This window comes from Novosphingobium sp. NPDC080210, from assembly GCF_050281025.1.
Classification (GTDB): domain Bacteria; phylum Pseudomonadota; class Alphaproteobacteria; order Sphingomonadales; family Sphingomonadaceae; genus Novosphingobium.
Window position 1 is genome coordinate 730,629 of sequence record NZ_JBNNWL010000001.1, and the last position, 113,853, is coordinate 844,481.

At 64.2% G+C, this 113,853-nt stretch carries 97 protein-coding genes, 6 tRNA genes and 1 other RNA gene (2 of these 104 running past the window's edge); 47 read left to right on the plus strand and 57 right to left on the minus strand.

Annotation, left to right across the window (positions count from 1 at the left end; all coding sequences use genetic code 11):
* Nucleotides 1-1,281 carry the 5' portion of a transketolase gene (gene tkt, locus ACQKOE_RS03505; protein WP_427511579.1) on the minus strand. The gene continues 696 nt to the left of window position 1, outside the view, so the window shows 1,281 of its 1,977 coding nt (coding positions 1-1,281); it begins with the start codon at nt 1,279-1,281; its stop codon lies beyond the left edge, outside the window.
* A 171-nt stretch (nt 1,282-1,452) separates the two neighbouring features.
* Between tkt and ACQKOE_RS03510 the strand changes: the two genes are divergently transcribed.
* From ACQKOE_RS03510 to ACQKOE_RS03530, 5 genes are all read left to right on the plus strand, one after another.
* The gene (locus ACQKOE_RS03510) at nt 1,453-1,653 is read left to right on the plus strand and encodes a hypothetical protein (RefSeq protein WP_427511580.1); all 201 of its coding nucleotides are present in this window, start codon (nt 1,453-1,455) and stop codon (nt 1,651-1,653) included.
* A 5-nt stretch (nt 1,654-1,658) separates the two neighbouring features.
* The gene (locus ACQKOE_RS03515) at nt 1,659-1,967 is read left to right on the plus strand and encodes a cell division protein ZapA (RefSeq protein ID WP_427511581.1); all 309 of its coding nucleotides are present in this window, start codon (nt 1,659-1,661) and stop codon (nt 1,965-1,967) included.
* A 211-nt stretch (nt 1,968-2,178) separates the two neighbouring features.
* Nucleotides 2,179-2,751 (plus strand): 5-formyltetrahydrofolate cyclo-ligase, encoded by a 573-nt coding sequence (locus ACQKOE_RS03520; protein WP_427511582.1) that lies wholly within the window; start codon nt 2,179-2,181, stop codon nt 2,749-2,751.
* Complete coding sequence (locus tag ACQKOE_RS03525; RefSeq protein WP_374588040.1) at nt 2,751-2,966, plus strand: DUF2842 domain-containing protein; 216 nt, start codon at nt 2,751-2,753, stop codon at nt 2,964-2,966. Before ACQKOE_RS03520 ends, ACQKOE_RS03525 begins: the two co-directional genes overlap by 1 nt.
* 99 nt (nt 2,967-3,065) lie before the next feature.
* Nucleotides 3,066-4,142, plus strand: a complete 1,077-nt coding sequence (locus ACQKOE_RS03530) for an MBL fold metallo-hydrolase (protein ID WP_427511583.1) — start codon at nt 3,066-3,068, stop codon at nt 4,140-4,142.
* A 13-nt stretch (nt 4,143-4,155) separates the two neighbouring features.
* Here the strand turns inward: ACQKOE_RS03530 and ACQKOE_RS03535 are convergent.
* A tRNA-Asp gene (locus ACQKOE_RS03535) sits at nt 4,156-4,232 on the minus strand.
* Nucleotides 4,233-4,471: 239 nt separating this feature from the next.
* Here ACQKOE_RS03535 and ACQKOE_RS03540 point away from each other — a divergent pair.
* Nucleotides 4,472-4,918: a hypothetical protein gene (locus ACQKOE_RS03540; RefSeq protein ID WP_374588044.1), complete on the plus strand. Its 447-nt coding sequence runs from the start codon at nt 4,472-4,474 to the stop codon at nt 4,916-4,918.
* 121 nt (nt 4,919-5,039) lie between these two features.
* Here the strand turns inward: ACQKOE_RS03540 and ACQKOE_RS03545 are convergent, their stop codons facing one another.
* From ACQKOE_RS03545 to thyA, 4 genes are all read right to left on the minus strand, one after another.
* Entirely contained in the window at nt 5,040-6,353 is a 1,314-nt protein-coding gene (locus ACQKOE_RS03545; protein WP_427511584.1) for a dihydrolipoamide acetyltransferase family protein, read from the minus strand.
* 4 nt (nt 6,354-6,357) lie between these two features.
* A complete protein-coding gene (locus ACQKOE_RS03550) occupies nt 6,358-7,413 on the minus strand; it encodes an alpha-ketoacid dehydrogenase subunit beta (RefSeq protein ID WP_427511585.1) in 1,056 nt (351 codons plus the stop codon).
* Entirely contained in the window at nt 7,413-8,717 is a 1,305-nt protein-coding gene (locus ACQKOE_RS03555; protein ID WP_427511586.1) for a 3-methyl-2-oxobutanoate dehydrogenase (2-methylpropanoyl-transferring) subunit alpha, read from the minus strand. The genes ACQKOE_RS03550 and ACQKOE_RS03555 overlap by 1 nt, the downstream gene beginning before the upstream one ends.
* Nucleotides 8,718-8,808: 91 nt before the next feature.
* Nucleotides 8,809-9,765, minus strand: a complete 957-nt coding sequence (gene thyA / locus ACQKOE_RS03560) for a thymidylate synthase (RefSeq protein WP_427511587.1) — start codon at nt 9,763-9,765, stop codon at nt 8,809-8,811.
* Nucleotides 9,766-9,865: 100 nt separating this feature from the next.
* Here thyA and ACQKOE_RS03565 point away from each other — a divergent pair.
* Nucleotides 9,866-9,942: transfer RNA gene (locus tag ACQKOE_RS03565), tRNA-Pro, on the plus strand.
* Between the two features lie 33 nt (nt 9,943-9,975).
* On the plus strand, nt 9,976-10,275 hold the full coding sequence (locus ACQKOE_RS03570) for a hypothetical protein (protein ID WP_427511588.1): 300 nt from the start codon (nt 9,976-9,978) through the stop codon (nt 10,273-10,275).
* Here the strand turns inward: ACQKOE_RS03570 and ACQKOE_RS03575 are convergent.
* Nucleotides 10,272-11,435, minus strand: coding sequence for a L,D-transpeptidase family protein (locus tag ACQKOE_RS03575; RefSeq protein ID WP_427511589.1), 1,164 nt, complete (start codon nt 11,433-11,435; stop codon nt 10,272-10,274). The genes ACQKOE_RS03570 and ACQKOE_RS03575 overlap by 4 nt on opposite strands.
* 76 nt (nt 11,436-11,511) lie before the next feature.
* On the opposite strand from ACQKOE_RS03575, the gene ACQKOE_RS03580 reads away from it, so the two are divergent.
* The gene (locus ACQKOE_RS03580; RefSeq protein ID WP_374589334.1) at nt 11,512-12,114 is read left to right on the plus strand and encodes a murein L,D-transpeptidase catalytic domain family protein; all 603 of its coding nucleotides are present in this window, start codon (nt 11,512-11,514) and stop codon (nt 12,112-12,114) included.
* Here ACQKOE_RS03580 and recG read toward each other — a convergent pair.
* Nucleotides 12,111-14,168 carry an ATP-dependent DNA helicase RecG gene (recG, locus tag ACQKOE_RS03585; protein ID WP_427511950.1) on the minus strand — a complete coding sequence of 686 codons (2,058 nt, stop codon included), beginning with the start codon at nt 14,166-14,168 and terminating at the stop codon, nt 12,111-12,113. The genes ACQKOE_RS03580 and recG overlap by 4 nt on opposite strands.
* 121 nt (nt 14,169-14,289) lie before the next feature.
* On the opposite strand from recG, the gene ACQKOE_RS03590 reads away from it, so the two are divergent.
* The 5 genes from ACQKOE_RS03590 to ACQKOE_RS03610 all read left to right on the plus strand — a co-directional run bounded on the left by ACQKOE_RS03590 (nt 14,290) and on the right by ACQKOE_RS03610 (nt 19,740).
* Nucleotides 14,290-14,697, plus strand: a complete 408-nt coding sequence (locus tag ACQKOE_RS03590; RefSeq protein ID WP_427511590.1) for a host attachment protein — start codon at nt 14,290-14,292, stop codon at nt 14,695-14,697.
* A gap of 39 nt (nt 14,698-14,736) precedes the next feature.
* The gene (locus tag ACQKOE_RS03595; RefSeq protein WP_427511591.1) at nt 14,737-15,003 is read left to right on the plus strand and encodes a succinate dehydrogenase assembly factor 2; all 267 of its coding nucleotides are present in this window, start codon (nt 14,737-14,739) and stop codon (nt 15,001-15,003) included.
* 115 nt (nt 15,004-15,118) lie between these two features.
* Complete coding sequence (gene mfd / locus ACQKOE_RS03600; RefSeq protein WP_427511592.1) at nt 15,119-18,595, plus strand: transcription-repair coupling factor; 3,477 nt, start codon at nt 15,119-15,121, stop codon at nt 18,593-18,595.
* A 219-nt stretch (nt 18,596-18,814) separates the two neighbouring features.
* On the plus strand, nt 18,815-19,594 hold the full coding sequence (locus tag ACQKOE_RS03605; protein ID WP_427511593.1) for an NAD kinase: 780 nt from the start codon (nt 18,815-18,817) through the stop codon (nt 19,592-19,594).
* A 71-nt stretch (nt 19,595-19,665) separates the two neighbouring features.
* Nucleotides 19,666-19,740 (plus strand) — tRNA-Asn (locus tag ACQKOE_RS03610).
* A gap of 187 nt (nt 19,741-19,927) precedes the next feature.
* Here the strand turns inward: ACQKOE_RS03610 and ACQKOE_RS03615 are convergent.
* Both ACQKOE_RS03615 and ACQKOE_RS03620 read right to left on the minus strand, forming a co-directional pair.
* Entirely contained in the window at nt 19,928-22,168 is a 2,241-nt protein-coding gene (locus ACQKOE_RS03615) for a TonB-dependent receptor (protein WP_427511594.1), read from the minus strand.
* Between the two features lie 124 nt (nt 22,169-22,292).
* Nucleotides 22,293-23,384: a glycosyltransferase gene (locus ACQKOE_RS03620; RefSeq protein WP_427511595.1), complete on the minus strand. Its 1,092-nt coding sequence runs from the start codon at nt 23,382-23,384 to the stop codon at nt 22,293-22,295.
* A 265-nt stretch (nt 23,385-23,649) separates the two neighbouring features.
* On the opposite strand from ACQKOE_RS03620, the gene ACQKOE_RS03625 reads away from it, so the two are divergent.
* Entirely contained in the window at nt 23,650-24,858 is a 1,209-nt protein-coding gene (locus ACQKOE_RS03625; RefSeq protein WP_427511596.1) for a hypothetical protein, read from the plus strand.
* 19 nt (nt 24,859-24,877) lie between these two features.
* On the opposite strand, the gene ACQKOE_RS03630 is transcribed toward ACQKOE_RS03625, so the two are convergent.
* Genes ACQKOE_RS03630 through ACQKOE_RS03645 form a run of 4 tightly spaced genes read right to left on the minus strand, consistent with a single transcriptional unit; the run spans nt 24,878 to nt 28,615 of the window.
* A complete protein-coding gene (locus tag ACQKOE_RS03630; RefSeq protein WP_427511597.1) occupies nt 24,878-26,386 on the minus strand; it encodes an O-antigen translocase in 1,509 nt (502 codons plus the stop codon).
* Nucleotides 26,383-27,480, minus strand: coding sequence for a DegT/DnrJ/EryC1/StrS family aminotransferase (locus ACQKOE_RS03635; RefSeq protein WP_427511598.1), 1,098 nt, complete (start codon nt 27,478-27,480; stop codon nt 26,383-26,385). The genes ACQKOE_RS03630 and ACQKOE_RS03635 overlap by 4 nt, the downstream gene beginning before the upstream one ends.
* The gene (locus ACQKOE_RS03640; protein ID WP_427511599.1) at nt 27,477-27,899 is read right to left on the minus strand and encodes a sugar 3,4-ketoisomerase; all 423 of its coding nucleotides are present in this window, start codon (nt 27,897-27,899) and stop codon (nt 27,477-27,479) included. Before ACQKOE_RS03640 ends, ACQKOE_RS03635 begins: the two co-directional genes overlap by 4 nt.
* Nucleotides 27,896-28,615: a GNAT family N-acetyltransferase gene (locus tag ACQKOE_RS03645; protein WP_427511600.1), complete on the minus strand. Its 720-nt coding sequence runs from the start codon at nt 28,613-28,615 to the stop codon at nt 27,896-27,898. Before ACQKOE_RS03645 ends, ACQKOE_RS03640 begins: the two co-directional genes overlap by 4 nt.
* A 155-nt stretch (nt 28,616-28,770) precedes the next feature.
* On the opposite strand from ACQKOE_RS03645, the gene ACQKOE_RS03650 reads away from it, so the two are divergent.
* Entirely contained in the window at nt 28,771-30,072 is a 1,302-nt protein-coding gene (locus tag ACQKOE_RS03650) for an alkaline phosphatase PhoX (protein ID WP_427511601.1), read from the plus strand.
* A gap of 23 nt (nt 30,073-30,095) precedes the next feature.
* Here the strand turns inward: ACQKOE_RS03650 and ACQKOE_RS03655 are convergent, their stop codons facing one another.
* Nucleotides 30,096-31,166 (minus strand): glycosyltransferase family 4 protein, encoded by a 1,071-nt coding sequence (locus ACQKOE_RS03655; protein ID WP_427511602.1) that lies wholly within the window; start codon nt 31,164-31,166, stop codon nt 30,096-30,098.
* Entirely contained in the window at nt 31,166-32,074 is a 909-nt protein-coding gene (locus ACQKOE_RS03660; protein WP_427511603.1) for a UDP-2,3-diacylglucosamine diphosphatase, read from the minus strand. The genes ACQKOE_RS03655 and ACQKOE_RS03660 overlap by 1 nt, the downstream gene beginning before the upstream one ends.
* A 212-nt stretch (nt 32,075-32,286) precedes the next feature.
* On the opposite strand from ACQKOE_RS03660, the gene ACQKOE_RS03665 reads away from it, so the two are divergent.
* Nucleotides 32,287-34,539: a TonB-dependent receptor gene (locus tag ACQKOE_RS03665; RefSeq protein ID WP_427511604.1), complete on the plus strand. Its 2,253-nt coding sequence runs from the start codon at nt 32,287-32,289 to the stop codon at nt 34,537-34,539.
* A gap of 116 nt (nt 34,540-34,655) precedes the next feature.
* Nucleotides 34,656-36,332: an alkaline phosphatase D family protein gene (locus ACQKOE_RS03670; RefSeq protein ID WP_427511605.1), complete on the plus strand. Its 1,677-nt coding sequence runs from the start codon at nt 34,656-34,658 to the stop codon at nt 36,330-36,332.
* Between the two features lie 4 nt (nt 36,333-36,336).
* Here the strand turns inward: ACQKOE_RS03670 and ACQKOE_RS03675 are convergent, their stop codons facing one another.
* Both ACQKOE_RS03675 and ACQKOE_RS03680 read right to left on the minus strand, forming a co-directional pair.
* Complete coding sequence (locus ACQKOE_RS03675) at nt 36,337-37,365, minus strand: phytase (protein ID WP_427511606.1); 1,029 nt, start codon at nt 37,363-37,365, stop codon at nt 36,337-36,339.
* A 3-nt stretch (nt 37,366-37,368) separates the two neighbouring features.
* Complete coding sequence (locus tag ACQKOE_RS03680) at nt 37,369-39,999, minus strand: TonB-dependent receptor (RefSeq protein ID WP_427511951.1); 2,631 nt, start codon at nt 39,997-39,999, stop codon at nt 37,369-37,371.
* Nucleotides 40,000-40,384: 385 nt separating this feature from the next.
* On the opposite strand from ACQKOE_RS03680, the gene ACQKOE_RS03685 reads away from it, so the two are divergent.
* Both ACQKOE_RS03685 and ACQKOE_RS03690 read left to right on the plus strand, forming a co-directional pair.
* Nucleotides 40,385-42,535 (plus strand): RNA degradosome polyphosphate kinase, encoded by a 2,151-nt coding sequence (locus tag ACQKOE_RS03685; RefSeq protein ID WP_427511607.1) that lies wholly within the window; start codon nt 40,385-40,387, stop codon nt 42,533-42,535.
* 13 nt (nt 42,536-42,548) lie between these two features.
* On the plus strand, nt 42,549-44,033 hold the full coding sequence (locus ACQKOE_RS03690) for a hypothetical protein (RefSeq protein ID WP_427511608.1): 1,485 nt from the start codon (nt 42,549-42,551) through the stop codon (nt 44,031-44,033).
* 54 nt (nt 44,034-44,087) lie between these two features.
* Here the strand turns inward: ACQKOE_RS03690 and ACQKOE_RS03695 are convergent, their stop codons facing one another.
* The 4 genes from ACQKOE_RS03695 to ACQKOE_RS03710 all read right to left on the minus strand — a co-directional run bounded on the left by ACQKOE_RS03695 (nt 44,088) and on the right by ACQKOE_RS03710 (nt 52,409).
* Nucleotides 44,088-48,341, minus strand: coding sequence for a putative Ig domain-containing protein (locus ACQKOE_RS03695; RefSeq protein WP_427511609.1), 4,254 nt, complete (start codon nt 48,339-48,341; stop codon nt 44,088-44,090).
* A gap of 142 nt (nt 48,342-48,483) precedes the next feature.
* Complete coding sequence (locus ACQKOE_RS03700) at nt 48,484-49,221, minus strand: sulfite exporter TauE/SafE family protein (protein ID WP_427511610.1); 738 nt, start codon at nt 49,219-49,221, stop codon at nt 48,484-48,486.
* Between the two features lie 79 nt (nt 49,222-49,300).
* Nucleotides 49,301-52,036, minus strand: a complete 2,736-nt coding sequence (secA, locus tag ACQKOE_RS03705) for a preprotein translocase subunit SecA (protein ID WP_427511611.1) — start codon at nt 52,034-52,036, stop codon at nt 49,301-49,303.
* A 100-nt stretch (nt 52,037-52,136) separates the two neighbouring features.
* Nucleotides 52,137-52,409 (minus strand): hypothetical protein, encoded by a 273-nt coding sequence (locus ACQKOE_RS03710; protein WP_427511612.1) that lies wholly within the window; start codon nt 52,407-52,409, stop codon nt 52,137-52,139.
* Nucleotides 52,410-52,518: 109 nt separating this feature from the next.
* On the opposite strand from ACQKOE_RS03710, the gene ACQKOE_RS03715 reads away from it, so the two are divergent.
* Complete coding sequence (locus ACQKOE_RS03715; RefSeq protein WP_427511613.1) at nt 52,519-53,556, plus strand: acyltransferase family protein; 1,038 nt, start codon at nt 52,519-52,521, stop codon at nt 53,554-53,556.
* A gap of 94 nt (nt 53,557-53,650) precedes the next feature.
* Here the strand turns inward: ACQKOE_RS03715 and ACQKOE_RS03720 are convergent, their stop codons facing one another.
* Complete coding sequence (locus ACQKOE_RS03720) at nt 53,651-53,923, minus strand: HU family DNA-binding protein (RefSeq protein WP_374589298.1); 273 nt, start codon at nt 53,921-53,923, stop codon at nt 53,651-53,653.
* Between the two features lie 238 nt (nt 53,924-54,161).
* A complete protein-coding gene (gene lon / locus ACQKOE_RS03725; RefSeq protein ID WP_427511614.1) occupies nt 54,162-56,576 on the minus strand; it encodes an endopeptidase La in 2,415 nt (804 codons plus the stop codon).
* A gap of 192 nt (nt 56,577-56,768) precedes the next feature.
* Here lon and ACQKOE_RS03730 point away from each other — a divergent pair, with 192 nt between their 5' ends.
* Nucleotides 56,769-58,088: an amidohydrolase family protein gene (locus tag ACQKOE_RS03730; protein WP_427511615.1), complete on the plus strand. Its 1,320-nt coding sequence runs from the start codon at nt 56,769-56,771 to the stop codon at nt 58,086-58,088.
* 131 nt (nt 58,089-58,219) lie between these two features.
* Here ACQKOE_RS03730 and ACQKOE_RS03735 read toward each other — a convergent pair whose 3' ends face one another.
* From ACQKOE_RS03735 to ACQKOE_RS03770, 8 genes are all read right to left on the minus strand, one after another.
* Nucleotides 58,220-58,558, minus strand: a complete 339-nt coding sequence (locus tag ACQKOE_RS03735) for a YbaB/EbfC family nucleoid-associated protein (protein WP_374589292.1) — start codon at nt 58,556-58,558, stop codon at nt 58,220-58,222.
* Entirely contained in the window at nt 58,558-60,375 is a 1,818-nt protein-coding gene (locus ACQKOE_RS03740; protein WP_427511616.1) for a DNA polymerase III subunit gamma/tau, read from the minus strand. The genes ACQKOE_RS03735 and ACQKOE_RS03740 overlap by 1 nt, the downstream gene beginning before the upstream one ends.
* Before the next feature lie 41 nt (nt 60,376-60,416).
* Nucleotides 60,417-60,511, minus strand: an RNA gene (gene ffs, locus ACQKOE_RS03745) — signal recognition particle sRNA small type.
* A gap of 196 nt (nt 60,512-60,707) precedes the next feature.
* Nucleotides 60,708-60,986: an ETC complex I subunit gene (locus ACQKOE_RS03750; protein WP_374589288.1), complete on the minus strand. Its 279-nt coding sequence runs from the start codon at nt 60,984-60,986 to the stop codon at nt 60,708-60,710.
* A 46-nt stretch (nt 60,987-61,032) separates the two neighbouring features.
* Nucleotides 61,033-63,528: an ATP-dependent helicase HrpB gene (gene hrpB, locus ACQKOE_RS03755; protein ID WP_427511617.1), complete on the minus strand. Its 2,496-nt coding sequence runs from the start codon at nt 63,526-63,528 to the stop codon at nt 61,033-61,035.
* Nucleotides 63,529-63,785: 257 nt separating this feature from the next.
* A complete protein-coding gene (locus ACQKOE_RS03760) occupies nt 63,786-64,802 on the minus strand; it encodes an aldo/keto reductase (RefSeq protein WP_427511618.1) in 1,017 nt (338 codons plus the stop codon).
* A 141-nt stretch (nt 64,803-64,943) separates the two neighbouring features.
* A complete protein-coding gene (locus ACQKOE_RS03765; protein ID WP_427511619.1) occupies nt 64,944-65,243 on the minus strand; it encodes a DUF1153 domain-containing protein in 300 nt (99 codons plus the stop codon).
* Nucleotides 65,244-65,408: 165 nt separating this feature from the next.
* Entirely contained in the window at nt 65,409-66,425 is a 1,017-nt protein-coding gene (locus tag ACQKOE_RS03770) for a polyprenyl synthetase family protein (RefSeq protein WP_427511620.1), read from the minus strand.
* Between the two features lie 87 nt (nt 66,426-66,512).
* Between ACQKOE_RS03770 and ACQKOE_RS03775 the strand changes: the two genes are divergently transcribed.
* Nucleotides 66,513-66,806 carry a chorismate mutase gene (locus ACQKOE_RS03775; protein ID WP_374589278.1) on the plus strand — a complete coding sequence of 98 codons (294 nt, stop codon included), beginning with the start codon at nt 66,513-66,515 and terminating at the stop codon, nt 66,804-66,806.
* A gap of 3 nt (nt 66,807-66,809) precedes the next feature.
* Here the strand turns inward: ACQKOE_RS03775 and ACQKOE_RS03780 are convergent, their stop codons facing one another.
* The 4 genes from ACQKOE_RS03780 to ACQKOE_RS03795 all read right to left on the minus strand — a co-directional run bounded on the left by ACQKOE_RS03780 (nt 66,810) and on the right by ACQKOE_RS03795 (nt 70,132).
* Nucleotides 66,810-68,174 carry a sensor histidine kinase gene (locus tag ACQKOE_RS03780; protein WP_427511621.1) on the minus strand — a complete coding sequence of 455 codons (1,365 nt, stop codon included), beginning with the start codon at nt 68,172-68,174 and terminating at the stop codon, nt 66,810-66,812.
* 28 nt (nt 68,175-68,202) lie between these two features.
* The gene (locus ACQKOE_RS03785) at nt 68,203-68,880 is read right to left on the minus strand and encodes a response regulator transcription factor (protein WP_427511622.1); all 678 of its coding nucleotides are present in this window, start codon (nt 68,878-68,880) and stop codon (nt 68,203-68,205) included.
* Between the two features lie 67 nt (nt 68,881-68,947).
* Nucleotides 68,948-69,244 (minus strand): PepSY domain-containing protein, encoded by a 297-nt coding sequence (locus ACQKOE_RS03790; protein ID WP_427511623.1) that lies wholly within the window; start codon nt 69,242-69,244, stop codon nt 68,948-68,950.
* A gap of 45 nt (nt 69,245-69,289) precedes the next feature.
* Nucleotides 69,290-70,132 (minus strand): aminotransferase class IV, encoded by an 843-nt coding sequence (locus ACQKOE_RS03795; protein WP_427511624.1) that lies wholly within the window; start codon nt 70,130-70,132, stop codon nt 69,290-69,292.
* A gap of 77 nt (nt 70,133-70,209) precedes the next feature.
* Here ACQKOE_RS03795 and ACQKOE_RS03800 point away from each other — a divergent pair, with 77 nt between their 5' ends.
* A complete protein-coding gene (locus ACQKOE_RS03800) occupies nt 70,210-72,003 on the plus strand; it encodes an ABC-F family ATP-binding cassette domain-containing protein (protein ID WP_427511625.1) in 1,794 nt (597 codons plus the stop codon).
* A gap of 4 nt (nt 72,004-72,007) precedes the next feature.
* On the opposite strand, the gene ACQKOE_RS03805 is transcribed toward ACQKOE_RS03800, so the two are convergent.
* Nucleotides 72,008-73,825 (minus strand): DUF885 domain-containing protein, encoded by a 1,818-nt coding sequence (locus ACQKOE_RS03805; protein WP_427511626.1) that lies wholly within the window; start codon nt 73,823-73,825, stop codon nt 72,008-72,010.
* A gap of 97 nt (nt 73,826-73,922) precedes the next feature.
* Nucleotides 73,923-74,396, minus strand: a complete 474-nt coding sequence (locus ACQKOE_RS03810) for a DUF6456 domain-containing protein (protein ID WP_427511627.1) — start codon at nt 74,394-74,396, stop codon at nt 73,923-73,925.
* A gap of 96 nt (nt 74,397-74,492) precedes the next feature.
* On the opposite strand from ACQKOE_RS03810, the gene ACQKOE_RS03815 reads away from it, so the two are divergent.
* On the plus strand, nt 74,493-75,065 hold the full coding sequence (locus tag ACQKOE_RS03815) for a helix-turn-helix domain-containing protein (RefSeq protein ID WP_427511628.1): 573 nt from the start codon (nt 74,493-74,495) through the stop codon (nt 75,063-75,065).
* Between the two features lie 51 nt (nt 75,066-75,116).
* On the opposite strand, the gene secF is transcribed toward ACQKOE_RS03815, so the two are convergent.
* Genes secF through yajC form a run of 3 tightly spaced genes read right to left on the minus strand, consistent with a single transcriptional unit; the run spans nt 75,117 to nt 78,079 of the window.
* Complete coding sequence (gene secF, locus ACQKOE_RS03820) at nt 75,117-76,106, minus strand: protein translocase subunit SecF (protein WP_427511629.1); 990 nt, start codon at nt 76,104-76,106, stop codon at nt 75,117-75,119.
* A gap of 11 nt (nt 76,107-76,117) precedes the next feature.
* Nucleotides 76,118-77,713: a protein translocase subunit SecD gene (secD, locus tag ACQKOE_RS03825; RefSeq protein WP_427511630.1), complete on the minus strand. Its 1,596-nt coding sequence runs from the start codon at nt 77,711-77,713 to the stop codon at nt 76,118-76,120.
* Nucleotides 77,714-77,746: 33 nt separating this feature from the next.
* Nucleotides 77,747-78,079, minus strand: a complete 333-nt coding sequence (gene yajC, locus ACQKOE_RS03830) for a preprotein translocase subunit YajC (RefSeq protein ID WP_427511631.1) — start codon at nt 78,077-78,079, stop codon at nt 77,747-77,749.
* A gap of 239 nt (nt 78,080-78,318) precedes the next feature.
* Between yajC and ACQKOE_RS03835 the strand changes: the two genes are divergently transcribed.
* Nucleotides 78,319-78,395: transfer RNA gene (locus ACQKOE_RS03835), tRNA-Pro, on the plus strand.
* Nucleotides 78,396-78,408: 13 nt separating this feature from the next.
* Here the strand turns inward: ACQKOE_RS03835 and ACQKOE_RS03840 are convergent.
* Nucleotides 78,409-79,182, minus strand: coding sequence for an enoyl-CoA hydratase-related protein (locus tag ACQKOE_RS03840; RefSeq protein WP_427511632.1), 774 nt, complete (start codon nt 79,180-79,182; stop codon nt 78,409-78,411).
* Between the two features lie 121 nt (nt 79,183-79,303).
* Between ACQKOE_RS03840 and ACQKOE_RS03845 the strand changes: the two genes are divergently transcribed.
* The 5 genes from ACQKOE_RS03845 (at nt 79,304) to accC (ending at nt 82,526) form a co-directional block, all read left to right on the plus strand.
* Nucleotides 79,304-79,717, plus strand: a complete 414-nt coding sequence (locus tag ACQKOE_RS03845; RefSeq protein WP_427511633.1) for a holin family protein — start codon at nt 79,304-79,306, stop codon at nt 79,715-79,717.
* A gap of 93 nt (nt 79,718-79,810) precedes the next feature.
* Nucleotides 79,811-80,107: a hypothetical protein gene (locus ACQKOE_RS03850; protein WP_427511634.1), complete on the plus strand. Its 297-nt coding sequence runs from the start codon at nt 79,811-79,813 to the stop codon at nt 80,105-80,107.
* 71 nt (nt 80,108-80,178) lie between these two features.
* On the plus strand, nt 80,179-80,607 hold the full coding sequence (locus tag ACQKOE_RS03855) for a type II 3-dehydroquinate dehydratase (RefSeq protein WP_427511635.1): 429 nt from the start codon (nt 80,179-80,181) through the stop codon (nt 80,605-80,607).
* Between the two features lie 61 nt (nt 80,608-80,668).
* Entirely contained in the window at nt 80,669-81,163 is a 495-nt protein-coding gene (gene accB / locus ACQKOE_RS03860; protein WP_374589246.1) for an acetyl-CoA carboxylase biotin carboxyl carrier protein, read from the plus strand.
* 13 nt (nt 81,164-81,176) lie between these two features.
* Nucleotides 81,177-82,526, plus strand: coding sequence for an acetyl-CoA carboxylase biotin carboxylase subunit (gene accC / locus ACQKOE_RS03865; protein WP_374589243.1), 1,350 nt, complete (start codon nt 81,177-81,179; stop codon nt 82,524-82,526).
* A gap of 355 nt (nt 82,527-82,881) precedes the next feature.
* Here accC and ACQKOE_RS03870 read toward each other — a convergent pair whose 3' ends face one another.
* Both ACQKOE_RS03870 and ACQKOE_RS03875 read right to left on the minus strand, forming a co-directional pair.
* The gene (locus tag ACQKOE_RS03870; protein ID WP_374589241.1) at nt 82,882-83,346 is read right to left on the minus strand and encodes an Lrp/AsnC family transcriptional regulator; all 465 of its coding nucleotides are present in this window, start codon (nt 83,344-83,346) and stop codon (nt 82,882-82,884) included.
* Complete coding sequence (locus tag ACQKOE_RS03875; protein ID WP_427511636.1) at nt 83,339-83,554, minus strand: hypothetical protein; 216 nt, start codon at nt 83,552-83,554, stop codon at nt 83,339-83,341. The genes ACQKOE_RS03870 and ACQKOE_RS03875 overlap by 8 nt, the downstream gene beginning before the upstream one ends.
* Between ACQKOE_RS03875 and ACQKOE_RS03880 the strand changes: the two genes are divergently transcribed.
* The 3 genes from ACQKOE_RS03880 (at nt 83,553) to ACQKOE_RS03890 (ending at nt 85,469) form a co-directional block, all read left to right on the plus strand.
* Nucleotides 83,553-85,229: a sensor histidine kinase gene (locus ACQKOE_RS03880; protein WP_427511637.1), complete on the plus strand. Its 1,677-nt coding sequence runs from the start codon at nt 83,553-83,555 to the stop codon at nt 85,227-85,229. The genes ACQKOE_RS03875 and ACQKOE_RS03880 overlap by 2 nt on opposite strands.
* 63 nt (nt 85,230-85,292) lie before the next feature.
* Nucleotides 85,293-85,369, plus strand: a tRNA-Ile gene (locus ACQKOE_RS03885).
* A 23-nt stretch (nt 85,370-85,392) separates the two neighbouring features.
* Nucleotides 85,393-85,469 (plus strand) — tRNA-Pro (locus ACQKOE_RS03890).
* A 20-nt stretch (nt 85,470-85,489) separates the two neighbouring features.
* On the opposite strand, the gene ACQKOE_RS03895 is transcribed toward ACQKOE_RS03890, so the two are convergent.
* The 5 genes from ACQKOE_RS03895 to ACQKOE_RS03915 all read right to left on the minus strand — a co-directional run bounded on the left by ACQKOE_RS03895 (nt 85,490) and on the right by ACQKOE_RS03915 (nt 94,177).
* Nucleotides 85,490-90,532: an MSCRAMM family protein gene (locus ACQKOE_RS03895; RefSeq protein ID WP_427511638.1), complete on the minus strand. Its 5,043-nt coding sequence runs from the start codon at nt 90,530-90,532 to the stop codon at nt 85,490-85,492.
* A gap of 60 nt (nt 90,533-90,592) precedes the next feature.
* Nucleotides 90,593-91,669 carry a hypothetical protein gene (locus ACQKOE_RS03900; RefSeq protein ID WP_427511639.1) on the minus strand — a complete coding sequence of 359 codons (1,077 nt, stop codon included), beginning with the start codon at nt 91,667-91,669 and terminating at the stop codon, nt 90,593-90,595.
* Nucleotides 91,670-91,737: 68 nt separating this feature from the next.
* Nucleotides 91,738-92,217, minus strand: a complete 480-nt coding sequence (locus tag ACQKOE_RS03905) for a hypothetical protein (protein ID WP_427511640.1) — start codon at nt 92,215-92,217, stop codon at nt 91,738-91,740.
* Between the two features lie 11 nt (nt 92,218-92,228).
* Complete coding sequence (locus ACQKOE_RS03910) at nt 92,229-93,215, minus strand: GEVED domain-containing protein (protein ID WP_427511641.1); 987 nt, start codon at nt 93,213-93,215, stop codon at nt 92,229-92,231.
* Between the two features lie 317 nt (nt 93,216-93,532).
* Nucleotides 93,533-94,177, minus strand: a complete 645-nt coding sequence (locus ACQKOE_RS03915) for a winged helix DNA-binding protein (RefSeq protein ID WP_427511952.1) — start codon at nt 94,175-94,177, stop codon at nt 93,533-93,535.
* Nucleotides 94,178-94,421: 244 nt separating this feature from the next.
* On the opposite strand from ACQKOE_RS03915, the gene ettA reads away from it, so the two are divergent.
* Nucleotides 94,422-96,101 (plus strand): energy-dependent translational throttle protein EttA, encoded by a 1,680-nt coding sequence (gene ettA, locus ACQKOE_RS03920; protein ID WP_374589231.1) that lies wholly within the window; start codon nt 94,422-94,424, stop codon nt 96,099-96,101.
* A gap of 4 nt (nt 96,102-96,105) precedes the next feature.
* Here the strand turns inward: ettA and ACQKOE_RS03925 are convergent, their stop codons facing one another.
* Nucleotides 96,106-96,702 (minus strand): flavin-binding protein, encoded by a 597-nt coding sequence (locus ACQKOE_RS03925; RefSeq protein ID WP_427511642.1) that lies wholly within the window; start codon nt 96,700-96,702, stop codon nt 96,106-96,108.
* Nucleotides 96,703-96,827: 125 nt separating this feature from the next.
* On the opposite strand from ACQKOE_RS03925, the gene ACQKOE_RS03930 reads away from it, so the two are divergent.
* The 9 genes from ACQKOE_RS03930 to ACQKOE_RS03970 all read left to right on the plus strand — a co-directional run bounded on the left by ACQKOE_RS03930 (nt 96,828) and on the right by ACQKOE_RS03970 (nt 104,134).
* On the plus strand, nt 96,828-97,835 hold the full coding sequence (locus tag ACQKOE_RS03930; RefSeq protein WP_427511643.1) for an RcnB family protein: 1,008 nt from the start codon (nt 96,828-96,830) through the stop codon (nt 97,833-97,835).
* Nucleotides 97,836-97,956: 121 nt separating this feature from the next.
* Entirely contained in the window at nt 97,957-98,631 is a 675-nt protein-coding gene (locus tag ACQKOE_RS03935) for a prolyl hydroxylase family protein (RefSeq protein WP_427511644.1), read from the plus strand.
* 2 nt (nt 98,632-98,633) lie between these two features.
* Nucleotides 98,634-100,448, plus strand: a complete 1,815-nt coding sequence (locus ACQKOE_RS03940; protein ID WP_427511645.1) for a DUF885 domain-containing protein — start codon at nt 98,634-98,636, stop codon at nt 100,446-100,448.
* Nucleotides 100,449-100,515: 67 nt separating this feature from the next.
* Nucleotides 100,516-100,926 carry a four-helix bundle copper-binding protein gene (locus ACQKOE_RS03945; RefSeq protein WP_427511646.1) on the plus strand — a complete coding sequence of 137 codons (411 nt, stop codon included), beginning with the start codon at nt 100,516-100,518 and terminating at the stop codon, nt 100,924-100,926.
* Nucleotides 100,923-101,681, plus strand: coding sequence for a TonB family protein (locus ACQKOE_RS03950; RefSeq protein ID WP_427511647.1), 759 nt, complete (start codon nt 100,923-100,925; stop codon nt 101,679-101,681). Before ACQKOE_RS03945 ends, ACQKOE_RS03950 begins: the two co-directional genes overlap by 4 nt.
* Nucleotides 101,682-101,780: 99 nt before the next feature.
* Entirely contained in the window at nt 101,781-102,188 is a 408-nt protein-coding gene (locus tag ACQKOE_RS03955) for a DUF350 domain-containing protein (RefSeq protein ID WP_427511648.1), read from the plus strand.
* An 18-nt stretch (nt 102,189-102,206) separates the two neighbouring features.
* Complete coding sequence (locus ACQKOE_RS03960; protein ID WP_427511649.1) at nt 102,207-102,608, plus strand: hypothetical protein; 402 nt, start codon at nt 102,207-102,209, stop codon at nt 102,606-102,608.
* A gap of 3 nt (nt 102,609-102,611) precedes the next feature.
* The gene (locus ACQKOE_RS03965; protein ID WP_427511650.1) at nt 102,612-103,757 is read left to right on the plus strand and encodes a glutathionylspermidine synthase family protein; all 1,146 of its coding nucleotides are present in this window, start codon (nt 102,612-102,614) and stop codon (nt 103,755-103,757) included.
* 2 nt (nt 103,758-103,759) lie between these two features.
* Nucleotides 103,760-104,134, plus strand: coding sequence for a potassium channel family protein (locus ACQKOE_RS03970; protein ID WP_427511651.1), 375 nt, complete (start codon nt 103,760-103,762; stop codon nt 104,132-104,134).
* 5 nt (nt 104,135-104,139) lie between these two features.
* On the opposite strand, the gene ACQKOE_RS03975 is transcribed toward ACQKOE_RS03970, so the two are convergent.
* From ACQKOE_RS03975 to ACQKOE_RS03985, 3 genes are all read right to left on the minus strand, one after another.
* Nucleotides 104,140-105,732 (minus strand): lysine--tRNA ligase, encoded by a 1,593-nt coding sequence (locus ACQKOE_RS03975; protein WP_427511652.1) that lies wholly within the window; start codon nt 105,730-105,732, stop codon nt 104,140-104,142.
* A gap of 62 nt (nt 105,733-105,794) precedes the next feature.
* Nucleotides 105,795-106,349 carry a phosphoribosyltransferase gene (locus ACQKOE_RS03980; protein WP_427511653.1) on the minus strand — a complete coding sequence of 185 codons (555 nt, stop codon included), beginning with the start codon at nt 106,347-106,349 and terminating at the stop codon, nt 105,795-105,797.
* Nucleotides 106,342-107,358: an adenosine deaminase gene (locus ACQKOE_RS03985; RefSeq protein WP_427511654.1), complete on the minus strand. Its 1,017-nt coding sequence runs from the start codon at nt 107,356-107,358 to the stop codon at nt 106,342-106,344. Before ACQKOE_RS03985 ends, ACQKOE_RS03980 begins: the two co-directional genes overlap by 8 nt.
* A gap of 102 nt (nt 107,359-107,460) precedes the next feature.
* On the opposite strand from ACQKOE_RS03985, the gene ACQKOE_RS03990 reads away from it, so the two are divergent.
* The 3 genes from ACQKOE_RS03990 to ACQKOE_RS04000 are packed head-to-tail and all read left to right on the plus strand — an operon-like array spanning nt 107,461 to nt 110,913.
* Nucleotides 107,461-107,610: a hypothetical protein gene (locus ACQKOE_RS03990; RefSeq protein WP_427511655.1), complete on the plus strand. Its 150-nt coding sequence runs from the start codon at nt 107,461-107,463 to the stop codon at nt 107,608-107,610.
* 49 nt (nt 107,611-107,659) lie between these two features.
* A complete protein-coding gene (locus tag ACQKOE_RS03995; protein WP_427511656.1) occupies nt 107,660-110,374 on the plus strand; it encodes an ATP-dependent DNA helicase in 2,715 nt (904 codons plus the stop codon).
* Complete coding sequence (locus ACQKOE_RS04000; RefSeq protein WP_427511657.1) at nt 110,371-110,913, plus strand: SixA phosphatase family protein; 543 nt, start codon at nt 110,371-110,373, stop codon at nt 110,911-110,913. The genes ACQKOE_RS03995 and ACQKOE_RS04000 overlap by 4 nt, the downstream gene beginning before the upstream one ends.
* A 7-nt stretch (nt 110,914-110,920) precedes the next feature.
* Here the strand turns inward: ACQKOE_RS04000 and ACQKOE_RS04005 are convergent, their stop codons facing one another.
* The 4 genes from ACQKOE_RS04005 to ACQKOE_RS04020 all read right to left on the minus strand — a co-directional run.
* The gene (locus tag ACQKOE_RS04005; protein WP_427511658.1) at nt 110,921-112,354 is read right to left on the minus strand and encodes an NAD-dependent succinate-semialdehyde dehydrogenase; all 1,434 of its coding nucleotides are present in this window, start codon (nt 112,352-112,354) and stop codon (nt 110,921-110,923) included.
* Nucleotides 112,355-112,385: 31 nt separating this feature from the next.
* Complete coding sequence (locus ACQKOE_RS04010) at nt 112,386-112,802, minus strand: MerR family transcriptional regulator (protein ID WP_427511659.1); 417 nt, start codon at nt 112,800-112,802, stop codon at nt 112,386-112,388.
* Nucleotides 112,799-113,086 carry an integration host factor subunit alpha gene (locus tag ACQKOE_RS04015; RefSeq protein WP_374587574.1) on the minus strand — a complete coding sequence of 96 codons (288 nt, stop codon included), beginning with the start codon at nt 113,084-113,086 and terminating at the stop codon, nt 112,799-112,801. The genes ACQKOE_RS04010 and ACQKOE_RS04015 overlap by 4 nt, the downstream gene beginning before the upstream one ends.
* Before the next feature lie 114 nt (nt 113,087-113,200).
* Nucleotides 113,201-113,853 carry the 3' portion of a beta-ketoacyl-ACP synthase III gene (locus ACQKOE_RS04020; protein WP_427511660.1) on the minus strand. It continues 316 nt past the right edge of the window, so only the last 653 of its 969 coding nucleotides appear in the window; its start codon lies off the right edge, out of view; its stop codon occupies nt 113,201-113,203.

A 113,853-nucleotide genomic window follows, 5' to 3' on the forward strand; every position in this document is an offset into this window, starting at 1 on the left:
GCCGTAGGGAACCACGCCCCCATGCAGCGCCATGCCGTTCATCGCGGCTGCCATGCCGAATTCGCGGATGCCATAGTGCACGTGGCGGCCCGCATAGTCGCTGGCGCTGAACGTGGTGGTGGCCTTGGTCTTGGTCAGGTTCGAGCCGGTGAGGTCAGCCGAACCGCCGATCAGTTCGGGGAGACGCTCGGTCAGCGGACCCAGCGCCATTTCCGACGCCTTGCGCGAGGCAACCTTCTGCGGCTCTGCAATCAATCCGGCGATGTAATCGTCAATCGCCGAAGCAACGCGGCCTGCCAATCCGGCCTGGGCCGCTTCGAAAGCGGCGCGGCGCGGCGATGCGGCCAGGCGCTGTTCCCATTCCGCACGTGCGGCGGCACCCTTGGCACCCAGCGAGCGCCAGTCGGCCAGAATGTCAGCCGGAACCACGAACGGCTCCGCCGTCCAGCCCAGTGCCACGCGGGTCGCAGCGACTTCATCTCCGCCCAGTGGGCTGCCGTGGACCGAATGGCTGCCCGCCTTGTTCGGCGCGCCCTTGCCGATCACCGTCTTGCAGGCGACCAGCGACGGACGCGGATCGGCGGCGGCTTCGGCCAAGGCGCGTGCGATGTCGGCATAGTCATGCCCGTCGCAGCGGGTGACGTGCCAGCCGCTGGCGGCATAGCGCGCGGGAATATCCTCACAGGTCGACAGCGCGGTATCGCCGTCGATAGTGATGTTGTTATCGTCCCACAGGACGTTGAGCCGGCCCAGCTTCAGCGTGCCGGCCAGGCCGATCGCTTCGTGGTTGATGCCTTCCATCAGGCAGCCGTCACCCGCGATCACCCAGGTACGGTGATCGACCAGGTCGTCACCGTGCACGGCGTTGAGGTGGCGTTCGGCCATGGCCATGCCCACGGCCATGGCCAGACCCTGACCCAGCGGACCGGTGGTGCATTCCACGCCGTCCAGCTCGGTGTTTTCAGGGTGCCCGGCGCAGGGGCTGTGCAATTGGCGGAAATTGCGGATGTCGTCGATGGTCGGCGCGGCGTAACCGGTCAGGTGCAGCAGCGAATAGATCAGCATCGAGCCGTGACCGGCGGACAGGACGAAGCGGTCACGATCAGGCCACTTGGGCGCTGCCGGATCGAACTTCAGGAACTGGCTGTACAGCACGGTGGCAACGTCGGCCATACCCATCGGCATGCCAGGGTGACCGGAATTGGCCGCCTGGACCGCATCCATGGAAAGCGCGCGAATGGCATTGGCCATGGGCGCAAGGCGGTCGGGGCTGAGGCTCATCGGTTTTTGGCTCCTGGAGAAATGCAGGAAAGTGCCGCGATTCGGCGCGAAGCCTCCTTTGCGAAGGCATGGCCCCCCGTCAAGGCGGGCGGACCGGCCTTGTCTCGCAAAATGGGGGAAATGTGCGGTTCAAGACTTTGCGCCGACATGCCTTTGCGCTAGCCAGCCGCCATGAGCGAGGACCGCAGCAGCCGCGCGCTCGCGCGGATCGAACAGGCACTGGCCCGGATCGAGGCCGCTTCGCGCCGCCCGGCGACCGTGTCGGATGGCGCGGAACTGGCCGATCTGCGCGCGCGCCACGATCAGCTGCGCAGCGCAGTCGAGGAATCCCTCCAACAGCTCGACCAGCTGATCGAAAGCACGCAAGGATAGCCGCGATGAGCAATGTCTCGCTGCAAATCGGAGGCCGCTCCTACTCGGTAAACTGCGCGGCGGGCGAAGAAGAACACGTCACGCGCCTGGGCCAGGTCATTGACCAGAAGGTCCAGTCGATGGGCGGCGGCCACAACGAAGTGCGCCAGTTGCTGTTCGCGGCGCTGATCCTGGCCGATGAATTGCACGAAGCCCGCAGCGGCCATGCCCCGGCGCCCGCGCCTGCACCGCCCCCCGCCGCGCCGGATCACTCTGCCGCGCTGGAGGCGCTTGCCGACCGGCTTGAAAAATGCGCCACGGCCCTTGAGGGTTAGTGCGCCCTCGCCTATCTAGGAACGCGACGGGTACTGCCCGGTACGAACCGACAGAACATCCCTGAGGCTATAAGCAATCCAATGGGGGCTGTCCCTGGTCGGACCCTGGTCCGGCACATATGGTTCCCACCTGACGTTCAGGCGTCAGAGGATTTCCCGGCAACGGCCCATGGTGGTCCCGTCACCCATCCCTTCCCGGCCGGAGCCGCGCGTGATTGAAAAGAAGCAACTGCGCGCCGAACTGAAGCAGCGCCGCGCCGCCCATGTCGCCGCCATTCCCGAATTCCAGCGCGCCCTGCTGTTCCGCCGTCCGCCCGAGCCGGTCCTGAGCCTGGTCCCGGAAGGCGCGGTCATCTCGGTCTTTCACGAGATGGAAGGCGAAGTGCCCGCTTCCAACTATGCCCGCTGGTTCTTCGAGCGCGGCCACCGCATTGCCTTGCCCTGGTTTGCGGAGCGCGGCGCGCCGATGCAGTTCCGCGAATGGACCAATCCCTTTGTTGAGGACTTGCTGGAGCCGGACCCGTTCAAGGCCCTGCAACCCGCCGCCGATGCGCCGCTGCTGGTCCCTCAGGTGGTATTCTGCCCGCTGCTGGGCTTTACCAGCCAGGGCGGCAGGATCGGCTATGGCGCGGGTCATTTCGACCGCTGGCTGACCACCCATCCGCCCCATGCCGCAATCGGGCTTGCGTGGGACTGCCAGTTGGAAGAAAGCCTGCCAATCGAACCGCACGACGTGCCGCTGGATGCCGTCGTCACCCCCACCCGCATGTACGGACCGTTCTGATGCGCACCGAACCGACCTTTCGCATACCGCTTGGCATTCTGATCCTGTTTGCGGCGCTAATGGTCTATGGCGGACTGGTCGCGCGTTACGTCGCGCCGCTCATTTCCGATTGGCACGCGCTGGTGCAAACGCCGATCTATATCCTGCTCGGCGTGGTCTGGCTGCTGCCGCTGCGCCGCTTCATGATCTGGATGGAAACCGGCCGCTGGGGCTAAGCCCGACCGCGCCTCGATTCTGTCACCGCCCGCCGAACTTGTTTCGGCATCCATTGTGCCATAAACTCCCCACCTGGAGCACAGGTGACGGGAGAGACTATGAAGCGGAAGCTGTTGCTGGCGGCGGGCGTGCTGATCCTGGCTGCTGCGGGCCTTGCCCTGTTCGGACGCGGCTGGCTGGCCGAGCGTGCCTTTCAGAGCGCCCTGGACAAGAGCGTCGGCGTCGATCAGACCGCCGCTTTTGCCGATGGCCTGCACCTCTATGTCTGCGGCTCGGGATCGCCCATGCCCGATGCGAACCGCGCAGGTCCGTGCCTGGCAGTGCTGGCCGGCCAGCAGGCTTTCGTGTTCGACGCCGGTTCCGGTTCGATCCGCAAGTTGCAGCGCATGGGCTTTCCCATGCCGCGCTTGCAAGCCGCTTTCCTCACCCATCTCCATTCGGACCATATCGACGGCCTGGGCGAACTGCTGCTTCAGGCCTGGGTGGCCGGTGGTCGCTCTGCCCCGCTGCCGGTCTATGGTCCTGCCGGGACCGACAAGGTCATCAGCGGCCTGCGCAGCGCTTACGAAATCGACGAGGGCTACCGCGTGGCGCACCACGGCCCCAAAGTGGTCCATCCGGGCGGGTTTGGCGGTGCGGAGCAGATCATTACCCTGCCAGACGGCACCGACAGCCAGGTCGTCTATGACCGGGGCGGCGTGAAGATCACGGTCATCCGGGTCAACCACGCGCCGGTCGAACCGGCCTTTGGCTATCGTATCGATTACAAGGGCCGCTCCATCGCGCTGTCCGGCGACACGGTCTATTCGCCCACATTCACCGCCGCCGCCAAAGGCGCGGACCTGATGCTGCACGAAGCGCTCAACAAGAAGATGGTTGCCGCCCTGGGCGAAAAGCTGGGTGAGCGCGGCCAGGCAGCCAACGCGCAGATCATGAAGGACATCCAGAACTATCACGCCAGCCCGGAAGACGCCGCGCGCTCTGCCCGGGAAGCAGGTGTTCAGGCGCTGGTCCTTTATCACCTCGTCCCGGCCCCGCCGGTGCGCCTGATCGAGCCGATGTTCCTGGGCGATGCGCCGAAGGTTTTCAGCGGCACCCTGCGCCTGGCTGACGACGGCATGCTGATCCACTTGCCCGCGTCGAGCAAGGCAGTGGAATTCACTTCAGCGTTTTAGGAAAATCCCCAAGTGGCGCGAGTGACGGGGCTCGAACCCGCGACCTTCGGCGTGACAGGCCGACACTCTAACCAACTGAGCTACACCCGCGCAGCCACTTGGGAGACGCGCCTCTAGGCTGGAGCGCTGGGGCTGTCAACAGCCTTCGCGCAAGATTTAAAAAGCTTTTGCAAATAGCTTTGGTAACCATCGAAAAGCACCGCTTTCCGGGCCGATCCGGGCTGTCACACAGAAAAATCGCAGATCGCGTTAACCATTTGTTTGCCCGGTTTTGCGACCACGAGCCTCGCTTCGAGGGGAAGCGAAGAATTTTCAGGGGCTCAAATTCCATGTCGATCCGCCGCACCATTGCCAAGCTGGTCTGCGCCCTGGCGCTTGCCGCACCGGTCATTGCCACTGCCGCGCCGCTGGTCGCGCTGGATAGCGACGTGTTCATCGAACGATTCGTCCCCAACAAGGGCCGCCTGCTGCAACCGGCCAGCGCCCTGAAGCGCGGCGACCGCGTGGTCTATATCGTCAGCTGGACGCGCATGGGCGGCGCGGGCGGCTTCACCGTGACCAATCCCCTGCCCCGCCAGGTCTATTTCCAGGGCAGCGCCGATGGACGGGAGGAAGTTTCCGTCGACGGCGGACGCACCTGGGGCAAGCTCGAATCGCTCCGCGTCGGATCGCGCCTGGCCACGGCGGAAGACGTGACTCACGTGCGCTGGAAGGTCCCCGCCACCGAAGCCGCGCGCGGCACCGGGCAGATCACCTACAGCGCCATCGTGCGCTAGGTAAAAAAATTCCCGTCATTGCGAGGAGCGCAGCGACGAAGCAATCCAGGGCCGCGCAAACCGCCCTGGATTGCTTCGCTGCGCTCGCAATAACGACTAAGCCGTGCTCGCAATGACGAGTTCAGTCCGCCAGCAACAGCACCGGCGTTTCGATCAGCAGCTTGAGCGCCTGGACGAAGCTTGCCGCATCCCAGCCATCGACCACACGGTGATCGCAGCTGATCGACACGTTCATCAGCTTGCGCTTTTCAATCCGCTCCCCGCCCATGCCATCGGGCACGAACATCGGCCGCTCGACAATGCGGTTCGGCCCGATGATCGCCACTTCGGGCCGGTTGATCACGGGCGTCGTCGCCACCCCGCCCAAGGGGCCGAGCGATGTGATCGTCAGGGTTGAACCGGACAGCTCCTCGCTTTTCGCCGAGCCGCTGCGCGCCGCTTCCGCCAGGCGCACGATCTCGCTTGCGAGTTGCCACAGGTTCTTGTCCTGCGCATCGCGGATCACCGGCACCATCAGCCCGCCATCGGTCTGGGTCGCCATGCCCAGATGCACCGCGCCATAGCGCTGGACCACACCCGCTTCGTCATCATAGCGCGCATTGAGCATCGGGAAGTCCGGCAGGGTTCGGCAAATCGCCGCAATCAGCAGCGGCAGCATGGTCAGCTTGGGTCGGTTGCCGCGCGCCGCGTTCAACTGCGCGCGCATTTCCTCCAGCGCGGTGACATCGCATTCCTCGACATAGGAGAAGTGGGGAATGTTGCGCTTGGACGCGGCCATGTTCTCGGCAATGCGGCGACGCAGGCCGATGACCTTCACCGTCTGGTCCACGCCCCTGGCGCCTGCCGGACGGAATCCACCAGCGGCGTTATAGGCCAGGAAAGCGTCGAGATCGGAATGCCGTACGCGGCCATCCTCGGCGGGTTTGACCTGGGCCAGATCAATGCCCAGTTCCGCCGCACGGGCGCGTACCGCAGGACTGGCGAGGACCTTGGCGTGAGAAACCGCCCCTGCCACCGCTCGCCCTGAGCTTGTCGAAGGGCTGCTTTCCAGCGGTTGCGAAACGGCTTCGACAGGCTCAGCCTGAGCGGGTTCTGGTGCGGCCTGCGGTGTCTCGACTTCGCTCGACACGAACGGTTGGGGTTTTGGTGCCGGTTCGGGTGCCGGAACCGGCTCCTCAACAACCAGATCATCCCCATCGGTTTCGATCACCACCAAGGGCGAGCCGATGGCGATCATGTCGCCCTCCGCCCCGGCCACCGACACGACCACGCCGGTCACCGGGCTTTCCATCTCGACCGTCGCCTTGTCAGTCATCACGTCGGCGATCTTGCCGTCTTCCTCGACCCGGTCGCCCACCTTGACGTGCCAGGCGACGATTTCAGCCTCGGCAATGCCTTCGCCGATGTCGGGAAGGTTGAACGTAAACTTGCCCATAGTCTTACGCTTTCAAAAGCCGGTCCACCGCCTCGCCAATGCGGACGGGTCCGGGGAAATAGGCCCATTCCAGGCTGTGCGGATAGGGTGTGTCAAAGCCGGTTACGCGCTCGATCGGCGCTTCCAGGTGATAGAAGCAGCGTTCCTGCACCAGGGCGGAAAGTTCCGCACCAAAGCCGCCGGTCCGCGTCGCTTCGTGCACGATCAGACATTTCCCGGTTTTCTGCACAGACTTTTCCACAGTCGCTATGTCGAGCGGGACCAGGGTGCGCAGGTCGATGATTTCGGCGTCGACGCCCTTCTCTGCCAGCACCGCCTCGGCCACGTGGATCATCGTGCCATAGGCAAGGACAGTCAGCGCCTCCCCTTCCCGCACCACGCGGGCCTTGCCCAGCGGGATGCGGTAATAGCCTTCCGGAACAACCGAGCCTTCGTGCTTGGCCCAGGGCTCGACCGGCTTGTCGTAATAGCCGTTGAACGGGCCGTTGTAGATGCGCTTGGGTTCGAAGAAGATCACCGGATCGTTGTCTTCAATCGCGGCGATCAGCAGGCCCTTGGCATCGTGGGGCGTGCTTGGAATGACGGTTTTCAAGCCGGCGACATGGGTGAACAGCGCCTCGGGGCTCTGGCTATGGGTCTGCCCGCCAAAGATCCCGCCCCCGAACGGTGAGCGCACGGTGATCGGCGCCGTGAATTCGCCCGCCGAGCGGTAGCGCAGCCGCGCCGCTTCAGAGATCAGCTGATCCAGCCCCGGGTAGATATAGTCGGCAAACTGGATTTCCGGCACCGGGCGCAGGCCATAGGCCCCCATTCCCACAGCCGCGCCGATGATCCCGCATTCGTTGATCGGCGTGTCGAACACGCGGGTCTTGCCGTATTTCTTCTGCAAGCCCGCCGTGGCGCGGAACACCCCGCCGAAATAGCCGACATCCTCGCCAAAGACGACGACATTGGGATCGCGCTCCATCATCACGTTCAGCGCGTTGTTGATCGCCTCGATCATGTTGAGCCGCTTGGTCGGGGCCTGGGCAAGCGAAAGCGGCGCTTCTTCCAGCGACATCATTCGTACTCCTTCCAGGTGGGCCATTTGATGCGGCGTTCGCGGATCGCCTGTTCGGCCTGTTCCTGCAGGTTCCAGGGCAGTTCCTCGAACACGTCTTCGAACATGGTGTGGAACGGATGATGCAGGCCGTGGCCCAGGATGCCGTTCTTTTCGGCTTCCTTGGTCGCGGCCTTGACCTGTTCGGCCAGTTCCAGGTCCATTGCCTCGTGCTGCTGCACCGACCATTCGCCCAGCGCGATCAGATGGCGCTTGAGCCTGGTGATCGGATCGCCCAGCGGCCATTCGTCACGCTCCTGCGCAGAGCGATAGGCGCTGGGATCGTCCGACGTGGAGTGGCCTTCGGCGCGGTAGGTAAAGTGCTCGATCAGGGTCGGCCCCTTGTTCGCCCGCGCCCGGTTCGCCGCCCAGCGCATAGCGGCATAGACTGCCAGGGCATCGTTCCCGTCGACCCGCAGCCCGGCAATGCCATAGCCAATCGCCTTGGCCGCAAAGGTGGAGCGTTCGCCCCCGGCAAAGCCGGAGAAGCTGGAAATGGCCCACTGGTTGTTGACGATGTTGAACACCACTGGCGCGTTGAACACCGTGGCAAAGGTGAAGGCAGCGTGGGCATCGCCCTCTGCGCTCGACCCTTCGCCGATCCAGGTCGCGGCGATTCGGTTGTCGCCCTTTATCGCGCTGGCCATGGCCCAGCCTGCGGCCTGCGGATACTGCGTCGCCAGGTTGCCGCTGATGGTGAAGAAGCTGTGTTCGCGGCTGGAGTACATGATCGGCAGCTGCCGGCCCTTCAGCTTGTCCGCCCGGTTGGAGTAGATCTGGTTGATCATCTCGACAATCGGATAGCCGCGCGCGATCAGGATGCCCTGCTGGCGATAGCTGGGGAACACCATGTCGTCGTCAGCCAGAGCAAAGGCAGAGGCCACGCTGGTCGCCTCTTCGCCGGTGCACTTCATGTAGAAGCTGGTCTTGCCCTGGCGCTGGCCGCGATACATCCGATCGTCAAAAGCGCGGGTCAGCGCCATGACGCGCAGCATCCGGCGCAGGGTTTCGGGATCGAGCTTCGGGTCCCAGGCTCCGACCGCGCGGTGATCCTCGTCCAAGACGCGAATCAGACCGTGGCACAGGGGATGCGTCTCCTTGGTCGCGCAGGCCTCGTCCGGGCGCGGAAAGGCTCCGGCCGGCGGGATCTCGAGAAAGGAATAGTCGACCGGATCGCCCGGACGGAACGGCGGTTCTGGAACGTGCAAGCGAAGCGGCGGCAGGTTTCCGCCAGAGCCTTCTGCACTGTCCGGCACATGGGCCATGATGCGCTCTCCCGCTTCCCGGTGCCACCATGGCGATTGGAAGCATATTTTAGATGCGCGACATATTATTTCAAACTGGTTACATCGTCAACTAAACCGCGACGGGTGCGGCGATATGCGATTGGGGCGCATAATCCGCCACTTCAAAGTCCTCGATCCGGTAATCGAACATGGATTCCGGGCGACGTTTTATAACAAGATTACCGCCGCCCGATGGTTCCCGCGCCAGCTGCGCTTCGACCAGTTCGCCGTGGTTGAGGTAAAGGTGCGTGTCCCCGCCCATCCAGACCAGTTCGCCCGGTTCCAGATCGCATTGCTGCGCCAGCATCCGGGTGAACAGTGCCGCGCCGAACAGATTGAAGGGCAGGCCCAGGGCAACGTCGCAGCTGCGCTGATAGAGCAGGCAGTTGAGCCGCCCGCCCCCGACATGGAACTGATAGGTCTTGTGGCACGGCGGCAGGGCCATCCGGTCCAGCTCCGCCACGTTCCAGCCTTCGACGATATGGCGGCGGCTTCCGGGATTGGTGCGCAGGCTGTCCACCACCTGCTGGACCTGGTTGATTCCCGGACCGGTGCGGAACAACCCGTCGCCCGCAGGTTCGTAGGTCGGCCAATCGACCCATTGCTTGCCGTAGACCGGGCCAAGGTCGCCCCACTGGGCGGCGAAAGCCTCGTCCCCGACAATGCGGGCGGCGAATTCCTCGACACTCAGGTAATCGCCCGTCTGCTTGACGTAGTTGGCGTGGGGCCATTCGTTCCAGATCTTCACGCCCTGCTGCACCAGCGGGCGGATGTTGGTTTCCCCGGTCAGGAACCACAGGAATTCGCGCGCGGCGGTTTTCCAGTAGACTCGCTTGGTGGTCACCAGCGGCATCGCCCCGCCCGACAGGTCAAAGCGAATCTGCGCCCCGAACACGGCTCGGGTGCCAACGCCGGTACGGTCGATCCGCTCGTCGCCCTGTTCCCAGATGCGCCGCATCAGATCGAGATACTGCCATTCCCAGTGATTTTCGCGCCGGGAATCGAGGGGAGTCGCCGTATAAGCCATGAAATAACGTTAGCGGCGAGAATGCCCGCTTGCCACCCGTGGAATCGCTGACTATAGGCGCGCTCCTGCCTTGGGCTCCCATCGGGGGCTCACGATCGGTCGGGGAATAGCTCAGCCTGGTAGAGCACTGTCTTCGGGAGGCAGGGGCCGGAGGTTCGAATCCTCTTTCCCCGACCAAATCGCTTTTCAAGCTTGTATCGTTGAACACTTATGAGTGACTCTCGCCTTACGCTGCTTGAAGCGATTTCCCGCCGGATGCTGGTGGAGGCGCAGTACAATGGCGCCACGATCCGGCTGGCCCCTCACCTGATGTTCGAACGCCATGGCGACCTGTTCGTGGCCGCGCTGAACCTGGGCAAGACCTGGCGCAGCGACGAGGAGCCGCGCCTGGGCCAGTTCAAGCTGGCCGGGCTGAACGACACCCGCCTGATCGAGGAAGAGTTCGAGCCGCTACCAGGCTACAATCCGCAGCCGCCGCGCGAAACCGACGTTGCGGTTCTCTCGGTCTAGGCACGGGCCCTTCCACTCGAACAATCCGCCAGGCCAGCGCGGGCCAGCTGCGCCATCCGCTTGTCCCGCCCATAGATGTCGGGGAACATGGCAAAGGTGCCATCCGCTTTCGTCCCCGCCGTGAAATAGGCGATGTAGACCGGAACCGGCTGCGCCAGCGAAATCGTGACCGAACGGTTCGAAGCCACGATCGCATCGATCTCGGCCCGCGTCCTTGTCCCTTGCAGCAGGTTTTCGGCCAGACCCAGGGCATCGCCGACCCGCACGCAGCCGTGGCTGAAAGCGCGCTCTTCGCGCTCGAACAGGTCGCGGCTCGGGGTGTCGTGCAGATAGACGCTGTAGCGATTCGGCATGACCAGCTTCATCCGGCCCAGTGCATTCTGCGGCCCGGGCTTTTGCCGGACGGAACCGCCGCTCCAGACATAGCCCCGCGCCCGCGCCGTGGCCGGGCTGCGGCGAATCAGGCTGCCGACGCTTTCCCGCACGATGTTGTTCGGCACGTTCCACCAGGGGTTGAGGTTCACGCCGGTGACCATGGCGGAGAACACCGGAGTCGGGCTGGAAACCTTGCCCGTGATCACCCGCCAGGTGCCCAGGCGCTGCCCGCCGCGCCAGCGCACCGCCTCAAACGCAGCCGTGTTCACCAGCAGATAGTCCGGCCCCAGCGCCAGCGGCATCCAGCGCCAGCGTTCCATGTTGTGGGCAATCACTTGCCGTTTCGCCGGGTCCGTTTCCGCGCGGTAAGCATCGCGCAGGACCGCATAGTCCGGATGCTGGGGGCGCTGTCCGGCGAAGAAATCGTCGATCCGTCCCGCGGCCAGCGCGACTGCCAGTTGCCCGCGCAGGTCGATGCTGCGATCGGTATCGGCAATGCCCCAGCCCGCGCGCTCTGCGGCTGACGAAGCGCCAAGCAAGTGCATCTGCGCCAGCCTGAGCGCCAGATCGCTGGCCGCCTGGTCGACCTCTGCCGGATTGCCACCCGCAATCGCCCGCTCAAGCGCCGAGTTGTCTGGCCGGGGCAAAGCGTCATCCGGGGCGGCAGAAACCCAGCTGCGCAGCTGCGACAGGCTTTGCCGAGTCCAGTTCTGGGCTGGCTGCTGGGCCTGGGTTCCCGCCCCCAGCAGTGCAATCAACGCAAACAGGACACGGCTCGACCGCATAAACGCTCCTCACCCTTGCAACGCGCGGGCTGCCCACCCAGATCCCGACAAACGCAATTCGGGACATCGCATACCCATGAAATTCAACCGGCGCCACTTCATCGGCGCCATGGTTGCCGGCAGCGCCGGGCTGGTATCGACACGAAGCTACGCCGCCACCCTGTGCGGCGAGGTGCCAGCACTGCTACCGGAAGCCTTGGCTGCCCTTGACGCACACGCATCGCGCATTGTCCACCGGGACCGCATCGGCCTGGTGAACTTTGCCGCGCATTCCCGCCTGCCCCGCTTTCAGTTGATCGACGTCGAAGCGGGGAAAGTCATCAAGTCCATGCTGGTCGCCCACGGCAGCGGGTCCGATCCTGATGCCAGCGGCTGGACCGAACGCTTTTCCAACCGCGAGGGCTCCAACGCTTCGTGCAAGGGGGCTTTCGTTACCGGCACCACCTACGTCGGCAAGCATGGCCGCTCTCGCAAGGTCATCGGGCTTGAGCCCCAGAACGAGGCTGCGGAACGCCGTGCCATCGTGATCCACGGCGCGGACTATGTCTCTGATTCGCTCGCTCTGGGCCAAGGCCGGATCGGCCGCAGCCAGGGCTGCTTCGCCGTATCCCGCGCCGAGATTGGCGACCTGCTGGCCCAACTGGGCGAAGGCCGCCTGCTCTACGCCTGGAAGGGTTAGCCCCCGCGCAGCAGCTGGACGCCCCAGTCGCGTTCGAACAGATAGAGCAGCAGCCGCGCCGCTTCGCCGCGTTCGCCGGTCAGGCCGCCGTCGCGCTCCATCAGGAGACGCGCATCGTCGTGGGCGAGCGGCAGCAGCTTCTGGATCTGCTCCAGGCTGGCGACGCGGAACGGGGTGTCGCCTGACTGGCGCGTACCGAGCAGTTCGCCGCCGCCGCGCAGGCGCAGGTCTTCTTCCGCCAGACGGAACCCGTCCTGCGTTTCGCGCATCAGGGCCAGCCGCTCCCGCCCGGTTTCGGACAAGGCATCGCCGCGCAGCAGCAGGCAGGTGCTCTTGCCCGAACCGCGCCCGACCCGCCCGCGCAGCTGGTGGAGCTGGGCCAGGCCGAACCGCTCGGCCTGTTCGATCACCATCAGCGTGGCATTGGGCACGTCCACGCCCACTTCGATCACGGTCGTTGCCACCAGCAGCCTGGCCTCGCCGCTGGCGAACTGCTCCATCGCCGCGTCTTTCACTTCGGGCTTGAGCTGGCCGTGTACCAGCACGACCTGATCCCCGAACCGCTCCTTCAATTCGGCATAGCGCGCCTCGGCCGCTGCCAGGTCCTCGCTTTCCTGTTCGCGCACCATCGGGCAGACCCAATAGGCCTGCTGCCCGGATTGCAGGTGCCGCCCGATGGCCTCGACCACATCAAACAGCCGCTCCACCGCGACCACCCGGGTGTCGATCGGCTGGCGGCCGGGCGGCATCTCGTCCAGCCGGCTGACGTCCATTTCGCCATATTGGGCCAGGGTCAGCGTGCGCGGGATCGGGGTGGCGGTCATGGCCAGGCAATGCGGCGTGCGCTTGCCTTTCTGCGTCAGCATCAGGCGCTGCCCCACGCCAAAGCGGTGCTGCTCGTCAATCACCACCAGGGCCAGGTTCTTGTAAGCGACCGTATCCTGGAAAATCGCATGAGTGCCGACGACCATGTGGATCGACCCATCCAGCAGCCCCATCAGGATCGATTCCCGCGCCCGGCCCTTGTCCCGCCCGGTCAGCAGGGCAATGTTCACGCCAATGCCGGCCGCCATGCGGCTGAGCGTTTCATGGTGCTGGCGGGCCAGGATCTCGGTCGGGGCCAGCAGCGCAGCCTGAGCCCCGGCCTCTACCGCCAGCAGCATGGATTCCAGCGCCACCACCGTCTTGCCCGAACCGACATCGCCTTGCAGCAGGCGCAGCATCGGGCTGGATTGGGCCATGTCCTCCTCGATCTCCCGCACGGCGCGGGCCTGCGCACCGGTAAGACCGAAGGGCAAGGACAGCTTGCCGCGCAGCGATCCATCGCCGATCAGCGGCGTGCCGCTGCGCGCCCGGTTGGCATTGCGCACCAGCATCAGGGCCAGGCTGTTCGCAAGCAGCTCGTCATAGGCCAGCCGGTCGCGCGCTGCGGCATGTTCGCCCCGATGCGCCAATTCCAGCGCATCGCGCCAGCGCGGCCACTGCATCTTGTTCGCAAGTCCGGGCTCGATCCATTCCGGCAGGTCCGGCACGCCTGCCAGTGCCTGCTGGACCAGCGCGCCCAGCCGCCCCTGAGTCAGTCCTTCCGAGAGGGGATAGACTGGCTCCACCAGTTGCCCCAGCGCGGACGCGCTTTCTTCTGACACATGATCGGGATGCACGATCTGGAGCATCTGACCATACTGGTCCAGCCGTCCGGCAATCCAGCGCGGCTCGCCGAGCGGTAGCTGCTTCTTGGCCCAACCCGTGTTGCGCCCGAAATAGGTGATCGAGCAGACATTGCCCGCGCTGTCCGCCGCCAGCACCCGAAACGGCCCGCGCCCTTGCGGGCTGCGGTATTCCAGCGGGGTCAGGGCGACGACCACGTTCTCCCCCACGCTCGCCTGATCGAGGTCGGTCACGGCGCGGCGCGTCACGAAACGGTCGGGCAAATGATAGATGAAGTCGCGCACCCGCGTCAGGCCCAGCCGCTCCAGCGGGCGCGCCAGTCCGGCCCCGACGCCTTTCAGGCTATCGGCCGCTGCGAACAAGGGGTTGAGCGTTTCCGGACGCATCAGCGCCACATGCATCAAGTCGCGCGCCCGCGAAAGGGCCAGAGCCGTCTTTGACACAGCGCATGGACCGGCAGGCACTTTCTGGCATATTCTACCTATATCGACGGAAATGGAGGACAGGATGCTGCTACCGCACGGAGCCATGATCGCCCTGATCGACGGCGAGAAGTTCGAACTCTACCGCAATTCCGGGACCGAAGCCGCGCCGGAACTGACCTTGCAGCCTGCCGTGAAGCTGGATGAACACAACAAGGGTTCGGGCGGGCGCCACTATTCCAGCGCGGGCAATCCGGCCGAAAGCCGGCAGAGCGAAGATGGCCACGCCGCTGGGGTCGCCAGCTGGCTCAACGCCGAAGTGCTGGCTCACCGGATCGACAAGCTGGTGGTCTTTGCCGATCCCCGCACCCTGGGCGAACTGCGCAAGCACTATCACAAGATGACCGAGCAGGCCTTGCTCAAGGAATATCACAAGGATCTGGTCGGTCGCCCGCCGGAACAGATCATCGCCGCGCTGCGCGAAACGCATTGACCGTTGCCTTTGCCGCCGCAGCGGCCTAGCGGCGGCGGCATGGAACACGAAGATCGTCTCCGCCGCCTGAAGTTTCGCGCCTGGCATCGCGGCACGCGCGAGGCGGACTATATGATCGGCTGCTTCTTTGACCGTTATGGAGCGAGCTGGAACGAGGCGGAAATCGCCTGGTTTGAAAAGCTGCTGGACGAAGAAGACGTCGACATCATGGGCTGGGCGCTGGGCACTCTCTCCATTCCGGAGGAATATGCCGGCGCGCAGATGGATGCTTTCCGCAAGCTGGACTACGTCGAAATTCCGCGCTGATCCCTGCCCATTGGGGTTGTTCGACAAGCCATCGCTTCCCAGCTAAGGCGCGTCACCATTTCCTGCCCCCGCTGGCCCTGAATCGGCCCGCGGGGCAATTGCCGTTGCGTGAGCCATGCCAGACCTGTCGAAAATCCTGAGTGCCAAAACCCCGCTGACCCTGGCCGCACTGGCGCGCGGGGCGCAGCCGCTGGTCCTGGCCGACCTGGCCCGCGCCGCAAAGACCCGCGCCGTGTTCATCGCGCCGGACGAAGCGGCGATGCAGGCGATTGCCGACAGCGCGGCGTTCTTTGCGCCAGAACTGGAGGTGCTGTCCTTCCCGGCCTGGGACTGCCTGCCCTATGACCGGGCCAGCCCGGCCCTGTCGATCAGCGCCCGCCGCCTCGCCGCGCTCCACCGGCTACAGGCCAAGACGGACAAGCCGCAGCTGCTGGTCACCACGATCAACGCGGTGCTGCAACGCGTGGCCACCCCGTTCCGCATCCGCGAGAACGTGCGCCTGCTGAAGCCGGGGATGGAGATCGGGCGGGAAAGCCTGATCGCCCTGCTGCAACGCCAGGGCTATTCGCGCACCGATACCGTTGCGGATGCGGGCGAATATGCCGTGCGCGGCTCGATCTTCGACATCTATCCGTCGGGTCTGGACGCTGGCCTGCGGCTCGATTTCTTTGGCGACGAGTTGGAAACCCTGCGCCTGTTCGATCCCAATACCCAGCGCTCCAGCGGCGTGGCCGAACAGCACCTGCTCCTGCCCGCCAGCGAGGCGATGCTTGACGAGGACAGCGTCAAGCGCTTCCGCATCCGGTACCGCGAACTGTTCGGCGCCAACGCCACCGGCGATCCGCTCTATCAGGCGGTCAGCGACGGACGCCGTCTGGCCGGGATGGAGCATTGGCTGCCCCTGTTCGAAGACCGGATGACCACCCTGTTCGATCACCTGAACGATTCGGACATCATCGTGATCGACAGTGGCGCGATGGGCGCGGCGGACGAGCGGCTGGGCGACATTGCCGACTATTTCGCCGCCCGCCGCGATTCCAGCGGCAAGGCTGCTGGCTCCTATCGCCCGCTCTCCCCCGATGCGCTCTATCTGGCCAAGGACGAACTGGCCGACCTGCTGCGCGACCACCCGGTGCACCGCGCGGAAATCTTCGCCCAGCCGGAAAGCTCTACGGTCATCGACTTCGGCTTTACCAGCGGGCGCGACTTCGCGCCGGAACGCGCGCGGGGCGACAACGTCTACGAAGCGGCAGCGAATTACGTCACCGGACAGGCCAAGCGCGGCAAGAAGGCACTGATCGCCGCCTATAGCGAGGGCAGCCGCGCCCGCATTGCCTCGATCCTGGGGGAGGCCGCGCGCCCTGCGCCAGTCCTGGCCGATAGCTGGCAGGAAGCCCTGGGACTTGCCGCCAAGGGCGCACCGGTGGCGCTGGTCCTGCCGCTGGAAACGGGCTTTGCCAATGACGACCTGGACCTGATCACCGAACAGGACATCCTGGGCGACCGGCTGGTCCGCCGCAAGAAGCGCCGCAAGGGCGCGGATGCCTTCCTGGCCGAGCTTTCCGCGCTTACCCCCGGTGACCTGGTGGTCCATATGGACCACGGCATCGGGCGCTATATCGGACTGCAATCCATTCCCGTGGGCAAGAGCCCGCACGATTGCGTCGCGCTGGAATATGCGGGCGGCGACAAGCTGTACGTCCCGGTCGAGAATATCGACGTCCTCTCCCGCTATGGCAGCGAGAGCGAAAGCGTCGCGCTCGACAAGCTGGGCGGAGAGGCGTGGCAAAAGCGCAAGTCGCGGCTGAAGGAACGCATCCGCGAGATTGCGCACGAATTGCTCAAGACCGCGGCCCAGCGCGCCTTGCGGCAGGCCCCGGTGGTGGTGCCGGATCCGGCCAGCTACGGTCAGTTCGTCGACCGCTTCCCCTGGCAGGAAACCGAGGATCAGGAAGCGGCGATCGAGGACGTGCTGGGCGACCTGGCGGAAGGCCGCCCGATGGACCGCTTGGTCTGCGGGGACGTTGGCTTCGGCAAGACCGAGGTAGCCCTGCGCGCCGCCTTTGCCGCTGCCATGGCCGGTCAGCAGGTGGCGGTGATTGCGCCGACCACCCTCCTCGCGCGCCAGCACTACACCGGCTTTACCGAGCGTTTCGCCGGTTTCCCGCTCAACGTCGGCCGTCTCTCCCGCCTGGTGGGTGACAAGGAGGCCAAGGCGACCAAGGAAGGGTTGGCCGCTGGTACGGTCGACGTGGTGATCGGCACCCACGCGCTCTTGTCAAAGAGTCTTCAGTTCAAGAAACTGGGCCTTGTAATCGTTGACGAAGAGCAGCGGTTCGGCGTCAACCACAAGGAAGCGCTGAAGCAGCTGCGGAGCAACGTCCACGTCCTTACCCTCACCGCCACGCCGATCCCGCGCACGCTGCAAATGGCGATGAGCGGGCTGCGCGAACTGTCCACCATCCAGACTGCCCCGGTCGACCGGCTGGCCGTGCGGACCTATGTGATGGAATGGGACGACATGGTGATGCGCGAGGCCCTGCTGCGCGAACATCATCGCGGCGGGCAGAGCTTCATCGTCGTGCCCCGCATTGCCGACATGGCCGAGGTGGAGGACTGGCTGCACAAGACCGTGCCGGAAGTGCGCTATATCTCCGCCCATGGCCAGATGGCAGCAGGCGAAGTGGAAGAGCGGATGAGCGCCTTCTACGAAAAGAAGTACGAAGTGCTGCTGTCCACCACCATCGTCGAAAGCGGGCTGGATATTCCCAGCGCCAACACGATCATCATCCACCGCGCCGACCGTTTTGGCCTGGCCCAGCTGTACCAGCTGCGTGGGAGGGTCGGCCGGTCCAAGCTGCGTGCCTATGCCTACCTGACCACGCCTGCGGACATGCAATTGTCCGAAGTGGCGGAAAAGCGGCTGAAAGTGCTGGGCGATCTCGACAGCCTGGGTGCCGGTTTCCAGCTCGCCAGCCACGACCTCGACATTCGCGGCGCGGGCAATCTGCTTGGCGATGAACAGTCCGGACATATCCGCGAGGTTGGCTTTGAACTCTACCAGTCGATGCTGGAAGACGCGATCCTGGCGGCCAAGGCGGGCGAGATGGGCTTGGCCAAGGAACGCCACGCGCTCAGCCCGCAGATAACGGTCGATGCGCCGATCATGATTCCGGACGATTACGTCCCCGACCTCGCCGTGCGCATGGCACTCTACCGCCGCCTCAACGACGCCGAGGACCAGCAGGAGATCGAATCGCTCTCCGCCGAAATGATCGACCGTTTCGGTCCCCTGCCCGCCCCGACTGCCAATCTGGTCAAGCTCATCCAGATCAAGCGTCAGGCGATCGAGGCGAACATCGCCAAGATCGACGTTGGCGCGAAGGGTTCGCTCGTCTCGTTCCACAATGACGAGTTCCCCGATCCGGCGGGCCTGCTGGCCTATGCCCAGCGGCTGGAAGGGACGATCAAGCTGCGCCCGGACAGCAAGATCGTGGTCACCCGCACCTGGGCTAATCCAGAAGCGCGGCTCAACGGCCTGTTCCAGCTGACCAAGGGCCTCAGCGCGATTGCCCGCAAGGCGAAGGGTTAGGCGCAAGCCGCTTCAGCCAATAGCCCCGCTCGCCCTGAGCCTGTCGAAGGGTGTCGTGCGACGTCCGGCTTCGACAAGCTCAGCCTGAGCGGGGTGAGGATCGCTTTCAAACCCGCTCGCCCTGAGCCTGTCGAAGGGCTGCCCTTCGCTTCACGCGGCCACACCCGGCCTCGCACAAGCCCCCTACCCAAGCGCGGCGATTGCCCATATGCACCCCGCATGAGCAAGATCCCCACCCTCGCCCTGCTGGCCTCCGACACGCCCCGCGCCCAGGAAGCGGCCGAAGCGCTGCGCGGGGAAATGAACTTCGTGCCGCTGGAACAGGCCGAGATGGCAGTAGTGCTGGGCGGCGATGGGCAAATGCTCCACGCCCTGCACGAAATGCTCGATGCCGGGCACGTGATCCCCGCCTATGGCATCAATTACGGCACCGTCGGCTTCATGATGAACAAGCCGAAGTCCAGCCGCCCCCTGGAAGAGCGGATCATGCGGGCCAAGCGCCTGACCATTACCCCGCTTGCCATGACCGCCACCCTGGGCAGCGGCGAGCAGGAGACGCGCCTGGCGATCAACGAAGTTTCGCTGCTGCGCGAAACGCGGCAGACCGCTCGACTGGAAGTAGCGGTCAACGGCAAGGTCCGCATGGCCGAACTGTTCTGCGATGGCGTGCTGGTGGCCACGCCCGCCGGTTCCACGGCCTATAACCTCTCGGCCAACGGGCCGATTCTGCCGCTCACCTCGGCGCTGGTCGCGCTGACCCCGATCAGCCCGTTCCGCCCCCGCCGCTGGCGCGGTGCGATCCTGCCGGATCATTACGAAATCACTTTCCGCGTGCTCGACCCGCTCAAGCGCCCGGTGGCCGCCGTGGCTGACCAGAAGGAACTGCGCGACATTCTGGAAGTCCAGGTCCGCGTCGCCCGCGACCAGCAACTGACTCTGCTGTTCGATCCCGGAAAGACCCTCGAAGAACGAATTTTCGCAGAACAGTTCCAGGTCTGATTTTTTGACGTTCAGGCGCTTGCCAAACTCTCCAGCGCTGTTATAGGCGCACCCCTGTCCGCAAGGACTGCTCCCTGATAGCTCAGCGGTAGAGCTCTCGACTGTTAATCGAGCGGCCGTAGGTTCGAATCCTACTCAGGGAGCCATTTTCCTGTTCTTGAGCGTTCCGCTCGAACAGGTCTCAAATTCCGCACAATCCCGGAAACGCCGAACGCAGGGCTGTTTGCGTCCGACCTCGGCGGCTGCGGGCATCGCCGCGCCTCGTCCAACGCCATAAAAAAGCCCCGCAGGATACGCTCCTGCGGGGCCTTTTTCCTTGAAGCGGAAGTGCGATCAGAACTTGATCGAGGCTTCCACGCCGAACACGCGCGGTTCGTTGACCATGGCGGTCAGGTTGTTGAAATCGATGCCCGATACGGCCGACGTATCATCCGTGATGTTACGGGCGAAAGCAGCCACGTCAAACTTCTGGGTGCGGTAACCGATGCGCAGCCCGCCTTCGAGCATCATGTCGTCGCTGAACTCGACCGAGTTGTAGAGGAAGAACTGGACTTTGGAACGATAGGCCCAGTCGGTGAAGACATAGGCCTCGCCGTCGGCAACGGGCATTCCGTAGCCTGCGGTCCAGTTCGCGATCCAGCGCGGGCTTTGCGGAAGCTGGTTGCCGTTGATCGAGTAGATCCCGGGGCTACCGGTGCGCTGCGGGCTGGTGACGGTGCAGTCCGCCCCGCACCCGGCCACGAACGCGTTGGGATCCTTGATCTCGTTGTGGTTATAGGAAAGACCGGCCGACAGGGTCAGGCCCTGGACCGGCTTTGCTTCCAGTTCAGCTTCAAAGCCATAACCGTCCACCTGCTTGGCATTGAGCAACGTGGTGAAATTCGAAGCACCGCCAACAGCGGTCAACTGCAGGTCGTCGGTCTTGAAGTAGAAACCGGTCAGGTTGAAGCGCAGCTTGCCATCTGCAAGCGTGGACTTGATCCCGCTTTCATAGCTCATCGTCGTTTCGCTTTGCGCAACCGACGGGGTGCGGCCAAAGGCGAGACGAGCCTGGATCGAAGGTGCACGATAGCCCTTGGCGACGCGCGCGAAGATATTCACGTCGTCATTCAGCGGATAGTTCGCGGCGAGATCCCAGGTCAGCACGCTGTCGCTGACCTCGGTGCTGATCGCCGGGACCGGGCCACCAAAATTCAGGAAAGCGGGGCGGGTATCCACCGGGCGCGCCGCGACCATCTTGCGCTGGTCGTCGTTATAACGCACGCCGCCCTGAAGCTTGACGCCGTTTTCGAACTCGTAGCTGAGCGAGCCGAACAGCCCCCAGGCGGTGCTGACCTGGCGCTGGGTGGCAATCGCTGCCGGAGCGGTATCTGCCGGAGCGCCGAAGTCGAGGCTCTCGATGTCGAGCTTTTCGTTCAGATAGAACAGGCCGAACTGGTAGCCCAGGTTTCCGCCATTATTGCTGGCAACGCGCAATTCCTGGGTAAACTGATCCAGGCTCGGCACGTTATCCTGCGACTGAGCCGAGAAGGGAATCACGCCCGGCCCCATGGTCGGCGCGAAAACATTGCCGTACCCGCCGTCGATATCGCCGCGGCTGTAAAGGTTGCCGTTCCAATAACTGCTGACCGAGGTAATGGTGACGGGACCGGCATCGTATTCGGCGGTCATGCCGACATTGTAGTTGCGCAGTTTCTGGAAATTGAGCCCGTCGGCGCGGACCTGATCGCGGCGGAATTCCGATGTCGGACCAGCAAGGCCGATCAGCTTGTTGCTGCCCTTCGCGAAGGCGTTGGCCCGGAACAGGCGGGCCGAGCCATCGAAATCGCGGATCTGGCCGACGAGGCGAACCGTAAAGGCGTCACTCACATCAGCCTGAAGCTGCAAGCGCGCTGCGATATCCTCGAACCCTTCCAGGTTGTTCTCGCCGGGCTCGTCGATGTTGTCGACCCAGTCATCGCGGCGCTGGTACAGGACCGAGAGGCGAGCCGAAATGCCGCTGCCCAGTTCCCCGCCCACGCCAGTCTCGGCATTGATCGTATTGAAGCTGCCCCAGCTGGCCTTGAGGTAGTTGCTCTTCGAAGTCGGCTTGGTCGTATCGAACTTGACGATCCCGGCCGGGGTGTTGCGGCCGAACAGCGTGCCCTGCGGGCCGCGAAGCACTTCCACGCGGTCAAGATCGAATACCGGGAAACCCTTCAGGATCGGGTTTTCCAGGACAACGTCGTCATAGACCAGGCTGACCGGCTGCGAAGCGTTGAGATCGAAGTCGGTGTTGCCGAGGCCGCGGATGTAGAAGCGCGGGAATGTCCGGCCGAAAGAGCTCTCGATGTTGAGGCTGGGAACCCGGCCCGACAGGGCACGGATATCGGCCCCCGCACTGCTTACGGCAGCCAGGGTTTCTCCGCCCAGCGCGGCAACCGAAACAGGAACGTCCTGCAGGTTTTCTTCACGGCGCTGCGCCGTGACGATGATTTCATCGAGGCGGGCCTCGTCGGAATTCTGGGCGATTGCCGGTGCCGAAGTGGCAACAAAGGCAATGGATGAGAGCGTGAGCAGCAACTTGGTGCGCATCATCGTGGTCCTTTTATGGGAGCTTGGATGGCGCGCTCGCTAGTGCGAGGGGCTGACGTGCGAAAGCGGCAATGATTCCAGCGGGAAATTTTAGCAGGCAGGTGTGGCCGATTGGCCGCGCTCGTCATGGCAAGAGGCCCAACAGATCAAGATAATTGCGCGCGGCGATCCCGGGGGCAAAATCGGCCGCCCGACCGATCAGGGCGTCGCGGTCCACCGGCGCGGCGAGCGCGGCATCCATCGCTCCAGCTAGCGCGGGCGCATCCCCCACCGGCACCAGCCGCCCGAACCGCCCATCTTGCAGGATTTCTGCGGGACCCGATGGGCAGTCGGTGGAAACGACGGGGAGGCCAAAGGAAAGTGCTTCAACAATGACGTTGCCGAACCCTTCAAGATAGGAGGACAGAACGAACAGGTCCGCAGTCGCATAGAACGGCGTTGGATCAGGGTGAAAGCCCGCAAAGATCACCTGGTCCGTGATCCCCAGATCCGATGCAAGCTTCCGCAAGGCAGCCTCGTTCCCGCCCTGGCCAAGCAGCATCAGCCGCAGATCGGGGCGGCCCAACTCCGCAAAGGCGCGCAGGAGCAGTCCGTGGTCCTTTTGGTCCTTCAGGCTTCCCACGGTCAGGATACGGCCCCCGGGCGGGCAAGCCCAGAGCGCATCCGCCGCTGCTCGCGCTGCGGCACCGGGCATGGGGCGCGGCGGGATCGGGTTGTGCAGAACGGCGACCTTATCAGAGCCGATGCGCGCCAGACGGGCCGTATCCAGCGCCGCACCTTTCGAAACAGCCGCAATCCGGTCTGCAAATCGATAGGTCGCCGCGATGCTTGCAGATAGCAGAGCCGAGTGCAGCCGCCCCCAAGCCGCGTACTGCCGCGACAGAATGCTATGCTCCACGACCAGAAGGCGGCAGCCGTGCCGGGATAATGCCTTTCCCATAACGGCGGCGGAGGTCAACGGCCACATATTGGCGATGAGGGCGTCCGGACTTCGTTTTCGCAGGTAGCGGGCAATCGCGATGGGCAAATGCCGCACTCTGCGGACGTTGAGGTCGACGACAGAAAAGTCGCGCTGTGCTTCGGGAAGGAAATCGCCCCGGGCCTGCATCAGGACGAATTCGACGGTGTGCCCCAGATGAGCGAATTCCCGCGCCAGATCCACCATCACCCGCTCTGCACCGCCCCCGCGAAGGTCTGGCAGGAGAATTGCGATCATCTGACTATCCTAAACAGGTCAAACGAACGCGGCGGCATGGCCTGTACTGTTTGAGCCCCTGGTGTTTCCTTCTGCGCATTACGCTTGAACGCCTGTCTGGTTCCATTCCAGAACCCGGCAGACGCGGTTCATGCCGTGAAACGAAGCTTGTCTTTCCGGATAAGAAATCAGGCGTGCCTGCCAACCGGGATGCAACAAATTGCCGTCTTGTTCGTTTATGCCGGACTCTTCGTTCCGCAAAGATCGGCTAATGCTCGCCATATATATGAACAGCCGTGAATGGGGCGGCGTCGACGTTCTCGCTGCCCGCTTTGCAGAACATCTGCGCGAACGGGACTTGCCGTTCGTGTTCATCGACAGGGAGGATTCGCGCCTGAGGCAGGAGGCGTCCTGGGCGCCTTTCCTGACGCCTGAACAAGCTGCACAAGGTCAGGCGCAGGCGGATGCCATATTCTTTCCATCCATCGCAAAGCTTCGGGATCCATGCATCCCCTGGTCGATCGCCAACCACAATGCGAGAAGCTTTGCCTGGATAGTCCATCCGAATGACGTCGCTTTTCACATGATGCCGCTGGCCCGGCGCCTGGTAGGCCGGTTTGGTCCGAAAGCTTACCAGCTGGCGCGCCTGGCCCGGCCGCAACACTTCCGGCTAGTTAGAGACACGTTTGCCGAAATGATTGATCGCGGATCGGTTGCGGTCATGGATGGGGCCACCAAGCGCTCGCTGAACCACTATTACGGCCTGAATGCTGAACCCTTGCAAATTCCCATACCGGCACCGTTGGGCGCGGCATCAACCGTATCAAGACAGCCCGGAGGGGCCCGCCTGACCTTCGGCTATCTGGGGCGGCTGGATGCGTTCAAGTGGTCCGCGCTCAGGCCCTTTGTTGAGACGGGTCTGGCCGGGCTTGCACGCCACCGGGACATCTCCCTGCTTGCAATTACGGATGGACCGTTTGCCCAAGACCTCCGGACGCTCTGCAAACAGCACGGGATCGAACTCGAAATAACCGGCTTTCTGCCCAACAACGAGGCACGAACCTGCATCCGGCAGCGCGTGGATATCGGTGTTGCCATGGGCACCGCCGCGCTCGACATTGCGGCAGAAAGCCGTCCCTGCATCGTGATTGATCCGGCTTTCGACGTCCGGGGCAAGGCGCAACGGCTCTATCGATTCATTCACGAGACGGACGATTTCACCTTGGGCGAGTATCGCGATTTCCCGGCCTACCGCGAAACAGGTCGCCCCTTGGAAGCCCTGGTCTCAGAGTCGCTTGCCGATCCGGACGCGAGCCGGAAGTCGCGGGAATATGTTGCAACGCGCCACGACCCGGAGACAATTTTCGAGAACCTTCTCGGCCGCATCGAGAACAGCGAACTGCCTGCTTCCGGCTTGAGAAACATGGCGGATAGGATCAACCAATCCTTCCGGAAAAGCGCGAGCCTGTTCGGCCTCAGATCGCGCCGACCTTAGCCAGCACCCCCGCACGCCTTCACAGCCGCGCCGTCGTCCATCGCTTTACCCTGTCTGCCATTGCAGCAAGCTTGCCGAGTTGTCCCCCTGCCCCGATCTGGGCCGAAAGCTGCATCATCGCCCAGACCCCGAGTGCTGCTCCCAACAGCAGGCTCACTGCGGCGCCGCCGATGATGGACTGCCGCGCGACGATCTCCACCGTCAGGGCCGCCGCTGCCGCTATGACGGCTTGCGCCTTCACTGCACGCGTCCAGGCGAAGCCGATATAATGCCTGCCCAGTAGCCACACGACTGGCAGGTAGACGGCGTAAAGCGCCAGGAATGCGACGCCGGTGGCCGTAATTCCCATGAGCGGCAGACCGATCCACACCACGCCATAGAAGACGAGAACCGCCAGGGTTTCGGTCAGCAGGAAGGTCTTGCCTGCCCCGGATGCGAGAAGAATGAAGCCCAGGGGCCAGCTCATCACTTTCAGCAGGTCGCCCAGCAGTTGCCAGCGCAGGATCTCTGCCGCCGTTTCGAACTCTGCCGAATAGAGGAGGCGGATGACGTATGGCGCGCAGCCCAGCATGACTACAAGGACGGGGGCGCAGAGCAGCAGAGCGACTTCGGTCTGCTCGTTGACCAGGCGCACGGCAGTCGCGCGATCCCGGATCGCTGCGGTCAGCCTGGGATAGTAATCCGTCCCCATCGCCCCCAGGACAAAGCCCAGATAGGTCATCCCGATCGCCCAGGCGGCCTGGAACTGGCCCAGGGCTTCAGCCCCGAGTTCGCGCTGCACCAGCGTCCGCGAAGCAAGAAAGCCGAGAACCATGATCAGAGCGCTGACCATGAAGGCCGCTCCCAGGCGCGCCATGACGCGCCACTCTTCCATCAGCTCTGCCAGGCGCGCAGAAGGTCCGGCCGGAGGGCGAAGCCTTGCGACATAGAGATGGCCGAGCATGAACGTGGTGGCCGGCGCCACGAGGACGAGGGCAAGAAGGCCGCCTTGTCCCCACAGCAGAAGCGCCCCCACGCCGAGCGCAGCGCCAGCCACTCCCGACAGCACGTTGATCCGGGCAAGGTCCCCTGCCCGCCGTAGTCCCGTTAGCAGCGCCCCTTGCGATCCTGCCGCCACTGTCAGCGCCACGGCCAGCGAGAGCCAGGCTACCTCATGGGCCCGCGAGGGATCGTCCAGGATGACCCGCGCGATCCAGCCGCTCAGCGCCCAGAATACCGCCGCCCCCAACAGGGCCAGGCCAATCGTACCCCAGAACAGCGCACGCCGCGTGCGTCCCACGGCCACATCCCCGCCCTCGGCCTGGGCCGTCGCGATCTGCCGCGTTCCGACATTGCCAAAGCCGAGCGCTGAAATTGTCGAGGCTGTCTGCACCAGGTTCAGATAGAGCCCGACAAGCCCCATGCCCGCCGGACCCAGCAGCATGGCCACCACCTTCATCTTCACCAGGCTGACCGCAATATTGATGACCTGCGCCCCGCCGATAATCGACGAGGACCGAAGGATCGTGCGGTAGGAGGATTCGCTCACGCCGCAGCCGCCCTCACCGCCGCAACCACGCGCTCTGCATCCCCGAGCGAGAGATGCGGCCCCATCGGCAGGCTGATGACCTCACTTGCCAGATCGCGCGCCAGGGGTAGCTGGTCGGGAGCGATCCCCATTCCAGCATAGGCATTCTGAAGGTGCGGCGGGATCGGGTAGTGGATCAGCGTCCCCACCCCGGCCTCTGCAAGGCGCTTCTGCAATCCGTCGCGATCGGGCGTTCTCACGACATATAGATGCCAGACCGGATCCGCCCAGGCGGGAACGTGGGGCAAGGCCAGTTCGGTCTCGCGCAGTCCGTCTGTGTACACCGCCGCTATCGCGCGGCGCCTGTCGGTCCATGCATCAAGCGACTGCATCTTCACTCGCAGAACGGCAGCCTGGATCGGATCGAGACGGGAGTTCACACCCTCGATCTCGTTCACGTATTTCACGCTGCTGCCATAGTTGCGCAGCATCCGGATACGGTCGGCCAGCTGGGGGTTGTTCGTGGTTATCGCCCCGCCATCCCCCATGGCACCGAGGTTCTTGCCCGGATAAAAGCTCCAGCAGACCACATCGCCGTGGCTCCCGATGCGCCGCCCCTTGTAACGCGCGCCGTGCGCCTGGGCCGCATCCTCGATCACTGCCAGGCCGTGCTGGCGGGCCAGGGCAAGGATCGGATCAAGGTCGGCGGGCTGGCCGTAGAGATGGACGGGCAGCAGCGCCTTCGTGGCAGGGGTGATCGCGGCGGCGATGCGGGCGGGATCGATGTTGTGGGTCGCCGGGCCAGGCTCCACCGGGACGGGCCGCGCTCCCACGGCGGTAACGGCGAGCCAGGTGGCGATGTAGGTGTTCGACGGGACGATCACTTCATCCCCCGCGCCAATGTCCAGAGCGCGCAAAGCAAGGGTCAGGGCGTCGAGCCCGTTGGCGAGACCGACTGCGAAGTCCGCTTCGCAATAGACCGCCCATTCCTGTTCGAAAGCTTCGACTTCCGGGCCGAGGATGTACATTCCCGAATCGAGAACGCGATGAATCGCCGCGTCGATCCCGGTCTTCAGTTCGCGGTAGGCAGCGCCAAGGTCCAGGAACGGAATCATCGCTTCTCACCACCCAGCGCGGCGACGAAATCACCGTATTCGCGCAGATAGTCCCCTTCGTCATAACGATGGGAAGCAAGCACCATGCAGACGGCGCCCTGGCTGAACGCATCCATCTCGCGCCAGACCATCTTGCTGATGTACAGGCCCTTGCGCGGATCGCGGAGCCAGTATTCGGACCGCGTGGTCCCGTCGTCGATCTTCATGCGGAAGCTGCCGGACAGGGCGAAGACGATCTGTTCCAGTTCGCGGTGGGCATGGCCGCCCCGCTCGGAGCCGACCGGCACGTTGTAGAGATAATAGACGCGGGCAATCTGGAAGGGAATGTGATTGCCGCCCTCCACAAAGGTCAGATCGCCGCGCGGATCGTGGATCTGGGGAAGTTCGATTTCCCTGACAAAGCCTTGGCGCAGCATCATGCACGCCCCTTCTGAAGGATCGCCAGATAACCGGCGCGATCGGCCTCGAACTGGCTGCGCGGATAAAGGAAATAGACGTCGTGCCCGTCGCGCCGCAGTTCGGTCATCTTCAGCCGCTGGTAGAAGGCCAGCGCCTTGTCGTTGCCGATCCGCACATCGACATGCGCCGCGCAGCACCCCAGACGGTCAAACCCGACACCGAAAGACAGCACGGCACTTTCCAGTGCAGCCTTCGGGGGCTTGTTGCGATCCAGGATCCAGCTTCCCCAAGTGAAGCTGCCACCTTCGATATCGTAAAGCCGGACCAGCCCGCAGCGCACGCCGTCTTTCCGTTCGATCACATAATAAAGTTCGCGCAGAGCCGCTTCACGCGCCTTGTAGTCCTCAATCCACCGGCGCTGGTCCTGTGCGGTGCCACGGACCTCGGAAAGATGGCGGTTGTAGGCTGGGTCCGTGCGCAGGGCGTGCACATAGTCCGCATCATCGGGATCGATGAGGCGGAGCGTCAGCTTCGGTCCCTCGACGCGGGCAAAGGGGCTGGTCACCAGGGCTGCGCCATCATGTTTACGCCGGATACTTCGTCTGTTCGCACGCCCAAGCCCACTTGGCCCTCCTGATTGCGCCCTGATGCGGGAAGTGCTGGCACCGGACATGGTTCCGGGCAGCGCCGCAAAGAGCCACGCCATTGCTTCAGGCAAGCCCATCCCGTTCAGCATTGATGCTTTCCTCCCGGCAGGAACGCCCGAACCCCTGCGCGGTTCCGCTGCGGTTTGAAGTTTTTGAGCACATGGCCATTCGCCGCGCCTGCAATGATCGTCATGGAAGTGTAAGGTTCATTTGCTCTCTGACTGCTCGCAATTCGGAGGATGACATGAGTTTTGAACGTCGCGCGTTCCTGCGCGCAACGGGTGCAGCCTTTGCCGCGCTGGCGGCCAGCGGGTGCATGCGCGCCATTCCCTCGGCGCGCGCTGCCGCTTCTGCGGGCTATGGTGCCCTGGTCAGCGATCCCGCTGGCGTGATCGACCTGCCGCCGGGTTTCACCTACCGAGTGCTGTCCCGCCTGGGCGATACAATGACGGACGGCGGTCGAGTGCCGGACAATGCGGACGGGATGGGCTGTTTCGACCTCGGCAATGGCAAGTGGGCGCTGGTGCGCAACCACGAGCTTAGCCCCGGTGCGGACAACGGCGGTGCGAGCGGTGCGGCCTATGACGCGATGGACGGCGTGGCGCTGCCGGGCGGGACCACCACCTTGGTGCTGGACGCCGCAACCTTGACGGTGGAGCGCCAATATCGCTCGCTCTCCGGCACGATCCGCAACTGCGCGGGCGGGGTTACGCCGTGGGGCTCATGGCTTTCCTGCGAAGAAAACGTCTCACGCGCGGGCGGCAGGATCGGCAAGGATCATGGTTGGGTGTTCGAAGTGCCCGCCAGCGCTGCGGGTCCGGTCGATCCGGTGCCGCTGAAAGCCATGGGCCGCTTCAACCATGAAGCCGCCGCCGTCGATCCGGTTTCCGGGAACGTCTATCTGACCGAAGACCGCGACGATGGGCTGCTCTACCGCTTCATTCCGAAGGTCAAGGGCCAGCTGGCCCAGGGCGGAAGGCTCCAGGCGCTGGTGCTGAACGGAATTGGCGACACCCGCAATTGGCGCGAGAGCGCGGTCAGGACGGGAACTACACTGGCGGTGCGCTGGATCGACCTTGACGATGTCGAGGCCCCGAACGACGACCTGCGCAAGCGCGGTGCCGCTGCCGGAGCGGCCCTGTTGGCCCGCGGCGAAGGTATCTGGATGGGCGAGAAGGAACTGTTCTTCGCCTGCACCAGCGGCGGCGCGGCAAAGCTGGGGCAGATCTTTCGTCTGCACCTGGACCAGTCCGGCGAGCGGCTCGAACTGTTCTTTGAAAGCAGCCACCCGGACCAGTTCAACTATGGCGACAACCTGACCGTTGCACCCAACGGCCACCTGATCGTCTGCGAAGATCAGTACACGGACGACGCAGTGAACTATCTGCGCGGGATTACGCCGGCTGGCGAAGCCTATCCGTTTGGCCGCCTGCGGCTGAAGACCGAACTGGCAGGCGCTTGCTATGCACCGGACGGGCGCACGCTGTTCGTCAATATCTTCAGCCCGGCGCAGACCATTGCCATCACTGGCCCCTGGCTAAGCTAAGCGAACAAGGGAGCTGGCTGACACTATTCAACCAGCTCCTTCGTTCCCGAATTCCGGGTCGCCGCGCTCTGGATCGCGGCAAGGAACTGGTCGGTTGCCTTGGCCCAGGTGAACTGCTGCGCAAAGACTGCCGCCGCTTGCCGGTCCGCGCCCAGCGCAGTCGCCACGGCGTTGCGCAGATCCGCTGAAAGCGCCCCCACCCGCGCGGGGAAATCGTCGGCGATTCCCCGCCCCGCGCGTCCAAGGATATCGACCGGACCCTGCACCGGAAAACCAGCCACCGGCAGGCCGCAGGCAAGCGCCTCGATTACCACGAGGCCGAAGGTATCGGTCAGGCTGGGAAAGACAAAGCAATCGGCGGTGCGGTAGGCACTGGCAAGTTCGTCGCCCGCCAATGCCCCCAGGAAGATCGCCTCCGGATAGCGGCTGCGCAGGGATTCCAGCGCTGGCCCATCGCCGACCACCACTTTCGATCCGGGGAAGTCGAGGTCCAGGAAAGCTTCCAGGTTCTTTTCCGGCGAGACGCGGCCGACGTTCAGCAGGATCGGGCGCGGCAGGTCCAGCATGGCGGGATGGAGACCGCCCACCGGCTGGAACTGGGCCTGGTCGATGCCGCGGGTCCACGGCCGAACCCCGGTAATGCCCCGCGCCTCCAGTTCCTGGGACAAGCTTGCCGAAGCAACCAGGACCGCCCTGCTCTCGCGGTGAAAATGGCGGAACAGCGGCCAGAACCGCTCGGCGCTGATCCCGGTGCGGACGGCGGCGTAATCGGGAAAGCGGGTGTGGAAGGCCGTGGTGAACGGTACCTTGTGGGCCTTGCACCACCCCCGCGCGCTCCAGCCAATCGGCCCCTCGGTCGCGATGTGCACCACGTCGGGCTTGAACGCGCCCAGCAATTTGCGGGCGGCGAAGCGCGGCGCGATGGCTATGTCGATGGATTTATAGCCTGGCAGCGGGATGGTCCGGAAACGGTCCGGAGTGATCAGCTCCACCTCGTATCCCCGCTCAAGCAGTTCCGCGACCGTTGCCCCCAGGGTCCGGACCACGCCATTGACCTGCGGATACCAGGCATCGGTAGCAAGGGCGATGCGCATCAGGCGTTCTCCATGTCGTAAAGCGGCAGTGCTGGCTGGGAAGCAGCGCGGCGGGCTTGGGCATTGCGGCTGGCCGATTCGGCGGACCAGTCGAGGATCGCCATGGCGCCGGTTGCATCCTCGGTCAGGGCCGTGCAGCTTTCGACCCAGTCCCCGTCATTGTAATAGGTGATGTCGCCTATCTGCCGGATTTCGGCGGAATGGATATGGCCGCAGACCACGCCGTCCAGACCCCGTTCCGAGGTTTCGCGCGCCACGGCTTCCTCGAACGCGCAGACGAACTGCACCGCGTTCTTGACCCGCTTTTTCAGATGGGCGGACAGCGACCAATAGGGAAGCTTGAACCGCCGCCGCACCGCATTCACCAGCACATTGGCCCGCAGCAGGACGGAATAGGCCTTGTCCCCCAGCAGGGCGAGCCACTTGGCATAGAGCACCACGCCATCGAAGCTGTCGCCGTGAGTCACCAGCAGGCGGCGACCGTCCGCCGTGCGGTGAACGGCTTCCTGCACCAGCTCTACCCCGCCGAAGGTCAGCCCGGCATATTCGCGCAGCATTTCGTCATGGTTGCCGACGACGAAGACCACCCGTGTGCCGCGATGCGCCATCTTGAGCACGCGGCGGATCACTTCGTTGTGGGCATCGGGCCAGTACCAGCCCTTGCGCAGACGCCAGCCGTCAATGATGTCGCCCACCAGATAGAGCGTCTCGCACTCCACCGAATGGAGAAAATCGACCAGCATTTCCGCGTTGCAGCCGCGCGTGCCCAGATGGACGTCCGAGATCCAGATCGTGCGGAACTTGCGCTTGGGCTGAAACCCGCGCGGTTCCGGCAGGCCCAGCCAGTCAGGCAGGCCCATTATTTCAACCGTACGGGTTTCCCGGACCAGCATATCGCGATTTGACATCGCCTATCTCTCCACTTGCGGTGCGACCAGCCTGCCCTAGCCGGCGCGGATTGCGGAGCGCTGACAGTTCGAAGTCAGTTCGGTTACAAGTCCCGGAAATCCGCGCGTCATACATCTGTCGCGCTGCTGTCGGCGCGCGATCACAATACTGGCACAGTCCTGCAACACGCCCCGCCTAGTTGCCGCCTCGAACCAAACCAATGAGGGGTAACATGCGTAAATTGATGAATGTGCTGCTTGCTTCGACCGCCCTGCTTCCGCAGGCCGTCTTTGCGGCGGAAGCTGCTGACGCGGCCGAAGCCGAGGCTTCGGAAATCGTCGTCCTGGGCAAGGGCGAAACCAAGCAGGTCCAGGAAGTGGGCCAGCGCGACATTTCGGTCCTGCTCCCCGGCACCAGCCCGCTGAAGGCCATCGAAAAGCTGCCCAGCGTCAACATCCAGTCGGCCGACGCCTTCGGCAACTACGAATGGTCGACCCGCGTCACCATCCGCAGCTTCAACCAGAACCAGCTGGGCTTCAACTTCGACGGTATCCCGCTGGGCGACATGACCTATGGCAACCACAACGGCCTGCACATCAGCCGCGTGATCAGCCCGGAAAACATCGGTTCGGTCCGCGTGACCCAGGGCGCCGGGTCGCTCGGCACGCAGTCGACCAACAACCTGGGCGGTACGGTCGAGACCTTCTCGATGGACCCGCTGGACCGTTTCGGCGGCCAGGCCAATGCAACCTATGGCAGCGACAACACCATGCGCGGCTTCGTGCGCCTGAACGCCGGTTCGGCTGAAGGCCCGCGCGGTTACGTCTCCTATGGTTACGGTTCGACCGACAAGTATCGCGGCGTGGGCAAGCAGGACCAGCACATGGTCAATGCCAAGGTCGTCGTGCCGCTGGGCGAAGCGGCCCTGGACGGCTGGTTCAGCTATTCGGATCGCCGCGAGCAGGACTATCAGGACATGTCGCTAGATATGCTGAACCGCCTCGGCTACGGTTGGGACAATATCGCGGGTGACTACGCTCTGGCGATCCAGCTGGCCGACATCGGCAACAACCGTGGCGACACGGGCGCGCCGGTATCGAACGCTGCCGCTGGTACCACCTATCCCGGCAAGATCACCTCGGTCGACGATGCCTATTTCGACGCATCGGGCCTGCGCAAGGACACGGTTGCCTCGATCGGTTTCAAGAGCCCGCTGGGCGAAGGCCTGGATGTGGCGCTGCGTGGTTATTACCACCACAACCGCGGCATGGGCCTCTGGGCGACGCCGTACGTCCCCAGCCCGAACGGCGTGCCGATCTCGATCCGCACCACCGAATACAAGATCGACCGCACAGGCCTGTTCGGCAAGGTCAACTGGAAGGCCGGGATCAACACCCTGTCCGTCGGCGGCTGGTTCGAAACCAACGACTTCAACCAGGCCCGCCGCTTCTATGGCCTGGAAAGCCGTACTAACCCGGGCCGCTCGTTCCGCGAATACCCCAGCAACCCGTTCTTCACGCAGTGGGAATTCGATTTCAACACCGAAACCCTGCAATACTTCGTGGAAGATCGCGTTGACCTGGGCGACCTGAAGGTCAACTTCGGCTGGAAGGGTTTCAAGGTCACCAACGAGGCCACCGCCGTGGTCCAGGCCAGCTTCCCGCAGGGCAAGATCGACGCGACCGACTGGTTCCAGCCGCACTTCGGCCTGAACCTGGCGATGGGTCCCAATGCGGAAGTCTTCGCCGGCTTCACCCAGGCCACCCGCGCCTTTGCCTCGGCCACGACGACGGGTCCGTTCTCGACCAACCAGACCGGTTTCGACAGCATCCGCGATACGCTGAAGCCGGAAACGTCAGACACCTATGAATTCGGGGCGCGTTACAACAGCCCGGTCTTCAACGGCGTAGCCGGGATCTACCTGGTGAACTTCCACAATCGCTTGCTGGCAGCCGCCAGCGGCCCCAGCATCGTCGGCAGCCCCTCGGTCCTGCAGAACGTCGGTTCGGTCCGCTCGGTCGGTTTCGAAGCCGCTGGCGACCTGAAGCTGGGCGGCGGGTTCGGCCTGTTCGCGTCCTACAGCTACACCGACGCAACCTACCGCAACGACGTCTACAACCTGTCGGGCAGCCTGCTGGCCGCGATCAAGGACAAGACCGTGGTCGATACGCCCAAGCACATGCTGCGCGGCGAGCTGACCTATGATCGTGGCGCCCTGTTTGGCCGGATCGGGCTGAACTATATGTCCAAGCGGTACTTCACCTACACCAACGACCAGTCGGTGCCGGGCCGCACTGTCGTCGATGCTTCAATCGGCTATCGCCTTACCGACAAGATCGAGCTGCAGCTGAATGCCACCAACCTGTTCGACGAACAGTACCTGGGCACGATCAACTCGGGCGGCACCGGCAACAGCGGGGATCGCCAGACCCTGCTGCCCGCCGCGCCGCAGCAGTTCTTTGCAACCGTCAAATTCGGCTTCTGATCAAGACGAATAGTCCCTAGCCTTGGGGGTGGGTGTTCCGGCATCCGCCCCCGCTTTCTTTTCAAGCGATCCATTCCCGGGCGGACTGACAGCCCACCGAATTTGAGGAGGACATGATGACCCGTTCCTTCAGCATGACCCGCCGGACCACTCTGGCCGGTCTCTCCACGGCGGCGGCATTGGCTGCGCTGCCAGCTTTCGCCGCAAGCGGCCCTGCGCGCGAGATGTTCCGCCACGGCGTTGCCAGCGGCGACCCCGATGCGACCAGCGTGGTGCTGTGGACCCGCGTGAGCGGCGTCGAAAGCCTTGATGTCGAATGGGAGCTGGCAACTGACCCGGCCTTCGGGAAGCTGATCCAGACGGGCCGCTTCGCCACCGGGCCAGAGCGGGACTTTACCGTCAAGGTCCTGGCCGAGGGGCTGCGCCCGGGCGGGCACTACTATTACCGCTTCCGCGCCAACGGAGTGAACTCGCCAGTGGGCCGCACCCGCACCCTGCCGGTCGGCAAGCTGGAGCGGCTGGGCATCGCCCTGGCCTCCTGCTCCAACTACGCCTTCGGCTATTTCAACGCCTATGACGCCATTGCGCGCGACCCGGTCATCGACTTCGTGCTGCACACGGGCGACTACATCTACGAATATGGCGCTGCTGGATGGGGTAGTGAAACCGCGCGCAAGCTGGGCCGGGTGCATGAACCGGCGAACGAGATCGTCTCGCTGGCCGACTATCGCACCCGCCATGCCCAGTACAAGACCGATGCCGGCGCACAGGCCATGCATGCCGCCAAGCCGCTGCTGGCCTGCTGGGACGATCACGAAAGCGCCAACAACCCGTGGGTAGGCGGCGCGCAGAACCACCAGCCAGAGACGGAAGGCGACTGGCAGGACCGCCGCAATGCCTCGATCCAGGCCTATTTCGAATGGATGCCGGTGCGCGAGCCCGGTCCCGGCCGGACCCGCGCGCAGTTCTGGCGAACCTATGTGTTCGGCGACCTTGCCACCTTGTCCACGCTGGAAACCCGGCACACGGCGCGCGCGCTGCAAGTGGACTATGAACCCTATCGCAAGTCGATCGCCAGCTTTGCCGATGCGGCCCGTATGGAACGCGAAGCGCTCGGAGCGCCGGGGCGCACGATGCTCGCGCCTGAACTGGAAGCGGATTTGTCAGCAGCCTGGCAGAACTCCAAGCGCCTGAACCAACCCTGGCGCCTTATCGGCAATCCCATGCCAATTGCCCGGACCCGCGTGCCGGACGTGGTCTCCCTGGGCGTGATCCCCGATCCCGCCAAGCAGGCGAAGCCCCTGCCCGCAGCACAGGACCTGGCGTGGAAGGGCAAATGGAACCTGCCGTTCTATCCCGACACCTGGGACGGCTATGAATGGGCGCGCGAACGGCTCTACAGCCAGGCCCGCACCGCCGGAGTAAACGACCTGGTGTTCCTGACCGGGGACAGCCACAGCTTCTGGGCAAATCGCCTGGCCGATGCAGCAGGTCAGCCAATGGGCGTGGAACTGGGCACGGCAGGCATCACCTCCCCCGGAGATTTCGTGGAAAGCGGCTTTGATCCGGTCACGGCAGCGAAGCTTGATCAGGCCTTTGCCGAGCACAATCCGGAAGTCGTCTGGACCGACAATCTGCACCAGGGCTATGTCCGCCTGGTGCTCACCCATGGCCAGGGACGGGCCAGCTTCGTGGTAGTAAACACGATCACCAGCCCGGTTTACAGCACCCGCGTCATTAGCCGGTGGAGCCTGCGCAAGAGCGCCGACGAACTGCTGATGGAACGGGTCTAGGCCCTCAGCGGGCGCTGGCTTCGGCCAGCGCCCGCATCACGTCTTGCCACGAGACGAGTTTGAAATTCTGCGCATCGGGGGCATTGTCGCCGTCCTGCACTACCAGAAGACCGACCGGATACGACGGTCCGAAACTGCCGCCAGCCAAGGCGATCCCATCGGTTTCTTCCGTTGCGCCGAGCTTTCCGGCAGCAATGCGAAAGCGCCCAGCCGGGGCCATGTCCGGCAAGCGATAGAGCGCATAGGCATTGTCGCCCTGGCTTGAAGCAAGCAGCCAGCCGTCCTTGCGCCCCACGGGAAGCAGGGCCAGCCCTTCGACATCGGCGAAGAGGTGCCGGCTATCCACCTGGGCGACGAGCTTGCCTTGTGTTCCAGCGTTTGGCCTGGCATCGAAGGCCCAGATGCCGCGCGCTTCCTCACCCGCATAAATCTGCCTGGTTCGCGGGTCGGCCACGCAGCCTTCGGCCTGGGTGGCAACGGACAGGCTCCGCACGATCCGGCCCGCAGCGGTCCGCCCGGAAAGGTTGATCCGCACCTGATGCACCGCGCCGTGCTTGAGCACGGAAAAGGCATAGAGGCTGCGGCCTGATTGCATCAGGCACACGCCATAGGCCTCCCCCGCCCCGCCCGGCGCGCTGCCGATTTCCTTGAGCGTGGCAGACCGGGTATCCAGTCGGTAGATCCGCAAGACCGCCTTGGCCGGATCGTTGCGATCGCTGGCGACCGCAAAAACGCCGCTGGCCCCAAGGTCGATAAGGTCTACATTGTTGAGCCGCCCCGCCGGGACGAACGATCTGGCCTTGCCGTCCAAGCCATAGACGTAAAGCCCGGCCTTCTTGTCCGTGGCGAGGATCAGGCTATCCGCTGGGCGGCGCGCATTGCGCCAGATCGCGGGATCGTCCGCCGCATCGTCATTCGCAGTGCCAACCGGCGCCGTTTCCGCGACGGCCTGGACTGAAACGGTATTGGCGGACCCTGCCGAAGCAAGGCCCGCCGCCACCAGCGCGAGGATCAAGGAGGATACCCCGCGCATTCCTTAGAAGTTGACCCGGAAGCCGCCCGCAAAGCGGCGACCGAAGCGCTCCCATTCAATGGTGTAGCTGTCGGTGAACGGCGTCGGCGTGCCGGTAGCCGTCAACAGGTTGCCCGGTTCCGCAAAACGGCGGCCCGGATTGTTCAGCAGGTTGGTCGCATCGAAGAACACTTCAACATTCTTCGAAATCGCATAGCGGGCCGAGAAGTCGAGCTCGTCGTCCGTCGCCCAGTAGGTATCACCCGCGTCGGTCAGATCGTCGGCATAGCCATCCAGCCAGTTAGTGCGCTTCTGGTAGCTAAGGCGCAGCGAAAGGCCGTACTTCTCGTAATAGCCCGACAGGTTGTAAACCCAGTCCGAAGTGCCCGGCAGGCGCAGCTTGCGCGCCGGAACCGTGCCAATGGCCGGCTTGGTCACTTCGCTGTTGTTGTAGGTCACGTTCGCGCTCAGCCCGAAGCCGCCCATCCACGAGGGCAGGCCGATCTGCTTGGTCCAAGGCTCCAGCTGAAGCTGCGCCGCTGCTTCAAAGCCATAGACCCGGCCCTGGCCGCCATTGGTGATGCCGGTGAAGGTATAGGCCGAGCGATCCACCCCGCCGCTGTTCAGCGCGTCAGAGCCAAAGCTGCGCGACTGGCGGTACAGGACGTCGCGAACATTCTTGTAGAACACGCCGGCCATCAGGTAGCCCTGCGGACGCAAATACCATTCGAAATAACCATCAAGACCCCAGGCCTTCTCCGGCTTTACTGCCGGATTGCCGCCCGAGATCGTCTGGTTGGAATCGTTCACGACGACGTTCGGACGCATCTGGTCATAGTCCGCCCGCGCCGCGCCGGTGTTGAACGACAGGCGCAGCTTCTTCGTCTCGTCCAGGTTGTAGTTGAAGTGGAGCGAAGGGAACACCATCGTCCGGTCGCTTTCCGCTGTGACCAGCCCGGCAGTCGTGCCCACGGTGCCCTGCGCGATGCCACGGTTCTTGACGTGCTCGCCCCGTGCACCGCCGACCAGCGAGCCAAAGTCCCAGCGAACCGTTCCCATCAGGTAACCGGCAAAGACCTGCTCGCGCACGTCATAGATGTTCCCGGTGACCGGGTTGAACGTATAAAGCTCGCGTGCCTTTTCTGCCGCCGCGCGCATCTTGACCGGATCGAAATAGCGGAAGGTGTAGTCCATCGGAATCCGGCCAAGGAATTCCTGATCGAGCGAGAACAGGTTGTAGTCGGTCGGAATGCCGACTGCGGCAAACTGGGCGGCGGTGTTCAGCACCAGGTTGCTTTCATCCACCACCTTGGTTCGCTGATCGAACTGGAACCCGGCCTTCAGCGTGGCGTCACCGCCCAGGAACCCGGTTTCGCGGGTCACGACCAGGCGCGCGGTATAGGCCTTGGTCGTATCGACCGCATCGAGCAAGGTCAGTGACGTGAGCGGCTTGCTGAAGGTATCGATCGCCGTAACCGGCGTACCGGCCTGGTAGCGCGTCGGGCTGGCAAGCTGGTTGGTCGTCGACAGGATCAGGCGCGAACGGTTCGGATCGCTGAAGTCATAGGCGATGGTCGGGCGCGCGGTCCGGGTGCTGGGGCTTTCCCAGGTCGTTTCGCCGACGACCGAGCGGTCGTCCTTGGATTCGGTGTAGTTGCCCAACAGGTTGACGGTCCAGCCATCAGCCGGCGCGAATTCGGCTTCCGCCGTATTGGTGAAGATCGACTGGCGGAATGCGCGCAGGGTCGAACGCTGGCGGATGTCGACGCCGTAGATGGTGCCCTTCAGCGGGGTATTGCCAATGCAGATGTCGGCATAGCCGGTGTTGGTCGGCGTCGGATTGATGGCCGTGTCGCAGGCTTCGGCGGCGCTCACCAGATCGCTCTGCCGGTCGTCCAGGTCAAAGCGGTAGTTGTCGCGCATCTCGTCGTCTTTGAAGATCGTGTAGATCGAGCGCAGCGACAGCTTGGTATCGCCCTGGCGATAGTCCAGGCGGCCCGATGCCGACCAGTTCCTGCGGGTCAGGCGGTACAGCTTGTTTTCTGCCTCCTGAGCCCAGAACCGGGTGGTGTTGCCGGGGCGCAGATCGCCGCTGACCCGCTCGTAATCGGTTTCGAAGTTGTCGGTGATCATCGCGCGCTCGAAATACGAACCCGAAACGACGACGCCCAGTTCACCCTCGCCCATGTCAAAGCGGTTGGAATAGACGGCCGAGGCTTCGACCTGCGGACGGTTGCCCAGTTCCGCCTGGCCGTAACCGACCTTGGCCGCGAAGTGCTCGCCGGTGTAGTCAAAGGCAGAGCGGGTAACGATGTTGACGTTGCCCGAAACCGTCTCGCCCGGCATGTCCGGGGTCACCGCCTTGGACACGACGATCTGCGCGGCAATGGCCGAAGGCACCGAGTCAAAGCGCGCGTCGCGCCCTTCCGGGCTGACCACGTTGATCCCGTCAAAGCTAAGCGTGGTCCAGTAATTCGGTGCCCCGCGCAGGCTGACATAGCGGGCCTGGCCTGGTCGCGCTCTACGGCGACGCCCGGCAGGCGGCTGGTGGCCTGGGCGATGTTCTGGTCGGGCAGACGCCCCACGCCGTCTGAGGCGGCGACGGCCACCAGCGAATCCGACTTCTTCTGGGTTTCCAGCGCGGCGGCTTCGGATTCGGCAATCGGGCGATTGCCAGTGACCACGATAACACCCGCGTCATCAGCAGCCTCTGCCGCTTCTTCTGCCTGGGCCTGGACCGCCGGCAGGACCGCGCAAGCGGTGCACAGCAAGGCAAAGCGCAAGGCCGAACGGCTTGAACGAATTTTCATGGTCGAGCCCCTGAGTAAGCGTAACGTTTCGAAATGGCGCTCTAATTCTGGTAAAAGACTCTTGAGGGACAATTCCGTGTCAGCGTTTCAGCGACTTGGTGACAGCTTTTTGTCAGGCCACCATCTGTTCCGGGCGGATATAGGCCCAAACCGCATGGGCAGTCCGTCACCGTGATGTAATATTTCCGTCCCATCGGCGTCGCAGCTGAACACTGGGATTCTTCGGGGCAATGGAAGACGTACTGACCGCCAATCCGGAAGTGGCCACCACCACTGCCGCCAACCGCTATTTCAATCGCGAGTTGAGCTGGCTGTCGTTCAACCAGCGCGTCCTGTCAGAAGCGTGCAACCCCAACTACCCGCTGCTTGAGCGGCTGCGCTATCTGTCGATTTCCGGCAGCAACCTCGATGAATTCATGATGGTTCGCGTGGCTGGTCTGGCCGGGCAAGTGCAGCGCCAGATCGAGGAAGTGTCGATCGACGGAATGACGGCGGCGCAGCAATTGTCCGCGATCCGCGAAGCCGTGATCGAACTGGAATCGGCCCAGCAGGACGTGTGGCGGACCCTGCGCGAGGAACTGGCGCAAGAGGGCATCGTGCTGGCCGACGGCAAGCGCCTCACGCCGCTCCAGACCCGCTGGCTGCGCGACTATTTCGTCAAGCACATCGTCCCGGTCATAACCCCTCAGGCGATTGACCCGGCCCACCCCTTCCCCTTCGTCGCCAACCAGGGAATGGGCATCCTCTTTCCGCTGATCCGGACCAGCGACGGCGCCCACGTGATGGAAATGGTCCTGATCCCGCAGGCCCTGCCGCGCTTCATCCGCCTGCCGGGTGAAGAGGCGACCTATATCAGCATCGAGGACCTGCTCTGCCGCAAGGCCGCGCTGTTGTTCCCCGGCTTTCGCGTTCAGGGTCACGGCGTGTTCCGCATATTGCGCGACAGCGATCTGGAAGTCGAGGAAGACGCCGAGGACCTGGTCCGCTATTTCCGGACCGCGATCCAGCGGCGGAGGCGCGGATCGGTGATCCTCCTGCAATTGCAGGACGACATCGAACCGGCGGTGGAACAACTGCTGCGCGAACAATTGCGGCTCGACCGCGCCATGGTCCTTAAGACGCGCGGCGTGGTCGGGATTTCGGGGCTGTCCGCCCTGGTCGAGGAAGACCGACCCGACCTGAAGTTCGAGCCTTACAGCCCGCGCTATCCCGAACGCATCCGCGAGCATGACGGGGATTGCTTCGCCGCGATCCGCGAGAAGGACATCATCATCCATCACCCCTACGAAAGTTTCGAAGTGGTGGTGGACTTCCTGCGCCAGGCCGCATCGGACCCGGACGTCATCGCGATCAAGCAGACGCTTTACCGGGCCGGCAAGCAATCCGCCGTGATTGCCGCCCTGATTGCCGCGGCCGAAGCGGGCAAGGCCGTGACGGCGGTGGTAGAACTGAAGGCCCGGTTCGACGAAGAGCAGAACCTGCACTGGGCCAGCCAGCTGGAACGCGCCGGAATCCAGGTGATCTACGGTTTCGTGGACTGGAAGACCCACGCCAAGGTTTCGATGGTCGTGCGGCGCGAGGATGGCGGCTATCGCACCTACTGCCATTTCGGCACCGGCAATTATCACCCGGTGACCGCGCGAACCTATACCGACCTCAGCTTCTTCACCGCCGATCCGCGCGCGGGCCGCGACGCGGGGCGGCTGTTCAACTTCGTCACCGGCTATGTCGAGCCGCAGCGCACCGAACTGCTGACCATGTCGCCGATTGGCCTGCGCGAAACGCTGTATGAATACATCGAGGCCGAGGCGGAGAACGCGCGCAAGGGCAAGCCGGCGGCAATCTGGGCAAAGCTCAATTCGCTGACCGATCCGGGCCTGATTGACCGGCTCTATGCCGCCAGCGCCGATGGGGTCCAGATCAGTCTGGTGGTACGCGGAATTTGCTGCCTGCGTCCCGGCGTTCCGGGCCTGTCGGACAACATCACGGTCAAGTCGATCATCGGCCGGTTTCTGGAACACAGCCGCATCTGGGCCTTTGCCTGCGGCGGCCTGCTGCCCAATGCGCGGGCCAAGGTCTTCATCTCCTCCGCCGATGGCATGACCCGAAATCTCGACCGCCGGGTCGAACTGCTGGTGCCGATCCGCAACCGCACGGTTCACGATCAAGTCCTCGATCAAGTCATGGTCGCCAACCTGATCGACACTGAACAAAGCTGGTTGCTCGGTTCCGACGGCAGCTATCGCCGGGTTGGCAAGGCGGAAAACCCCTTCAACCTGCACCGTTATTTCATGACCAATCCGTCCCTGTCCGGTCGCGGCGCGGCATTGACGAGCGGCCACAAGGTGCCAAAACTGGCCCTGCGCCGCGGCGCTGCTTAGGGACACCGGCGCTGTGATCGAACCACAACAGGGACAAACGCAAACTGACAATTCCAGCCTGCGCGCGGTAATCGACATCGGCTCGAACACCGTGCGCCTGGTGATCTTTGGCGGCGATCCGCGGGTGCCGACGGTGGTCCTGAACGAGAAGGTCCAGGCCAAACTCGGCAAGGGGCTGAGCGCAGGCGGCAAGCTTTCGGCAAAGTCCATGGCCGCTGCGCTCAAGGCACTGAAGCGGTTTGCGCTGGTGCTGAAAGGGCGTTCGATTGCGCGGGTGCACACTGTCGCCACGGCAGCGGTGCGCGACGCGGTGAACGGCCCGCAGTTCCTGGAGCAAGTCTCGGCCCTGGAGTTGCAGCCGCGTTTGCTGACCGGCGAAGAGGAAGCCCTGACCAGCGCCCTCGGCGTGGCGGCGGCGTTTCCGCAGGCGCGCGGGGTCGTTGCCGATCTGGGCGGTGGCAGCCTGGAACTGGTCCACATTTCCGGCTGGACCTGCGAACATGGCAGCAGCCTGCCGCTCGGCACCCTGCGCCTCGCCGGCCTCCGCGCCGCCAATCCGCGCAAGTTCCGCCGCGATACCGAGGACTTGATTGCGGCAACAGGAAGCCGCTGCCAGACGGGCGAAGCGCTCTATCTGGTCGGTGGTTCCTTCCGCGCCCTGGCGCACTATTACCTGCACATCACCCGTTCGCCGCTGGACGATCCCCACGGTTTCGAAATCGGGGCAGAGGAAATCGCCAAACTTTGCCGCAGCCTGCAACGCAGTGCGCCAGTCGGTCCGGTCCCCGGCATTTCGCAGGCACGGCTGAATTCACTGCAGGACACGGCTTCCCTGCTGGTTCCGCTGATTGCCGCGACCGGCGCGCAGCGGCTGATCTTCTCGGCCTGGGGGCTGCGTGAGGGCGTGGTCATCCAGTCCTTGCCCACTCACGATCAGCAGCGTGATCCCTTGCCCCTGGCGACTTACAGTTTCGCCCGCATGCTGGGCGTGACTGAAACCTGGACCACATTGACGGAACGCTGGATAGCAGAAGTGCTGCCTGACGAACCGGCGCTGCGCAATCCGATCGTCGCCGCGATCACGCTGGGCCTTGCCCTGCGCACCATCGAGCCAAATCTGCGCGCTCAAACCGCGCTGAACTGGGCCTTGCGCAAACGCTGGATCGGCCTCGACGCGCCAGGCCGCGCAATTCTTGCCGCCGCCATGCTGGCAAGCGCCAATCGCTCTGTTCCGGAGGACATCCGCGCACTCGCCCAAGAGGAGGCGATCCGTTCCGCCATGGCCTGCGGAATGGCCATGCGGCTCTGCTGGCGCCTGACCGGCTTCGCGCCTTTGCTGCTGCCAAAGACACAGCTTTCAATCGATGGACCGAACCTAGTTCTGCGCCTGAACCCTGACGTGAAGGACCTGCTGTCCGAAGCCGTGGAGCGAGATCTTAATCAGCTTGCAGCGCACCTTGGTCTCTGTCCTGCCCTATTGGAGAGCGAACCGGCCTGACCTGAGCACGCGGTTCCTGCCGCCCCATGGCAACAGGAACCGCCGTACCCATGATCAGAACTGCTTCGACAGTTCGATCCGCGCCGAACCCAGGCGACCGCGCCCGTCGGTCCTCAACCCGAGTTCGAGGTCGAGCGCCCAGGCATCGGGCAACAGGAACGCCGAACCAAGCGAGGTTTCCAGCCGGTCCGCAGCCCAGTTGATCCCGCCAATCCCGAAGGTCGAAGGACCAGCGACATTCGCATAGTCCAGCGTCTGGATCGCCAGGTCCTGGAACTCATGCCGCCATTCAGCGCGGAAGCGAGGCTTCACGATCACGCTACCCATCGGCAGCGAAGTGCCGATCCGCCCGCCCAGCACGCTGCCAAGCGATTCGATCTGGCGTTCGTCGTAACGGAGCGAGAGCGTACCCGCACCGCTTTCGACATAGGCATCCAAACTGGCCGCCAACCATTCGGCCCGGCCGTAGAGCGACCAGTTCAGCTTCTTCCCGCCCTTATCAATCCCGAAGGCCAGCGACCCCATGGTCAGAGAGCCGCCACGCTTGGCAGTGGCTTCGCCCGCCATGCCGGAAACCGGGCGCCTGGTCTTGAAATCGACCGAACCGAGTCCGAACAGAGCATCGACGAACAGGTCGGACCGCAGGGTGAAGCTGGCGTAGCCAACCGCGACGGAACTGTTGCCGCGCAGTTTCGCCCCGCCGGTCGCTTCCCTCCGATCCCAGCCGAACCCGCCGCCCAGGCCGACAACGATGCCTTCCGTAAGCTTGATGTCCGCGCCCAGGCTAACGCCGCTGCTGGTGACTTCAACCTTGTCCTTGCCGCTGCTCAGGTCCTGGGTACCGAATTCGATCGTTCCGCCGCTCCAGGCTCCGATGGAGCCATTGCGCCGGGCAGTCTCAGCGGCATTCATGGGTGTGGCAGCGCTGCGCCCCGCCCGCGCGGGGCTATTGTCCCCGTTCGCCCGGAAGTGCGCGACCATCGCCTTTTCCACCATCTGCTGGCGCTGCAACGGCGCAAGGCCGGGATCGCGTAGATGCGGGAACGTCAGGCGCAGCCCCATGCTGGCAGGTCCAGGATTGCGGTTGCCATGCAGGCTTTCCATCCGGCGCATGAAATTGTTCGACTGCGTCAGAGCAAAGCGCAGCGTGCTTTCCGCTTGCATTTCCGACAGGGCACGAACCGCCGGATCGGCCGAAGGATCGGGCCGCGCGGTCACGTTCACGGTAATCGTCGCTTCTGCCGAAGGACCAAAGGCATTGCTGAGCGTGTAACGCACCAGCAGCGCACCGTTGAAGTGGCCCGCCACGGTGATGCGCGCCGAATAGCTGCGATTGTCCGCAGTGCCGCCCTCCACGATGCTGGCAGTACTTCCCGCCGCCGAGACCGAAATGATCGCAGCTCCGGTGAACGGGCCGCCAGTGGCACCCGCCATCAGGTTAACCGTGATCGTCTCGCCGTCGCCCGCCGTTGCGGTTAGCGCAGGAGCCACCGCCGCCGTCGGCTGAACGGTAATCGCCACGGTGCCAAGGTTCGACGCGCCGCCCGGTCCCTGCGCCTGGAAGGTAAAGGAATCCGCCCCGGTATAACCCACTGCGGGTACATAGGTGACGACCGTGCCCGCCAGCGTTGCCGTGCCATGAGCCGGAGCCGATACCAGCGCAAAGCCGGAGGATACGCCGGACACGGTGGGCGACAGGTCAATCGTGGCGCGGGTGGCCCCGGCGCTGGTCGCTCCGGCAACCGTCACCGCGGCGGGTGAGACAACGACCGGCGCGGCAGGGGTTGCAACCGCGATGGCAACCCTTGCCGGGGCCGAGGTTCCACCCGGTCCGGTTGCGGTGTAGGTAAAGCTGTCCGCGCCATAGTAGCCAGTAGCCGGGGTATATGTTGCCACTGCTCCACTGATTGTCACCGTGCCATGGCTCGGCGCCGTGCCGATGGCGACGGACCTGTAAACGCCATCAATGGAACCGGAGAGGTCGATTGCCGTGCCACTGCTGGCATAGGGAACCGCCACGTTGCTGATGTCTGCAGCGGTCGGCGCGGGAGGAGCAAGAACCGTGATGGAAACCGTTGCCCGGACCGAACTCCCTCCAACTCCAGAGGCGTAGTAAGTGAAACTGTCCGTCCCGTAGTAACCACTGACCGGGGAATAGGTGACCACGCTGCCGCTGATCGAAAGCGCGCCGAAGCCGGGCGCCGTTCCGATTGCGATTGAGGTATATGAACCGCTGATCGACGACGACAAGTCAATCGGCGTTGCAGTGTCATAGGCAACCGACGCGCTGACGTTCTGGACAGTCGGCGCGCTCGCCAGTCTCACGCTGCTGGCGGCCGAAGCGGGCGAAACATTGCCGGCCAGATCAACTGCAGTCGCAGTGATCGCATAGTCACCGGCGGCAAGCGATGTCGTGGTATAAGACCATGCACCCGCCCCATCTGCAGTGGTGGTCCCGTTTGCACTGCCGTTCAACCGGACGGTGATGGTCGTCCGCGGTTCCGCCGTGCCGGTAACTGTGACCGGCCCCGGTGCCATGACGCTGTCATTGGCAGGCGTCAGGATAATCGGCGCTGCCGGGGCGGTCGTGTCGGTGGTGAAGGTCACGGTCGCAGAGTTGGCGCTAATCCGGTCGAAAGCGTCCATGGCTGTGGCAAAGACGGTGTGGCTGCCGTCAGCCAATTGCATTAATGCCGGGATTGTCCAGTTTCCGACGTTATCGACAGACGAAACCCCACCATAGGAACCATCGATATAGATTCGAACGGTGGTTCCAAGCACGCTGGTCCCAGCGAAGGCGACAATTGAAGTGGCCACCAGTTCGCCATTGGCCGGGGTGACGATGACAGGGGCGGGCGGCGGCGCGCCCGGATCTATCGTCATCGCGAAAGACGAGCCAACCGTGAATGGAGCGCCGGGCCCCGTCGTGCTGTCGCTCGCTGCAACGGAAAAGATGAAGGTGCCCGCTACCAGTGGCGTGCCTGATAGCAGTCCACTCGAATCCAGAGTCAGCCCGGTTGGCAACACTCCGGTCATCACCCGGAAAGTATAGGGTGCATTTCCTCCGTCAGCCGCGAAGGATCCGGAGTAGTTCTGCCCCACCACCCCGGTGAGGTCCGGAGAATAGATCGTTAAGCCTGGGGGAGCAATCGTGACCGAATAGGCTCTGACTGCGGAAAACGGTCCTGCTCCCCTGCTGCTATCCGTGGCCGTGATCGAGAAATTGTAGGTGCCGGTGCTGGTCGGAGCGCCGGACAAGACACCATCGGACGATAGCGAAATGCCTGGTGGCAGCGTGCCTGAACTCAACGAGAAGACATAAGGCGCGGTGCCGCCTGATGCGGTCAGGGCTTGCGAGTAGACAAAGGTGACTTGGGGATTGGGCAGCGTATTGGGGGCGATGACGACAGTCGGCGCCGCAATGGTCAGGCTATACGACTGCTGCCCGCTGAATGGCGCACCGGTTCCAGTGGAGCTGTCTGTTGCGCTGACGGTGAAGTTGAACGTGCCCGCCGCGGTCGGCGTTCCGCTCAACTGGCCGCTGATCGAAAGGGCCAGACCAGCCGGAAGTGCGCCGGAGGCGATGGCGTATGTATAGGGCCCGGTCCCGCCAGCGGCTGACAAAGTCTGATTGTAGGCCTGCCCGATCGTGCCGCCGGGCACGGACGACGGCGAGAGGGTGATCGTCGGCGCGGCAATGACGACCGAGTAGTTCTGAGTGACCGTGAATGGACCGCCGCTTGCTGCCGGCGTGTTGTCCGTCGCGCGGACAGAGAAGGAAAAGGTGCCAGCCGCTGTTGGGGTGCCACGGACCGCGCCGGTGGCCAATAAAGTCAAGCCTGGAGGCAGTGACCCTGCCGAGATCGAATAGCTATAAGGCGACGTTCCGCCGCTGGCCGCGAAGATCAGATTGTAGCTCTGACCCACTGTCCCGCCCGTAAAGGTCGTGGGAGCGGGAGTCATGGTCAGGGTAGGCGGACCGTACGTGAATTTTGTAGCAGCACTGACTCCCGAGCTTCCCGCCGAGTTTGTTACCACGACATCGACAGTGCCCACTCCGGCGGGCGAAATCGCGCTGATCTGCGTATCGCTGTTGATGAAAAAGATCTGCGCATCGGCACCGCCGAACGTGACGGTGGAGGCACCGCTGAAACCCGTCCCGGTGATGACAACCGCAGTTCCGCCTGCAGCGGGACCCGTGCTAGGCAGAACCTCGGTCACTACCGGCGGAGCAACTGCGGCCGTGGCCGGAGGAATGATCGCGAAAAAGATGCCGACGAGCAGCAGCAACCGACGAATCGAGTTCATTCAAGCAGACCCTCTCACCCCACGCGCAGACGCAAGCGCGGGCAATAAGGGGATACGCCTATCAGATTGAGCGTAAATTCCTATAACATTCTGTATATGCGTGATATTCTCGCAACCGCGCACCGCCAATTTGCGGCGAGGTCTACCCCCCAAGCAGCCTGCTCCCTGCCCAGATCGTCAGGGCGGCAGTGAGCCAGCGGATCACTTTTTCCGGTAGCCAGCGCAGCGCCAGCAAACTGCCGAGCTGCCCGCCCAGGATCACCGCCACCAGCAGCGGCAAGGCGGGCGCGAGCGCTTCGGCAAAGCGGTCCACGCCGTTCTTGGCGAGCTGTCCAGCCAGGCCTGCGATGGAATTGATCAGGATGAACAGGCTGGCCGTCGCGGCGATTTGCCGGGCAGAAGCCCAGCGGGTCAAGTGCAGCAGCGGGGCGAGAAAAATGCCGCCACCGATCCCGACCAGACCGGCCAGGTAACCCAGCGGCGCGGCGATCCAGGGCATGTGCCCGGCCAGCGGCGCGGGCTTCGTTTCCAGCGAGGGCGCGCGCGGCAGAAACAGGGCCAGGCCCGCTGCGACCAGGCTTAGCCCCAGCAGGAACAGGAAGGTGGCTTCCTTGACCGGGGTCAGCCCGCCCAGGAACGCCAGCGGCGCGGCGATGCAGGATAGCAGCAGGGCGCGCTTCCACGGCATCACCCCGGCCCGCGCAAAGCGCAGCGTGGCACCGCTCACCACCAGGACATTGCAGCACAGGCTGACGACGGGGAGCAGGCGATAGTCAAAGCCCGCCAGACTGAGCAGCGCGCTATAGGTTGAACCGCCACCGAAGCCGACCGAGGCATAGAGCAGCGCGGTGCCGAAAAAGGCGGGAATCAGCCAATCCATCGCCGGACCATGCCTTCCCCCGCCGCCTCCCACAAGCAGGAGGCGGGCTTCATCAACCGCAGATTTTCAGGCGCAGTCCCTAGCTGGCGGCGCCGTGGCAGTGCTTGTACTTCTGCCCCGACCCGCAGGGGCAAAGCGCATTGCGCGACAGGCCCATGCCGGCATAGGGATCCTCGCCCGCGACCGGCGGAGCGGCCAGCGCCGCCGCCGAAGCACCTGCACCCAGCGCGGAAAGCATCGTGTCTGCACCCGGCGTCCGGGCCGCAGCATCGTTCTCGCCGGTGAAGGGGTCGATATGGCTGGTCAGGAACTCCGGCAGTTCCGGCAACGGAGCCGGTTCCGGCATGCGCAGCTCGCTGTTCATCAGGATGCGGGTCACGTCCTCGCGGATCGCGCCGAGCATACGCTCGAACAGGCCGAAGGCTTCCTGCTTGTATTCGTTGATCGGCTGCTTCTGCGCATAGGCGCGCAGGAACACGACCTGGCGCAGCGCGTCCAGCGTCGCAAGGTGCTCCTTCCAGTAGTGGTCCAGCCGGTCGAGCAGGATCTGCTTTTCGACCTGACGCCAGATCGACGCATCCTCGCCAACCTTGGCGGCCATCTTGGCATCGGCAGCTTCGGACAGGCGCTGTTCGATGTCTTCCGGCTCGATCCCGTCTTCGGCCAGCCAGTCTTCGATCGGCGGCTCGATCCCCAGCACTTCGATGCTGCGCGCCTTGAGGCCTTCGATGTCCCACTGTTCCGGATAGGATCCGGGCGGGCAGGCATCGCCAACCAGGCTGTTGACGGTGTCGCGGCGCATGTCCTCCACCACGTCGTCCAGCGCTTCGGCATCCATGATGTCGGCGCGCTGTTCGTAGATCACCTTGCGCTGGTCGTTCATCACGTCGTCGTATTCGACGACCTGCTTGCGGATGTCGTAGTTGCGCGCTTCGACCTTCTTCTGCGCAGTTTCGATGGCCTTGGACAGCCACCGCGAACCGATAGCCTCGCCGTCGGCAAGGTTCGAATTCATCATCTTGGAGAACAGCGTGTCCGGACCGAAGATGCGCAGCAGGTCGTCCTCAAGGCAGAGGTAGAACTTGGACAGGCCCGGGTCGCCCTGACGGCCCGAACGGCCGCGCAGCTGGTTGTCGATGCGGCGGCTTTCATGGCGTTCGGTCCCGATCACGCACAGCCCGCCTGCGGCCAGAACCTGCTGCTTTTCCGCCTCGATCTCGGCTTCGATAGCCGCGATCCGGGCATCGCGTTCGGGCCCTTCGGGCATGTCCTTCAGCTCGTCCTCGATGCGGAATTCGGCATTGCCGCCCAGCTTGATGTCCGTCCCGCGACCGGCCATGTTGGTGGCGACCGTCACTGCGCCCAGGCGCCCGGCCTGAGCGACGATGTGGGCTTCCATCTCGTGGAAGCGGGCGTTCAGGACGTTGTGCTTCACGCCTTCCTTGTTGAGGAATTCGCTGAGCAGCTCGGACTTTTCGATGGAGACGGTGCCGACCAGCACCGGCTGGCCGGAATCGCTCTTTTCCTTGATCAGCTTGGCAATGGCGGCGAACTTGTCGGTCGTGTTCTTGTAGAACTCGTCCTCCTCGTCGATGCGCTGCACCGGAACGTTGGTGGGAATGGTCACCACGTTCATCTTGTAGATGTCGAAGAATTCCGCCGCTTCGGTCGCTGCCGTGCCGGTCATGCCGCCAAGCTTGGGATACATGCGGAAGTAGTTCTGGAACGTGATCGAGGCCATCGTCTGGTTCTCAGGCTCGATGGTCACGCCTTCCTTCGCCTCGACCGCCTGGTGCAGGCCGTTCGACCAGCGGCGCCCTTCCATCTTGCGGCCAGTGAACTCGTCGATGATGACCACCTTGCCGCCTTCGACCACATAGTCGATGTCCCGCTTGAACATGACATTGGCCTTGAGGCTCTGATCGAGATGGTGGACGACCTGGGTGTTCTCCACGTCGTAAAGGTTCGAACCGACCAGCAGGCCCGCCGCTTCCAGCTGACGCTCGGCCCATTCCACCCCGTCTTCGGTCAGGGTGATATTCTTGGTCTTTTCGTCCTTTTCGTAGAGGTCTTCCGGCAGCTGCTTCACGATCGCGTCGACCTGGATGTAAAGCTCGCTCTTGTCGTCGGTCGGCCCGGAAATGATCAGCGGGGTGCGCGCTTCGTCGATCAGGATCGAGTCCACTTCGTCGACGATGGCATAGTTGAACGGCCGGTGGACCATCTGGCTGCGCTCATGCTTCATGTTGTCGCGCAGGTAGTCAAAGCCGAGTTCGTTGTTCGTCGCGTAGGTAATGTCGCATTCATAGGCTTCGCGGCGTTCGTATTCCGACAGGTTCGGCACGATCACGCCCACGGTCAGGCCGAGGAAGCGATAGATCTGCCCCATCCATTCCGCGTCGCGGCGGGCCAGGTAGTCGTTGACGGTAACGACGTGGACGCCCTTGCCCTCAATCGCGTTGAGGTAGGTCGCCAGCGTGGCGACCAGGGTCTTGCCCTCACCCGTGCGCATTTCGGCGATTTCGCCGCGGTGGAGCACGATGCCGCCGATCATCTGCACGTCAAAGTGGCGCATGCCCAGCACGCGCTTCGATGCTTCGCGCACCGTGGCGAAGGCTTCGGGCAGGATGTCGTCAAGCGTCTTGCCGCCTTCCAGCATCTCGCGGAACTTGGCGGTCTGGGCTTGAAGCTCCTCGTCGCTCAGCGCTTCAAGCGCCGGTTCAAAGGCTGCGATCTGCTTGACGACCTTGTCGAGCGACTTGACGTAACGTTCGTTGGACGAGCCGAAAACGGCCTTGGCAATGGCGCCGAACATGGGAAATTCCTGAATTTATGGGATAAGATAATACGGGATATGCGCGCGCTGCGTCAGCCGCAGGCGCAGCCGCTCTGCATGAGCGGAAAATCTGCTGCGGCTATTCGCGCGCGCGGTCCGGGCCGAGCCGGACGGTCGGGACATGCGGCTGGGCATATTCGGCCCGCGCCGGTTCCGCACGGTGGCGCGGTGGCAGGCTGGTCTTTGCCTGGAACACCGCCGGCGCCTGGGCCGAAGCGGCAGCGCGCGTGGCGCTGCGCTGAGCCATGACCGAACCGATCTCGGTTTCCCCGCGCACCCGCGCCTCGGCAGGGGAAACCTGCGTGGCGATCCCTGCGAACAGGGCCAGGAGGGCAAGGAGAATACGGTTCATCGGCTCACGCATATAGGCACGGCACAACCTGCCGTCCAGTATCGCCTTAGCACGGTTGATCTTACCCTTTCCTTGCTGCTTTAAGGGCCTGGCAGGGAGGCAATCGAAAATGAACGCAACGCCAGCGGCCGTGCCGCATTCGCCGCGAATGTTTCAGCTGGACGCGTTTCGCGGAATCGCGGCGTTCATCATCGTCTTTTACCACCTGACCATCGTCTACCGGCTGAGCGGCCCGTTTGAGCGCGGCTATCTGTTCGTGGACCTGTTTTTCCTGCTCTCCGGCTTTGTCCTGGCGGTTTCGACCGAGAAGAAGCTGAACAGCGGCATTGGCGCGGTTGAATTCACCCGCGCGCGCTTTGTCCGGCTCTGGCCGCTTGTTGCGGTCGGCGCAGGCGTGGCCGTGGTGCGGGCCTTCGTGATCGGCATGGCGGACCCCATCACCCTGCTGTGGTGGCTGGCGCTGGACCTGATCATGATCCCCAGCCTGGCCGGCGCCGGTCCGTTCTATCGCTTCAATGGTCCGCAATGGACCCTGTTTTACGAGTTGCTGGCCAATTTCGTCCACGCCCTGGTGCTGAAGCGGGTGCCGACCAGGGCGATGCTGGCGCTGGCGGCGCTGATGGGGGCCTGGCTGGTCTATACCGTGCGGCTGCACGGCTCGGACACGATGGGCGTCGACGCGCCGACCTGGAAGACCTGGTGGATGGCCCTGCCCCGTGTCGGCTTTTCCTATGTCCTGGGGGTCTGGATCGGGCGCAAATATGTTGAAGGCCTGCGCACCCCTTCCCTGCCTTGGTGGCTTGCCTTGCTGGTGCCGGTCGCAGGGATCATGGCCGTTCCCTATCTGCCGCTGTCCAAGGCTGCGGGAGACCTGGTCTTCGTGATCCTGCTGCTGCCTCCCGCAACCTGGCTGATCGCCATGGCCCAGCCGCCGCAGAGCCTGCGCGCGCCGATGGAGTGGCTCGGCAACTTCTCGCTGCCGCTTTACTGCGTCCACCTGACCGTGCTGGTCTGGATTTCCGAGGTGTTCGGACGGTCCATGCCGGTATGGGTCGGAGCCGTGATCGCGGCCTGCCTGGTCGCCTGGGTCTTCTCCCGCCTCGTTTCCTTTGCCAGCAAGCCGACCGTGGCGAAGGCGAAGGCCTGACCCAAACAGAAAGCCGCGCCAACCCGTGGGTTGACGCGGCTGTTTTCCGTGTTTCCGGCCGCGAGGCGTTGCGGCCGGGAAACTGGTTTCCGTCTTAGTTGACGGCGTCCTTCAGGCCCTTGCCAGCCTTGAACTTCGGCTGAGCCGAAGCCTTGATGGCCATCGGTTCGCCGGTGCGCGGGTTACGGCCGGTCGAAGCCTTGCGCTTGGCAACCGAGAAGGTGCCGAAGCCGACGAGGCGAACTTCGTCGCCCTTCTTCAGAGCGCCGGTGATGGCGTCGAAAACGCCTTCGACAGCCTTGGTCGCGTCGCTCTTGGTGAGACCGCTGGCGTCGGCGACAGCGCTGATCAGATCGTTCTTGTTCATGTCGGGAACCCCCTTACCTTTCTAGTGATTTGGAAACTGTTGTGATTCGCCTCGAAAGATTGGCGGAATTGAGCCGCTTTTGCCGGGGCTGTCAAAGCCAATCCACTGCGAAACACAGAGATTATCCACGATTTCCCGCCATTTCTGGCCAATTACGACCAAAGTGGAACGATCATGCCGGAGGCGCTGCATTGCAGCATGCCTCCGGCATGGGGAAAATCACCTGTTCCGGCGCAATTCAGTGAGCGGTCGTGGAGTTCGTCGCACCCGGCTGACCGCCCGCAACCGGCTGGCTGGCAAGGTCATCCGCCTCGCTCCACTCGATCGCTTCCAGCGGCTGGACCAGCGCCTTGGCCAGCACTTCGTCAACGTGGCTGACGGGCACGATTTCCAGCCCTTCCTTCACGTTGGCCGGGATCTCGGCCAGGTCCTTGACGTTCTCTTCCGGGATAAGGACCAGCTTGATCCCGCCGCGCAGGGCAGCAAGCAGCTTTTCCTTGAGCCCGCCGATGGCCAGCACGCGGCCGCGCAGCGTGACTTCGCCGGTCATGGCCACGTCCTTGCGGACCGGAATGCCGGTGAGAGTAGACACAATCGACGTGACCATGCCGATGCCCGCGCTGGGTCCATCTTTGGGCACCGCGCCTTCGGGCAAGTGGATGTGAACGTCCTTGCGCGCGATCAGCGAGGGCTTGATCCCATAGGCCGGAGCCCGCGCCTTGACGAAGCTGAAGGCGGCCTGGACCGACTCGTTCATCACTTCGCCCAGCTTGCCGGTGGTCTTGACCCCGCCCTTGCCGGGCACGGTGACGCTTTCGATGGTCAGCAGTTCGCCGCCCACTTCGGTCCAGGCGAGACCCGTGACGGCACCGACCTGGTGCTCTTCCTCGGCAACGCCATAGCGGAAGCGGCGCACCCCGGCGAAGTCGCCCAGGTTTTCCGGAGTGATCGTGACTGACTTGACCTTGCCTTCCAGGATCTGGCGCAGGCTCTTGCGGGCCAGCTTGGCAATCTCGCGCTCCAGCGTACGCACGCCCGCTTCGCGGGTGTAATAGCGGATCAGGTCGCGCAGGCCTTCGGTGGTGAGCGTGAACTCGCCGTCCTTAAGACCGTGCGACTTGATCTGCTTGCGCACCAGGTGACGCTCGGCAATCTCGACCTTCTCGTCCTCGGTATAGCCTTCCAGCCGGATGATCTCCATGCGATCCAGCAAGGGCTGCGGCAGGTTCAGGCTGTTGGCCGTGCAGACGAACATCACGTCCGAAAGGTCATAGTCCAGTTCCAGATAGTGGTCCTGGAACTTGGCGTTCTGTTCCGGATCGAGCACTTCCAGCAGGGCCGAAGCCGGATCGCCACGGAAGTCCTGGCCCAGCTTGTCGATCTCATCCAGCAGGAACAGCGGATTGCTGGTCCCGGCCTTCTTGAGGTTGGAAATGACCTTGCCCGGCAGCGAGCCGATGTAGGTGCGGCGGTGGCCGCGGATTTCGGCCTCGTCCCGCACGCCGCCGAGCGACTGGCGGATGAATTCACGCCCGGTCGCCTTGGCGATCGACTTGCCCAGCGAGGTCTTGCCCACGCCCGGAGGGCCGACGAGGCAGAGGATCGGCCCCTTCAGCTGGTTGGTACGCGCCTGGACCGCCAGATATTCGACGATCCGGTCCTTGACCTTGTCGAGCGCGTAGTGATCGGCATCCAGAACGGCCTGCGCCGCCGCAATGTCGCGCTTCAGCTTGCTCTTCTTGCCCCAGGGCAGGCCCAGCAGCACGTCGAGGTAGTTGCGGATCACCGTGGCTTCCGCGCTCATCGGCTGCATGGTCTTGAGCTTCTTCAGCTCGGCATTGGCCTTGGCACGCGCTTCCTTCGACAGTTTGAGCTTGTCGATCTTTTCCTGCAGCTCCTGTAGCTCGTTGGCTTCGCCATCGTCGCCGCCGCCCAGTTCGGACTGGATCGCCTTGAGCTGTTCGTTGAGGTAATATTCGCGCTGGGTCTTTTCCATCTGGCGCTTCACGCGCCCGCGAATGCGGCGCTCTACCTGAAGGACGCCCAGTTCCCCTTCCATGAAGGAATAGGCCATCTCCAGCCGCTTGAGCGGATTGGCTTCGCTTAGCAGCGCCTGCTTGTCGACCACCTTGGCCTGGATGTGCGAGGCGACCGCATCGGCCAGCTGCGCGGCATCGACGATGTCGCTTAGGTTCTCGCCCGCTTCGGCCGGAAGCTTCTTGTTCAGCTTGGCATATTCGCCGAAGGTTTCGACGACCGAGCGCATCATCGCGGCAACCTCGTTGCCCGAAACGCTGACCGGCTCGACCCGCGTGACCTGCGCAACGACCATTTCGCCGTGGCTGGTCTGTTCCAGCCGCAGGCTTTCCAGGCTGGCGCGCTGCTTGGCCTCAACCAGCACGCGGACCGTGCCGTCCGGCAGCTTCAGCAATTGCAGGACCGTGGCGATCACGCCGATGTCGTACAGATCGTCCTCGTCCGGATCGTCGCAGCCCGGATCGAGCTGGGCGAGGAGGAAGATTTCCTTGTCGTCCGCAGCCATCGACGCTTCAAGCGCGGCAACCGACTTGTCCCGCCCCACGAACAGCGGAACGACCATGCCCGGAAACACAACGATGTCGCGCAGGGGCAGCAGGGGAAGAAGTTTTGTCATAGTCCGTCCATTTCGGCCTGTGTCCTACAGGCCCGCCGGTGAATCCAGCTTTAACCGGGATATGGGGGCGCACTTGCCCCTGTGCAATGGCGGTTTGCCGCAGGCCTGTGGATGGCGGCAAACCGGCGCAGCTTGCCAAGGGCCGCGCCGCTCCGCAGGGTAGCGGGGATACAGACAGGGGATTCGTTTCAAATGCGCAAGATCACGTTCGCCGCACTCGCCGGAACATTCGCTCTCGCCGCGCCCGTTGCGGCGGAGGAGGCTCAGACTGCGGAGCAGCCGAAGCTGACCGTCATCACTGCCGCGCGCTATCTGGATGTCGTGACCGGCAAATATGTCGAGAACCCGGCGATCTTCGTGGGCCAGGACGGGCGCATCACCAGCATTGCCGATGCCCGCACGGTCAAGTGGGGCGCGGACATGCATCACGTCGACATGGCCGGCAAGACCCTCTTGCCAGGACTGATCGACATGCACGTCCACCTCGACAGCCCGGCTGACATCGGCGGCTATCGCGGGCTGGAATATACCGACAGCTTCTTTGCCATGACGGCGGTCAGCAATGCCCGCGCCATGCTCGATGCCGGCTTTACCACGGTGCGCAATGTCGGCGCTTCCAACCGCAACGACGTCGGCCTGACCCAGGCCGTGACGCAGGGCTATGTTATCGGCCCGCGCATTGCGGCGGCGGGCTATGCCCTGGGCAGCACCGGCGGTCATTGCGACCAGACCGGCCTGCCGCCCAGCATGGAGAAGCAGGGCAAGGCGGAGGGGGTCGGCGATACGCCAGACGAGCTGCGCTATCAGGTCCGCCGCCAGCGCAAGTATGGCGCAACCGTGATCAAGGTCTGCGCCACCGGCGGCGTTTTCTCTCACAACACCGAACCCGGCCAGCAGCAGCTGACCGAAGCGGAGCTGACCGCGATTGCCGATGAAGCCCATATGTGGGGCCTGCGCGTGGCCGCCCATGCCCACGGTGCAGCCGGGATCAAGGCCTCGATCAAAAGCGGGATCGACACGATCGAACATGCCAGCCTGGTCGACGATGAAGGGATCAAGCTGGCCGTGGAGCGCAAGCGTCCAGTCTGGTTCGCCATGGACATCTACAATACCGATTACACTCAGGCCGAGGGCAAGAAGAACGGCGTGCTGGAGGAAAACCTGCGCAAGGACCGCGAAATCGGCCAGATCCAGCGCGACAATTTCCGCAAGGCCTACAAGGCCGGGGTGAAGATGGTCTTCGCCTCAGACGCGGGCGTCATGCCGCATGGCCTGGTCGGGCGGCAGTTTGCGGTGATGGTCCAGTACGGGATGACCCCGCTCGAAGCGATCCGCGCGGCGACGCTGAATGCATCGCAGGCGCTGGGCTGGGAAAAGGATGTTGGCCAGATTGCCGTGGGCCGCTATGCGGACCTGGTGGCAGTGAACGGCGATCCGCTGGCCAATGTGCGCGAGTTGGAAAGCGTCGACGGCGTGATCAAGGGCGGCGCGGTGATCGAACACGCTCGGTAGGGTCAGAAATCGCGTGCTGAGCTTGTCGAAAGCAAGAACGATGCTTCGACAAGCTCAGCATGAGCGTGAATTTGTCGCTGGTCCTCGATCTGCGCTCGTCCTGAGCTTGTCGAAGGACTGATTTCTTGAACTCACATCCCCGGCAGCTTGAACCCCGGCGGCAGGCCCATGCCGCCCTGCATCTTGGTCATTTCCTCGTTGGAAACGGCATCGGCCTTGGTTCGCGCATCGTTGAAGGCGGCGGCGATCAGGTCCTCGACGATGCCCTTCTCGCTGGGCTGAAGCAGGCTTTCATCGATGGACACGCCGATCACGCGCCCCTTGGCCGAGCAGCGGATCTTGACCAGACCGCCGCCAGCCGTGCCCTCCACCTCCATGGCGTCAAGCTTGGACTGCATTTCGGTCATTTGCTTCTGGATGGTCTCGGCAGCTTGCTGAGCGGCCTTGAGCATCTCTTCCATCGACTTCATCAGTTTCTCCATCTGGAGCCCATGCTCGCAACGCGGGCATCCGGGCCTTCTTCAATCAGTTCGGCATTGGGGAAAGCGGCAAAAGCGGCTTCCACCAGCGGATCGGCCAGAACGGCGGCGCGGGCCGCATCCTTCTGGGCGTCCTTTTCTTCCTTCAGGCTGGGCCGGGCCTCGCCCTCGCCGCGCGTCACGGTCCAGCGTTCACCAGTGGCGCGGAGCAAGGCATCGCGCAGCTCCGCCGTGGCATCGCCCGGATAGCCCGGCACAAGGCTGTAGATCAGTTCACCCGGCGCAAGCGAGATCACCCGCACCCAATCGTGCATCAGCTGCGACATGCGGAACTGGCCGGACTGCTCCACCGTATTGATGACAGTCGCCCAGTCCAGCGCTTGCGCCACCGGAGCTGGAGCTTGAGCGGCAGCGGGTGCTGAACCGCCCTCGCCCGCAGGTGCCGCAACCGGCCCGCGCGCCGCAATTTCCTCAAGCTTGCGGGCCAGACTGCCCGGATCGGGCATGTCCGCCGCGTGCTGGACCCTGAGCAGCGCCATCTTGGCCGCGACCAGCGGATCAGGCGCGCCGCGAACTTCGTCATGGCCCTTCAGCAGCAATTGCCACAGGCGGTGCAATTGTCCGGCCGTCAGCTTTTCCGACCACTCGGCAATCGCGCTGCGCTCTTCGTCGGAAATCGCGTCGACAGCGCCCTTGCCCAATTGAGCCACCGTCACGCGGTGAGTCAGTTCCATCGCCGTGCGCATCAGGGCAAGCGGCTCTACCCCCAGGGCGAATTGCTGGTCGATCAGGTCCAGCAGCCCGGCTCCGTCACCGGCCAGCAGAGCGGCAAACAACCGCCGCTGCGCGCTCTTGTCGGCCAGACCCAGCATGTCGCGGACCTGCTCCGCCGTAACCCGGCTATCCCCGCCCAGATCGGCATGGGCAATCGCCTGGTCCAGGATCGAGAGGCCATCGCGCGCCGAACCTTCGGCTGCAGCCGCGATCATCGCCAGAGCCTCGGGTTCCGCCTCAACCCCTTCCTTGCCGCAGATCATCGCAAAGTGATCGGCGAGCATCGGCGCCGGAATCCGCTTCAGGTCGAACCGCTGGCAGCGTGACAGGACCGTCACCGGCAGCTTTTCCACTTCAGTCGTGGCGAACAGGAACTTCACATGGGCCGGCGGCTCTTCCAGCGTCTTGAGCAGCGCGTTGAACGCGTTGCGGCTGAGCATGTGAACTTCGTCGATGATGTAGATCTTGTAGCGCGCCGATACGGCGGCATAGCGCACCGCCTCGATGATCTCGCGCACGTCGTCCACGCCGGTATGGCTGGCGGCGTCCATTTCGATCACGTCGATGTGGCGACCTTCGGCAATGGCCTGGCACGGTTCGCACTGGCCGCAGGGGTCGATGGTCGGCCCGCCCTGCCCGTCCGGCCCGACGCAGTTGAGCGCCTTGGCGATAAGCCGCGCGGTCGAGGTTTTGCCGACCCCGCGAATCCCGGTCATCAGGAAGGCATGGGCCAGCCGGTCACGCTTGATCGCATTCGCCAAGGTCTGAACCATGGCTTCCTGGCCAATCAGCTCGGCAAAGGTCTGCGAGCGGTACTTGCGCGCCAGCACGCGATAGGGCTGCGCCGGAGCGGCAGGGACCGCAGGCGCTGGGGCGCTGACCGGCGGAGCGGGCACAGGTGCAGGCGCAGGCGCAGGCGCAGGCGCAGGCTCTGGCGTGCCGAACATCGAAGACTGCCCAGCCGCCTCCAGTTCGGCGGCGGTCGGTGCAAGGTCTTGAGGCTCTTCGCCGTAGGTCTCGGGGGAATCGTCCATCGTGCGCCAGATTAGGCGTTGGGTTCATTTTTGTCGAAGGGAGAAAAGGAGCCGGCCGACCCGCCGCAACCCGTTGTGGCTGCTTCCTTCCGGACCTGACCAGGTTGGCGAGCGCAAACGTCCGACCGACTCCCGCCGCGCATATGGCGGCGCTGTCGCGTTTGCGCAAGCCCTCTGCGATTCGGCGTGGTAAGCAAAGGCTCGACACGCCCTTTCAGGGTAGTCGAGGTTCTCCGCTGGAGGCCAGGAAGCGGGTTCGCAATTGTCTACTGCGACCCGGGCAATTGAAGGGCCCGCTTCCCTAACTTAGCCCAAGCAGCGCTGGTTCTGGATCAGCGGAAGTTGTCCGCATAGGCCTGGATTTTCAGGCGGCGCGGCGGCGTGGCGTGCACCACGGCGGAAATGCCATGCTTGTCAGCATAGGCGACCGCTTCGGCCTGGCTCGCGAATTTCAGCGTCACCTGGCTCTGGGTATCGCCAGAGCCGGCCCAGCCCATCACCGGATCGGGGCGCTTGGCCTCTGCCGGATCGAATTCGAGCAGCCATTCATCCATCCGGGCCTTGCCGGATTGCATGGCATTCTTGGGGCGCTGGTAAATGCGTGCAGACATGAGGCGCGATTGCGTCGAATCGCCGCAGAAATCAAGCCCTGACCGCTTATCCCCGCTTCGCCGCGTTGAAGGCGTTCTTGGTCTTGAGGCTGGCCACCTCGGTCCACGGCTCATCGGGCCAGCGGTGCTTGGGATAACGGCCCTTCATGTCCTTCACCACGTCGCGCCACGATCCGCGCCAGAATGCGGGCAGATCGCGCGTGGTCTGGACCGGCTTTCCGCCGGGATCGGTCAGTTTGAGCAGCAAAGGCTGGGGCGGCTGGCCAAAGCCGGGATGACGGTCCAGCCCGAACAGCGCCTGGACCCGCAGCTCCACCGAAGGCCCGCCCGGATCGTCATAGTCGATGGCATGGCCGGTGCCCGCCGGACTGGTGAACTGCGCAGGAACCAGCCGCTCCAGCGCTTGCTGCGCCGCATAGTCCAGCCGCGCCCGCAGGGCATCGTGCAACTTCGCCGGATCAAGCTGATCCAGCCGCCGTCCCAGCAGTGGGCCCAGCCAATCCTCCGCCTCGGCCAGCAACGCCTCGTCCGACAGGGCCGCAATCCCGGCATAGCGCGCGCGGCGCAGCAGGTTCAGGCTCGCCTTCGATAGCGGCAGCAGGCCCAGCCCCTCGGCGCGGACCTTGTCCAGCAGGAAGGCGCGGATCGCCGCCGGATCGGGCGCGGGATCGGGCCCGCGCGACAGGGTGATGGCGCCCAGCCGCGATTCCAGCAGCGCCTCGACCCGGCCATCTTCCGGCACCCAGCGCAGGGTGCTGCGCCGTTCGATCCGGTGCGCCAGCCAGCGGGTTACTTCCGCTTCGGTAAAGGCAATCGCGCCGGTGATCCGGGCGCCCTTGGCCTCACCTTGCGCTTCGCCCACTGCCAGCCATTCGGCGCGGGCCAAGGGCGATGCGGGATCGAGCCGCAATCCCCGGCCGCCAGCGGTCAGCCAGTGTTCGCCAGAGGAGTCGCGGCGGCGGGCGATGTTTTCCGGCCAGGCTTCGGCAAGGAGGATGCCGAGCGGAAGCGACGCGCCTTCGACAGGCTCAGGCTGAGCGGAGTTTTGAAACCCGTCCCGCTCCGGCTGAGCTTGTCGAAGCCCCAGCACCAGTCGCTCCCACCGCTCCGCCAGTTTGCGCGACTGACTAGCGCGGGGGCTGCGGTCGCCAAGCCAGCGATCCAGCCGCGCGGCCAGGTCGTCGCTTCGCCCACCCAGCCCGCGTTCCTGAAGCAGCAGGGCCAGAAATGCTGCATCCCGCGCCGCGCCGTGCTGCGCAGCATAAAGCAGCATATGCGCCAATTGCGGTGCCATCGGCAGGCCAGCCATGCTGCGCCCGTGCGGAGTAATCCGCCCTTCCCCGTCAAGCGCACCCAGCGATTGCAGCGTCTGCCGGGCAGCGGCCAAGGCTGCTGCAGGCGGGGGATCGAGCCACGGCAAGGCAGCAGGCTCGTTCGTGCCCCATTGCGCCAGGCTGAGCAGCAGCGGCGCAAGGTCCGACGTCAGCATTTCCGGTGGATCGAAAGGCGCGCGTCCCGCGTGCGCCGCCTCCTCCCACTGGCGATAAGCCACGCCCGGCCCCTGCCGCGCGGCGCGGCCCGCGCGCTGGGCGGCTGCGGCCTGTGAGGCGCGGTGCGTGACCAGCCGGGTGACACCCGCCGCCTTGTCAAACTCCGCCCGCCGCGACAGACCGGCATCGACCACCACCGAAACGCCGTCCAGCGTCAGTGAGGTTTCGGCAATCGCCGTGGCCAGGACGATCCTGCGCCGCCCTTCCGGATCGCGGCGGATGGCCGCGCGCTGGTCCGCCGGTTCGCACTGCCCATGCAGCGGCAGGACCAGGGCCGAGGGCAGCTTTTCCGCCAGCCGTTCTCGTACGCGTTCGATCTCTCCCACACCGGGCAGGAAGGCCAGCACGTCGCCCTGCTGCCCCCGCCAGGCGGTCAGGATCGCGCTGGTCATGGCCTCCTCGATCCGTAGTTCGGGCCGTGCGCCGAGCCAGCGGATTTCCAGCGGATAGGCCTTGCCCGCGCTTTCGATCACCGGCGCGTCGCCCAGCAGGCTGGCAAAGCGCGCGCCATCGATCGTGGCGCTCATCACCAGCAAGCGCAGGTCCGGACGCAGGACTGCCTGGCTCTCGATCGCCAAAGCCAGGCCTAGGTCTGAATCGAGGTGGCGTTCGTGCGCTTCGTCGAACAGCACAGCCGATACGCCCGCCAGTTCGGGATCGTTCAGGATGGTCGCGACGAAGATCGCTTCGGTCATCACCAGAACGCGGGTGCGCGCGGACTTCTTGCTGTCGAGCCGGGTCAGGTAACCGACCGTTTCACCCGGAGCCTCGCCCAGGAGGTCCGCCATGCGCTCCGCCGCTGCTCGCGCAGCCACGCGGCGCGGGGAGAGCAAGATGACGCTGCCGCTGCACCATGGCTGGTCGAGCAGAGCGGTGGCCACCGAAGTGGTCTTGCCCGCCCCCGGCGGCGCGATCAGCACGGCGTTCTCCCGCTCGCGCAAGGCGGCGAGCAGGTCGGGCAGGACGGCGTGGATCGGCAGCGCTTCGGACATTGCGCCTCTGCGCTAGAAGAAAAGGCAGTCCTTCGACAAGCTCAGGACGAGCGGAATCTGCAGGTGCGCCCTGCCCCGCACCCATAATTTCGTCACCCTGAACTCGTTTCAGGGTCCATCGGGCCGGAAGCGCTCCCGAAAGCCGGGATCAGCCAACGACGCGACCTTGCCCGCGTCAAGAAGCGGCAGGGCTGAACGCGCCATGGACCCTGAAACAAGTTCAGGGTGACGCGTTTCTAAGGCCAAGTCCGCGCCCCTCACCCCATCGGGTAGCGGATTTCCCGGCTGACCTTGTCGATGGCCTTCATCACGTCGTCCGGCAGGACCAGATCCGCTGCGGCAAGGATCTCCGCGACCTGGTCCTGCTTGCTGACGCCGACAATGGTCGAGGCGACGAAGTCATGCTGCTTGGACCAGGCAACGGCCATGGTCACCGGGCTCATCCCGGCTTCGGCGGCAATCGCCATGAAGCGTTCGGTCGAGGCAAGCGACTGTTCGTTGACGAAGCGGCGCCCCATGGCGGCCTGCCGCCCTTCCATCGCCAGATACTTGCTGAAGCGCGCACCATCGGGGCGCGCGCCGCCCTGGTACTTGCCCGAAAGCACCCCGCCGCCAATCGGCGAATAGGGGATCAGGCTGACTCCCTCCATCCGGCAGACCTGGGCCAGTTCATCCTCGAACCGGCGGTTGTTCAGGCTGAAATTGTTCTGGATCGTCTGATAGCGCACCGTCCCCAGCCGCTCCGCCGTCTGGATCGACTTCATCAGGCCCCAACTGGTTTCGTTCGAGCAGCCGACAATGCGGACCTTGCCGTCGCGGACCAGTTCGTCGAGCACTTCCATCGTCTCGTCATAGGGCAGTTCGTGATCGGGCCAGTGGGTCTGGTAGAGGTCGATGTAGTCGGTGCCGAGCTTCTTCAGGCTCTCTTCCACGGCGACCATGATGTTGCGGCGGTCCAGCGCGGTCATGCCTTCGCGCTTGGGGCTGCGGAACCAGACGTGGCTGGGGCCGGAAACCTTGGTGGCCAAGATGATCGCATCGCGCGGCTTGGTCTTGAGCCACTTGCCGACGATTTCCTCGGTCCGGCCGACATATTTGGGATCGGGCGGCACGGGATAGCCTTCCGCCGTGTCGTAGAAATCGATCCCGGCTTCAAAGCACTGGTCCAGAATGCGCAGCGCCTCGGCCTCGTCGGTCTGGCTGCCGAAAGTCATGGTGCCCATGCAGATGTCGGATACGACGATGGCGGATTTGCCCAGGCGGCGGCGTTGCATGCGGTATTCTCCCCAGATTCCAAGACGGGCTTTTCAAAACCCGGTTCGTGTTTGCAACTGGGTGAAACGGTTTGCCGCACGGGTCAAGCCCCGCGCTTTGCCACGATCCAGAATGGCAGCACGCGGGGCGGGATTGCGGGATCAGTGCTTTACCAGCACCAGCTTTGGCGGGTTCTCCTTGCGGCGGCGCTGGGCTGCGGCGATGCGCAGGCCAGCCACGCCGCTGCGGTCCAGCGCGCGCTGCCACGATTGGAACTCTTCCAGGCTCAGCCTGTATCGCTCCATCGCTTCGCCGATGCTGAGCGCGCCGGTTTCGACTGCGGTAACAACCTGCGCCTTGCGGCGGGCAACCCACCGCGTGGTGTTGCGCGGCGGCAAGTCAGGTTCGTCCTGCCCGCCCCCGAGGTTCGGGTTCTGGCGAGCATTCTGGTATTCGATCATTTTTCGGCCCTTGTGACAGCGACCCGTAAAACGGATCCGGTTTGGGCCCCCAAGCAAGTTCGACAGTGGGTTTTACTGGTTAAGATCGCCTAAACAGATGCAACCGCTCACCGCCCGGAAAGGGCGGAAAACGGCGGATTGAAGGGTAACGGCGGTAAGTGGTGATCAGGTACGGCGGGCGACAGCAAACTCTGCCGCCTCGCCCATCGCGGCGCGGGCTTCGCTGGGCGGGAAGATCGCAATCGCGTTGATCGCGCGGGCCGCGAAATGGCGGGCGCGTTCCCGCGTTTCGTTTACCGCATCGTGGCGCGCGATCAGTTCTATCGCATGGGCCAGGTCGGCATCCGAAGTACGGTGCCCTTGGATCGCGGCCTTCCAGAAGGCGCGCTCTTCGTCCGTCCCGCGCGCATAGGCCAGGATCACCGGCAGGGTCATTTTCCCTTCGCGGAAGTCATCGCCCCGGCCCTTGCCCATTTCGGCGCTGTCGGAATCGTAGTCCATCGCGTCGTCAACCAGCTGGAAGGCAATGCCCAGGTTGCGGCCATAGTCTTCCAGAGCGCGTTCCTCGGCCTCGCTCTTTTCCGCGACGACGGCGGCAATTCGCGTCGCCGCCGCAAACAGGGCAGCCGTCTTGGAGCCGATGATGTTGAGATAGCGCTCCTCGGTCGTTTCGACCTGCCGCGCGGCGGTCAACTGATCGACTTCGCCCTCGCTGATGACGGAGCTGGCGTTGGAGAGGATCTTCAGCACTTTCAGGCTGCCGTCTTCCACCATCAGTTCAAAGCTGCGGGTGAACAGGAAATCGCCGACCAGCACCGTGGCGGGATTGCCGAAAATGAGGTTCGCCGCCGCCTTGCCCCGGCGCATTTCGCTGCCATCGACAACATCGTCGTGCAGCAAGGTTGCGGTGTGGATGAATTCCACCGCTGCGGCCAGCTTGTGATGGCGGGTGCCGTGATAATCGCACAGCGCGGCCCCGGCCAGGGTGAGCATCGGGCGCATCCGCTTGCCCCCGCCCGCGATCAGGTGACCGGCCAGCGCCGGGATCAGCGGGATTTCGCTCTGCATCCGTTCCAGGATCACCTGGTTGACGGAATTCATGCCCTGCGCGGTCAGCGCCATGATCGGGTTCAGCGAAGGCTGGCTGTCCCGCGGGCGAAGGGGTATTACGTCGGCGCTCATAAGCCAGCCCTTGAAACGGCATTGCGCGGTTTGCAAGTGCAAAGCAGGCAATGGTCTTGCGCGAAAAGTCATGCTAGCGGGACGAATATGTCCGAAAACCAGCCCGATCCCGTACTCGCCAGCTTCCGCTCGTCGATTGATAATATCGATGCCGCTTTGATCCATATTCTGGCCGAACGCTTTCGCATTACCAAGGCGGTGGGTGCCTATAAGGCCGAAAAAGCCTTGCCTGCCAGTGATCCTGGCCGTGAAGAACGCCAGATCGCGCGGCTGCGCAAACTGGCGGAGGATGCCCACCTCGATCCCGAATTCTCGGAAAAGTTCCTGCGCTTCATCATCCAGGAAGTAATCCGCCACCACGAACAGGCAGCGGCCAAGTAACCCTCAGGCCCTGGGCAGGCGCAGTTTCACCAGCAAGCCGCCCAGGTCCTCGCTTTCTTCCAGCAGGACTGAACCGCCGTAGATTTCGGCCACGTCCCGCACGATGGCCAGGCCCAGACCGGTGCCCGGCTTGCTGGTATCCAGCCGCGCGCCGCGATCGAAAATGCGGGTGCGTTCGGCAGCGGGAATGCCCATGCCGTCGTCCTCCACCCAGACCTCACACCAGTCCCGCTCTTCGGTCGGGTCGATGGTGACGAAGACGGAGCCGCCGCCGTACTTCGCCGCATTCTCGATCAGATTGCCCAGGATTTCGTCCAGGTCCTGCCGTTCGATGGCGACCAGCGCGTCGCGCTTTCCGTCCAGATCAAAGCGGGTCTGATCATAGAGCACGGTCACCGCGCGCAGCACGGCCTCGACGCTTTCGGCCACGTTCGAACGCGCCTGCCCAGCCCCGCGCCTGCCCACCGCGCGGGCGCGGGCCAAGTGGTGATCGACCTGGCGGCGCATGACTGCGGCTTCGCGGATGACCGTATCGGCCAGGTCTGGAGCCTTGGCCGTCGCGGCGTTCATCACCACGGTGAGCGGGGTCTTCAGCGCATGAGCCAGGTTCCCCGCATGGGTGCGCGCTTCTTCGGCCTGGCGTTCGGTATGGGCGAGCAGGCCGTTCAGTTCCTCCACCAGGGGCTGCACTTCCAGCGGCAGAGGCTCGGTCACGCGGTTGGCGCCGGAACTGCGCATCTTCTGGATCGCCAGCCGCACCCCGCGCAAGGGGCCAAGGCCAAGCCAGGTCTGCAACATCGCCATGATCAGCAGGCCCAACCCCAGCACGGCAAAACTGCGCACCAGGATGCGCCGCACGCGCCCGATCTGGTCGTCCAGTTCGGCGCGGCGCTCGGCCACGCTGAACCACCACAGCGTATCGCTTCCCGGCAGGCGGATCGAGCGTTCGATCACCCGCAGCGGTTCGCCGGGAAACTGGTTGCTGTCATAGATATGCGCGTCCTTGTCCAGGTGATTGGCGCGCACGTTCAGGGTCCGATCCCACAGCGAGCGCGAAGGGAAATCGTCATGCCCATCGCCCCGGATCTGCCAGTACAGCCCGCTGTTCGGCTCCAGCAGCCGCTGGTCCCCCAGCGGGCGGTTCAGGAACACCTCGCCATCCGGGCCGACTTCGGCAGAAGCGATCATGCCGTTGAGCAGGTTGGAAAGCTGCGCATCGAAATTGCGCGTGACCAGATTGGTCAGCGTCCGATCCAGCGCGATCCCACCGCCCAGCAGCAGCACCCCGATCCAAACCGCGGAAATCAGCAGAATGCGGCGCGAAAGCGAACCGGTGTGCGCGATGCGCGATGGTGGAACAGGGGTCACCGGACTGCCGCGTTACGGATGAAAGCGATCAGCCTCGGCCCGGACCAGCGGGGTCGTCCAGGCTATAGCCCAGCCCGCGGATCGTGGTGATCACATCCGGACCCAGCTTCTTGCGGATGCGGGTGACGAAGACTTCGATGGTGTTCGAATCCCGGTCGAAATCCTGGTCGTAGATGTGTTCGATCAGCTCGGTACGGCTGACCACCTTGCCCTTGTGGTGCAGCAGGTAGGACAACAGCTTGTATTCCTGCGCGGTCAGTTTGACCGGCTCGCCATTCAGCGTCACGCGGCCCGAACGGGTATCCAGCCGCACGTCGCCTGCGGTCAGCTCGCTTGAGGTATTGCCCGAGGCACGGCGGATCAACGCGCGCAGGCGGGCGATCAGTTCCTCGGTCTGGAACGGCTTGGCCAGATAGTCGTCCGCGCCCGCATCCAGCCCTGCCACCTTGTCCGACCAGCTATCCCGCGCGGTCAGGACCAGGACGGGGAACTTGCGCCCTTCCTTGCGCCACATGCCGAGCACGGTCAGCCCGTCGATTTCGGGCAGGCCCAGATCGAGCACGACCGCGTCATAATCCTCCGTGGAGCCCATGAAATGGCCGTCTTCGCCGTCGGTCGAAAGGTCGACGGCATAGCCAGTGGCTTCCAGCGTGGATTTCAGTTGCTTGCCGAGGGTGGGTTCATCCTCGACGATCAGGATGCGCATTGCGTCTTCCCCTAGATTATCAGCTGAACAGATGGGGACAAACCCCAAGGAGGTCAAGCAAGCGGCACTATTGCAGGGTGCGCATCACTTCGCCCGAGCGCGCATCGACATCGACGAAGATCACGCGCCCGTCGCGGATGAACTTCAGGCGATAGGCCTGGGCGACCGGATCATACTCCGGCCCCAGGTACTGCGCGCCGCGCATCATCGGCAGTACCCGCTGCTCGATCTCGCGCAGCGGGCGGACCGAGCCGGAGCGCAAGTCCTTGCGCGCCTTTTCCTGCGCGTCGCCAGGACCAGCCACGGCAGGAACCGCCGGCAGGCACAGCGCAATCGCCAAAGGGAGGAGGAAAGACTTCTTCATGACTGCCGCAGGTATGGGCAAACCCTTGAACATCAACTGAATGACCTAGCCAGCGCGCAGCAAGGCGATGTAGCGGCTGCGGATTTCCGCAGTAATCCGGCCGGGTGCGCCGCCAGCGATGGGCCGTCCGTCCACTTCCACCACGGGCAGGACCAGCGATCCTGCGGCCGAGACGAAAGCCTCCCGCGCTGCAAACAGTTCGTCCGGCGAAAACGGCCGCTCCTCGATGGCAAGGCCCATGTCCCGCGCGATTTGCAGGGCGCAAATCCGGGTCACGCCCGGCAGAACGCCATGATCGACCGGATGCGACACCAACACGCCGCGCGCATCGATGATGTGGGCATTGGCGCTGGTCTGTTCGGTAATCAGTCCGTCCTGTACGAACCAGGCATCGTCCACGCCCGCTTCGCGCGCGGCTTCCTTGGCGAGGACAGAATAGAGCAGCTGCGTGGTCTTGGCAGAGCGGACCGCCCAGCGGCCTTCCGGGTGCAGCATGACCCGCAGCCCCTTTTGCGCCACCGGATTGTCGATCAGCCGCGCCGCCTGGGTAAAGGCAAAGCGGTTCGGCGGCGCAGCCGGCACGGGGGAGAGGAAGTCGCGGTCATCCGGCGCGCCGCCGGTGATCTGCAAATAGACGCGCCCTTCCACCAGATCGTTGCGCGCGATCAATTCCGCCAGGACGCTGGGCCAGTCGGTATCGTCGGCAATCCGCGTGGCAGCCTTGCTCCGCTCCAGCCGGGCGGCATGGTGCGGCCAGTTGCAGAAATGTCCATCGAGCACCGGGGATACTTCATAGACCCCCTGCCCGAACAGCAAGGCGCGGTCGAAGATCGAAATCCGCGCTTCGGTTTCGGGGATGAATTCGCCGTTTAGCCAGACTGTACGCATCACCTGTCCCTTCCCCAACGCGGCGTGGCTGTCAAACCCTTCTCTGCGGCGCCGTTTTGATCTAGGGCGCGCGGACCATGGCCGCAGCACCAATTCTATCGTGGGAGGGACTAAGCCTCCAGCAAGGCTCAGGCTGGCTGTTCCGCGATCTCGACATTCATATCGCCCCGCGTGACCGCCTGGCCCTGATCGGCCGCAACGGCGCGGGCAAGACCACGCTGCTGCGCCTGATCGGCGGGCAGATCGAAGCAGACAAGGGCAAGCGCTCGATCCAGCCCGGCACGAAGATCGTGATGCTCGAACAGGACCCGTTCTTCACCGGGTTCGATACGCTGATGGACTTTGCCCTGTCCGGCAAGGACGCCCCGCCCCGGCACGAGGTGGAGGCGATTGCCGGGCAACTGGGCATCGACATGACCCGCAAGGCCGACAGCGCCAGCGGCGGGGAACGCCGCCGCGCTGCTCTGGCGCGCGCGCTGGCCTCAGACCCCGACCTGCTCTTGCTGGACGAGCCGACCAACCACCTGGACCTTGCCGCCATTGACTGGCTGGAATCCTGGCTGAACCGCTATACCGGCGCTTTCGTGGTGATCAGCCATGACCGTACCTTCCTGGAGCGGCTGACCAAGGCGACCCTGTGGCTCGACCGAGGCGGCCTGCGCCGCAAGGAAATCGGCTTTGGCGGTTACGAGGCCTGGATGGAACAGGTCTATGCCGAGGAAGCCCGCGCCGCCGACAAGCTGGATGCCAAGCTGAAGATCGAGGCGCACTGGCTGGAACGCGGCGTCACCGCGCGGCGCAAGCGCAACCAGGGCCGCCTGGAAAAGCTGTGGGAAATGCGCGCCCAGCGGGCCGCCATGCTCAGCCCCCAGGGCGCGGCAAAGATGAAACTGGTGGTCGACGAAGTGAAGACCAAGGCGGTCATCGTGGCCGACAAGGTCAACAAGAAGTTCGGCGACCGCACGATCATCAAGGACTTTTCGCTGCGCATCCAGCGCGGCGACCGGATCGGCCTAGTTGGAGCCAACGGCTCGGGCAAGACCACCTTGCTCAAGCTGCTGACCGGCGAACTGGAACCAGACAGCGGCACCGTTACGCTAGCCAAGACGCTGCATGGCGTGATGATCGACCAGCAGCGCAGCCTGCTCGCCCCGGAAAAGCGCGTGCGCGACGTGCTGGCCGAAGGGGGCGACTGGATCGACGTGCGCGGGGTGCGCAAGCATATCCAGGGTTACCTCAAGGACTTCCTGTTCGATCCGGGGCTGGTCGATGCCCGCGTCGGCACCCTGTCCGGCGGAGAGCGCAGCCGCCTGCTGCTGGCCCGCGAATTCGCCCGCAAATCAAATCTGCTGGTGCTGGACGAGCCGACCAACGACCTCGACCTGGAAACGCTGGACCTGTTACAGGAAGTAATCGCCGATTACGACGGCACTGTCCTGATCGTCAGCCACGACCGCGACTTCCTTGACCGGACAGTGACGGTCACGCTCGGCCTCGACGGCTCGGGCAAGGTGGACATCATCGCGGGCGGCTATGCCGATTGGGAGGCCAAACGGCAGAAGCGCACTGCCCCGGTCAAGCCCGCCAAAACCGCGCCGGAAACCGCAGCCGCTCCGTCTGCTGCTCCGCCGCCGCCGCGCAAGACAAAGCTGTCCTACAAGGACCAGCGGGACTATGACCTGCTGCCCGGCCGGATCGAGGAACTGCTGGCCCAGATCGCCCGCGATGAAGCGGCGCTATCCGACCCCGCGCTCTACACCCGCGATCCGGCCCGCTTCGCCGCGCTGACCAAGGCCATCGAAACGGCCCGCGCGGAAAAGGACGCGGCCGAGGAACGCTGGCTGGAACTGGCGGAGCTGGTGGAGGGCTAGGCCCTCACACCTTCAGGGCCAGCCGTTCCTTCACCCGCTGGTCGATCCGCGCTTCGAACATGGAAAGCGGCATCACGCCTTCCTTCAGCACTTCGTGGAACCACGGGAGCGAGAACTTGTCGCCCAGCGCGGCCTGCGCCTTTTCGCGCTGGCGGACCCAGGACATGTGGCCGATCTTGTAGGAACAGGCCTGCCCCATCTGCGTGCAATAGCGTTCCACTTCACGCTGGCTGCGCGGACGGGCAAAGCCGGTGGTCACCACCATGTAATCGGTCGCCTGTTCGCGGCTCCAGCGCTTGTGGTGGAGACCGGTGTCGACCACCAGCCGCGCCGCGCGGAACAGGAAGCTTTGCAGGTAACCAGCACGCTCGATCCCGCTGTAGGCCCCCAGTTCGTCCGCCAGCTGCTCGGCATAGAGCGCCCAGCCCTCGCCATAGGCCGACAGGAACATGTTGCGCAGCAGCATCGGCAAGTCGCCCGCCAGCTGCGAATAGGAATTCTGCAAGTGGTGACCCGGAACGCCTTCGTGATAGGTCAGGGCGGGCAGTGAATACTTTGGCCAGTCGCCATTGTCCTTCAGGTTGATCCAGTAGATCGCTGGGCGCGTTCCATCCAGGGAAGCACGGTTGTAATAACCGTTCGATGCGCCGTCCTGGATGTCGACCGGAACGCGGCGGATTTCGAGCGGCTGACGCGGGATGTCGGCAAAGGCCTTGGGCAGGCGCTGCCACATGTCGGCGACCCCGGCGTTGAGGCTGTCGATCAGCGCTTTCCGGCCTTCGTCGGTATTGGGATAGAGCTGATCCGAACGCTTGTTGAGTTCGGTAAGCCGGTCCCCCACACTGCCCTGTGTCAGGCCCGCGTCCTTCAGGATCGCGTCCAGCTTGGCCGAAATGTCGGCAACCTGCTCAAGCCCCGCGGCGTGCACTTCGTCCGGGGTCATTGCCGTGGTCGTCGCCTGGGCCAGGGCTGCGGCGTAGATTTCGTCACCCCGCTTCAGACGCCAGGCGCCATCGCCCTCCTGCGTGGTCGCGCGCAGGTCCTTCAGCATGGCGAGTTGCCGGTCGAGCGCGGGATAGACAGCGGAATCGATGATCTTCGCTGCGCGGTCCTGCCAGTCTCCGGCCAGGCCCTTGGCCTTCGCCTTGTCGCCCAGATAGCGCGCCATGGTGCTTTCAGCCGCCGCGGGCGAGCGCAGCTTGGCGATCTGCCCCAGGGTCAGGTCCAGCGACCAGTCCGGTGCGACGAAGCCGCGCGCGGCCTGGGCGCGCTGCTCCGCCGTGTCCTCATCCAGCACGCGGGCAAAGGCATTCAGGCGGGAGAGGTAAGCCTCGCCATCCGCCGCGCTTTCCACCGGGTGCTGCGAGGTCAGGAAATCGGGGACCGAGAAGTAGGCCCCGCCCTGCTGGAAGATCGGATAGGGGCGCTGGACCGAGTCGATATCGAAGCGCTCGGCCGCGATCGTGCGCTGTTCCAGCTGGTAGATGGCCAGCGCCCGGTGGCGCTTGCCGGCTTCGCTCAGGCCGCTGTCTGAAACAGCCTTGATCTTGCCGAGCCAGTTCTGGTTCCGCGCCAGGTCGGCGTAGCGCTCTGCGGCGGTTGCCGGGCTGAGTTCGCCGCGCAGGTGGGCGAGCTTGCCCTTGTCGACGCCCAGCGACGTCGCGAATTCCGGCGAGCGGGCAATACCGTCCTGAAACACCGCATCCAGCAGGCCGTGAAGACGGGTATCCCCGGCGCTTGCCTTGCCAGCGGCGAATACCGGTTCTGCCGCAAATGCCAGTGCGGCCATGCCGCTCGATGCCAGAAATTGCCGCCGGTCCATATCATGCTCCTTCGAATGTCGCTTTTGTCCACCCTGCTTCGCGCACGCGGCTCGGGGGCCAGCGCATCGACCAGCGACAGCATGGCTTCGACGAGCGTCAGCCGATGCGGTAGAAACCCGCAACCCGGTCCAGCGCGATACGCAGCACCAGTTTGCCGCTCCGCACTGGCCAGCCCAATGCCTTTTCCGTCTCGGGCAATGCCTCTCCGCTGCACACGACCCGCCACAGGATGTCCGACAGGTCCGGTCCGGCGGCGGCAATCGCGCCGTCAAAGCGTCCGCGGGCTGCCATCTGCCGCTCGGTGGCATTGAGCAGGCGATCCGCACCGCTTCCCTGCACGCGGACCGGGTCCCACCGCATTGTCACCCCCGGCATGATCTGGGCACGTTCGAAATCGCGGCGCAGGCACTCCCCCGCCGCCAATTGCCGGTCGCTGACGTGGCCCCGCGCGTGCAGCCAGTTGAGCGGATTCTCCGCCAGGTTGACCGTGACGGAGCGCCTGCCCTTGCGCGGGGCAGAGGTGCCCGGCCCGACTTCGGTAAGTTCGCGTTCGACCAAGTGACGCTGCATGCTGGAATCCTCGCTTTGTGCCAATGGGGCCGGACTTGCCAAATGCGGCACTTTGTAGGAAAGCGGAAAAACCAGATTGGTTAAAGGATCAGCCGCGTGATCAACCGCATCCGTGATATCCGGCGCGAGAAGAAACTCACCCTTGCCGACGTTGCCGCGCGCTGCGTTCCGCCGACAACGGCGCAGACCATCGGGCGGCTGGAGACGGGAACGCGGCAATTGTCGCTGACCTGGATGAACCGGATTGCGGCGGCGCTGGGGGTCGATCCCGAATTGCTGGTGCGTTCGGATGAAACGGACCAGCCGCGCTTCATCGCCCGGCTGGGCAGCGAGGGCGCGGAAGCCCTCCCCTCGGTCCGCGACGCGATCCTGCCAACTGCACTGGCGGGCGATGGCGATCTGGTGGTCCTGGCGGTCGAGGCACCCGCCGGACTCTACCGCGCGGGCGATCAGGTCTGGCTGCGGCAGTTTGCGGTCGAATCTTCCGCCAAGCTGCTTAACCGCGATGTCCTGGTCCCGCGCTCCGGCGGGCGCTTTGCCTTTGGGCGGCTGATCGACCGGGAAGGAACCCGCGTGGCGATCCTGCCGCCGGATCCGGGCCAGCGCCAGATCGTAGTCGACAATCCGGCCTGGATCGCCGCGGCGGAAATGCTGGTCCGCCCGCTCTGACTCAAAAGAAAAAGGCGGTCAGTGCATCTGCACCAACCGCCTCTTGTTTCCTCAGGCCTTGCTGGCCCCGCCTTCGCGCGCCAGCCGCTCCTGGCGTTCGAGCGCGGTTTCGGTCGGCACGAAGCTGTCCGGCTTGACCTTCAGCCAGATCAGGATCGGTGCGGCCATGTAGACCGAGCTGTAGGTGCCAACGAAAATCCCCAGGGTAATCGCAGCCGTAAAGCCGAAGATCACGTCCGGACCCAGCAGCAGCAGGGCGAACAGGGTGATCAGGACCGACAGCGAGGTCACCATGGTGCGGCTGAGCGTTTCGTTGACCGAAAGGTCCAGCAGCTCAGGCATCGGCATCCGGCGGAACTTCTTCAGGTTCTCGCGGATACGGTCATAGATGACGATGGTATCGTTCAGCGAATACCCGATCAGCGTCAGCAGCGCGGCGACGATGTTCAGGTCAAACTCCATCTGGGTCAGCGCGAACATGCCCATGGTCAGCGAAACGTCGTGAACCAGCGCGTAGAGCGCACCCACCCCGAACTGCCATTCGAACCGCACCCAGATGTAGATCGAGATGGCAGCCATGGCTGCAAGCAAGGCCAGGCCGCCCTGCTTGCCCAGTTCTTCCGAAACCTTGCCCGAAACCGAGTCCACCCCGTCGATCCGCGCATCGGAATGCGCGGCCTTGACCGTGGCGGTGATCTTCTTGGCCATTTCGTCAGCCAGCGCAGTGTTTTCGTCCGAGCCTTCGGGCAGCTTCATCCGGATCGACACTTCGTTCGGCTTGCCGAATTGCTGGATGATCGGTTCGCCATAGCCCAACTTCCCCACGCTTTCGCGCAGTTCCGCCACCGGCGCGGCCGGGCTTTGGGTGTAGGTGACGCGGATCATCTGGCCGCCGATGAAATCGACGCCCAGGTTCAGGCCCTTGGTCACCACCAGCCCCCACGAGGCGATGATCAGCAGGGTGCTGACGATGTAGAACGGCAGCCGCCAGCGCAGGAAGCGGATGTTGGTATTGTCCGGAACGAGTTTGAGGAGTTTCATCGGACAGTTCCTTAAAGCACGATGTCGCTGGGGCGGTTGCGGCGCAGATAGCCCGCCACCCACATGCGGGTCAGCCAGACGGCAGTGAACACCGAGGTGCCAATGCCGATCATCAGCACGATCGCGAAGCCACGGACCGGGCCGGAGCCGATCAGGAACATAAGCACCGCCGCAATGATGTTGGTAATGTTCGCGTCAAAGATCGCGCGACTGGCTTCCTTGTAACCCATATCGACCGCCTGGACGACCTTGCGCCCGCGCGCCCGTTCTTCGCGGATGCGCTCGTTGATCAGCACGTTGGCGTCCACCGCCGCGCCGATTGTCAGCACGAAACCGGCGATGCCCGGCAGGGTCAGCGTAGCGTCAAGCAGCGACATGATCCCCAGGATCATCAGGCCGTTGATAGCCAGCGCGGCGTTCGCATACATGCCGAACCGGCCGTAGGTGACCGCGATGAAGATCATCAGCGCCAGGGTGCCGACGCCCATGGCAATCATGCCCTTGCGGATCGAGTCTGCCCCCAGGTCAGGACCGACCGAGCGCTCCTCTACCACCTTCAGGTCGACCGGAAGTGCACCAGAAACCAGGGCAATGGCCAGCTGGTTGGCGCTTTCGCTGGTGAAGCTGCCGGAAATGCGGGCCTGACCGCCCAGGATCGGCTCCTGGATGTTGGGCGCGGAAAGGACCTTGCCGTCCAGCACGATGGCAAAGGGCTTGCCCACGTTCTCGGTCGTCAGGCGCGCGAACTTTGCCCCGCCCGCCTGGTCGAAGGTGATCTGCACGACCGGCTCGTTGGTGCGGTCGTCGTTGCTGGCGACGGCGTTGGTCAGCTGGTCGCCCTTGATTCCGCCGTAACGGCGCACGGCCAGGCGGCCCGTGCCGTCCTTTTCAGGATTGGCATAGGGCAGCAGTTCCGACCCCGCCGGAGCAATGCCCTGGGCCACCAGGGTGGGATCGGCGGTCAGGTCGACCATCTTGAATTCCAGCTTGGCCGTCTGCCCCAGCAGCGCCTTGAGCGCCGCCGGATCCTTCAGGCCCGGAACCTGCACCACGATGCGGTTCGCGCCCTGGCGGATGATCGTCGGTTCACGCGTACCCATCTTGTCGATACGCTTGCGCACGACGTCGGTCGCGGAATCCATCGCCATCGACTGCGCCTGCTTGATCCCGGCCTCGGTCGGCGCGAGGACGATCTTGCCGCCATCGACCTTGAGGTCCCAGTCGCGCTGGCCCGACATCGATGCACCGCTGGTCAGGGTTTGCAGCGCCTCGCGCGCGGCATCGCCCTTGGCCGGATCGGTGACCATGAAGGAAACCGTTCCGTCCTTGGTCGAAATATCGCCCACCGCGATCTTGGCCTGGCGCAAGCGGTTGCGCACGTCTTCCGCCATCGTATCCAGCCGCTGGCGGCGGATCTGGTCCGCGCTTGCCTCAAGCAGGATGTGGCTTCCCCCGGCCAGGTCGAGGCCGAGGTTAACCTTGGGGTCAATCAGCTGCGCGGGCCATGGAACGTTCGAAACGGCAAAGATCGAGGGCAGCGCGGCAAGGCAGGTCACGATCGTGATCGCCCAGAGCGTCAACCGCCTCCACAAGGGAAAGTCGAGCATGGAATAGCTTTCGTCAGAACCCGGTCAGGGCGATCAGTCGTTGGCCGCGCCAGCAGGCGGTACCACGTCGGCAATGGTCGACTTCAGCGCCTTGACGCGAACGTTGGGGCCCAGCTCCAGTTCGGCATAGTGCTCGTCAACCTTGACGACCTTGGCCAACAGGCCGCCGCCGGTCAGCACCTGGTCGCCCTTCTTCAGGCCGGCAACCTTGTTCTGGTGCTCTTTCTGGCGGCGCATCTGCGGGCGGATGATCAGGAACCAGAAGATCACGACCATCGCCACGAGCGGCACGAAGCTGGTCCAGGCGGGCGGCGCATCGCCACCGGCGGCAGCGGCGGAAAGAAGGTGAAGGACTTGGCTGCTCATGGCTTTGTCTTGATCCCTGAAATACGGGCGTCCGGGACCGCCGGACGCAATTGCGGGCGCCTAGCAGCAATGCCTTGCGATAGCAACGCGCCGCCCCCTCGGCATTCCCAACAGATGGCGCCTTGTCGCCCGCCTTCAAGACCCTGCCGCGATCTTTCGTTCAGCGGCTTGCCAAGCGCCCCGCCGCTGCCTATAGGCCCGCTCCTCGCTTCGGTGCATCTGCCCGCAGCGGAACCGGTCGGGACGTAGCGCAGCCTGGTAGCGCATCACACTGGGGGTGTGGGGGTCGGAGGTTCGAATCCTCTCGTCCCGACCAATTTTCCAAACGATCAACAGCCCTTCCACTCCGGCTTGCGCTTTTCGGCGAAAGCGCGGGGGCCTTCGCGGGCATCTTCGCTGTTTTGCCAGGTCTGGAAGGCGGAATCGTCCGGCTGGGCAGCCATGGCGGCGGCGATTCCGGGGGCTTTCAGGCCGTTCATCACGATTTCCTTCGAAGCCCGGATCGAAACTGGCGAAGCGCGCAGGATTTCCGCGCACCAGCGCTGCGTGGCGCTGGCCAGATCAGGGTCCGGCACCACCTCGGTCACGAAACCCAGGCGATAGCCCTCTTCCGCCGGGACGCGGCGCGACGAGAGGATCATGCCCATCGCCTGCTTGAGCGGGATCTGCCGCGACAAGCGGTGCAGCCCGCCGCCAAGGGCCACGGCCCCGACAAGCGGTTCGGGCAAGCCGAAGCTGGCGCTTTCCGCCGCGATGATGATGTCGCAGGCCAGGGCCAGTTCAAACCCGCCGCCCAGCGCCAGGCCGTTGACGGCGGCAATCAACGGCTTGGGGCAATCGAACCGCTCGATCAGTCCGGCATAGCCATGCGGGGGATAGGGCCTGCGCCCCTCGGCAACCGCCGCTTTCAAATCGCTCCCCGCACAGAACCCGCGCCCGTTGCCAGTGATCACGCAGACGTGTTCATCCGCCGCAGCGGCGAACTGGTTGAACGCTTCCTCAAGCTCCCAATGCATGTCGGCATTGATGGCGTTCAGAACTTCGGGCCGGTTCAGAGTAATCGTCCGCACCCCGCCAGCCACTTCACTCGTGATGAAATCCACGTCGCTTCTCCCTTTGCCCCATGAGTTTCATATTTGCGGAGGCTTGGCCAGACGGCAGGCATTTTCCTACTTGAGCCAAATTGGTTATCTGAACTGCTCCCTCAATTCCGGAGCACTGCCCATGCCGCTATTCGAAGCGCTGATTTCTCCAATTGCCAGCCTGATCGACAAGGTGATTCCCGACAAGAAAGCGCGGGACCAGGCCAAGCTGGAACTGCTGCAACTGCAAGGTTCGCAGGAACTGGCCGAAATCCAGGCCCGCCTTTCGGCCATCGTGGCCGAGGCCAATTCCGTCGATCCCTGGACCAGCCGCGCCCGGCCCAGCTTTCTCTACGTGATCTACGTCCTGCTGCTGTGGGCCTTGCCGATGGGCCTGCTCGCCGCGTTCAGCCCGCAGACTGCCCGGGAAATTGCCGAGGGCATGAACGCCTATCTCTCCGGTCTGCCGGAACCGCTCTACGCGCTGTTTGGCACCGGCTATCTGGGCTACACCGCCGCGCGGCAGTGGGGCAAGATTTCGGGAAGCGACAAGTAGCATCGCCCTGGCCCCGGTCTTGGTTAGTTTCGGGTAACTTTTTTCCGCTAGGACCACTGCGATGAGCGGCAAAGCGGCCTGCCGGAGTGAATTGTGAGCGGATCGAATTTCACCATTGCCAAGACCGGACCGCTGGCCGCCGCCCTGGCAGCGGCGCTGCTGGCGGGATGTTCCGGGCGCGATGCGGACAGTGCGGAACGCCTTGCGGAAATCAACGCCGCTGCGGCCCGCGCGGAACAGGCGGCGCAGCGCGCCGAAGCAGCCGCCGCCAAACTCGAAAAAGGTGGACAAGGTCCGGTCGAGGAGGTCGAGCCCAGCGTCGATGAGCCAAGTGACGATGGCGCCGCGCCGGACGATTCCGTCCCGCCAGAGCCGGACAACAAGAGCTGACGATTGGGGCTTGCCCGCCTGTCCGGTGCGGTTAAGGAAAGTCGCCGTATTCAACTGGCGAAAGCAGCCCCTTGCGCAAAGTCCTTGTCCTCAACGGCCCGAACCTGAACCTGCTCGGCACGCGTGAGCCGGAAATTTACGGCCATGACACCCTGGCCGATATCGAGGCGCGACTGATCAAGCAGGGGCAGACGCTCGGCCTGGAAGTCGAATGCCGCCAATCCAATCATGAAGGTGTGCTGGTCGATTGGCTGCACGAAGCGCGCGGGCGTGTTCATGCCGTCCTGCTCAACGCCGGGGCCTATACCCACACTTCCATCGCCCTGCTCGACGCGATCAAGGCGACCGAGCTGAAAGTCATCGAAGTCCACTTGTCCGACCCGGAAACGCGAGAGGCTTTCCGCCATTTGTCCTATGTCGGCATGGCAGCTGTGGACTGCGTCAAGGGACTGGGTGCGAAAAGCTATGAAGTCGCGCTAGAGCGGGCTGCGGCGCTTTAGGCTTGCCTCTCCCGCCGCTCCGCCGCATAGGCGGACCCCTGTTTCACATATTGAGGATCGCATGAGCGACACCAAGGGCAACAAAGGTTCAGGCGGCATGAATATCGACAGCAAACTGGTCCGTGAACTGGCTGAACTCCTGGCCGAAACCGGCCTGACCGAGATTGAAGTCGAAGATGGCGACCGCAAGATCAAGGTCGCGCGCCAGGCTGCTCCGGTCCAGACCTATGCCGCCGCGCCGATGGCTGCTGCTCCGGTTGCTGCTGCTCCTGCCGCTGCTCCCGCAGCAGCCCCTGCCGAAGCTGCTGCTCCGGCGGTCGATGCCAATGCGCTCAAGTCACCGATGGTTGGCACTGCCTATCTCTCGTCCGAACCGGGCGCGGCTCCGTTCGTCACGGTCGGCAGCCAGGTGAAGGCCGGCGATACCCTGCTGATCATCGAGGCGATGAAGGTGATGAACCCGATCACCGCCGACAAGGCCGGCACGGTCAAGGCTATCCTGGTCGAAAACGCGCAGCCGGTCGAATATGACCAGCCGCTGGTCGTGATCGCCTGAGGCCGCGCCACCCATGACCATTTCCCGCATCCTGATCGCCAATCGCGGCGAGATCGCTCTGCGCATCCACCGCGCTGCCCATGAAATGGGGATCGAAACCGTGGCGGTGCACTCCACCGCGGATGCCGATGCCATGCACGTCCGCCTGGCCGACCATGCGGTCTGCATTGGCCCGCCCCCGGCAAAGGACAGCTACCTGAACGTGGCGGCGATCATTTCGGCGGCGGAAATCGCCCATGCCGATGCGATCCACCCCGGCTATGGCTTCCTGTCGGAAAACGCCCAGTTTGCGGAAATCGTCGAAAGCCACGGCATCACCTGGATCGGGCCGAAGCCGGAACACATCCGCACCATGGGCGACAAGATCGAGGCGAAGCGCACCGCTGGCGCGCTGGGCCTGCCGCTGGTCCCTGGTTCGGACGGCGCGGTCAGCGACATCGCCGAAGCGCGCGAGATTGCGGAAAAGGCTGGCTATCCGGTGATCATCAAGGCCGCTTCGGGCGGCGGCGGTCGCGGGATGAAGGTCTGCAACGGCCCGGACGAGCTGGAAACGCTGATCGCCCAGGCTGGGACCGAGGCCAAGGCTGCTTTTGGCGACGCTACGGTCTATATCGAAAAGTACCTCGGCAACCCGCGCCACATCGAATTCCAGGTGTTCGGCGACGGCAACGGCAATGCCATCCACCTGGGTGAGCGCGACTGTTCGTTGCAGCGCCGCCACCAGAAGGTGCTGGAGGAAGCCCCCTCGCCGGTCATCAGCCCGGAAGAGCGCGACCGCATGGGCGGCATCGTCGCCAAGGCCATGGCCGACATGGGCTATCGCGGTGCGGGCACGATAGAATTCCTGTGGGAAAACGGCGAGTTCTATTTCATCGAAATGAACACCCGCCTGCAGGTGGAGCACCCGGTTACCGAAGCGATTACCGGGGTTGACCTGGTGCGCGAACAGATCCGCATTGCCGATGGCAAGCCGCTTTCGGTTGCGCAGGAAGACATCGAATTCAACGGCCACGCGATCGAGTGCCGGATTAATGCCGAAGATCCCTGGACCTTTGCCCCCTCGCCCGGCCTGGTCCAGAACTACCACGCGGCAGGCGGGATGAACGTGCGCGTCGATTCCGGGCTCTATGCCGGATACAAGATCCCGCCCTATTACGATTCCATGATCGCCAAGCTGATCGTCAAGGGCCGCACCCGCGAAGGCTGCATCATGCGCCTGAAGCGCGCGCTGGAGGAAATGGTCGTCGGCGGCGTGAAAACCTCGATCCCGCTGCACCAGGCCCTGATGAACGAGCCGGACTTCATCCACGGCGACTATACGATCAAGTGGCTGGAGGAATGGCTGGCGCAGCGCGCTAAGTAATCGGGCTGCGGTGAAGCTGGCCAATCCGGCTTCGACAAGCTCAGCCTGAGCGGGGGTTTTTGCACTACAGGACGTCACCCCGGCGTAGGCCGGGGCCCAGCGCCCTTGCGCAAACCCAAGAGGTTGAAAATGTTTCGCGCAGAGGACGCAGAGGCGCGAAGAAGATGCGCTCAATATTGGCCGCGCCTGCGAGAGCGCAGCCCTTTGCGCCTTCCTTCTTTTAGCGCCTTTGCGCGAACCGGTTTCCTGCAATACGGTTTCGTCAGGTTCAGCCTGAGCGGGGTTTTGGGCTCCGTTCGCTCCCGCTCAGCCTGAGCCTGTCGAAGGCCCATCGTGCAGGAACTGCCAGCAAGCGCTACTCCAGCGGTACGCCCGGCATCTGCTTGGCCGTGCGGATCGTCAGGGACGTCTTCACGCTCGCCACGTTGGGCGCGGGGGTCAGCTTGCTGGTCAGGAATTCCTGGAAACTCTGCAGGTCCTTGCTGACGATCTTGAGAATGAAGTCGATCTCGCCATTCAGCATGTGGCACTCGCGCACTTCGGGCAGGTTCTTCATCGCGTCTTCGAACTGGCGCAGCGAATCCTCGGCCTGGCTCTTCAGGCTGACCATGGCGAAGACCGTGATGGCAAAGCCCAGCTTGGACGCATCCAGATCGGCATGATAGCCACGGATCACGCCGGATTCCTCCAGCGCGCGCACCCGGCGCAGGCAGGGCGGAGCCGTGAGGCCGACACGCTGGGCCAGTTCGACATTGGTCACCCGGCCTTCTTCCTGCAGCTCGGCCAGGAGGCGGCGATCGATTGAATCGAGATTAGACAATCCCATTTCCCCACAATTGCGCGGCAAAAACGAAAAACGCCTCCGCCAGGTAATATTCGCGCATTCCGTATCGGCGCACGATAATTTTGTTGTTTATGGCCGCAACTGTGCCGCTTTGCAACGCATCAATCCAAAACTGCACCACTTGGGGAGAAAACTGGTTAATGGCCTCGCGTCCCCGCGCGGGACAGAATAATAAAGTAACCATGCTGTTCGACGATCGCCTTGCAACCGTGCTGCGCCTGGGCGCAAGCGGACCGGCGGTCTTGCGCATCCAGTTCCGCCAATTGCTCGACCTCCTGGGCACCTGCCCGGCCGATGCGCGCGGGGAGCAGCTGGACGCCGCCTATATCCGCCTGGGCGAACTGGCACAGCTCATTCCCGCACCCGAGCGGGCTGAGGCGATCCGCGACGCCGGCCTGCGGCTCCGCTCGCCCCGGCTGGTCGCCGCGCTGGCCTGCGCCGAACCTGCGGTGGCATCGGCTGCCTTGCAGTGCGCGCAATTGGGCGCCGAGCAATGGCTGGACCTGGTTCCGGCCCTCTCCCCTGCGGCCCGCCCCTATTTGCGCCATCGCCGGGATTTGCCCGCCGACGTTTCGGCGCTGCTTTCGCGTCTCGGCGTGACCAGCCTGGGCCTGCCTGCGGCAACGCAAATCGCCCCGGCGGTCTTCGCGAACGAGAACGATCCGGCCGAAGCGTCCGAACCTGCTGGCGGTGCACTGCATCCGCAAAGCGGCATCGGCGCCATCGTCCGCCGGATCGAAGCCTATCGGCGCGCCCGCCAGGGCGGAGAGCAAGGCGGGGCCGATTCCCCCCGCTTGCCGCTGGGCGAAGATCACGTGCTGCAAGTTTCCGATGACGTCCGCGCGTTCGATTTCGCGACCGACGCGGAATGCCGGATCAACTGGAGCGACCCCGGCGTTGCACCGATGGTCACCGGCGTTCGCCTGACGGAAGTAGCAAGCGGAGCGGACTTCGCCGCCCTGACCCGCCGTCACCAACCGCTGCGGACTGAGGCGGTGGAACTGATCGGAGCGCGGGCCATTGCCGGACATTGGCTACTCGATGCAGCTCCGTGGTTCGATCCTGTTACGGGCCGCTTCCTCGGCTATCGCGGGCGCATGCGCCGCCCTGCCGCAAGCGGTCAACAGGTTGAGCCGGTGCGTGAAAGCCAGGCTGACCGGATGCGCCAGATGCTGCATGAGCTGCGCACCCCGGTCAATGCGATCCAGGGCTTTGCGGAAGTCATCCAGCAGCAACTGTTCGGCCCCACGCCGCACGAATACCGCGCGCTGGCTGCTGGCATCGCGGGCGATGCGGCGCGGATCCTTTCGGCGTTCGATGAACTGGACCGCCTGGCCAAGCTGGACAGCGGAGCGCTGGAAATCGAGCCGGGCGAGACGGACCTTGCCGCCCTGCTGGAAGCGACGATAAGCCAGCTTTCTGCCCATACGGCGCCGCGTCGCAGCGGCTTTACCCTGCGCATCAAGGACGAGCCCCCACACATCGGGATGGACCGGGTTGAGGCAGAGCGGATCGTCTGGCGCCTGCTGGCCACGCTGGCCGGCGTCAGCGCGCCGGGCGAAATCGTGAGGCTGAGCCTTGAACCAACCGCAACCGGTCTGCGCCTGGATCTCGCCCTGCCCGCCGCTCTCGCAGGCCAGGAAGGCGAGGATTTGTTCGAGGCGGCTGCCGGATCAATCGCGCAGAGCCTTTCGGCTGGCGTGTTCGGAGTGGGCTTTGCCCTGCGTCTCGCGCGAAGCGAAGCGCGCGCCGCCGGGGGCGACCTGGTGCACGGCGACGGCCAATTGAACCTGACCTTGCCGGCGCACGGCCGGACTACTCTGAATTCCAATGCCGGCCAGCAAAAGTCTGCACACTGATTTCCGCGCCGCGCTTGCCTAAGTCCGATCACCAAGCTAACGCCGCCCGGCAATCACATGCATGGGCCTGTAGCTCAGTTGGTTAGAGCTGGCCGCTCATAACGGCTAGGTCGCGGGTTCGAGTCCTGCCGGGCCCACCAGATGTGATATGGCAAACCCCGGTCGGGGAGTAGCGCAGCCCGGTAGCGCGCCTGCTTTGGGAGCAGGATGTCGCAGGTTCGAATCCTGTCTCCCCGACCAAGTTTGCCCAGCCCGCGCGATCAGCGCTGCCCCAGGCCCATCCAGTTCAGGATGCCCTGGTCGAACTTCATGCGCAGAGCAATGAACGGCCCCTTCATCGTCGTCCGGGCAGCAGCGAAGTCTGGGTCGTGGAAGCCGGTGAAGTTATAGCCAGCGGTCACCAGCACGTCCTTCGTCGGCGTGAAGCCAATCTGCGGACCCAGGGAATAGGCTGTTGTCTTGTCCGCCAGACTGGCGCGGACGGTGCCCGTCAGGCCAAGATCAAAACGCAGGCCAAGGCCGTAGCGAAGGTCAAGTCCGCCGATCAGAGTTGTCCCTGCCAGATCGAATCCTTGCAATTGTTCGAAATTGTGGCGCACGGCAGTGAAGAAGCCCAGTTCGTGGCGCTGGATCTCGCCGGATCCATCACGGCTGCGCGGGGTCCAGTTTCCAGACAGGCTGGCGATAAGGCGGCTCGACTGGCCATTGCCGCTGATTGTCAGGGCACTGCGACCGGTTGGGCTGAACTCTCCGGCGACTGCTCCGACCACGCGGTCTGCCCGCAGCTCAAGCTTGGCCAGGAGTGCAAGGTCGGACGCCGCCGGGCGATGAGCCAGGGCAACCGCGCCGTCCAGCACTTCGGTTGCAGCGCCTGCCGGGCTCTTGGCCTTGGTCCAGCTGAAACCGGCACCGATCATGGAACCGTCGCCCAGTTGACGCAGCGCGCCAAGCGTCACCCCCTTGCGATCAGCGCTCTCGCCAGCGCGCATTTCGCCGCGCAGCGTTGCCGACCACAGCCCCGAACGCCACGCCGCACCCAGCGACAGGGCGGTGAAATCTTCCCCAATGGAGCGGTTTTCGCCCAGGTGTCCGCCGCTGGCGACGGGATGGTCCGGATTGACAACCCGCGCCGGGTCCAGCGCGGACAGGGTGCGGTTGTTGTCGAAGGTAGCGGTCAGGGTAAGACTGGGAGTGACCGGCAAGGACTGCGACAGACCAAAGGCGGCAAAGCTGCGCTGGCTTTGGTCGTCACCGATCTGGCGCCCCAGCATCCCGGTCATCCGGCCGCCGCTCCACGGGGCGATTTCCACACCGGCCTGGGCCGTGCGAGCCTCGATCGCGTCGCCCTTGGCCAGTTCATAGGCTCCCACCAGGCGGACATCGCGAGTCACCGCATAGCGCGCCGATACCCTGTGCCGCGCGGGCAGGTCGATCGACCCACTGTTGCCCAGCGCCACGGATGATGCAGCCGAAAGTTCAAGCTTGTTATCCAGCAAGCGCTGGCTCACCGCGCCTTCCAGCACCGTGGACTGGACGTTCCGGCCATCTGCCAGACTGTCGCGCATCATGGCCAGACCCAGCCGCGCATCCGTGCTCTTGCCCTGCCAGACGGCGCCCAGTTGCAAGGCGGTGCGGCGGCCTGCATCGTACAGTGCCTCGTCACGCCAGGCGCTGGCATCCAGCGACAGCTTGTCATTCAGGCGATAGCGCAGGTCCAGTCCAAGCTTGCGCCGGCCCCGTTCAACGTCGGATTGCTGGTCCAAGCCGAATTCGCGCTCGGCAAAGCGTGCATAGCCAAGCAGGTCCAGCTTGCCGTCGTGGTGCTCAGCCTCGATCAACCAGGCAACCGCGCCGGAACGGTGGTCGAAAGTGGTGCCGATTTCGCCGCGCAGTTCGGTGTTCGAACCAAGGCTGGCCGTCACATCGACTGCGGTCAGGTTCTTGCGGGTTCCGTCCAGTTCAGCCTGTTCGGTCAGCCCGCTGACACCCAGGCGCAGCTTGCCCCCGGCGGCGGAAACGTCAGCGCGCAGCCCGGCGTTAAGCCTGCCCTGGCCGCCGCCCTCTTCAACTTCGTAGTCGATCACGATGAATTGCGGATTCAGCGCAAAATCGCGGCTTTGCACCGGTTCGCGGAAGGTGATGGTGTCGGACAGCAGATCGATGTCATAGTCGACAAAGCGAGTCAGATTGCGATGCGACAGGACCACCCCGGAGCGTAAACGATCGCGCACTTCGATTTTCACCATCTCGCTACCCGGCACGAATGCGCGGCTGGAGAGGCGATAGGGACCTGAAATGCCCCCGCCCTGAAATTCGTCGCGGCGGTGCAGCGAGGCAGTCTGCGCGGCAAAACCCTGGACATGCACGCCGCCGCGTTGCAGTTCCGCTTTAACCCCGGTGGCGGTGCGCTGGTAGGAAGCCAGTTGGCTCTGATCGAACCCGGCTTCGAAATCGCCGTACAGCGCATAGAATTCGCCGCCCTCGATGCGCGCATAAAGCTTGTCGCGGCTGGCCGCGTCGAACAGGCGGTCCGACATATCGGCAAAGACCGAATAATAGGCACGCGGATCGATTGCCCCCATCAGGTTGTGATCGTCCGCCTGCCGCGCGCTGTCATAAGCAGCCGTCAGCATCACCCCTTTGGCGATCGGACCCTTGGCATAGGCGGCGATCCGGGCGTCTTCTCCCAGCGGACTGTCAAAGCGCCCCGAACGCTGCATGGTCTGCGCGACGGAGACGGAGCCCGCCGTGCCTTCGGCCAGGCCCACGACGGTCCAGCCCTGCTGGCCAGGTGATATCCATGCCTCCACTTCGATGCGGCGGCGGACTTCGCCCTCTTGCAGGATGAAACTGGCGACTAGTTTGCCGCTGGTCATGGTCGGGGCCAGTTCGACGTAGGCCATGCCGTCGTCACCCTTCACGTGCCAGCGCGGAAGCGCACGACTTTGCCCGGCAAGTGCCCGCTGCTGCATTCCATCGATCGCTTCGGCGCTTTCATAGGGCGCGGAAAGCTGGAACTCACCGGTCAGGCCCATGCGCACCGGGCGCCCCTTGCGATCCGACAAGCGCAGGGCGAGCACCGGGCGGGTGCGGCCATCCGCGATCAGGCGGCTTTTGTCGCGCACCAGTTCGATGCGCGCCGGTGCCTGCGAGAAATGGACGTCGCGGCTCAGCTCGGCGGCGACTTTGCCTTTGGGCCCAAGGACGGCGGCGGTCAGACGGGTCGTTGCCCGGTCCAATGGAACGCCCCGCCAGATCGAGACAGCGAAACGTCCGCCCGGGGCCTGCCGGGTTCCATCGAAAGTAACCGGATCGACCGCGCGCCCGTTGGCTTTCAATTCCACGTGCTGATCGGCGCGATGGCGGATGACCACACGTATGGCGGGTGCACGCGGGTTGTGGTCAATCGACGGGAACAGGAAGTCGGGCGGACCGCCTCCTGACGCAAGCCAATCGGTGTCCGCACCTGCGGCGGCACGCTCGGCAGCTGCGGCAGTGCTCTCGGCGCGAAGGGGAAGCGGCTCTTTCTGCTGCGGGGCCTGCGCATCGGGCACGATTGCATGGAAATCGGCCACAGCCAGGCTTCCGCCCTGCCCCATGACAAAGCGCGTCCTTGCGCTCCCCGCGCTGCGTGTGGATCTGGCACAGTCCACCAGGCGGCTACCCGGCGGAAGCGTATCTGCGACTGCCTGAACCACGTGGGTGCCGGGAACCAGGCCGGCGAAGTGATAGCGCCCATCGGCATCGGTAATGGCGAAACTGCCATCCTCCATCACGATGCGCACGCCCGCGAGCCCTTTGCCTGCCCCGTCGGCGCTACAGCCTCCGGCAGTGACACGTCCGATCAGAGTCATGCGCGATGCAAGGTCTTCGCGCAGTATGCGGACGGCGACCCCGCCGCGCGCCGACCGTCCGCGGTCATCCACAACTACGGCCTCGTTCATGACTGAACCGGCCGGAGCATCGGCCCGTACGGTCATGGCATAGGTCACAGTGCGCACCGCTCCTTTGGGGATTGTCCCCAAAGCCAGGGTAAAACCGTGGCCGTCCGGGGAAAACGTGACCTGTTCCGTGGCCGGAGCGCCATCGACACGGACCGTATCAGGCTTGATCCGCAGCAGGGAGGCGGACTTGTCCGTCAGGGTGACGCCGCGCTTGTCATACGTGCCATCGGGGTTGCCGACTGCGACGGAATAGAACACCGCGTCTCCCGGCAGGGCCACCTCGCGCGAGGCTGTCTTTGTCAGGGACAGCGACAGGTCTGCCGGGTCCACCGGCACGTCGTTTTGCACCGGCCCAGCGGCCGAGAGCGAGAAAACTTCGCCAAACGAGATGTTGGAAATGCGGAATGCGGCGCCATTTGGCCGCCGGAGCAAGGCAATCTGCTGCGGCGAAGCAGTCGACGGGGCCGTGAAGCCCGGGGGCGCTTCGATTTTCAACCGGTACTGCCCTGCGCTGACCACGGGGAAGCGGTACTCGCCCGGCTGAACCGGATACAGGCGCCCGGCTTCGTCCGTTACAGCCTGCCCGGACAGGACAGTCGCAGGCCAAGCAGTCACTCCGTCGTCCGCCAGCACCCGTGCTGGTTGCCCTGAAGCCGCCTCGACCAGCGTGACCTTGACCCCGCTGACCGGCGCCCCATTCTCACTGTCGAAAACCACGCCGCTGCGAACCGGCATAACCGTGACACTGGCCCTGGCAACGGCGCTGGCACCGTCCGGTAGGGCGGCAGAAACATCCACTCTCTGGGACGGACCGGCAGAAAGGACGCAGTCGCCCTGATTTGATCCGGCAAAAGATGCCGAGGTCTGCACATAGCCGATGAATACGCCCGTATCGGGGCCGGTCTCGAAAACGATCAGCTCTTCGCGGTCTCCCGTTGGAGAAACGATGGTAGCGATCAACTGGTCGGGAACAGCGGCACTGGCATTGGCCGAGGGCGCGAAAATCCGGAAATACAGCGTTTCGCCCGCCTGTACTGTAGATGACGGGGTGAGCGTCGCGACAGTGGAGCGCCGCGCGTCCCCCGCCCCCACTGGCAGCCCGTCCCCAAGGCGGCATTGCGGCTCAAACAGACTGGTCGCCGAGCCATCGGGGGCAAGGACGAACGTTTCGATCGACACCGGCGGAGCGGTGACTTCGAAGTCCACCGTGTTCGATACGGTGGAATAGAGCCTGACCCCATCTGTCCAGCTTGCCTTGGCCGTGCTGACGATGGTCCGGGTCAGGCCCGGAGACACACCAAGCATCAGCGCGCCGACAAGCGCCAGCAGGCAGGCAAGGATCAGGCGCAGGGGTTTCATCTGGCTGCCAGCTTTGGATCGCGCAGGCAGCGCGACGTTCAGCCGCGTGCCTGCCCGAGGTCAGTTGACCGTGGCCCGGAACCGCATGGTTCGCTCTTGTCCTGCGGCAATATCGCTCAGCGTGCCGCTTACGGTGGTCGTGCCGCTATCGTAACTGCCGCCAGCGCTGCCATCCGCGTTGCAGGCGCCGCTGGTGACCGTGCCGTTGACGAAAATGCCAAAGCCGGAGTCATAGGACACGTTGGTCGGAAGCGGGTCCACGATGCTTACCGCCGTGGCTGTTGCCGCTCCGGCAGCATTGGCAATGGAGATGCAGTACTCGATCGTGGCGCCGGGAATCGCCTTGGGATTGGTCGTGCCATTGAACGGATCCGTGACCACCTTGCTGGACTTCAAGATGGTCAGCAATGCTGCCAGCACCGTATAGTCATCGGTTGCGGAATAGGCGGCATCGCGCGCTGCGTCCGAAGCGCCTGCACCATCGGCAAAGACCGTATCGACAAAGGTCGGATTGGCTTCGTTCGTCGTACCGGTGTTGGTTTCGGTCAGCGCGGCGCCCTGGCTTGCGGCGGTACCACCTTCTCGCGCAGTGGCGGTCAAGGTGACCGCGGCAACATCCCCGGTCACCTGGCCAAGCGGGATATCGCTGACCACGAATACCGTCCGCGACTGGTCTGCGGCCAGTTCATCGAGGTAGGCGACTTGCTGATCGGTCCCGGAATCGAACGAGCCGTTGCTGTTCGTATCCACGAACACCCGAACGTTCGTAGCGTCAAACGTGTCGGGATTTCCATGCACGGCCGTCGCACCGGCCTGGACCGCGGAGAGTGCAAAGTCCAAGGTCGCGTTCGAGCTGTTGGTGACGGTGAAAGCCGTGACGGCGTTGGTCTGGCCCGGTGAAACCTGCGTGGTCGTAGTACCCACCTCGGCAACGGTCAGGCTGATCTTGCGGTCAACCGTAACCGTGTTGGATGCCGAAGTTGCCGTCTGCGCGACCCCGCCAACCTGGTAATTGACGGTTACCGTATTGGTGATCGTCGTACCTGATGCGGTTCCGGCTGCCAGGGCTGGCTGCGCGGCCAGGGCCGACAGGGCGAAGACCCCGGCTGACCCAAGAAACTTGCTGATTCTGTTCATGGTTTGCGTCCCTTTGAAATTCTCAGATCAGCGCGAACTGGGCCCTGACCGGTTGCTTCTGAAAAATGTCAGCGAACAAGCGCGAGGTAGGTTACTTCCCCGGCAACGCCCGGCTTGATCTCGGTAAGTATCCAGCGCAGATGCGTGACATCGCCTGCATTGGCCGGCCTTTTCGTCCCATCGTTGCCAGTGACGCTCAGCGTTCCCAAAGCGCCCCAGGTTTTCCCGCCATCGACGGAAACAATCTGCGCGGCCGCGCCTTCCGGGGCGAGCGCCACCCCGCCGGGAAGTGCATTGGTGATGATAAAGTTTTTCACCGCCTGGCTGCTGACATTGCGATAGGCAGTGGTGAAAAGCAGGGTATCGCCGGGCACGACCACCTTCGGCTCGGCCAGGATCTGCTTTTCCGCGCCATTTTCCTTGACGCGCTGCCTCACCTTCACGTCACCCTTCAGTTCCACCGGCTGCGGGGTCTGGGCGATTGAGGGGCTGGCAGCCGTGACCGCGATGATCATTGCTCCAAGCGAGGCCAGAAGGTTCCGTTTCATGGAAATGCTCCTCAATTGATCGTGACGCCGAAGGTCACGACCTTGGTCGTGCCGCCGGACACGGCAGGGATGGTCACGGCGATTCCGCTGGCGCCCGCACTTCCGGCATCAGCGTCCGCCGCGTCCGTCAGATTGGCGCCGTCAAGCTTCAGAGTGCCCGGCTGATAGGTCGTGCCCGCAGGAATCGGATTCTCGACCAGCAGGTTCTGTACCTGCCCCGAACCGGCCACGGTTGCGGTCAAGGTATAGGTAACCGTCGCGCCAGGAACCGGCTGGCTTCCACCGAACGGATCGGCAATTGCGGCGGACTTGGTCAAGGTAACAGAGGCCAGGCTGGCGACCAGCGAAGCGCTCGCCGATCCGTCGCCGCCCGACGCGCCGATCACGGCATCACCGCCGCCGACACCTTGGCCGGCAAAGATGGTGCCCGGCGACCCTGTGCCAGTAACGGCCGAGGCCGTCAGACGAACCTGGCTCGTCTGACCATCCGTGGCCTGGGCGGGTAACTGCACAACAACAAACACGGTGAGAGAATTGTCCGCGGAAATCGACGGCGTTGCGGTGCCGGATGCAATGGTCTGGTCCACCCCGGAATCGAAAACGCCGTTTCCGTTGCTGTCCACGAACAAACCATCGACCGTAACGTCGAAATTGTTTCCGGCCAGCGCCGTATCGACCAGAAGGTTGAAAGCCTCCGGCCCGTTGCCGGTATTGGTGATCGAAAAGGACAGCGCCACAGGATCGCCTGCCACGACTGCCGTTGTCGGCTGGGCCGTGACCGTTACGTCGACAACCTCGTCGACCCGGACCGTGACAGTGTTGGACGTTACCGATCCGTCATAGGTCCCGCTGGTATAAGTTGCGGTGGCAGTGCTTTCGATCAGCGTCCCCGCGCTTACACCCGCCGCGAGGGCAGCGGGAGCGTGGACCCACAAGCCAAGGGCGAGCGGAAGGATCAGCCTGCTGCGGTGACTGCGCGCACCCGCAAAAGCAGGCACGGTGGACCGCGGACAGTTCCGGATTTTTTTCGCGACACGTTTCATGCGCGAATCTTAGGCATTTAAACTGTAAACAGTCAGTTAAGCCTAAGTATAGGTACTCATACAATGGATATAAATGGTCTTCGGAACCGTAATAACTTTTTAAAGCACATTACGCATTCACCGTAATTCTTATTTTAAAGCTTCTTTAATCGCAAAAGTGGCGGTTCCGCGCGGTTTCAGTCACAAGCAGGCTGCGTCCGAGAATATTTGCCCCTGCCCAGCTAATTTCCGCCCCATCTTATCCTTGATCGATTTGGCTGACGTGCCGTTAATCAAAAATTGTCGGGACGATGCCGTTCCACCTCCTCAAAAAAGCGTGCCATGGCATCGGCACCGCGTTCAGTTAGGGTCACAAAGGCCCTGCGGCGGTCTGTGTCATCCTCGATTCGCTTGACCAGGCCGGACTGCTCCAACAGCTTGATCCAGCGCAGCGCAGTGGTGGTTGGAACCCCTGACGCGATACACAACGAGGTTACCGAAACCCGCAAATGCTCCGCTCGCGCCGCAGTAAGGTCCAGCAGCATGTCCCAGGCAGGATCGGCAAACAGGTCTTGCTCGAAGAAACGCAAACGCATCTGCCGACACCGGATGATGCCGCGGACCAATCGTGGGTCGGGCAAGGCTTTGCGCGATTGCCGGATCGGACCGGTTTCGTTTGCGGCGACCCTGTGGGCCATGGCCGCCCCGCTGCTCCCATTTGGGTTTAGCGTGGCGAGCAATTGGTCCAATCTGCTCATGATCGCACCAAGCGGATCAGGTTCCGACCCCGACCGTTCACCCGCTGCAATCATCCAATCCGTCTGAATTCGATCGGATTTATGCGCCTTATCTTCAGCAGCTTGCATCATCTTTCTGCACCCCAAAAAGTGATCCTTTCCAGAGGCGTATCGATGAATTTCGCGGTGCGGTAGAACCATTGCCACCACTTTGACTGCTTAGTTTTTACACAATGAAATGATTTAGTCCGATTTTGAGTTCAGGCGGGTGATAACCATTACAAATTCGACAAGATATTTTCGAGGCCGTGTTACAGCCAGTATGAACATTAACATGGGTTAGTGCCAAGTGCCTGCGCCTGAAAGCCCCGCTTGCCCGCAGCGGGCCTGACCTGTAGACGCGCGCCAAACCTTATCATTCCAGACCATCCAGAAGGATCGCCAGATGGCCGCCCAATACGCCTATGTCATGAAGGGCATGACCAAGACTTTCCCCGGCGCTCAAAAGCCGGTGCTGAACAACATCAGCCTGCAGTTCTACCAGGGTGCCAAGATCGGCATCGTCGGTCCCAACGGTGCGGGCAAGTCCACCCTGATGAAGATCATGGGCGGGATCGATACCGACTTCACCGGCGAAGCCTGGGCCGGCGAGAACATCACGGTCGGCTATCTGCCGCAGGAGCCGGAGCTCGACACCAGCAAGACCGTGCTCGAAAACGTCAAGGACGGCGCGCGCGAAACCGCCGACCTGGTCGACCGCTTCAATGAAATCTCGAACATCATGGCCGATCCGCCGGAAGATGCGGACTTCGACGCGCTGATGGAGGAAATGGGCGAGTTGCAAGGAAAGATCGACGCGGTCGACGGCTGGACGCTCGACAACCAGCTTGAGATCGCGATGGAAGCCCTGCGCTGCCCGCCGGGCGACTGGTCGGTCGAAAACCTGTCGGGCGGTGAAAAGCGCCGTATCGCCCTCACCCGCCTGCTGATCCAGAAACCGGACATCCTGCTGCTCGACGAACCGACCAACCACCTCGACGCTGAATCGGTCGAATGGCTGGAAAACCACCTCAAGGAATATGCCGGCGCGGTGCTGATGATCACCCACGACCGCTACTTCCTGGATAACGTGGTCGGCTGGATCCTCGAACTCGACCGCGGAAAGTACTTCCCCTACGAGGGCAATTATTCGACCTACCTGGAAAAGAAGGCCAAGCGGCTTGAACAGGAAGACCGCGAGGAAAGCGGCAAGCAGAAGGCGTTGCAGCGCGAACTGGAATGGATCCGGCAGACTCCCGCCGCGCGCCAGACCAAGTCCAAGGCCCGTATCCGCAAGTTCGAGGAACTGCAGAACGCGCAGGACAACCGTCCGATCGGCAAGGCCCAGATCGTCATCCAGGTTCCCGAACGCCTGGGCGGCAAGGTGATCGAGGCCAAGAACATCTCGAAGGCCTATGGTGACAAGCTATTGTTCGAAAACCTCTCGTTCATGCTGCCCCCGGGTGGCATCGTCGGGGTGATCGGTCCGAACGGCGCGGGCAAGTCCACCCTGTTCAAGATCATCACCGGCAAGGAACAGCCCGACAGCGGCACGATCGAAATCGGTTCGACCGTGCACCTGGGCTATGTCGACCAGAGCCGCGACCACCTCGACCCCAGCCACAACGTGTGGGAGGAAATCTCCGACGGGCTGGATTACATGAAGGTCAACGGCCAGGACATGAGCACCCGGGCCTATGTTGGCGCGTTCAACTTCAAGGGTGCGGACCAGCAGAAGAACGTCGGCAAGCTGTCCGGCGGTGAGCGCAACCGCGTCCACATGGCCAAGATGCTGAAGGAGGGCGGCAACGTCCTGCTGCTCGACGAACCGACCAACGACCTGGACGTCGAAACCCTGGCCGCTCTGGAAGACGCGATCGAAAACTTCGCGGGCTGCGCCGTGGTCATCAGCCACGACCGCTTCTTCCTGGACCGTCTGGCCACCCACATCCTGGCCTTCGAAGGCAACAGCCACGTCGAATGGTTCGAAGGCAACTTCGCGGCCTATGAAGAAGACAAGCGCCGCCGCCTGGGTGACGCGGCGGATCGTCCGACCCGCCTGGCCTACAAGAAACTGACCCGCTGACCGGTCAGGGGATCACCCAGGTCCCCTGCCACGGCGAACCCGCATCGCCGCGCGAGAATTTCGCGCGGCGATGTCCGTTGTGGGCCAGGTAAAGCCAGTCCAGGCTGGTCAGCGTTACCAGCAGCACAGCAAAGTTTTCGCGCGCGGGCAGCAATTGTTCCGGCGTCGGACGAATCCCCTCCACTTCAGCTGGAAGCCCCGAAACCGGAGCCGGTGTCGGCGTGCCCGGTCCGCCCTCTGCGAGATAGCAGCGCCGCGCATAGGCACTGGCCTGGTCCCAGGCCGCATCGGCCACCGCGCCGCCTGTCTCGATCCGCCCGACCCCGCGTGCCCGGATCTGGATCTTTGCCTCTGGGTCGAAAGCCAGCAGGCTGACCGGAGCGCCGCAGCCGATGAGGCTCACCTTGGAGCTGCGCGCATCCGTGTGGAAACGCAGCGCGGTGAAATCGGGATCGCAGGCGCGCAGGACCATGATCCGCAGGTCGCCGTCGGCTGTCCCGACCACCGGCATGTGCATCGCGGCGCGGCGATCCCGCGCGGCGTGGTCCAGGCGTGCGGCAATGTCGGCAAGCACGCCGTCCAGAGTCATCTCTTCGTTCATGCAGACCCCTGAAAAGCTGAACGCAAAGCTTAACAGATCATTCACCGCGCGGACAGCCCGACTCGCCTAGCATTCTTTTCAAGATCGCCGCGATCGGTGCGGCGCATAGTGATGGAGATGCGGCCATGGCCGTGAAGTCAAAGAACACCTGGCGCCGGACCAGCCTTGTCGCGCTAACCGTTGCGGCGCTGTCCCTTCCCGCGATGGCCCAGGCTCAGGAAGAACCCAATCAGAAGCGCGGCTGGGCCGAGCGCGTGGCGCGGGAGGACTCCCCCCGCGCCCAGCGCCCCGAACGCCCGATGCGCCAGGCCCCGCCGCAGGCCGAGGCTCCGCAACGCCAGCAGCAGGCACCGCGCAGCTGGTCGCCCCCACCGCATGCCCAGGGCGGAGTCCACGCCGCTCCCCAGTCACGCTGGAACGGCGGCGAAGGGCGTCGCGGTGGCGAAAATGGGCAGCGCCGCGGCTGGAGCAACGGGTCCGACGAACGACGCAGCGTTCGCCAGAGCCAGGATGCGCAGCAAACGCGGCAGGTGCAGAGCGGCACCAGCTGGCGCGACCGCGCGGCTCGCTCGGGCGATACCGAACGCCGCATTGGCGACCGGGATTGGCGGCGCGAACGTATTGCCACCACAAACGCGGCCACTACGCAGACCCGCACCGGCACCGACTGGCGCAGCCGCGTCCAACGGTCCGACGCCGACCGCAATGGTGACCGCCAGTACTGGCGCAACCGCGACTGGCGCAATCACTGGGACCACTCGCGCCGGGGCAACTGGTCGGGCTGGAACAACCAGTGGAACTGGGCCTGGGGCAACGACTATCGCCGCTGGAATACCCACTGGCGCAGCAGCAACCGCTATGACTGGTATGGCTGGCGCAACCGCTATCCCAGCTATTTCCAGGTCGGCTTCTACACCTCGCCCTATCGCGGATATTCATACCGGCGCCTGCGCATCGGCACTTTCCTGGACGAGCTGTTCTTCAGCGATGACTACTGGATCGCCGATCCCTGGTACTATCGCCTGCCCGAAGCCTACGGCCCCTATCGCTGGGTGCGGTATTACGACGATGCCGTGCTGGTGAACATCTACAGCGGCGAAGTCGCCGATGTGATCCACGACTTCTTCTGGTAAGCCGTTCCAGAGCGCATGAGACGGACTCCGAACCCCGGTTCGGGGTCCGTTTGCGTCATGGCTCGACGAACGACATGGTGCGCCGCTTGTCTCGGCGCGCCAATCGGATAGGCAGTCTGGCATGAGTCCTTTCCAAGATGCCCCCGCCCCGGACAAGGCAGCCCTGCTGAAAGTGGGCGCCCATGTGCGCCGCCGCCTGGATGCCGATCCGCGCGCCTATCGCTTTGAAACCGACCGCGCCGAGATCTGGGCCGTGGGCGACATGTTCGACGAAGCGGAATGCAGCCACCTGATCGAATTGATCGACCAGACCGCCGTTCCATCGGAAGTCCTCTCGCACGGCTATGCCGATGCCTGGCGCACCAGCAGTTCGGGCAATGTCGATGCGGCCGATCCCTTCATCCAGATGATCGAGCGCCGGATCGACGATCTGCTCGGCCTGCCGCACGAATATGGCGAGACGATGCAGGGCCAGCGCTATGAAGTGGGACAGGAGTTCAAGTACCACCTCGACCTGTTCTGGACCAAGTCGGACTACTGGAAGGCGGAATCAAAGCGCGGCGGGCAGCGCACCATCACCGCGATGGCCTATCTCAACGACGTCGAGGAAGGTGGAGCGACGGAATTCACCCGGCTGGGCCTGGCGGTCAAGCCGCGCCGGGGCGCGCTGCTGATCTGGAACAACAATCTGCCGAATGGCCTGCCGAACGAGGATACCACCCACGCCGGAACGCCGGTGACGAAGGGCGTCAAATACGTCCTGACCAAGTGGTATCGCTCGCGCAAATGGGGATGACGATGAATTTTATGCTCACGCGCCGCCGGTTCGCCGCAGGCCTCGCCTTTGGCACCGGGCTGGCCTTCCTCCCCGCGGGTGCAGGCTGGGCCGCCGCGAGCAACAATGCCGAGGACCGCCGCCTGATGGCGCTGTTCCACGAAACCGCCCGGCGCGAGGACGCAATCGATCCGCTGGGCCTGATCTATCGCGGGGGCAAGCCGAACCTGACCGCGTTCCGCCAGACCTTTACCGACCTCGCCGTGCGGCAACGGCGCGGCGTGGTGCGCTGGGCCTTGGCCGGACTGGCCAGGATCGACCGCGCGAAGCTGAGCGAAGAACGGCAGATTTCCTATGACGTGTTTCTGCACGACAAGCGGGAAGCAGAGCAATGGCTGCATCCGGACATGGTCGCGCTGAACCTGGTTCGCCCCCTCACCCACTTTGGCGGGCTCCATGTCGAATTTCCGTCGCTCGTCGCAGCGGGCGGTGCCCTGCCCTATGCTTCCGAAGCCGACTATCGCCGCAATCTGGACCTGATCCGCGTCTTCCCGCAGGTTCTGGACAATGCCATTGCCGCTTTCCGCAAGGGCGTGGCGACGGGCGTGGTCGAAACCCGCATGACGACCAGCAACATGGTGGCCCAGATCGACGCAATCCTGGCGCAGCCGCTAAAAGAATCGCCGTTTACCTCCGGCGTGAAGTCCTTCCCTGACGCCGTCCCGACAGCGCGGCGCGATCCGATCCGCAAGCAGTACTTCGCAGCGACGGAAGGCGAGGTCTATCCCGCCTATCGCCGCCTGCGTGCGTTCCTGAATGACGAATACCTGCCCGCCGCCCGCGAAGCCGTCGGCATTTCAGCAATGAAGGGCGGCGCGGCCTATTATCTGAAGGCCATTGAAAGCCAGACCACGGTTCGGCTGGTGCCTGAAGAAGTCCACCAGCTCGGCCTGTCCGAAGTGACCCGCATCCAGCGTGAAATGGACCAGGTCCGCCAGCAGCTGGGCTTCTCCGGTCCGCTGCGCGATTTCTTCGAGGAAATTCGCACGAATCCGAAATATCACCCTAAAAACAAAGAAGAATTTGCCAAGGCGTTCGCTGACGCCGCCAAGGCCGTCGATGCGCAGGTGCCGCGTTATTTCAACAAGGTGCCCCGTACGCCGCTGTCGATCGAGCCATATCCGGCCTACCGCGAAAAGTATGAAGCCGGCGGTTCCTATAACCAGGGCTCGCCCGACGGAACCAGGCCAGGGGTGTTCTATTACAACACCTATGACCTGCCGAGCCGGTTCCTCACCGGGGTCGTCACGCTCTACATGCACGAAGGGGCGCCGGGGCATCATTTCCAGATCAGCCTGGCGCAGGAAGACGAAAGCCTGCCGGAATTCCAGCGCTTTGGCGGCAACACGGCCTATGTCGAAGGCTGGGCGCTCTATGCCGAGACGCTGGGCTTCGACATGGGTTTCTACAAGGACCCGATGCAGCACTGGGGCACGCTGGACGACGAGATGCTGCGGGCGATGCGGCTGGTCGTCGATACCGGGCTGCATGCCAAGGGCTGGAGCCGCGAGCAGGCGATTGAATTCATGCTCGCCAATTCCGGCATGGGCCGCAGCGATGCGACCGCAGAGGTGGAACGCTACATTGTCTGGCCGGGCCAGGCGCTGGGCTACAAGATCGGCGCGCTGACAATCCAGCGCCTGCGCCGCAAGGCCCAGGACATTCTCGGAAGCCGGTTCGACATCCGTGCCTTCCACGATCAGGTTCTGGGGTCGGGAGCCCTGCCCCTGCCGATCCTGGAAGCGAAGCTTGACCGCTGGATTGCGGCCAGCCGTTAATCGCGGCGGAACTCTGCCCCAGGTGCCGGGTTGCCTCTGAAGTCCCCAACTTCAGGAGCCACACCCCATGCACCACTTGCAACAGATGATCGCCGCCCACCCCGACGTGATAGGCAGCACCAACGACGCATTGGTGTCCTGCATCGAGGAATGCTTCGCCTGCGCTCCGGTATGCATTTCCTGCGCGGACGCTTGCCTGCGCGAAGAAATGGTCGCCCAGCTGCGCCAGTGCATCCGGCTCAACCTGGATTGTGCCGACCTTTGCCTTGCTGCCGGCAAGCTGGCGACACGCCGCACCGGAACCGACGAGGCTCTGATTGTCCTGGCGCTTCAGGCCTGCGCCCAGGCCTGCATGCTCTGCGCTGACGAGTGCGAACGCCACGCCGAGGAACATGAGCACTGCCGCATCTGCGCTGAACATTGCCGCCGGTGCGAGCAGGCCTGCCTTGAGGCGGAGCGTTCCATCCGGGTCCATTGAGCGCCGCCGCCGCCCTGCCCGGGCGCTATGCCGGTGGCTCACCTGCCACGCGGACCAGCGCAGCCGTAATTTCGGCTGCGCTGGTTTCCGGCATTGCCCTGGCGATGATCTTCGGCCTTAGCCGCGGCCTGGTCGCGCCGCCCAAGCCGGTGGCGGACCTGGTCACGCTGAACTTCACTCTGCCCAAGCCGCCGCCGGAACCGGAACCACCGCCGCGCGCGTCCTCCGCGAGTGCGGCAAAGGACGCAGCCTCCGCGCGCAATCTCAAGAACAAGGCAACTCCCGTCGTCGCCCAGCCGCCGCGCATTCCCGTTCCGCCGCCTCTGATTGCCGCCGCCACTGCCCCGGCAGCAGGCGATGCGCGGCAGAGCGGTGCTTCCACCCAGGCTGGCCCCGGCCAGGGCGCGGGCGGCGTCGGTTCGGGGACCGGCGGCGGCGGCCTAGGCGGAGATGGTGACGGCGGCGGCATTGCCACGGGCCCCCGCCAGGTGCGCGGGCGGCTGACCGTGGCGGACTTTCCCGACGGCCTGATCGGGCCGGGACAGCAAGCCAGCGTAGGCGTGCGCTATACGGTGGAGATCGATGGCCGCGTGACCGGCTGCTCCGTCCTGCGGTCCAGCGGCTTTGTCCAGGTCGATGCCCTGGCCTGCCGCCTGATCACCCAGCGCTTCCGCTATCGCCCGGCCACCAACCGTGCCGGCCAGCCGGTCCGGGCGGTCATCACCGAAAGTCATACCTGGTACAATCGCGGCTGATCAAGCCTCTGTAAAAGCTTGGCATATGTCGCTGGGCCTTGCTATGCACCAGCCCCTATTCACTGGGGGAACGCCCAAGTGACCACGGGGAGAACTTAAGTGCTTGCCCAGTTTACCGCCGCTCTGCCGCATTTTCTGGCCTATTTCGGTGCCGCCCTGGCTCTGGCAGTGGTTTTCCTGTTGCTCTATTCGCGCTTCACCCCGCATCGTGAATTCGAACTGATAGGCCAAGGCAATGTCGCCGCTGCCACCCAGCTTGGCGGCACCTTCCTCGGCTTTGCCGTTCCCATGGCCTTGGTGATCGGCAATGCCGTTTCGATCCCCGACATGCTGCTGTGGGGCGCGGTTGCTGCCGTTGTCCAACTGCTGGTCTTCGTCGCCATTTCGCGCATCCTGTTCAAGGCGATTTCGGACCGGATCGCAGAAGGCTGCATGGCATCGGGCCTGTTCGTGGGCAGCATGGGCCTGGGCGTCGGGATACTCCAAGCCGCCTGCATGGTTCCCTGAAGAACAGGGCGCAATACCATGAAGAAAAAGCTTTTTCTTACGCCCGCCATGGCCGCCACGCTGGTGTCCATCTCCGCCTGCTCGTCCGGCGATGACTGGAGCGAAGGCGTCGTCGCGGACCGCGACACGCGGGTCTGCGTGGACCAGAACGGCAAGCGGATCGACGACGATCGGTGCGACACCCGCTCGGGCGGCTACATTCGTGGTAGCAGCGTGGCCTGGTACTATCTCGGCCGCCATTCGCGGGTTCCCTATATTGGCGATTCCGTGAAAAATGGCCGCTATGCCGGTTCCTATGCGCCGGACCCGGCCAAGACCTATGCCCGCGCCCCTTCGGCCAGCAACATCACCCGCTCGGCCGCGGTATCGCGCGGCGGCTTCGGTTCAAGTTCGCGCTCGTTCGGCGGCGGACGGTCCTGATCCATGCGCCGCATGACGCTCCAGCCGCGGCCGGACTGGCAGGCCCGCGTCGAAGAGCATGGGCTGGTCTGGCATACCGATCCTGACGGCCCCTATTGGGACGAAAGCGCCTGCTATGCCTTCACCTTGGCCCAGATCGAGGAGATCGAGGCCGCGACGGAGGAGGTGCAGCGGCTCTACCGTGCGGCGGGTGAACGGATCGCGCAGGACGAACGCCTGCTCTCGCTCTGCGGCGTTCCATCAAGTTATCATCAGGCCGTGCGCGACGCATGGCAGGCCCAGCCGCCCGCGCTGGACTATGGCCGGTTTGACTTCGGCTACCATGGCGCCGGTCCGCCCAAGCTGTTCGAATACAACTGCGACACGCCCACCGCGATGCTGGAAACCGCGATCGTGCAATGGTTCTGGAAGGAAGAGGTCTTTCCCCAGGCGGACCAACTGAACAGCCTGCACGAACGCCTGTTGGAGCGCTGGACCGCGCTGAAAGACCGCATCCCCGACCAGCGGGTTTGGTTCACCCATGTGAACGACGATGTTCACGAGGATGCGATTACGACCACCTACATGCGCGAACTGGCGATGCAGGCGGGTCTGGAAACCCACGCCGTGCTGATCGACCAGATCGGGATCGACGCAAGGGGGCGCATCGTGGATCAGGACGACGCGCTGATCGGCGCGCTGTTCAAGCTCTACCCCTGGGAATGGCTGGCAGCAGAGGAATTTGGCGAAGCGATCCTGCCGCACATGAGCAGCACCCTCTGGATCGAACCGGTCTGGAAGATGCTGTGGAGCAACAAGGCCGTGCTCGCCGTGTTGTGGGAGATGTTCCCCGGCCACCCCAACCTGCTGCCTGCCAGTTTCGACGCCCATGCAATGCAGGGCGACTACGTTTCCAAGCCAGTCCATTCCCGCGAGGGCGCCAATATCGAAGTGGTGCGCAAGGGTCAGGTCCTTGCCCGCAGCGAAGGGGGCTACAGCCGCAACCGGCTGGTCTTTCAGGAACTGTACCCTTTGCGCGATTTCGGGCGCGGCGTGCCGGTCCTGGGGTCGTGGATCGTTGACGGTGTCGCAGCGGGCCTGGGCATTCGCGAGGACGGGCTGATCACCGGCAACCGCGCGCGGTTCGTGCCGCACATCATTCAGGAGTGACCATGCAGAAACTGCGCGCCGCGACTGACACCTTCATCGAGCTGGCGATCCTCTACGCCGTCCTCTTGCTCGTCAGCGCTGCCCTGCTTTCACACTTCGAAGGCATCGATTTCGCCACCGGCCTCTACTGGGCTGCCACTACGGCCACGTCGACCGGCTATGGCGACATCAGCCCCAAGACCGGCGCGGGACAACTGGTCGCGGTGATCCTGATGCACTTGTCGATCTTCGTTGTGGCGCCGCTGATCGTGGTGCGCCTTGTCGACCGCCTGAACGAAAACCGGGACGCCTTTACCCACGAGGAACAGCTCCACATCCTCGAATCCCTGGCACGGATCGAGGCACGGCTGGAGCGGCTGGAAAGCGCCCAGCGCTAAGCGCTTCAGCCCAGCGCTTCGGCGATCAACTTGCGGGTATTGGCAATCCCGTAGAGCGCGATGAAGCTGCCCATGCGCGGCCCCTGGCTGGAACCCAGCAGCGTTTCGTAGAGGCACTTGAACCAGTCGCGCAGCTGCTCGAACCCATAGTGCGGGTCCTTGCCGATTTCATAGACGATGTTCTGCAGTTCTTCCGCCGTGGCATCGTCGCTGGTGGCAGCTAGTTCCTCGTCCAGCGCGGTCAGGGCTGCCGCTTCGCCGCCTTCGGGCTTGCGCCGCTTCAGCGTGGGGGCGATGAAATCGCGGTTATAGGCAAGCGCATTGGTGACCAGCTTGTCCAGTTCCGGATGGGCCGCAGGATCGGCATTGTCGACATAGTTGCGCAGGTAGGACCAGACCTGATCGCGCGAGGCACTGGCCCCCAGCACGCCGACCAGGTTGAGCAGCAGGCCATAGGTCACCGGCAGCTTGTCCCCCGCTCCGGCGCGGTCGCCATTGGTGCGCAGCAGGTGCCAGACCGGATTGCCCAGTTGCTGTTCCACCGGCTGTTCGGGCAACTTTTCGCGGAATTGCCAGTATTCGTCCACCGCGCGCGGGATGATCCCGACGTGGAGCGACTTGGCGCTCTTGGGATCGCGGTAGAGGTAAAAGCCCAGGCTTTCCTCGCTGCCATAGGTCAGCCACTGTTCGATGGTCAGGCCGTTGCCCTTGGACTTGGAGATCTTCTCCCCGTTCTCGTCCAGGAACAGTTCGTAGATCATGCCTTCCGGCGCGCGGCCACCCAGGGCGCGGGCGATCTTGCCGCTTTCGCGCACGGAATCGGTCAGGTCCTTGCCGCACATTTCATAGTCAACGCCCAGCGCGACCCAGCGCATTGCCCAGTCAACCTTCCATTGCAGCTTGGAATTGCCGCCCAGGATGCAGCTTTCGACCATGTCGCCGTGATCCTCGAACTGGACCATTCCCGCTTCGGCATCGACCACTTCCACCGGAACCTGCAGCACCTGCCCCGTCTTGGGGCTGACCGGCAGGACCGGGGAATAGGTCTTGCGGCGTTCCTCACGCAGGGTCGGCAGCATGATGTCCATGATCGCCTGCCAATTGCGCAGCACCCCGCGCAGGGCATCGTCGAACTGGCCGGAATTGTACCGGTCCGAAGCCGAGACGAATTCGTAATCGAAGCCGAACCGGTCCAGGAATTCGCGCAGCATCGCGTTGTTGTGGTGCGCGAAGCTTTCGTACTTGTTGAACGGATCCGGGATGCGGGTCAGCGGGTGGCCCAGATAGGCGGTCAGCAGGCCCTGGTTCGGCACATTGTCCGGCACCTTGCGCAGGCCGTCCATATCGTCGCTGAACGCCACCAGCCGGGTCGGCGCGCCGCCGCTCAGCACTTCATAGGCGCGGCGGACCAGCGTGGTGCGCAGCACTTCCTGGAAGGTGCCGATATGCGGCAGGCCCGACGGGCCATAACCCGTTTCGAACAGGACCGGCGAGCCATCGGGTTTCCCGTCCGGATACCGCTTCAGCAGCTTGCGCGCTTCTTCAAACGGCCAAGCCTTGGAAACCTGTGCGGCGGTAAGGAGTGCTTCGTCGGTCATAATCGCGCGCCTTCGCGGAAATGCGCCGATTTCGCAAGTGCGAACTGGGGGACTCGCCGCAGTCAGTCGCCCAGAATCTTTGCCGCCCCTGGCTTGTGCGCGCGAATCTCTTCCTCGCTCAGCCCGCAGATCTCATGCGGAAAGACCAGCCATTCCTCGGTCTGGTGGACGAAATAGTCCGGCTTCAGCGGTGTCTGGTTGCGGCTCGGTTTGTAATAGGCGGTGGCGATCCTGATGGTTTCGGGCGTATTGTGGCGGCAGCGGGCGCGCAGCTCGCCCAGGAAGGCCTGGACCGAACGGCCGGTGTCGAACACGTCGTCAATCACCAGCAGGCGGTCTTCCGGATTGAGCACGTCGATCAGGTAGCCGAGGCCATAGACCCGCACTTCCTTGGCCTGCTGGTCGATCCCGGAATAGCTGGCCGTGCGGATCGCGATATGATCGGTTTCCAGCCCGTGGTAGGCCAGCAGTTCCTGCACCGCGATCCCCACCGGCGCGCCGCCGCGCCAGATGCCGACGATGTGGGTGGGGCGAAACCCGGATTTCAGCACCAGGTTCGCCAGGGCAAAGCTGTCTTCCAGCAAGCGGTCGGCGGTCAGGTAAACCTTCTCAACCATGCACGGCCTCGGCAATCTCGTTCAGGTGGCGGGCCTGGTCGGTCAGCGGCAGGAACGAACCAGTAAAGCTGTTTTCCGCCAGCTTGACGATCTCTGCCTCGGTCAGGTCCAGCGCCTCGGCAACGGCATGGAAGTTGGCGTTGATATAGCCGCCGAAATAGGCCGGATCGTCGGAATTGATCGTCGCCTTCAGGCCCAGGTCCAGCATCCGCCGAACCGGGCTATCGGCAATGTCCTTGATCACGCAGAGCCGCAGGTTGGACAGCGGGCAGACCGTCAGCGTCAGCCCTTCATCCGCAATCCGGCTGACCAGGGCCGCATCCTCCAGCGCGCGGTTGCCGTGGTCGATCCGTTCCACTTCCAGCAGGTCAAGCGCCTGATGGACATATTCCGGCGGGCCTTCCTCTCCGGCATGGGCCGTGACGTGCAGGCCGAGGTCACGGGCGCGGGCGAAGACGCGGCTGAACTTCGCCGGGGGATGGCCCACCTCGGACGAATCCAGCCCAACACCGTGGATGCGGTCGAGATAGGGCATGGCCTGGTCCAGCGTGGCAAAGGCCTCCTCCTCGCTCAGGTGGCGCAGGAAGCACATGATCAGGCGGTAGCTGATGCCAAGCTGCACCTCCCCGTCCTTCAGCGCACGCTCGATCCCGCTCAGCACGGTTTCAAAGGCCAAGCCGCGTTCGGTGTGGCCCTGCGGGTCGAAGAAGATTTCGACATGGCGCACGTTGTCCGCATCTGCCCGCAGCAGATAGGCCCAGGTCAGGTCGTAAAAGTCCTGCTCGTGCAGCAGGACCGACATGCCCTGGTAGTAGATGTCCAGAAAGTCCTGGAGGTTGAAGAAGGAATAGGCCGCGCGCACCTCCTCCACGCTGGCAAAGGGGATCGCCACGCCGTTGCGCTCGGCCAGGGCGAACAACAACTCGGGCTCCAGCGAACCTTCGATGTGCAGGTGGAGTTCGGCCTTGGGCAGGCGGTCGATCAGCGCGGCGCGGGATGGATTCGGCATTGTCCAGTGCTGGCGCAGCGCGACCGAACGGTCAACCGCACGCAGGGAACCAACCGGCTTGCTAACGTGTTGTATGAAGGTCAACCAACGGAGTTTCCCCCCATGACTCCACAATCCCATCGTGGAATCCGTCCCTCGTTCGTCAGCTCGCGCAAACCGGCACTCGATCCCGATATGCGCCGCCAGATCTATGGCCATGTCCGGCCGATGGATTGCGACATGAGCTGGTGGGAGCGGCTTTTCCGCCGTTAAGCCGCTCAGGGCAGTTTTCGCCGTTCCATTTTCGTTCTAAGACCGGGGCATGAGCCCCGCCGCCCTGCCCCTCCCTGCAATCCATGCCAGCCACGCCGGTTGCTGGCTGCGCGATGGCCATGGTGCGACACGCACTGTGGCCAAGGGTGAGGCAATTGTCGCCGCTGCCGATACGCCGCTGCTGCTGCTCAACGCGCCGCTGGTTGCAACGCGGCTGGGCTATCCCGACCTGTCGGGGCTGGACCTGCTTGAACTCTACGCCTTCGTACACCCCGCGCGTTTCGTGGTCCCGACGCCCAAGGGGCTGGCTCATGCACTGAACCTGCCGGAACCCCAGGGGGATGACGGCGTCCCGGCCCTGCTCCAGCAAGCGGCCGAAGCCTTGCTGGCGGTCTGCGAACAGCCGGACTGGGCCGAGCGCGAAGGGGCATGGTCGGCGCTGCAAAACCTCACCCGTTTGCGTTGGACATGGGCGCCGCTGCTTGCCGCGCGGATCGCCACACCTGCCAAGGCTGAGCGCTGGCTCTTCGCGCGGCTGCCCGAATGGGACGAAGCGCCAGAAAAGCCGCAGCCCGCGCAGGTTTCGCTCCCCCCTGCCGAAGTTACCGCCCGGCTGGCCCGGCTTGCTGGCGAAGGAGCGGAGAGCCGGCCCGCCCAGGCCGCCTATGCCCAGGAAGCTGCGCACCTGTTCGAGCCGCGTTGGCGGGAGGGGCAGCCCCATATGCTGCTGGCCCAGGCAGGCACCGGGATCGGCAAGACGCTGGGCTATCTCGCTCCGGCTTCGCTCTGGGCGGAAAGTTCGGGCGGCACGGTCTGGGTCTCAACCTACACCAAGGCCTTGCAGCGCCAGCTGCGCCGCGAAAGCCGCCGCGCCTGGCCTGCCGCGCGGGCCGATGGTTCCGCCCCGGTTGTGGTGCGCAAGGGGCGCGAGAATTACCTCTGCCTGCTCAATCTGGAAGACGCGCTGCAAGGCGGGTTCAACGGGCGCGCGGCGATCATGGCTCAGCTGATCGCGCGCTGGGCGGCATACAGCCAGGACGGCGACATGATCGGCGGGGACTTGCCGGGATGGCTCGGCACCCTGTTCCGCCAAAGGGGGATCAAGGCGCTGACCGACCAGCGCGGCGAATGCGTCTATGCCGGCTGCCCGCACTACCGCAAATGCTTCATCGAGCGGGCCTCGCGTGCCAGTGCCCAGGCGGACCTGGTGATTGCGAACCACGCGCTGGTCATGGTCAACGCCGCGCGGGGGCGCGATGCCGCGCAGCGTCCGACGCGGATCGTGTTCGACGAAGGCCACCACGTTTTCGAAGCGGCGGATTCGACCTTCGCCGCAGCCCTGACCGGAGCAGAAACCATCGAACTGCGCCGCTGGGTCATCGGGCCGGAACGCGGATCGAAAGGGCGCCGCCGCGGCCTGGCAGCGCGCCTGGCCGATCTCGCCAGCTATGACGAAGCGGGCGGCAAGGCGATTGCTGCCGCGCGCTATGCTGCCGAAGCCCTGCCCGGCGACGGCTGGCTGCAACGCCTGCATGAAAACCAGCCGAGCGGGCCGCTGGAGGAACTGCTCGCGGCGGTGCGCGCCACGGTCTACGCCCGCGACGAAAGCGGCGGGCAGGAAGCCGGCTATGGGCTGGAAACGGAAGCGGCCCAGCTGGACGGCGCTTTTGTGGAGCGCGCCATGGCCGCCCAGGCCGCCCTGGCCGATCTGCGCAGCCCGCTGATGCGGCTGGGCGTGCGGCTGGAGGCCCTGCTGGCCGAACCGCCTGACTGGCTGGACGGACCCGGCCGCGCCCGGATCGAAGGGGCGCGCCATTCGCTGACCTGGCGGATCGACCTGATCGCAGCGTGGGAAGTCTTGCTGGAGCGGCTGGGCGGACCAGCCGATCCGGAATTCGTGGACTGGCTGGCGGTCGAGCGGGCCGAAGCGCGCGAGTTCGACATCGGCATCCACCGCCGCTGGCTCGATCCGATGAAGCCCTTTGCCCGCACCGTGCTGGAAGGGGCGCATGGTGTGATGCTGACCAGCGCAACCCTGCGCGACGGGCCGGACTGGGACGCTGCCGTCGCCCATTCCGGCGCCGCAGAGCTGCCGGTTGCGCCGCGCCTGTCCAGCTTTGACAGCCCGTTCAACTATGCCGGCCAGGCCGAAGTCCTGATCGTGACCGACGTTCCGAAGGGAGACATTTCTGCGCTGGCCGGTGCCTATGCGCGGCTGATTGAGGCAGCGGGCGGCGGGGCGCTGGGCCTGTTTACCGCGATCCGCCGCCTACGCGCGGTCCATGGCCGGATTGCCGACCGGCTGGCGCGCGGTGGTCTGCCGCTTTTCGCGCAGCACGTCGACCCGATCGACACTGGCACGCTGGTCGACATTTTCCGCGACGATCCGCGGGCAAGCCTGCTGGGCACCGATGCCCTGCGCGATGGGGTGGACGTGCCCGGCCACTCGCTGCGGCTGGTGGTGATGGAGCAGGTGCCCTGGCCCAAACCGTCGATCCTGCACCGCGCGCGGCGGATGGCCGGCGGCGGGCAGGCATATGACGACCGGATCATCCGTGCCCGGCTGGCCCAGGCCTTTGGCCGCCTGATCCGCAGCAAGGACGATCACGGGATGTTCGTAGTGCTCAGCTCCGCCTTCCCCTCGCGCCTGCTCAGCGCCTTTCCCGCTGGCACGCCTGTAACACGCCTGACACTTGATGAGGCTTTACAACGGGTCGCTGCCGGTGTTTCAGGGCAGCCCGCGCAGCAAGAGATAGAAACTTGAAAATCCTCGGCCTCTTCCGTCACGCCAAGTCCGACTGGCAAGATCCCCGCGCCCGCGATTTCGACCGTCCGCTCAATGACCGGGGGCGCAAGGGTGCGGCCATCATGGGGCGTCACATCCGCGATCACGGCGTGCAATGGGACCGGGTGATTGCCTCGCCCGCGATCCGCTGTGCCGAAACGATCGAAATTGCCTGCGAAGCTTCGGGCCGCCCGGTCGCGGTCAATTGGGACCGGCGCATCTATCTGGCCAGCAGCGCCACACTGGCCGACCTGCTGCGCGAGACGGAGGGCGATCCCCGTTCCGTCCTGATGGTGGGGCACAATCCCGGGCTGGAGGATCTGATCTTCGATCTGGTCCCGGACGACGGCTCCAGCCCGCTGCGCGACGTGGTGGAAGTGAAATTCCCCACCGCCGCCTATGCCGTGCTGGAACTGAACATCGACCGCTGGGCCGACCTGTCGGACAAGTGCGCGCGGCTGGTCCACCTGACCCGGCCGCGCGACCTTGACCCGCAGCTGGGGCCGGCCTCATTCTGACCGCTCCTCAGGCCTGGTGGATCGCCTTGGGCACCATGTAGCTGTCCATCCCTTCAGGCCCGCCTTCGCTGCCAAAGCCGGAATCCTTGATCCCGCCAAACGGCGCATCCGCCGCGCTGACGGCGAAGGTGTTGATCCCGACCATCCCGCTTTCCAGCGCATCGCCCAGCAGGTTTGCCGTGCGCAGGTTCTGCGTGAAGGCGAACGAGGCGAGACCATAGGGCAGCCGGTTGGCCTTGGCGATGGCGTCGTCCAGATCGGCGAAGGGCGCGGCCACGGCAACGGGACCGAACGGTTCGTTGTTCATGATGTCGGCGCTGTCTGGCACGTCGGCCAGCAGGGTCGGCTGGAAGAAGAACCCGGCATTGCCGCGCTTGCCCCCGGCGCGCACCTTGGCACCCTTGGCCGCGGCATCCTCGACCAGCGCTTCGATCGCACCCGGACGGCGGACATTGGCCAGCGGACCCATCTTGCTATCGCTATCCAGCCCCGATCCCGCCGTGATGCCCTGCGTCCGTTCGGCAAAGCCATCGACAAAGCGCTGATAGATCGACTGCTGCACATAGAACCGCGTCGGGCTGACGCAGACCTGCCCGGCATTGCGGAACTTCTGCGGCACGACCATGTCGAGCGTCTTTTCCAGATCGCAATCCTCGAACACCAGGACCGGCGCATGGCCGCCCAGTTCCATGGTCACGCGCTTCAGGCTGTCTGCCGAAAGCCGCATCAGGTGCTTGCCGACGGGAATCGAGCCGGTGAAGCTGACCTTGCGGATCACCGGGCTGGCGATCAGGTGGCGGCTGACCATGTCGGGCACGCCGTGGACCAGCTGCGCCACGCCCGCAGGCAGGCCCGCATCGGCCAGACAGCGCATGACCGCGCCGGTGCAGCCGGGCGTTTCCTCTGGCGGCTTGGCAATGACCGAGCAGCCTGCGGCCAGCGCCGCCGCCAGCTTCTTGGCCATCAGGTAAACCGGGAAGTTCCAAGGGCTGAACGCGGCGACCGGACCGACCGGCTGCTTGATCACCATGGCTCGCTGACCGGTCGGGCGGACCAGCACGCGGCCATAGGTGCGGCTTGCCTCTTCGGCGCACCAGTCAAAGGTCTGCGCGCTGGACAGGACTTCGGCCCGCGCCTCGGCAATCACCTTGCCCTGTTCCAGCGTGAGCAGGGTGGCGATGGTATCGGCCCGCTCACGGATCAGGGCTGCCGCTTTCTTGAGCACGGCGGCGCGCTGTTCGACTGGAGTGTTCTTCCACAGGGCAAAGCCAGTCTCGGCAGCGGCCAGAGCGGCATCGAGATCGGCAGGCGTTGCCAAAGGCACTTCGGCAATGGTGTCACCGCTGGCGGGATTCACGACCGGGAACAGGTCGCGGCCTTCGCCGATCTTCCAGCCGCCATTGATGAACAGCGCGAGATCGGCGTCGTATTGAGTGGTCATGGGGGATTTCCTCACTTTCGTGAGGGAGATACTAAGCCTGGTCCAGCGCCTTGGCCAGCGCCGAGCGCAGCGAAATCAACCGGGCGCGCAGGGCAAAGTTGGCCACGGGTGCAGACAGCGGCGGCGGGGCGGAAGCTTCCGGCGCGGCAACGGGCGCAGCCTTGGCCTGTAGCGCCATTTTCGCGCCCTTAAGCGTATAGCCTTCGCGGTGCACCAGCCGGTCGATCGTTTCGACCAGCTTGATATCGGACGGGCGGTAATAGCGCCGACCGCCGCTGCGCTTGACCGGGCGCAGCATGGGGAACTGTTCTTCCCAGTAGCGCAGCACGTGTTGGCGAATGCCAAGGGCCTTGGCCACTTCGCCAATCGTGCGCAGGGCTTCGGGGTCCTTGCCGTCGGCAAAGCCAGCGGGCTCTGCCGGCCGGTCAAGGAAATCCCCGGAACTCATGCCTTTGTAATGCGCTCTTTAAGCATCTGGCTGGCACGGAAGGTCATCACCCGGCGCGGGGTGATCGGCACTTCTACGCCGGTCTTGGGATTGCGACCGATGCGTTCGGCCTTGTCCCGCAGCAGGAAGGTTCCAAAGCCCGAGATCTTCACGTTTTCACCCTGTTCCAGAGCATCGGACATGTGATCCAGGATCGATTCGACCATGTTGAGCGATTCAGAGCGCGAAAGGCCCAGTTTCCGGTTCAGAGCTTCAGCAAGATCGGCGCGCGTCAAAGTAGACATGGGTGTGGTTACACCTTTCCAGTTCAGAGCCGCGACCTCTTGATTCGGAGAATGACAAATTTGTCGTCCGATTGCAATGCAATGACTGGATAACGCGGGGTTATCCGCCGCGGATCAGAACCGGATCAGGCTGGCGCCCCAGGTGAAGCCGCCGCCCATCGCTTCCAGCACCAGCAGGTCGCCGCGCTTGATCCGCCCGTCCTGCACCGCGCAGTCCAGCGCCAGCGGCACGGAGGCGGCAGAGGTGTTCGCGTGGCGGTCCACCGTGACGACCACCTTTTCCGGCGGCAGGCCCAGCTTCTTGGCAGTCGCGTCCAGAATGCGCTGGTTAGCCTGGTGCGGCACGACCCAGTCGACATCGGCCGGAGAAAGATCGCATTCCTTCAGGACGTTGCCCAGGACGTCCGCCAGATTGACCACGGCGTGGCGGAACACTTCGCGTCCCTTCATGCGCAGGTGGCCAACGCTTTGCGTGGTCGAAGGCCCGCCATCGACATAGAGCAGTTCGTTGTGCGCGCCATCGGCGTGAAGGTGCGTGGTGAGGATGCCGGGGCCGTCCTCTGCCACTTCGCGCGTTTCCAGAACGACTGCGCCCGCGCCGTCCCCGAACAGGACGCAAGTCGCGCGGTCTTCCCAGTCGAGCAGGCGGGTCATCGTTTCCGCGCCGATCACCAGCGCGCGCTGCGCCATTCCGGCGCGCAGCATCGAATCGGCGACGCCCAGCGCATAGAGGAAGCCCGAACAGACCGCCGCGACGTCAAAGGCGA

Excerpts from the sequence above, each read along its gene's own strand:
- ACQKOE_RS03510 (WP_427511580.1), top strand. The coding sequence starts at position 1,453 with ATGAGCGAGGACCGCAGCAGCCGCGCGCTCGCGCGGATCGAACAGGCA.
- ACQKOE_RS03515 (WP_427511581.1), top strand. The coding sequence starts at position 1,659 with ATGAGCAATGTCTCGCTGCAAATCGGAGGCCGCTCCTACTCGGTAAAC.
- ACQKOE_RS03525 (WP_374588040.1), top strand. The coding sequence starts at position 2,751 with ATGCGCACCGAACCGACCTTTCGCATACCGCTTGGCATTCTGATCCTG.
- ACQKOE_RS03530 (WP_427511583.1), top strand. The coding sequence starts at position 3,066 with ATGAAGCGGAAGCTGTTGCTGGCGGCGGGCGTGCTGATCCTGGCTGCT.
- ACQKOE_RS03540 (WP_374588044.1), top strand. The coding sequence starts at position 4,472 with ATGTCGATCCGCCGCACCATTGCCAAGCTGGTCTGCGCCCTGGCGCTT.
- ACQKOE_RS03545 (WP_427511584.1), bottom strand. The coding sequence starts at position 6,353 with ATGGGCAAGTTTACGTTCAACCTTCCCGACATCGGCGAAGGCATTGCC.
- ACQKOE_RS03550 (WP_427511585.1), bottom strand. The coding sequence starts at position 7,413 with ATGTCGCTGGAAGAAGCGCCGCTTTCGCTTGCCCAGGCCCCGACCAAG.
- ACQKOE_RS03555 (WP_427511586.1), bottom strand. The coding sequence starts at position 8,717 with ATGGCCCATGTGCCGGACAGTGCAGAAGGCTCTGGCGGAAACCTGCCG.
- thyA (WP_427511587.1), bottom strand. The coding sequence starts at position 9,765 with ATGGCTTATACGGCGACTCCCCTCGATTCCCGGCGCGAAAATCACTGG.
- ACQKOE_RS03570 (WP_427511588.1), top strand. The coding sequence starts at position 9,976 with ATGAGTGACTCTCGCCTTACGCTGCTTGAAGCGATTTCCCGCCGGATG.
- ACQKOE_RS03575 (WP_427511589.1), bottom strand. The coding sequence starts at position 11,435 with ATGCGGTCGAGCCGTGTCCTGTTTGCGTTGATTGCACTGCTGGGGGCG.
- ACQKOE_RS03580 (WP_374589334.1), top strand. The coding sequence starts at position 11,512 with ATGAAATTCAACCGGCGCCACTTCATCGGCGCCATGGTTGCCGGCAGC.
- recG (WP_427511950.1), bottom strand. The coding sequence starts at position 14,168 with ATGCGTCCGGAAACGCTCAACCCCTTGTTCGCAGCGGCCGATAGCCTG.
- ACQKOE_RS03590 (WP_427511590.1), top strand. The coding sequence starts at position 14,290 with ATGCTGCTACCGCACGGAGCCATGATCGCCCTGATCGACGGCGAGAAG.
- ACQKOE_RS03595 (WP_427511591.1), top strand. The coding sequence starts at position 14,737 with ATGGAACACGAAGATCGTCTCCGCCGCCTGAAGTTTCGCGCCTGGCAT.
- mfd (WP_427511592.1), top strand. The coding sequence starts at position 15,119 with ATGCCAGACCTGTCGAAAATCCTGAGTGCCAAAACCCCGCTGACCCTG.
- ACQKOE_RS03605 (WP_427511593.1), top strand. The coding sequence starts at position 18,815 with ATGAGCAAGATCCCCACCCTCGCCCTGCTGGCCTCCGACACGCCCCGC.
- ACQKOE_RS03615 (WP_427511594.1), bottom strand. The coding sequence starts at position 22,168 with ATGCGCACCAAGTTGCTGCTCACGCTCTCATCCATTGCCTTTGTTGCC.
- ACQKOE_RS03620 (WP_427511595.1), bottom strand. The coding sequence starts at position 23,384 with ATGATCGCAATTCTCCTGCCAGACCTTCGCGGGGGCGGTGCAGAGCGG.
- ACQKOE_RS03625 (WP_427511596.1), top strand. The coding sequence starts at position 23,650 with ATGAACAGCCGTGAATGGGGCGGCGTCGACGTTCTCGCTGCCCGCTTT.
- ACQKOE_RS03635 (WP_427511598.1), bottom strand. The coding sequence starts at position 27,480 with ATGATTCCGTTCCTGGACCTTGGCGCTGCCTACCGCGAACTGAAGACC.
- ACQKOE_RS03640 (WP_427511599.1), bottom strand. The coding sequence starts at position 27,899 with ATGATGCTGCGCCAAGGCTTTGTCAGGGAAATCGAACTTCCCCAGATC.
- ACQKOE_RS03645 (WP_427511600.1), bottom strand. The coding sequence starts at position 28,615 with ATGCTGAACGGGATGGGCTTGCCTGAAGCAATGGCGTGGCTCTTTGCG.
- ACQKOE_RS03650 (WP_427511601.1), top strand. The coding sequence starts at position 28,771 with ATGAGTTTTGAACGTCGCGCGTTCCTGCGCGCAACGGGTGCAGCCTTT.
- ACQKOE_RS03655 (WP_427511602.1), bottom strand. The coding sequence starts at position 31,166 with ATGCGCATCGCCCTTGCTACCGATGCCTGGTATCCGCAGGTCAATGGC.
- ACQKOE_RS03660 (WP_427511603.1), bottom strand. The coding sequence starts at position 32,074 with ATGTCAAATCGCGATATGCTGGTCCGGGAAACCCGTACGGTTGAAATA.
- ACQKOE_RS03665 (WP_427511604.1), top strand. The coding sequence starts at position 32,287 with ATGCGTAAATTGATGAATGTGCTGCTTGCTTCGACCGCCCTGCTTCCG.
- ACQKOE_RS03670 (WP_427511605.1), top strand. The coding sequence starts at position 34,656 with ATGACCCGTTCCTTCAGCATGACCCGCCGGACCACTCTGGCCGGTCTC.
- ACQKOE_RS03675 (WP_427511606.1), bottom strand. The coding sequence starts at position 37,365 with ATGCGCGGGGTATCCTCCTTGATCCTCGCGCTGGTGGCGGCGGGCCTT.
- ACQKOE_RS03685 (WP_427511607.1), top strand. The coding sequence starts at position 40,385 with ATGGAAGACGTACTGACCGCCAATCCGGAAGTGGCCACCACCACTGCC.
- ACQKOE_RS03695 (WP_427511609.1), bottom strand. The coding sequence starts at position 48,341 with ATGAACTCGATTCGTCGGTTGCTGCTGCTCGTCGGCATCTTTTTCGCG.
- ACQKOE_RS03700 (WP_427511610.1), bottom strand. The coding sequence starts at position 49,221 with ATGGATTGGCTGATTCCCGCCTTTTTCGGCACCGCGCTGCTCTATGCC.
- secA (WP_427511611.1), bottom strand. The coding sequence starts at position 52,036 with ATGTTCGGCGCCATTGCCAAGGCCGTTTTCGGCTCGTCCAACGAACGT.
- ACQKOE_RS03710 (WP_427511612.1), bottom strand. The coding sequence starts at position 52,409 with ATGAACCGTATTCTCCTTGCCCTCCTGGCCCTGTTCGCAGGGATCGCC.
- ACQKOE_RS03715 (WP_427511613.1), top strand. The coding sequence starts at position 52,519 with ATGAACGCAACGCCAGCGGCCGTGCCGCATTCGCCGCGAATGTTTCAG.
- ACQKOE_RS03720 (WP_374589298.1), bottom strand. The coding sequence starts at position 53,923 with ATGAACAAGAACGATCTGATCAGCGCTGTCGCCGACGCCAGCGGTCTC.
- lon (WP_427511614.1), bottom strand. The coding sequence starts at position 56,576 with ATGACAAAACTTCTTCCCCTGCTGCCCCTGCGCGACATCGTTGTGTTT.
- ACQKOE_RS03730 (WP_427511615.1), top strand. The coding sequence starts at position 56,769 with ATGCGCAAGATCACGTTCGCCGCACTCGCCGGAACATTCGCTCTCGCC.
- ACQKOE_RS03735 (WP_374589292.1), bottom strand. The coding sequence starts at position 58,558 with ATGAAGTCGATGGAAGAGATGCTCAAGGCCGCTCAGCAAGCTGCCGAG.
- ACQKOE_RS03740 (WP_427511616.1), bottom strand. The coding sequence starts at position 60,375 with ATGGACGATTCCCCCGAGACCTACGGCGAAGAGCCTCAAGACCTTGCA.
- ACQKOE_RS03750 (WP_374589288.1), bottom strand. The coding sequence starts at position 60,986 with ATGTCTGCACGCATTTACCAGCGCCCCAAGAATGCCATGCAATCCGGC.
- hrpB (WP_427511617.1), bottom strand. The coding sequence starts at position 63,528 with ATGTCCGAAGCGCTGCCGATCCACGCCGTCCTGCCCGACCTGCTCGCC.
- ACQKOE_RS03760 (WP_427511618.1), bottom strand. The coding sequence starts at position 64,802 with ATGCAACGCCGCCGCCTGGGCAAATCCGCCATCGTCGTATCCGACATC.
- ACQKOE_RS03765 (WP_427511619.1), bottom strand. The coding sequence starts at position 65,243 with ATGATCGAATACCAGAATGCTCGCCAGAACCCGAACCTCGGGGGCGGG.
- ACQKOE_RS03770 (WP_427511620.1), bottom strand. The coding sequence starts at position 66,425 with ATGAGCGCCGACGTAATACCCCTTCGCCCGCGGGACAGCCAGCCTTCG.
- ACQKOE_RS03775 (WP_374589278.1), top strand. The coding sequence starts at position 66,513 with ATGTCCGAAAACCAGCCCGATCCCGTACTCGCCAGCTTCCGCTCGTCG.
- ACQKOE_RS03785 (WP_427511622.1), bottom strand. The coding sequence starts at position 68,880 with ATGCGCATCCTGATCGTCGAGGATGAACCCACCCTCGGCAAGCAACTG.
- ACQKOE_RS03790 (WP_427511623.1), bottom strand. The coding sequence starts at position 69,244 with ATGAAGAAGTCTTTCCTCCTCCCTTTGGCGATTGCGCTGTGCCTGCCG.
- ACQKOE_RS03795 (WP_427511624.1), bottom strand. The coding sequence starts at position 70,132 with ATGCGTACAGTCTGGCTAAACGGCGAATTCATCCCCGAAACCGAAGCG.
- ACQKOE_RS03800 (WP_427511625.1), top strand. The coding sequence starts at position 70,210 with ATGGCCGCAGCACCAATTCTATCGTGGGAGGGACTAAGCCTCCAGCAA.
- ACQKOE_RS03805 (WP_427511626.1), bottom strand. The coding sequence starts at position 73,825 with ATGGACCGGCGGCAATTTCTGGCATCGAGCGGCATGGCCGCACTGGCA.
- ACQKOE_RS03810 (WP_427511627.1), bottom strand. The coding sequence starts at position 74,396 with ATGCAGCGTCACTTGGTCGAACGCGAACTTACCGAAGTCGGGCCGGGC.
- secF (WP_427511629.1), bottom strand. The coding sequence starts at position 76,106 with ATGAAACTCCTCAAACTCGTTCCGGACAATACCAACATCCGCTTCCTG.
- secD (WP_427511630.1), bottom strand. The coding sequence starts at position 77,713 with ATGCTCGACTTTCCCTTGTGGAGGCGGTTGACGCTCTGGGCGATCACG.
- yajC (WP_427511631.1), bottom strand. The coding sequence starts at position 78,079 with ATGAGCAGCCAAGTCCTTCACCTTCTTTCCGCCGCTGCCGCCGGTGGC.
- ACQKOE_RS03845 (WP_427511633.1), top strand. The coding sequence starts at position 79,304 with ATGCCGCTATTCGAAGCGCTGATTTCTCCAATTGCCAGCCTGATCGAC.
- accB (WP_374589246.1), top strand. The coding sequence starts at position 80,669 with ATGAGCGACACCAAGGGCAACAAAGGTTCAGGCGGCATGAATATCGAC.
- accC (WP_374589243.1), top strand. The coding sequence starts at position 81,177 with ATGACCATTTCCCGCATCCTGATCGCCAATCGCGGCGAGATCGCTCTG.
- ACQKOE_RS03880 (WP_427511637.1), top strand. The coding sequence starts at position 83,553 with ATGCTGTTCGACGATCGCCTTGCAACCGTGCTGCGCCTGGGCGCAAGC.
- ACQKOE_RS03875 (WP_427511636.1), bottom strand. The coding sequence starts at position 83,554 with ATGGTTACTTTATTATTCTGTCCCGCGCGGGGACGCGAGGCCATTAAC.
- ACQKOE_RS03895 (WP_427511638.1), bottom strand. The coding sequence starts at position 90,532 with ATGAAACCCCTGCGCCTGATCCTTGCCTGCCTGCTGGCGCTTGTCGGC.
- ACQKOE_RS03900 (WP_427511639.1), bottom strand. The coding sequence starts at position 91,669 with ATGAACAGAATCAGCAAGTTTCTTGGGTCAGCCGGGGTCTTCGCCCTG.
- ACQKOE_RS03905 (WP_427511640.1), bottom strand. The coding sequence starts at position 92,217 with ATGAAACGGAACCTTCTGGCCTCGCTTGGAGCAATGATCATCGCGGTC.
- ACQKOE_RS03915 (WP_427511952.1), bottom strand. The coding sequence starts at position 94,177 with ATGGTTCTACCGCACCGCGAAATTCATCGATACGCCTCTGGAAAGGAT.
- ettA (WP_374589231.1), top strand. The coding sequence starts at position 94,422 with ATGGCCGCCCAATACGCCTATGTCATGAAGGGCATGACCAAGACTTTC.
- ACQKOE_RS03925 (WP_427511642.1), bottom strand. The coding sequence starts at position 96,702 with ATGAACGAAGAGATGACTCTGGACGGCGTGCTTGCCGACATTGCCGCA.
- ACQKOE_RS03930 (WP_427511643.1), top strand. The coding sequence starts at position 96,828 with ATGGCCGTGAAGTCAAAGAACACCTGGCGCCGGACCAGCCTTGTCGCG.
- ACQKOE_RS03935 (WP_427511644.1), top strand. The coding sequence starts at position 97,957 with ATGAGTCCTTTCCAAGATGCCCCCGCCCCGGACAAGGCAGCCCTGCTG.
- ACQKOE_RS03940 (WP_427511645.1), top strand. The coding sequence starts at position 98,634 with ATGAATTTTATGCTCACGCGCCGCCGGTTCGCCGCAGGCCTCGCCTTT.
- ACQKOE_RS03945 (WP_427511646.1), top strand. The coding sequence starts at position 100,516 with ATGCACCACTTGCAACAGATGATCGCCGCCCACCCCGACGTGATAGGC.
- ACQKOE_RS03960 (WP_427511649.1), top strand. The coding sequence starts at position 102,207 with ATGAAGAAAAAGCTTTTTCTTACGCCCGCCATGGCCGCCACGCTGGTG.
- ACQKOE_RS03965 (WP_427511650.1), top strand. The coding sequence starts at position 102,612 with ATGCGCCGCATGACGCTCCAGCCGCGGCCGGACTGGCAGGCCCGCGTC.
- ACQKOE_RS03970 (WP_427511651.1), top strand. The coding sequence starts at position 103,760 with ATGCAGAAACTGCGCGCCGCGACTGACACCTTCATCGAGCTGGCGATC.
- ACQKOE_RS03975 (WP_427511652.1), bottom strand. The coding sequence starts at position 105,732 with ATGACCGACGAAGCACTCCTTACCGCCGCACAGGTTTCCAAGGCTTGG.
- ACQKOE_RS03980 (WP_427511653.1), bottom strand. The coding sequence starts at position 106,349 with ATGGTTGAGAAGGTTTACCTGACCGCCGACCGCTTGCTGGAAGACAGC.
- ACQKOE_RS03985 (WP_427511654.1), bottom strand. The coding sequence starts at position 107,358 with ATGCCGAATCCATCCCGCGCCGCGCTGATCGACCGCCTGCCCAAGGCC.
- ACQKOE_RS03990 (WP_427511655.1), top strand. The coding sequence starts at position 107,461 with ATGACTCCACAATCCCATCGTGGAATCCGTCCCTCGTTCGTCAGCTCG.
- ACQKOE_RS03995 (WP_427511656.1), top strand. The coding sequence starts at position 107,660 with ATGAGCCCCGCCGCCCTGCCCCTCCCTGCAATCCATGCCAGCCACGCC.
- ACQKOE_RS04005 (WP_427511658.1), bottom strand. The coding sequence starts at position 112,354 with ATGACCACTCAATACGACGCCGATCTCGCGCTGTTCATCAATGGCGGC.
- ACQKOE_RS04010 (WP_427511659.1), bottom strand. The coding sequence starts at position 112,802 with ATGAGTTCCGGGGATTTCCTTGACCGGCCGGCAGAGCCCGCTGGCTTT.
- ACQKOE_RS04015 (WP_374587574.1), bottom strand. The coding sequence starts at position 113,086 with ATGTCTACTTTGACGCGCGCCGATCTTGCTGAAGCTCTGAACCGGAAA.